Raw genomic sequence first — 115,343 nt, 5'->3', positions numbered from 1 at the left:
TTTTAGGCAAGCCCAGAACTGACCCTACCAAGCACAAAACGCCTTACATTACGGGAGGGGTAACTACCCAAGGAAAGAAATATTTTCAAAATGGACGTTTAGAAATCCGTTGCAAGCTCGAAGCTCATCAAGGTGCTTGGCCATCTCTCTGGATGGTACCCGATGCTACTTGGCCTACGGGTGGTGAGATAGACATCGTAGAACGACTCAACTACGAGCCTTTTGTACACCATACAGTACACTCCACTTACACCCAAGCGGGCAAAAAAGACAAATCTAAGCGTACTCCCCCAAGCACCGCTACTGCCCCTATCAACCCCGATGATTACAACATCTATGCCGTAGAACTCGACACCGATGAGGTGCGTTTTTATGTAAACGGCAAGCAAACTTTCAGTTATGCGCGCGTACCCGAGAAAGAGAGTGAAGGGCAATTTCCTTTCAACCGCCCCTATATGTTGCGCATCGATATGCAATTAGGTGGTAGTTGGGTAGGTCAAGTAAAACCTTTTACCAAGCCAATAAGAATGTACGTAGACTGGGTTCGGTTTTATCAGAAAAATTAACAAATAAGAAAATTAGCAAATTGCTTATTATTTTATATCTTTGCCCTTGATAATTGTTTAAAATTAGTTATTTATGAGTACAGTAATCACCAATATCAATCAGTTAGACCTCACAAATGGGGTATATACGTATGCGGATTATGTACTTTGGGAAATAAAAGAAAGGTTGGAAATTCTCAAAGGAAAAATTTTCAGAATGAGCCCTGCTCCTGCTATTTCACATCAAAAAATAGCAAGAAATTTAACGGGCGAGCTCTATCATTATTTCAAAGGAAAAACCTGTCAGCTTTTTGCAGCTCCTTTTGATGTGGTACTCAAAAACAAAAATGGCTTGGAGGACAGTGTAGTACAACCCGACCTCTGCGTGGTGTGCGACCCTAAAAAGTTAGAGAACGACAAACGTTGCTTAGGAGCCCCTGACCTAATTATTGAAATACTATCACCTGGCAACACTAAAAAGGAAATGCGCAATAAGTATGAATTGTATGAAGAATCAGGGGTGATGGAGTATTGGGTAGTCCGTCCTGTCGACAAGGAAATCACGCAGTTTGTTCTTGAAGAGGGCAAATATCGCGCCCTCCCTCCTATTGTAGAAGGCGATATAGTTCAATCAGTTAAATTTCCTGAACTCTATGTATCGACTGAGGATATTTTTAGACTGTAACTAATTGACTCATCTTAGAGAGTGTTTCCTCTATCATCGCCATACGCTTCTTTACTTTCTCTACCGAAGCATCTAATGTATATCCCTCATCAAGAAGCTCTTTGATAAGGAGTATTTTTTTGATATTCAGGTAATCATACCTGCGATTTTTCCCTTCTTCTTCTGTCAAACTGGTGATAATCCCTTTCTCTTCCCAATAACGTATTTGTCGGGTAGGGATTCCAGTGATTTGCGATACTTCCCCTATACCCACTACCAATTTCCGCAGAAAATCAAAGTCTAACAAGAGTTCTTTTTGTACTTCTTTTGCCATAAATTGTAAATAAATTACGAAATAGGTTGCAAATATACAAATAAATACTTTACCTTTGCATTTTGTAAATAATCTACAATTAAAGAAGATAATTAACAAATGAATACAGAACTTAAACAAACTCTGCAATTTGTCTTTTTTATAGCGACACCACTTTGCTTGGTAAACAGCTTTATCACAAGTGATAAGTTGAATCTTTGGAGTGATTGGAGCGTGAAGTTTTTAACCTCTTACGCAATATCATTTCCTCAGGCAGTACTGTATGTTTCCTTGGTAAAATGGTATAAAAGAAGAAAATGTAAAATCAATAAACAAATATTAAAATGAAAAACTTAAACAACAAGAATGCCGTAATTACCGGCGGAAGTGATGGTATTGGTTTAGGAATAGCCAAAGCCTTTGCCCGTGAGGGTGCAAATCTATTGCTCATAGGTAAAGACCCTGAGAAACTACAAAAAGCCCAACAAGCGCTACTAAATGAGTTTGGCGTGCAAGTACACACCCTCTCTGCTGATTTATCAAAAACAGAGACAGTAGCTGAGGTAGTGAAAGACATTGAGCAACTGCTATCTACGGTAGATATTTTAGTAAACAACGCTGGTTTGGGCAAGTTCATACCTTTTGAGCAAGTGGACAGCACCTTATACGATGCCCACTTCAACCTCAATGTAAAAGCGCCTTATTTCCTTACCCAAGGTCTGTTACCTGCTTTGGTGAAAAGCAAGGGGAATGTTATTAATATCTCGTCGTATTTTGCCCACCGAATGCTTCCTAACCGCGCAACTACCGTCTATTCGGCTACTAAAGGAGCGTTAAACTCTTTTACCAAGGCGTTGGCTTTTGAGGTGGGACATTTGGGTGTACGCGTAAATGCCATTGCCCCTGGGAGTATCTCTACCCCACAATTCAACCGCAATTTACAAGCTCTTACCCCCGAAAAACAAGCCGCTTTTAAGGCTATGATAAAGGAAATCTACCCATTGCAACACATTGGCACGCCTGAAGATATAGCCAAGGCTTGTGTATTCTTAGCCAGCGATAATGCTTCGTGGATTACAGGCGCTGTGCTCGCTGTAGATGGCGGACTCACTACAAATTAAAGTTTGCTAACTCCTTAATTTGCTAATTTGCTAATTATTACTATCTTTGCCCTAATATTAGTAAATCAACAAATTAAAATAACGTATGAAAAAGATGAGTTTTATAGCTCTTTTGGTGCTATCACTCGCTACCAATGTAGTATTGGTACGCAAATTATTTGTAGGAAATACCCAAGTAATTGAAGGCGACTCACGTACAAGTATAGTGGTAAGTCAACCGAATCGTGATTTTGTGATGAGCGAAATGCGCAATTTCGTAGAAACCTTACATCAAATCAATATGGGAATTGAGCAAAACGATTCCTCACTGATAGTGGAAGCAGCACGTAGTTCAGGAGGTTCGGTAGCACATCACGCTCCTGCAGGACTCATAGCTTCTATCCCTATGGGATTCAAAACTATAGGCTTCGACACGCACGCTAAATTCGATAGCATTGCCAATAGCGCCGAAAAGAACTTCGACCCTAAAGTTACACAACAACAAGTAACTGCCCTACTCGGCAACTGTGTAGCCTGCCACCGCAGCTATCGTATGGATGTGAAAAAGGATTAGCAAAAACACATAATACACTATGAATTTGAACATATTCATTACCCTACACCTTTTAGAGAAACGCCAAAAGACCTTTGGGAGTATGCTAAGGACAATCCTCTTGTTTCCATTGGCAATTGTAGGGGATACGTGTTTGGTGATAGCTTATTTAATAGCTTTGATAGTGAGTAATATACTTAAAAAATACAATAATTAAAATGAAAAAACTCTTTTTACTGCTATGTGTATGGGCAACACTCCCTGCTGTAGCGCAAACCTCGAAAGACAAAACCCTGATTATAGATGCGAGTTACCTCAAACAAGGTAGTAGCTACGGACAGTTAGGAGTGCATTTCAACTATTATGACAGCAATAAGTTGGCACTATTTGCGGGATTGGCGGGCAACTTCCGTTCGGAAAACGGATTAGTTGCTATCCCCGAAGCGCAACTCTCGGCGTGGATAAGAGCAGATAATGAGCGTGGAGGCTTTGTTGATATTCCAGTCTTGCTCTTGCGCCCTCAACTGAATTTCTCTCCTTATTACTTTGCCCCCGAAGCAGGTATACAAATTTTTATTTTCTATGTAAAAGCAGGCTACGCATTCCCTTGGGGTAAAATGAGTGACAACTATCCTTTTGACACGGGTAAATTCCGCCTTTCAGTAGGAGCTATTATACCGCTAAATATTAAATAAAAAATAATATGAAACATCTCTTTTTCTCCGTAGCCCTTGTGAGTACAATGCTTGGTTTTGGGCAGGCCTCAGGAAACCTCAATTACCAAAACAGAGGTCGAAATAGCTTGAATAACAACGACTATTCTCTTGATTTCCCTACCAATTACGAAATGGTAGTCTCAGCCAAAGGGCTGGCTAATATCAAAGCTGATGCTTTTGTGGCGATCTTCAGTGTGGTGCAGGTAGGCAAGAGTGCTGAAGAGGCTACCTCCCTAATGAGTCAGCGCCTTTCGCCTGTGCTCTCTGCCCTAAAGGCTAAGAATATGGAGGCTTTTGTAGATATGATCTCCTTTGTGCCTATGTACGAATACGAAACCGAGAAGAAAGTCTTTAGCAAGCGCACCTACAATGAAGTGCCTATGGGCTTTGAACTCAAGCAAAACTTACATATCAAAATCAATGAAGCCTCTCGACTCAATGAGCTAATCACTCTACTGGCTAATAACGAGATCTATGATCTTGTACGTATGGACTACTACAGTAGCCAGTTAGAGACCATAAAAAAAGAACTTAAGGACAAGGTGAAATCAGCCTTTGCCGAAAAGCAAAAGCTCTATGAAACAACCCTTGGGGAGAGCTTTGCCTCCACTGAAAAGAAGATCATTGATGGTTTTTTCCACATTTCCCCTACCGAACAATATAGTAGCTACGAAGCCTATAGTAGTGCATCCTTACAAGGCAAGCGAGCAGGCAATGTGGTGCAAGCCAACAAGTCTACTACTCAGTATTACCAACCTATTGCTAACCGAGATTTTGATGTAGTACTCAACCCTATTATCGTAGAACCTATGATACAAGTGGTCTATGAGATGAAAATGAGTGTCAATCACCCTGATAAAAATAAAGCTAAAGAGGCACTATTGTTGACCCCTGCTGGCGAACTCAAGAAGATAAACTTGCCTTAGCAATTCTCCATAATATGAACAGTTTATGATCGAACAAGCAAGAAAACTTTATAAACAAGCCCAAGCGGATTACCCAGAGCTGAAAGCCCAAATAGAGGCGCAGGTAGTGCGTTGGTTTTGGGCTGCAGGAGGTATGGGGCTTTTTTCTTTAGAGCCTTTTTATTTTGAAGAACACAATTTTGCCAAGAGTAAAATCCTAAAAGAAGCTCCAGAAGATACTGACAATAAGCATCAATATGGAATAAATGAGAAAGAAGAAATAATTGTAGTTCGCAATTACCCAAAACTAAAAGGAATCATTAAAGGACAATATTGGGAAAAATTCTACTTTCGTGAGGGAAATCAAATTGTCAGTTATTATTTTGATCATTCTGCAAAAAAGGAATGTGCTAATGTAAAGATTTTCACTTATAAAGATGGATTGCTTCAACATATCTACGCTGCTTTTAAAGAGCATTATTGGGAAGAGACAATGTATTATGAGGGAGACAAACTCATACGCCGTGAAACTAAAGGAGTTGATAATTGTTCAGACCCTATCAATGATTTTCTTCTCTATACCTATGATACATCGGGAGAACTCAACAGTATTACCAGCGGAACGGACTATGTTATATATCAGAAGAAGGGTAAGAAAGTATAATGGCAATTAAAACCTAAAAATAAAATGAATCCAATAATCAAACAATGGGACACAGCCAAATCTCTAAAAAGATGCCAATATAAGGAGGCACTAGCTATCTATGAAACGCTCTGCCCAAAGGTAGAGACAGATCTCTCGGATACCTTTGATAGGGCTATGTTTTTTGGGGATTACTTTGGTGTATTGGCAGATGTTGCCCAGTATGACAAAGCGGAAGCAATGGCTGCTAAAGCCTTAAAATACATAACTGAAAATGAGTATACTACTTTAAACTATATCTTCTATAACTATGGGAATATGTATCTTCACCAAGCTAAATGGGAAGAAGCTATTCCTTGGCTCGAAAAAGCACTCAATAGAAATAGCGATGGGTGGATTAATGAAAAACAAAGAGCTTACTATGGCACTGCTTTAGGGGGTGCGCTATTCCATTTGGGGCGTATAGAAGAAGCCGAAGAAGAATTGCTTAAGGCGGTAGAAGCAGGCAAAGCCACTGTAGCCAATAAGGATTGGGAACCTTTTTTCTACCTCAAAGAGCTATACAAGCAAAAGGGTGACGAGAAACTTATGGCAAAATATGAAAATATGTACCTTACCCGACTTAAAAAGCTAAAGGAAGAAGAACTTATCTATCCTCTATCAGAACATCGGGCAAACAAACAAGCCCTTGAAGACTGGAAAAAACTTAATAACCCTTAATCATTTTACAAATAAAACCTTATGAACGAACAAGCAAGGAAACTCTACGACCAAGCCCAAGCGAATTACCCAGCATTGAAAGCCCAAATAGAGGCGCAGGTAGTGCGTTGGTTTTGGGCTTCAGGAGGCGTAGGATACTTTTCTTTAGAGCCTTTTTATTTTGAACAAAACCGTTTCTCGAAATCTAAAATTCTTAAAGACGCTCCAGAAGATTCTGACAATAAGTATCAATATGGCGTGAATGCCAACGATGAGATTATCGTGGAACGCAGTTATACTGAGTTTAAAGGACAGTGTTATGAAACTTTCTACTTCCGAGAAGACAGCCAAATTATCAGTTATCGTTTTGAGTACTCTGAGGAAAAGGAGTGTGACAATGTAAAGATTTTTATTTATAAAGATGGATTACTTCAATATATCTATAGTGCTTTTGAAGAGCATTATTTGGAAGAGACAATGTATTATGAGGGGAATAAACTCATACGACGCAAAACTAAAGGATTAGATTATTATTCAAACCCCATTGATAATACCCTTCTCTATACCTATGATATGTTGGGAAAACTCAATAGTATTACCAACGAAACCGGCTATGTATATTATCAGAAGAAAGATAAGAAAGTGAGTTATAAAAAGCTCTCGGAGCGTGTAGCCGAGCGCTTCTATGCCCTGTTAATTCCTGCAATCAAAGCCTATCCTATCCCAGAGCCTTTGTATTGTCTGAATATAGCTTTTGATTACCAATATATAATGCCCCCAACAATAGGTTTTGGCACTGAAAACAAGAGGATCGAATGGAAGGAAAGCTACGGAAAAAGAGCTGATAGCTTACTTTGGAACACTGCCGATTATGCCCATACCGTAGAGATTGAAACAGACAATGAAGACACTGCCCTCTTTGAGCTCTTTAACCAAGAGACTGAAATGCAAGAAAGGGAGAGCGCTGCCACGAAGCTATTAGTCGCTTGTGCCAAACGCCTCAAAGAAGAATGGGCATCACTGGGCATTCCCTCCACCGATGACTTTGTAGTGGTAGTAAGCGATATAGAAGATTCTTTTTTGAAGAAAGTATAATATTGAGAATTAAAAAATCTAAATGAACCCTATTTTTGAACAATTGGCACCTTTAGCCGAAACCCAAAACCATATTACCCTACTTAAGGATTTGTATAAAAAAGTCAATAAGATAAAGTAATACAGAAACTCTATGAACGAACAAGTAAGAAAACTCTATGACCAAGCCCAAGCGAATTACCCAGCATTGAAAGCGCAAATAGAAGCACAGGTAGTGCGTTGGTTTTGGGCAGCAGGAGGCGTGGGATACTTTTCTTTAGAGCCTTTCTACTTTGAACAAAACCGTTTTCCAAAGTCTAAAATCCTAAAAGAAGCTCCAAAAGATACTGACAATAAGTATCAATATGGAGTAAATGGAAAAGATGAAATAATTGTAGCACACTCTTATATTGGATGTGAAGGCGATTATTACGAAGAGTTTTATTTCCGTGAGAAAAACCAAATTATCAGTTATCACTTTGATTTTGCCTCTAAGAAAAAATGTATAAATACTAAAATATTCATCTATAAGGACGGACTGTTGCAATCAATCTACTCCGCTTTCAATAATAATACTTGGAGCGAAAGGACTATGTATTATGAGGGGAACAAACTCATCCGCCAAGAGAAAAAAGGAATAGATTATATTGATAATACGCTCCTCTATACCTATGATATGTCGGGAAAACTCAATAGTATTACCAACGAAACCGGCTATGTATATTATCAGAAGAAGGATAAGAAAATCAGTTATAAAGCCCTCTCGGAAAAAGCTGCGGAACGCTACTATGCACTATTGGTGCCTACCATTAAGGCATATCCTGTGAAAGAGCCTTTGTACTGCATCAACCTATCGTTTGACTACCAAAACATACTGCCCACAAGGATAGGCTTTGGTACTGAAAGCGAAAGACAAGAATATCAAAAATATGGCAAAGAGGCAAAACACTACCTTTGGAACACAGCCGAGTATGCTCATACCATAGATATAGAACCCAACGAAGAAGATGCTACCCTCTTCGACCTTTTCAACCAAGAAACCGAAATGCAAGAAAAGAGCAGTGCCGCCACGAAGCTATTAGTCGCTTGCGCCAAACGCCTCAAAGAAGAATGCGCATCACTGGGCATTCCCTCCACCAATGACTTTGTAATAGTAGTAGGTGATGAAGAAGAATTCTTTTTCAAGAAAGTATAATCCTATTTTAAAACTAAAAAAACTAATGACCCCTGAACTACAACCATTAGGCGATGCTATTTTTGAGGCTGCTCAAAAAGCATTTTTAAAGCTCTTTGAAAACGGAGAGCATTATTACTATTGTGTGTTACTCACTACGGGTGAGGCGCTTCCTCCTTGTATTGCGGCGTGGTCGGTGGAAGCTTTAGAGCGATTTGTAAATGAAAATGCTATCCCCCAAGAGGAAATACCATACTACAAATACTCATTTGCTGATAGCCCCTATTACGCTTTTGGTTATGAGGAATATTTTCAGCAGGTAAAGCAGTTGTTTGAGCAGCGCGACTCTCTTATAGATTACAACAATGAGGAGCAATGGAACGAGGAATACGACTTGCGACTTGCTGCTATGGTATATGCGATGAAAAAACTCGACGAGACTGGTATTTTTGCCTTCAACCAACCACGAGAACAAGTGTATATCAACGTAGAACTAATGCCCCCCGACGATACCGATATAGAAAGAGCCTTGTCTTTCAACAACCCTGATAACATAGAGGAATGGCTTTCTATATTCGGCTAATCATTTCTTTTGCATCACACTTGCATAATTCAAAAAAATGATATACTTTTGTGGCGTTAATCAATTTTTTAATTTTAATTTCTTAACCACAAATGCTTTCTTCTAACAAACTAAACTATATTGAAGGTGTACAAAAACACGCAAAACGTGTAGCTACCACAACAATAGTACTATCAGTAATAGTGCTAACAATCCTAATTGTAATTCATACAATTATAAATCACAGAAAACTCGCCGATATTATCTACAACCCCTTTTTTTTGGTAATAGTTTTAATCTTATCATTCTTTTTCTTCATTCTTTATCGAGGAAGACAAAGAGCCCTAAAACTACAAAAACTCATAGAGCAGATGAGCGAAGAGGAGTTTCTGTTCTTACTGCAAATACAATCTTCCTTATCTTTTCACTACAAGCACGCCCCTACATTTGTACTTTGTTGTGAGCAACTCTATTTATTTACTCCCTTCAAAATCAAGAATATCGACCCTAAAAAGGTTGAAAAAGTACATTGGCACTATGCAAGGGGAGGAAGTCTTTTGATAGAAATTCAATCGCCCGAAACTACCAAATTTGAGGTGTATAATAGTGTTTATCCTTACTTTGCAAGCCTTATCGGATGGTATAATCCTAATGCTGATATAGAAAATTATGAATAATGATATTCAAAAAATATTCTTATAATTCACTCTTCCCATTTTTCTTCTTCTAAGTTCAACTGTCGGTGGAAATTGCGTATTTGCTCCTCATCAATATGTGGGTTTTTATTCAGTTGTTGTAATATCCTCCGCTGATGACGTAAAATAGCAAGGTATTTCTTTCGCACTTCAGGGGTAGTATTGCACTTAGGCATATCGAGTTGGTATTGCCATATATCTTTCTGATTCTGTAATAGAAAACTATCAGTTATTCCTTCTTTGTAATGCTTTTGCATATAATCTAAAGCAGCTTGCGCTAATGATTTACGAATAAGACTTTCGGCTTCAGCTTCAGGAATATGGTCTTCATAATCAGGGAATTTAGCCCATCGAATAAGCGCTGGCAAACTAAGCCCTTGTACGAGTAGGGTTGCCAATATCACTATAAAAGTAATGTAGAGAATCAGGCTGCGATGCGGAAAAGGCTCACCGTTCTCTAAAGTTAGAGGAATAGAAAGGGCTACCGCTAGTGAAAGCACCCCGCGCATTCCTGCCCAACCCAGTACCAAAGGTAACCGAAAGCCAGGGTTCCGCCTGTCGGCTACTGTGATAAAGTGTTTCATTACTTGAGTAATGAGTAAAGCCCCGTATGACGATAGCAGTCGTACCCCTACTACTACCCCTGTGATGAGCAGTCCGTAGTTGGTAGCAGTGGCAAGACTCATACCTTCGGCTTCTATACCTATCAGCACTTCAGGCAAAGCAAGTCCTATCAGCATAAAGGCAAGTCCGTTCAGTACAAAACCTAAAATATCCCATACCGCCCACCCTTTGTTGCTTGTGGAGGCAGCAAGAATACTAGTAAGGTGGAACGACATATACATACCTCCAGCCACTACTGCCAACACTCCGGACGCCCCTACCTCGTTAGCTACAATATACATTATATAAGGAACAATAAAGGTAAGGATAACATCCATATTAGCATCGGTAGGAAGATACTTGTGTAGTTTACGCATCACCCACGCTACTGCCAAGCCTATAAGCGTTCCGCCAATAGCTACCCAAAGGAAATTTAGCGCTATATCCGTCCATACCAGCTGACCGGTAGTTACTACCAAAGCGGCAAACCTAAAAACTATTAGTGAAGAAGCATCGTTCAGCAAACTTTCACTTTCTATGATGGTTGAAATGCGTTTGGGTACCTTTACAAACTTCATTATCGTTGAAGCACTCACCGCATCGGTAGAGCCTATCACGCCCCCCAAAAGGAAACCTAACGCCAATGAAAACCCAGGGAATACCATATTGGCTACCCACGCCACCGCAGCAGCCGTAATAAAAACTACAATAAAGGCAAAGCTAAAGATAATGCGGCGCCACTTCCACATCTCTTTCAGTGATAGCGAAAAAACATCGGCATACAGAAGAGGCGGTAAGAAAATGATGAGTACCAAATCAGGATTCAGTGTAATGGTTGGGACATTGGGAATAAAGCTAATTGCCAATCCTCCTAACACCAAAAGAATAGGGTACGCTACCTTGAGCCGGTTTGCAAACATTATCAGTAGCATAATAGCCACCATCAAAAGTAATAAGTAAGGGAAATATTGCACCATAGGTCATTAATTATGAGGCGGCAAAAATAGTAAAAAATACTTTTCACCCATAGCCCACGAGTATTTTTTTTGTATCTTTGCACTAATAAATTAATTCTTATGAAAGGACTTATTATTGGCGCTACAGGCGCTACCGGAAAAGATTTAGTAACACAACTTTTAGCCGACGACACTTACAGCGAGGTGCATTGCTTCGTGCGCAAACCCTTAGCCCTCACCCACCCCAAGCTACACGCTCACGTGGTCAATTTCGATACCCCTAAAGCGTGGGCAGATTTGTTGCACGGCGATGTAGCTTTCTCTTGTTTGGGTACCACCTTAGCCGTGGCAGGTAGCAAAGATGCCCAATGGTGTGTGGATTACGACTATCAGTACGCTTTTGCCCAGCAGTGTAAAGCCAATGGAGTACCTACTTTTGTACTCATCTCGGCAGCAGGAGCTACAGCGCAATCTAAACTGTTCTACAACCGTATGAAAGGACAGTTAGAGGACGCCGTAAAAGCGCTTGATTTCTCGTGCTTACTCATCTTCCAACCCTCTATACTCATCCGCTCCAACAGCGACAGAAGTGGTGAAAACTTCACAGTAAAAGTTTTCAAATTTTTAAACAAATTAGGCATTTTAAAACGTTACCGCCCTATGCCTACCCAAATATTAGCCGAAAAAATGCTATCAGCTGTATACAACTCCCCTAAAGGAACTTTCACCTTCACATTAGATAAAATTTTTGAGATATAATAGGTGCAAGCTAAGTCCACATTATCGGTAGTGATTAATTATCAGATTAATCGGAGACTATCCGAAAAGTCTAAAAATCGCTTTTGCATCATAAACTTTGTCAAAGCCCAAGGACTTTGACAAAGTTTGTAAAATTCTACAAGCCTGATAATCAACAATTTTTGTAGTATGTTATGTATGGGCGTTTTGCTAACGCCCACATCAATAAAACTTTTCAGACACCTTCATAACAACACAGCCCGTGCGGCTTGCACCAAATTAGTATAGTAAATTCTGCTTTTGGTATAGAAAGCACCTTTTTATTCTTCTTATAACCTTTTTTCTCTATACTTTTGCCGCTGTAATACTTTAATCTTCATTATAGTGAAAGAAATATTTACCTTTATAATCCTCTTTTTGGGAGTGAATTCTTTTGCGCAAATTAGCGTGAAAACGGAATACATCAGCAATTCCAAATTCTACGATGCGGTAAGTGATAGCAATACAGGCGATGGCTCGGCGATGATTTACTCGGTAGGGGCTTTGGTACCCCTTTCGATGAAAGCTCCTGAGGAAGACGACCCTTACCAGCGACCTACCCTGTGGGGCGTAGGGCTTAATGGTTCTTTTGTACAGATGTACAACCATCACTTCCCTGTGGGAAAAGAACTTCCCTCGCAGGTGATGAACCTTGGGGCTACATTCCTGCATTTGCGTCCGTTAAAAGAACGTTGGTCTATGCTAATGGCACTCGGTGCGGGAAGTTATACCCCCGAAAATCGCCTTTCGTCTATTCATATAGGTGAAAATGTGGTAGCTAATGGCGCTTTTGTGCTTGTATGGCACTGGCGACCTAATATCGAAATAGGTGGTGGGGTGGCGCTGAATAATACTTTTGGGTATCCTATGGTATTTCCTGCATTTTATTTTAAATACAACGGTGCTTTTAGCGATAAATTTACTATTGAAGTGGGGAGTATTGATGGGCTAAAAGTTGCCTTAGGGTATAACTACCGCGAAAACCTCGACTTTAAATTAATAGCTAATATGGGAGGTTATTCCGCTTACCTCAGGCGCAATGGAGAAAAGGAAATATTCAGTCAGCAGACTTTTGTTGTAGGATTGCAACCTGAGTTCAAGATAGGTAAACACGTGAGTATTCCACTTACTGTAGGAGGAAGTTTTATCCGTTCAGGGCGTTATAGAGAGCGCAAACTCAGTGCTATGTTTGCATCAGAAGCTAAAAATGAAGACGGCAGTGCGCGCTCAAGTGTATTTCTGCCTGCGTTATACTTTGCTGCCGGAGTTACAATTAAATAATTAACAATGAACAATTATTAAGTAAGTGAATTAGAAATTCCCTGAAAGCCCTGATCTTCTCAGAGTTTCTCATAACTCAGGAATCATAATTAAATAATGAACAATTAACAATCGGAGATTCCCTGAAAGCCCTGAGCTTCTCGGAGTTTCTCATAACTAATAAATATATAAAAAAATGAAAAAAATTATTATCTTAACAGCCTTAATAGCATTCACTGCTACAGCTACAGCACAAGTGAAATTCGGAGTGCGTGGGGGCTATACTTTGAGCCCCGTGAGTAAAAGTATCCACACCGACCGTTATGAAAACCAAGCTCATAGTGAATCAGCGAGTAGTTGTGGGTCGGCTTATGCAGGACTTACCGCTGAAATACCCGCTTCTGAAAAATTACTCTTTGATATAGGACTTATCTATATCAATCAAGTAACCATAGGCGAAGGAAGTACTATGTTGCACAATATCAACCTACCTATTGCAGTGAAATACGATATTTCGGGCTTCCGTCCTAAAGTAGGACTCTACGCCAGCTATATCCCTGGGGTTACTTCCTTTGAAGATGAGCATCGTTCGCTTACTAAAAACGACCTTAAAAAATTCGACTATGGGGCTACTTTTGGTTTGGAATACAACTTCTTTGATAGATTTTTTATAGAAGCTAATTTCAACTTAGGATTAGCCAATCTCCTCACCAAAGACCCACGCCACAGCAGCGACTATTTGCGCACACGCTCTATCCTTGTAGGAGTAGGATACAGATTCAATTAACAATGAACAATGAATAATTAACAATTAGAGATTCCCTGAAAGCCCTGAACTTCTCAGAGTTTCTCATAACTCAGGAATCATAATTAAATAATGAACAATTAACAATGAATAATTAACAATCGGAGATTCCCTGAAAGCCCTGAGCTTCTCGGAGTTTCTCATAACTAATAAACAAATAAAAACAAATGAAAAAAATTATTATCTTAACAGCCTTGATAGCATTCACTGCTACAGCTACAGCACAAGTGAAATTTGGAGTGCGTGGAGGCTATACTTTGAGCCCCGTGAGTAAAAGTATTCACACCGACCGTTATGAAAACCAAGCTCATAGCGAATCAGCGAGTAGTTGTGGGTCGGCTTATGCAGGACTTACCGCTGAAATACCCGCTTCTGAAAAATTACTCTTTGATGTAGGACTCATCTATATCAATCAAGTAACCATAGGCGAAGGAAGTACTATGTTGCACAATATCAATTTGCCTATTGCAGTGAAATACGATATTTCGGGCTTCCGGCCTAAAGTAGGAATCTACGCCAGCTATATCCCTGGGGTTACTTCTTTTGAAGATGAGCATCGTTCACTTACTAAAAACGACCTTAAAAAATTCGACTATGGGGCTACTTTTGGTTTAGAGTACAACTTCACCGAGAAGTTCTTTATAGAAGCTAATTTCAACTTAGGGCTTGCCAATCTCCTAAAAGAAGACCCACGCCACAGCAGCGACTATTTGCGCAATCGCACTTTGTTTTTGGGGGTAGGATATAGATTCAATTAACAATGAACAATTAAATAATTAACAAAGTGTAGCAACAATAAGTACCCCCTTTGCAGATTGTCCCCCTTCGGGGTTGTCGGCAATTGCCGAGTAAGTGAGTCGGGGGCTACTAACAATCGGAGATTCCCTGAAAGCCCTGAGCTTCTCAGAGTTTCTCATAACTTAAGAGTCATCATTAAACAATGAACAACTAACAATTAACAAGGTGTAGCGACAATGAGTACCCCTTTTGCGGATAGTCCCCCTTCGGGGTTGTCGGCAATTGCCGAGTAAGTGAGTCGGGGGCTACTAACAATGAACAATCGGAGATTCCCTGAAAGCCCTGAGCTTCTCGGAGTTTCTCATAACTAATAAATATATAAAAAGAATGAAAAAAATTATTATCTTAACAGCCTTAATAGCATTCACTGCTACGGCTACAGCACAAGTGAAATTCGGAGTGCGTGGGGGCTATACTTTGAGCCCCGTGAGTAAAAGTATTCACACCGACCGTTATGAAAACCAAGCTCATAGTGAATCAGCGAGTAGTTGTGGGTCGGCTTATGCAGGACTTACCGCTGAAGTGTCAGCCTCTGAAAAATGGTTCTTAGATATAGGACTTATCTATATCAATCAAATAACCATAGGCGAAGGAAGTACTATGTTGCACAATATCAATTTGCCTATTGCAGTGAAATACGATATTTCGGGCTTCCGGCCTAAAGTAGGAATCTACGCCAGCTATATCCCTGGGGTTACTTCTTTTGAAGATGAGCATCGTTCACTTACTAAAAACGACCTTAAAAAATTCGACTATGGGGCTACTTTTGGTTTGGAATACAACTTCTTTGATAGATTTTTTATAGAAGCTAATTTCAACTTAGGGCTTGCCAATCTCCTAAAAGAAGACCCTCGCCACAGTAGCGACTATTTGCGCACACGCTCTATCCTTGTAGGAGTAGGATACAGATTCAATTAACAAGGAACAATGAATAATTAGAGATTCCCTGAAAGCCCTGAGCTTATCGGAGTTTCTCATAACTAAAAAGTCTAAAACTTTGGCAAAGTGTAGTGATATCAACAATTATTAAGTAAGTGAATCGGAGATTCCCTGAAAGCCCTGAGCTTCTCAGAGTTTCTCATAACTTAAGAGTCATAATTAAAATAATTAACAATCGGAGATTCCCTGAAAGCCCTGAGCTTCTCGGAGTTTCTCATAACTAATAAATATATAAAAAAATGAAAAAAATTATTACCTTTGTAGCCTTGATAGCACTCACTGCTACAGCTACAGCACAAAATGAAAGTATGGGTTTTGGTATTCGTGGTGGAGGAAGCATCACCGGATACAATGGAAAAACAGAAGCCAATTATACCAATGTAAAATACAAAGCAGGGTATTATGTAGGTATTTTTAGTGATTCTCAGTTGCTTCCTTTCCTCGACTTGCGCACTGAACTACTTTTCAGTAGTTATGGAGCAAAATGGGAATTTACACAAGGAAATGAGAAATATTCCAACACCCTTCATACGCAATATATCAACCTACCTATCTTGGCTCGCCTTAAAATAGGTAATTTAGGTATTTTGGCAGGAGTTCAAGGGGGTATTTTGGTAAACAAACCTTCTCTTGAAAACACTTTCAACGGTCGTACTGTAAAACTCGACAGAAGTGATTTTGCTAAATTTGATTTTGGAGCAGTGGTAGGAGCTGAATTTAATGTAACCGACCATTTCCTTATTGATATTCGTTTCAATCAAGGATTGGTCAACGCACTTAATTCCTCTAATTCCTCTGTGAGAAACCTTAACATAAGCAGTAACAATAACTTTTTGAACGTTTCTTATACCTTAGGAGTGGGATACAGATTTTAATGAACAATAAACAATGAATAATTAACAATCGGAGATTCCCTGAAAGCCCTGAGCTTCTCGGAGTTTCTCATCACTAATAAACACATATAAAAAATGAAAAAAATTATTACAATTATAGCCTTAATAGCACTCACCGCTACGGCTACAGCACAAGTAAAATTTGGCGTCCATGCGGGTGCTGGAATTGGATTGATGAGCAAAGATGTTCACGACGACCGATATGAAGGACAAAACAAAACGGACAAAGAGCCTTTTAGCACCTCTTCTTATGGTGGTTTCTTTGTTGAAATCCCTGCTTCTGAGAAATTATTGTTAGATCTTGGGGCAATGTATACCAATTATTCCACTATAGGAAAGGGAAAAACAATGCTTCACAGAATTGATGTGCCTCTGGCTATCAAATACGATATCAGTGGGTTACGTCCTAAAGTAGGAGGCTATGTGAGTTATATACCTGGGGTTACTTCTTTTGAAAACAAATACCGTTCATTAACCAGAAAGGATATTGAAAAATTTGACTATGGGGCGCTCTTCGGTTTGGAATACAACTTCAACGAAAAACTCTTTATAGAAACCAATTTCTATTTAGGATTAGCCAATCTCCTCACCAAAGATCCTCGCCACAGTAGTGACTATTTGCGCACACGCTCTATCCTTATAGGAGTAGGATACAGATTTTAATGAATAATGATTAATGGTTAATGAATGAAAATCCATACATATTTTTAAAGAACAATCTCTTCTTGCAGTTCCTTATTGCCGATAGATTTCGTATCTATCGGCATATTGTGGCTTGTAGCTCATTATTGCTATTTTTCATACTGGGCAGACAATGGGGTGATTACGAAGGAATGATAGATTATTGGGATTGGATAGAGAAATGGCTGGGGATTACTGCTACTTTTTACCTAAATATGTATGTGCTCATTCCGCGCTTTTTCTTCAAAGGGAAGCTCGCTACCTATATCATCCTCCTTACGCTATGGGTACTTTTTATGTTGGGCTCTACCTATTATCTCAATTTTGTACTATGGAAAGACTATATGATTGGGAAAGAAATCAAAATAGCATCAGAAATTCCTGTTTCTGTAGCAATTTTTTCTAGTATGGTATATATAGTACCCTTTATAATGACTTCTACGCTTATCAAAATCTTTCAAGTATGGGTAAAAGATAGCGAAAGAATGCAAGAATTGGAGCGACAAGCCACCGAAAGTGAACTGCAAGCCCTAAGAAGCCAAATACAACCGCACTTTTTGTTCAATATGCTCAACAGCATCAACACGTTGTTGTATATCGACCCTGAAAAAGCCTCTTATACCATCACAAAACTATCCGATTTCTTGCGACATTTGCTCTATCAAACGCACGAAGAACAGGTTTTTCTCAGTTCGGAACTGCGTTTTTTAAACGATTATCTCTCTTTGGAAGCAATGCGTCGCGATGATTTTACTTATGAGCTTACTTACAGCGAAAAGAACGTACAAGGCATACAAATTCCCCCTAATATTCTGCTTATCTTAGCAGAAAACGCTGTAAAACACAGCGTTGACACCCTCTCCCCTACTTATATTTATATGAAATGTGAGGAAAAAGAAGGACTTCTGCACTTTTCAGTACGCAATTCAGTACCTTTAGAGCCTCATCGCAAACACAAGTGTAGCGGAATAGGTTTACCTAACCTCAACCGGCGGTTGGAATTGCTCTATGGCGAGCGTTTTAGCTTGTCGCAAGAGCGTTTGCCACAAGAATATATAGTAACCTTAACTTTGCCCTTATGAATTGTTTGATTATAGACGACGAACCTTTGGCGCGTATCGGGATGGAGCGCCTCATCAGGCAATACAGCAACTTGAAGGTAGTAGGCACTTTTAAGAATGCGGTAGGCGTTACCGACTTCTTAAAAAAGAACGAAGTGCACTTGCTTTTTTTAGATATCGAGATGCCAGGAATCAACGGTTTGGAACTGGCTAAAATCCTACCCGAGCAAACACTCGTTATCTTCACCACAGCCTACAGTCAGTATGCTTTAGAGAGTTATGAGGTAGATGCCCTTGATTATTTAGTAAAACCCATCACCCCTGAGCGCTTCAAAAAAGCTATTGCCAAAGCCGAAAGTTATCACCAGTTGCTCTCTGAGCAAAAAACTGACTTAGAAGCGACCGATGCCCAATATATCAGCATTCGTGCGAACCGGCGCAACTATCGTATTGCACACAGCGATATCCTCTATATAGAAGCATTAAAAGATTATGTGATTATCCACACCTTCACCGACCGCTACATCACGTGGATTAATCTGAAAAACATACATAGCCAGCTTCCTGAATCGGTATTTGTACGCGTCAATAAGAGTTATGTAGTAAATACACAACACATTACTTCTTACACCCACCAGTTTGTATATATAGGGGATACCGAAATCCCTATCGGTAGAACGTATGAGGTTATTGATAAATTTGGAAATTAGCTAATTTGCTAATTATTTTCGTATCTTTGCCCCTAAATCATCAAATACAAATCCAATGAAAAAGTTTTTTTTATTCTGTTTAGCCCTTGTGGGCTTTGTAGCTACAGCACAAACCTACGAATTTAAAGTAGTAACCGCTGTAGAATCAGTTGTACCTTCTGGAATGGGGCGTTCGCGCTTGATTTCGGCTAACGATGAGCGCAATTACAAAGATTTTACCACCACCCGCTCCGAAGAAGGGGATGAACGCAACAAAAGTGACCGTGATGAGATTCGTGTAAAAGGTTTTGACGAAACCAAATTGCTGAACTTCTTTAACCTCGGGGGGATTCGCTTTCAGAATATCGCTGCCAACGATGCTCTTATCACTTCCAAACTTAATGCGATGAGTGAAGAGGGATGGGAACTCGCCTTTGTTAGCAGTGGTGTAGAAAGTAATTCAGGTAAAGACGATTCCACAGGGCTTTTTATCACTCGTTTTGTTTTTAAGCGATTAAAAAAATAACCTTTAAATTAGCAGATGTAAGATCACAAAATTCCTGCTTGTAGGCTGAGCTTACAAGCAGGAATTTTATATAACTAACATATTGACTAATTATCTACACAAGTTTTCTCACTACTAACTGATATTATAATTAGCAGTTATTGAATATTTTAAATGTTAAAATTTCCTAATGTTTTTTGTTGCGTCATTTTTTAGCAGTACTTTTGCTGCTGAAATGTTTATTTTTTAGCCATACACAATGGCTTTTATAGATTTAACTTAAATTTGAAAAAATGCAATCATTAAAAGAACAATGGGTAAAGTGTTGTACACTTTTCCTTTTGCTATTTACGGGAATGGTTAAAGGGCAGGTAGTAAGCGTTCTTACTGAAAGCCCTGTACACATTGCTAACACTGCTGATTTTTCAGCAGGAGTAGTAACAATTACTTTCAATATGCCGGCAGGCAAAACAAGTGGTGAGTTGGAGGTAACACTACCCGCTGGTATTGAATATGCTCAAGGGCTAACGGCTACCGGAGGTACTGTTACGTGGAAAGCGGGCTCGGCTGCTAATAAGCCTATATTTACAATTAGCGGTGCTGGAACTGTAGTAACTGTAAGTTTCAAACGTAAAGTTACTAAGGCTGTTTTGTCTAACCCCAATCTTGGTGACGGATTGCACGATAGCGCAATCTTAAAAATAGATGGAAAGAGTTCTCCTGCTAAGCAAAATGAAACAGCTTATCAGTTGGTACGCCCAACGCTTGCCGTACAGTTTGCTGGAGGGGTTACTTCCGAAGATGTAGGAACCCATACCAGAACTTTTGATATTCGCAATACAGGTAATGGTATAGTAAAAGATGTCTATTTTTCTGTAGATTACCCTGCCGATGTAGCAGGTAATGGGTTTTGGCATAATAATACCAAACTCACACCAATGACTATCAATGGTAAAACAGTATATAAGGTACCCGATGTGCATTTGGCAAATAACCAATATGTTACAATTACTGAGAATTATACAATCAGTAAATGTGGTAATGCTATGCAAAATGTTTATTATGCTCATTGGGGAACGAATAGTGAAATTTTTGATACTACTTCAAAAGCTAGAAATATACAAGTTAAAACAGGTACGCCTTCCATAGAGTTAGATGAAGATAAAAATAGCACCTATTTTACTTGGGAAGATGGACTTATGGGGAATACTTTAGGTACTTTTACTTTGAAGTATAAAAACAATGGTAAGGGAGAAAATCCTACTGCCTATGATATAGTTCTTGATCTGCTTGAACGCTGGAATGGGCAAACTTTTGTTAGTTTTAAACCCACCAATATTAGATTAGTAGCTGCAGATGGTACTGAGCTTACCATCCCACAAACAGCTATTAGCCGTCCTAATGGAACAAATGGAAAACTTGCTATAGATTTTAGTAAAATTACAGCTCTAAAAACTAATGATGCTACCTATAGCAGTAAGGATTTTGGCTTTACTGATGAAAATGGAGACGGCTTCAGAGCAGAACTAAAAAAAGACGCTGCTTTTACGCTGCGTTTTGATTACATAAGAAACCAACCGATAAATTGCTTAATGAGTAGTGCTAATAAGGATTTGAGCATATCTCCTTTTACATATTTACATACTAAAAATGTGTGTGGAACTACTATAACTCCTAAAGAAGCTCCTGTACATTCATATACCTTTACACGATTGTTAAGTAGTGTAGGTGATGGTTCAAAATTCCCTATTCAGTTGTTCCACAATGTAGCTACAGCAGGTTATGTTATAGCAGCTTATAATACAACAGGCTTTGCCGCTACCGAACGCATAAAAGGAAATAACAACAAAAATAATGACAATAGATTTAAATACCAAATTAAACTTCCTGCAGGGGTAGCTTTAAAAAATATTAAATTCTATAAAGCTAATGCTTATGGTACTTCTAGCAAAGCTCCTATAGATTTGGGTAATGCAACAGCTGGAAGTACTTTCAACTATACTACAGCTGATACTGAATTTGGATATATTACTTTTGATATAGTATTAGAAACTTGTTTAGGAAATAATGTGAATTTTGAATACTATGCTTGGTTTTTAGATAAAAGTGAAAAAACTAATACTTATTCTGAAGTACCTCTGGTTTGTGTAACGAATAAATCAATAATGACAATTTGTTCAAGCCCTTGTGGTTTGAATGGTCCTGAAATGTTAAGCACTAAAGTAGAACGTGCTGACAACTCTTATGGATGGACTGACCATAATATGACTACTCGCACACAACGCTCTCAAGTATCTGAATTGCAACGCCAACGCGCTTTGTACTTAGATGACATCGAGGTGATTTCTACGGGTAAACAGCTAAATGTTACTACAAAGAACTTGTATTACCACGCTTCATTTGCCAAAGGAGCTGGTGTAACTCCTAAATCTATCATTTTCAATACAGCTACTCATTCAATTACTTTACAAGCAAGTAATAGTATAGTTACCAAAACTACTGTAGGTGAAAGAGATTACTTCCTTTGGAATCTTACTTCTGCCTTGCCTTCAGCGGGTATTCCTGCGAATGGCACCTTTACTACTGTAGCTACTTATCAGCTTACTAATGGAGAAGAAAAATATTCAAATTCTAAAGATATTGAATCAGGAGGGGATAGCTTTTACTATCGCTTGAACGATCCTACTACTGATACAGCTATCAATGCCCAAGGTTTTCATACTGCAGAAATCCACTGTGGAGCTAAATTATATGCTACTTTCTATTTTGCAGGATTATATTCAACTGTTGCTACTAATGATTATAATTTGTCTGGCTGTGAAATTAAAGATATTGGTGGTTGGCAAGTACATACTGCGCGTAGGTTTAACACAGGAGGCACATACTTTACTGATGAGTTCCGCCCTGCTCGCCTTGTCAAAAAAGTAACATTTACTGTTCCTAGCTCAGTAAACTATGTGGATAAGGTTACTTATATGTATAGAACAAAGTATCCTAATGCTACACAGATAGATATACCTATATCAAATTTTATATTAGAAAGTGATAACGGCACTTATAAAGTGTATAGTTATACCAATCCACCTAAAGGGCAACCAGGACATTTACCTGTAGGTGAAATTTCAGTAGATAACTACTATGATAGTTATTTCAGACCTTGGATGCAAGCTACTTGCAAAACTAAAGTTGTAAAGAACTTAAATGAAGCCAAGGCTGCAAATATGTTAGTAACATCTAAATTGGAATATGAAGATTTTTATTACCATTATGCAGCTCGTGGCGGACAAAAAATTACTTCAGGTGAGATTCCAGAACACAAAACGCCTCTATATTTTAAAGAGGTACCAAGTATAGATATTACTGCACAAACCGCTTTATCTGTAAAAGCTAGTAAAAGAGAGCAAATATTAGAATTTAAGCTGTCTAACAATTCGTTCTCAGATGCTCCTTACTCTTGGGTTTCTATTCCAAATATAGCAGGTGTAGATATACTTTCTCTAACCGAAATCAGCAGTACTAAAGCACACGTATATACTTATACTGCCCAAAGTAACATTTCGGGTGAGCAAATGTTCTTTTTAAGTGACAAAGGAGGTAATGGTACGATTGCAAAAGGTGAAAATCGTTATTTCCGTGTAATTTATAGAATTACTAACTGTGAGGCTCCTTTACACACGCTTAAACTATATGCCGGTTGGAACTGTAACAGCAACCCTACTTCAGGCTACCAAAGCACTTGTAGCGACAAGAGTCTTACTTTCAACATTACTGTAGCTAAGAGTAGAAAAGAAATAGAGCCTGATGCCAATAACCCTGGTCAAAATAAACCTGATAAAGTAGGTACCATCCCAATGTGTACAGCTACCCCTTATAGTTATATTATCAACAGTGCTAGTGAAGGAGATATCTACGATGCCAAGTTGGTAGTAACTCAAGGGGCTGGTATTAGCTTTAGTGACATAGAGGTAGAGTACCCTCTCAATAGTGGTATCAAGTATAATGAAACTACTGGAGCTAAACGTTTAGTACATACCACTGTAGGTAATGTTCATACTTTTGATATTAGCAGTATATTACCTGGAGGTAGCCTCCCTGGTTCAATATCAGAACCTACAAACGCTGAAAATCGTAAATTCAAACTTACTTTCAAAGTAACTCCTGATTGTGATTTTACTGCTGGATCTTCATTTGATATAGACATTGAAGGTAATAACCTTTGTGGCAAACCAGCTGCAGGTGATAAAACACGTGCTATTATAGCAGGTATTACTGGAGTAACTATTAATAATTACGACATAAAACTTGATGACCTAACTTATGTGAATGGTAATGGTTCTGCTTGCGATACGGGGGTTACTTACCGCACTCGTGTAACCGTAAACGCTAGTAATCCAGCCTTTGAAATTGGCGACAATGCTCGCTTGCGTTTCCGTATTCCTAAAGGATATGAATTTGTATCAGGAGCAATACAATCACGCTCTTCTGGTACTTCTTGGGCTGATCCTGCTCGCAAAACAGCAGAAGATAAAGATGTGCGCAATGAAAGAGAAATTTCAGTAACTGTACCTAAAGGAATGAAAAATGGTCATTCTTTTGAGTATAATGTTACTATCAAACAGAAAGATAATGCAACTATAGATTGTGCAACTCCTAAAGAGCTTAGTGCTTTCACAACAGATACAGTTACAGGAGTTACTTGTGCAACTGCTCAAGGAGGTAAATGTGGTACTTTCACAGTAAACTCTTCTCCTCGCCGTTCTATTGTAATTAAAAATGAGCGTCCATCGTTGTCATTTAGCAATGTAGCTGTAAGTTCTAAAGCTGAAAACAACAAAGAGAAAATCACTGTAACATACAAAATCACTAATGGGGCTACAGCATCAGCTACCCTTACAGCTCGTCCTGTAGTGGCTAGTTTGTACTATGATACTAACAACAATGGCGAAGTAGACGCTAATGACACTAAGCTCACTACTTACACTAGTACAGAAACTTTAGCCAAAGGTGCTACTTCTGCCGAAAGAAGTTTCAGCCACTTAGTTGATGCTAACAAAGTATGTAGATTGTTATTAGCACTTAAAAATGAAGATAATGTTTGCCTTTGTGGTGATGTAGTAAGTGCGTTGCCTGCACCTACTACTATCGAAGGTCTTACTCAATCATTTACTACTTGTGCAACTAGCAGTATTACACTTGCTCCTCCAGCTGCTGCTGCTACCTATACCGGTTATACGTGGAGTGCTGTAAGTCCAGCTGATGCCTTAGGTTATTTATCAGCAAATAATGTAGCTACTCCTACTTTCTTGTACAATGGTGCTAACATCACCTCTCCTCTTGTGGTTACTTATAAACTTACGTTGAAACGCTATCACGGTTGTGAAGCTGTTCAAACTGTAACTGTACAAGTAAGTCCTCAAGGAATAAACTTAACAACTCCAGCTCCTTTGGTAGTAAACTGCAAAAATGCTACAGCAAGTATCACTCAGTGGCTCAACTCTGCTTCAGCTGTCGATACTTGTGGAAATGCGGCAAGTGTTACTCATAATTACGACACTGTAAAACCTGCCGACCTTTGCAATAACAGTGGTATTGTAACTGTAACCTTTGTAGGTAAAGATGCTTTGGGCAACACTGCTACCCAAACTCGCACCATTACTTTGGTAAATATAGATGCAGTAGATGATGACTTTACTTTTACTGATGGTTCAGTATCTACTACCTCAACTCGAACTGTATTAGTAAACGATAAAGTAGGTAACCAAACAGCTACCATAGGCACTGTAAGTTTAACCGTAACTACCCCAGCAGTAGGAGCTGCAGGTTCTGCAACACCTACACTCAATGCTAATGGTACAGTTACTGTTCCAGCAGGAACTAAATCGGGTACTTATTATATTGGATATAGAATTTGCAGCACTGTTGCAAGTATATCAGTTTGCGACACAGCAACAGCTACTGTTGTAGTAGGTAATCCTACCATCACCGCTGATCCTGATACCTTTACTATCACTACTGGTACTAGCACCAAGTCTGTACTTGATAACGATAAGATTGGCACGGCAACAGCGACTACCAATACCGTAAGTATTTCAGTAGTTACAGGTGCTACTCCTAAACAAGCGGGTACTAACACACCTACTTTGGATAGCGACGGTAAAGTAACCGTTCCTAATAATACCCCTGCAGGTACTTACACTATTGTTTATCAAATCTGTGATAAGTTAAACAGCGGAAATTGCGCTACCACCACAGCTACTGTTGTAGTAGGTAATCCTACCATCACCGCTGATCCTGATACCTTTACTATCACTACTGGTACTAGCACTAAATCAGTACTCGATAACGATAAGATTGGTACGGCAACAGCTACTACCAATACCGTAAGTATTTCAGTAGTTACAGGTGCTACTCCTAAACAACCAGGTACTAACACACCTACTTTGGATAGCGACGGTAAAGTAACTGTTCCTAACAACACCCCTGCAGGTACTTACACTATTGTTTATCAAATCTGTGATAAGTTAAACAGCGGAAATTGTGCTACCACCACAGCTACTGTTGTAGTAGGTAATCCTACCATCACCGCTGATCCTGATACCTTTACTATCACTACTGGTACTAGCACCAAGTCTGTACTTGATAACGATAAGATTGGCACGGCAACAGCGACTACCAATACCGTAAGTATTTCAGTAGTTACAGGTGCTACTCCTAAACAAGCGGGTACTAACACACCTACTTTGGATAGCAATGGTAAAGTAACTGTTCCTAACAATACCCCTGCAGGTACTTACACTATTGTTTATCAAATCTGTGATAAGTTAAACAGCGGAAATTGCGCTACTACCACAGCTACTGTTGTAGTAGGTAACCCTGCAATCACCGCTGATCCTGATACCTTTACTATCACTACTGGTACTAGCACTAAGTCAGTACTTGATAACGATAAGATTGGTACGGCAACAGCGACTACCAATACCGTAAGTATTTCAGTAGTTACGGGCGCTACTCCTAAACAACCAGGTACTAACACACCTACTTTAGATAGCGATGGTAAAGTAACCGTTCCTAATAATACCCCTGCAGGTACTTACACTATTGTTTATCAAATCTGTGATAAGTTAAACAGCGGAAATTGCGCTACTACCACAGCTACTGTTGTAGTAGGTACAACAACACCTACAGCTCCAGTTCCTGTAGCAGTTGATGACAGAGCTACTACACCACTTAATACGCCAGTAACTATCAACGTATTAGGTAACGACACCCCTGAAGGTGCTACCCCTAATGTTACCACAAACCCTGCGAATGGTTCAGTATCGGCAAATAGTGATGGCTCTATTGAATACCGCCCTCACACCGACTTTGCAGGTACTGATACCTTTGTATACGAACTTTGCAATGCCAGTGGTTGTGCAACTGCAACTGTAACAGTGGAGGTAATAAAAAGTATTGTTGTCTACAACGCTATATCGTTAAGTAGTGACAAGAACGACCACTTCCACATAGCAGGTATTGAAAGTTACCCTAACAATGTGGTACGTATTTACAACCGTTGGGGTGTGAAAGTATGGGAAGCTGAACATTACGACAACATTCGAAATGTATTCAAAGGCATTTCTAACGGACGTGTAACTGTAGAAGCTCCTAACAAACTTCCACAAGGTACTTACTATTATGTAATTGAATATACCGATGAGCGTAACCAACAACAAAGCAAAACAGGTTGGTTGTATATCAAGAAATAAGCTCCGCAGTATCCACGCTTAAAAAGATTAAAAGCGTAAAATAACAACTCCCCGCTCGTATCGTTTACGAGCGGGGAGTTTTTTCATAATTTACATATTGGCTAATTCGTCAATTATTTTCGTACCTTTGTCTTTTCAATAAATCTCCTAAATAAAATGAACTCTTTTGTAGCCTTAGACTTTGAAACCGCCAACCAATACCGCAGCAGTGTTTGCAGTATCGGACTCGTTTTTGTAGAAAACAACGAGATTGTCGATACTTATTACCAACTGATAAAACCAGCTCCTAACTATTATTCCCCTTTCTGTACCCAAGTACACGGACTTTCGCAGTACGACACCGAAAAGGCTCCTCTCTTCCCTGAAGTATGGACAGAAATACTTCCAAAAATAAAAGATTTACCCCTTGTAGCTCACAATAGTATGTTTGATGAAGGCTGTTTGCGGGAAGTATTAGCTTATTACGCGCTCCCACAGCACACCAATCCTTTCTTTTGCACTTTGAGAGCAGCGCGCAAGAGCCTTCCACAGCTTGTGAATCACAAGTTAGACACTGTATCCGCTTATTTTGGTTTTGATCTCAAGCAACATCACCACGCCTTAGCCGATGCCGAGGCTTGCGCTCATATCGCTTTAGAACTTTTCAAGTAAGATAGCAAGCAAAAATTTTAGCAAATCTAACAAATTGGCTAATTATTTGTACTTTTGCACTCTATCAATAGCAAACAACGTGTTATCACTTCGCCCCTATTATCACCCTATGCAATCCGTTATTCCTGCGGAAGAAAAAGAGGTTACCTATACCGAGTTTCTTCCGTGTGAGGCTTTGCGTCCGTTTATCTATTGCTATTGGGAACTGAAATCACCTCCGCGTAACACACCTTTCTTTTACCGAGTAGTTACCGATGGTTGTATAGACCTATTTTTCGACTGCAACGCCCCGCAGATGAGTTCCGTTATGGGCTATTGCAATACGTATGTAGAGTTTCCCATAACGGGTGCCTTTCACTATGTAGGGGTGCGCTTTCTGCCCAGTGCCTTTCCGCTGCTTTTTGGTCAAGATGCTTTTGAAATCAGTGCACAAGAAATCCCTTTGCGCGAGGTAGTACCTGCACTGGCTACTTTTATAGCTCAGCAGTTGGAAACTCCCCTTTCGTTAGCTACCATAGCACAGCATTTGGACAACTATTTTCTCCGCTACCTATCACAACGCTCTTTGCAGATGGACAAGCGCTTTTTCTCGGCACTTTTGCAGATATTACAGAGCAAAGGCACGATGCACATCAGTCAGTTAGATACTGGTATCAGTGCCCGACAGTTGCGTCGCCTTTTCGACTACTACATAGGTGATAGCCCTAAGACTTTTAGCAACATTGTGCGTTTTCAGCATATACTAAGCGCAAAAGCCTATCACAACCATTCTTTTTTAGACACTTATTACGACCAAGCCCATTTTATCAAATCTTTTAAAACATTCTATGGAGATACTCCGAGTAAGGTGTTAGGCTGAAGAATGTCCGTTTTTTACAATTGTATTCCCTGCGCTTGCGGTACTTTTGCCGCCGAATAACAAATACATTATCAGAATGAAATTAAACGCAGGTATTATCACCGAGAAATTAGCCGAGAACAAGGCTTTCTACACCCAAGTATTGCAATTTGGCGTTACTTTTGAAAACGACTTTTATTTGCTGTTGCACACCCCCAATCACGAGGCAGAAATCAGTTTTTTATTACCTAACCACCCTTCACAACAGCCTCTCTTCCAAAAACCTTTTACCCAACAGGGCGTATACCTCACCATTGAAGTAGAGAATGTAGATGAGTATTACCACAAGTTAAAAGAGCAGGGCGTACCCATTGCCATAGACTTACGCGAAGAGCCTTGGGGCGACCGCCATTTTGCTATTATAGACCCCAACGGCATCGGTATTGATATCGTAACCTATTCAGCCCCTGAGTAAGGTATTAACGATAAATAAAAACCTCCCCGCTTATAGAGAAATCTACTGGCGGGGAGTTTTTATATCCCTAACTCATAGTAATACCTACACCTTAAAAAAATATTTATAAAATAATATATAGTAAGTTTGCTTATTATATAAAAACATATTACCTTTGCACCCGAATAAAGAAGTAAATTTAAATTATATATGAAAGTTTTAATTATCAACGGGCATCCTACAATGGAGACGTCTAACGCCAACAAGGCTATTTTAGAAGAAGTAAAACGTTTGCTCCCTGAGGTTGAAGTAAGTAACTTGCAAGCTCTCTACCCTAACTATCAAATTGATGTAACTGCCGAACAAGCTAAACTTGTAAAAGCAGATGTAATTGTATGGCAATTCCCCGTGAATTGGTATTCACTTCCTGCCTTGCTGAAAAAATGGTTAGACAACGTGTTTTCACACGGCTTTGCTTATGGCGACAACAAGCTGATGGGCAAGAAACTCATCCTTTCTTTCACCACCGGAGCACCTGAAGAGGCTTACCAACACGGTGGCGCACAGAACTATCCGTTTACCGATTTTCTCAATATTCACCGCCAAACTGCCAATCATTGCAAATTGCTATTCCAAGAGCCTGTAATCTCTTATGGAATGAAGTACATTCCAGAGGTAATGCCCAAAGAAGTACTTACAACCCTACAACAAAGAGCCAAAGATCACGCCGCTCGATTGGTTGCGCAAATCAAAGAATTAAACTAAGTTTGCAATTGACAAAAATTGCCGTGTGGCAGTATGTCACACGGTTTTTATTCCATTTATAAATGAAAAACAGACCTATCAAATATTGGATTATCGTGGCGAGCAAAGACCACGTACAAATGGGCGTTGCGGGAGGCTTTGCCCAAGCCTGCCACGGCAAGGCACAGCCTTTGAAACGTATGCAGGAGGGAGACGGTATTCTCTATTACTCTTCCAAACGCTATTTCGGAAAAGAAGACAAATGCCAAGCCTTCACGGCTATTGGCAGAGTGAAAGACGAGGAAGTCTATACCTTTCAGATGAGTGAAAATTTCTGTCCGTTTAGGAGAAATATTACTTTTGTAGACTGCGAAGAAACGCCCATAGCCGACCTTATCGAGCTATTGGACTTTATCCCTAACAAAAAAGCGTGGGGATATCCTTTTCGCTTTGGTATTTTGGAAATATCCGAGAACGATTTTAAACTTATAGCCTCTAAAATGTTACACAATGACCTCTCAGCACTCAATTTTTAGTTTAAGAGCCGAAGAAAGCTCAGGGCTTTTACTTTGGCAGGTAAGTATGTTATGGCAACGCGGAATCAAAAAAGTGTTGCAACCTTTCGACCTCACACACCCCCAGTTTGTACTCTTGGCGAGTGCCCAGTGGTTCGCCCAACAAGGAAAGGAAATCACACAGGTATCTTTGGCAAATTTCACCAAGATAGACCCAATGACTACCTCGCAAGTGGTGCGCACTTTGCAGAGCAAAGACCTCATTACAAGGGAAGAACACAAGACCGACACCCGCGCTAAAGTAGTTGCTATCACCGATAAAGGAGCCGAACTCATCGCGCAAGCCGTCGCTAAGGTCGAGGCTTTCGACGATGAATTTTTCAGTATTTTGGCAACCGAACAGCCCTCGTTCAACGCTCAACTGCACAAACTTTTGACGAATTAGCAGAATCGTTTTGCTCTCATTGCTAGAAAACCTTACTTATGAGGAAGGTTTTATCAATTATCAATTGTTTTGTACCTTTGTAGTCTCAAAAACTATTTATACTATTTTCTATTATGCCATTGGATATTGTTATTTTTAAGCAAGGAAAGGAGAAGGAATATGTGTCAATTGATGAAAAACTACATCAATTGATGTTTTCTCAAGATGCTATAAAACAAGGTAGATGCAGAGAACTCTCTAAAATTAAGGATTATTACCTTACAGATGTTATTTTTATAGGAAAAACACTTACAAACTTTGTTGAAGACCTTAAAACGCTTTCACTTCCGGAACTTTCTCCTATAATAAAACTATTAGAGCAAGTAGAAATAGAGAAAATACGTATAAGTGGAGATTAAGCTAATAGTAACCTATTCATTAGAAATGTAAAATTAAACCTCCCCGCTTGCTACAAGCGGGGAGATTTTTATTTGTTACTTCTCTAATTTGCTAATTTCCTCAATGCGTTTGTTGAGTTTTTTCAATTTCTTTTTGATTTGTTTTTCTTGGCGTTTGGCACCTCGTTCGACAGTCTTAGCAAACTTTTTTTGCTTTTTGCTGATATGCCTATTAAAAGCAAACGCTACATCCGCGTATTTACCTGTTAAAGAATTTTTTGCATTTTCTTTGTCTTCGAGGACTTTAGCAAGTTTGGCTTCCAATCTTTCTTTTTCAGCTTGTAACTCAGTAAGTGTTGAGGATTGCTCTTGAGATTGTGCTGTGGCAATACCTCCTAAAAATAGCGTGAATAACGCTGCTATCAAAAATCTTTTCTTCATCTGTTTGTGTGCTTTTTTTAAAGGGTGCAAAGATAGTGATAATTTCATAATTGACAATTACCGATATTCTACTCTTCAATTTCCTCAAAATACCTATCCAAATGGCATCCTATTTCCATATCTTCATCGGAAGTATTTCGTAATACCATAAAGTGACAATTTTTCTCGGCATTAACGAATACAAAATTGTGTTCGCCGAAGTACGCTTGGTATCCCTCATCTACTAACGACCAAACTTCACCCGCTTTAAAGCTGAAAATATCATTTTTTACCCGATAGCTCTTTCCTACTTGCAATTCCATAATATGTTTTTTTTAGGTACAAAGATAATAATAATTTGCTAATTATCAATTGCCAATTGTCAATTGTTTTGTACTTTTGCCTCATCACAAATCAGCAAATCGACAAATCGGTAAATCGGCAAATTATTTTATGTCTCAAAAAGCCAAAGTTTTCAATAAATTATTAGCCCATTACGGCAAGCAATATTGGTGGAATGACCCTAATCGCATTACCGACTGGATTTCGATGATTCTCATTCAGCAAACCACCCAAGAGAATACCGAAAAAGCGCTTGCTAACTTAGAGGGTAACTTATCGGTAGAGGCTTTACACGCTATGGAACTGAATACTTTGCAGGAATATATACGTCCGGCAGGCTTCTACAAGCAAAAAAGCACTTACATCAAAGCCCTTATAGAATGGTATGTGGCTCACGGCGCTTCTTTAACAGTGTTTGAAAACGCTACTACTGAGGAACTTCGCAAAGAATTGCTCTCTATCAAAGGTGTGGGCGAAGAAACTGCCGATGCAATGTTGTTGTACATTTTTGAGCGAAAAGTGTTCATAGCCGACCAGTACGCTATACGACTTTTGAACCGCCTGAATCTCTCTACCGCACAGACTTACAAAGCCCTCCGTGAAGAGTGTATGCCCTTAGTAGCTGAAATTCCCTTAGAAACCTGTCAAGAATGGCACGCTGTGATTGATGTACACGGCAAGGCTTACCGCAAAGGTTTTACCGATGAACAGTGGTTATTAGAATAATAAATAAAAAAATTATGAGCAAAATATGGAAAAATATCATTGCCCAAACACAAGAAGAGGTAAAGGCAACTTTTCAAGAATTATACGCTTCTGTGGATTTCGGAGCTTATATAGCCCCACAAGATTACTTTGTGTCTTACATCTTTAAAACAGAAGAGGAACTGAGCAAAGCAAAGGAAACAGGCTTACTGCAAAAGATAAACGAGTATCACCAAAAACTATTGAGTGAGCAACAATATCCTAAGGAAGGTATAAAGGATTGTACTTTTGCCTCTCAGGAAGATTGCGACAAGGAGTGGAATGGAAATTGGTATTATTATTACAAGTAAAAGATGAATCAGCTAATAAATAAACTCTCTAAAAAAGGACAGAAAAAGGAAGAGCTTTTCGGAGAAAAGTTATTGAAAATAGGACGTATAATCCTAATTGTACTTTTGTGTTTCTCTCTGTTAGAACTTCTATTTTTAGCCCAAAACTTTACCCTTAACAAGGAGCTTATAGACGAGATTATAATTCCTATCCTCTCATTAGCAGTCTTAATAGGGTTATATGGCTTTTTTTACAGATGGGTGATGGACAAACGTATGCGCTATAGCCAATATACAAGAGGTGAACTACCTCCTACCATCAGGGTAAAAGCTCTGAAAGACAAAACGTTTCAATGGATAAAATTTCTGTCGATTGTAGTTTTTTACACAATAGTATTCTGGATAAGTATCCAAATGATAAAAGAAAGTAATGAGAGGGTTGTCAAATATTTTTATTTACTTATAGGAATTGCTGTTTTAATAGTTATTATAGTGCTTTTTGGCGAAGATCTTATAAAAAACACCCATAATACTTTCTATGCCTTAGAGATAAAAAATGAAACTCTTTCTATTTTTTATAAAGAAGAACTTACCCAAACTATTGATTTAAAATCTATTCACCATATCCATTTTTTCCTCGAAAAAGTGAGAAAAGGGGAAGAATCTGATAGAATACACCCACGTATGCAGATTTACACCTCAAAAACAAACAAAGTATTGCACATCAAGCTAAGCATTGACAACTATCTTTTACTAAAAGCTTATTTTTCTCATAACCATTTGAATGTAACAGACGAATATAATCTGTTTATTTAATTACAATGTCTAACATTCTTCAATTTATAAAAAACTGGACGCTCCCCTTCTCTATGGGTATAGGAGCAGTGGTATATTTGGTGTTTTACTATGTACCAGCTTTGGAGGGAGCTTCGCAGTGGTTTGCACCCTTTTTCAACAGCATATTGCCGCTGTTTATGTTCCTCATTCTGTATGTTACCTTTTGCAAGGTCGATTTTAAGAAATTAGCCCCAGTGAAGTGGCATTTCTGGACGACTGCTTGTCAGTTACTTTTAGTAATGAGCATTGTAGGGGCTATTCTCTTTTTCCATATCAGCGGAAAAGAGTTAATCCTCTTGGAGAGTGTGTTGGCGTGCATTATAAGTCCGTGTGCAGCAGCGGCTGCCGTAGTAACCCTCAAACTCGGCGGCAATTTAGAGCAGATGACTACTTATACTTTCCTTTCTAACCTGCTCTGCGCGCTGCTTATACCTATCTGTTTTCCACTGATAGAACCTGCTTCACAAATGACCTTTTGGGGTGCTTTCTCGCTGATAATGCAGAAAGTATGTTTGGTGCTGGTCGTACCGATGTTATTGGCATTGTTCACCAAGAGTCTCCCCCTACTCCACCGCTTTCATCAATGGCTTATCCATATTCCAGACCTCTCTTTTTATCTCTGGGGCTGCTCGTTGATGATAGTTACTGGCACTACGCTGAAGAACATTTTCCACGCGGAAACAAGCGTATTATTTCTGTTGTTCATAGGATTTTCGGGATTAGTGTTATGTCTGTTCCAATATGCCATAGGTCGTTATATAGGCAGATTTTTTGGCACTTCTATAGAATCGGGGCAAGCCTTAGGACAGAAAAACACTGCCTTTGCTATCTGGATAGCTACCACCTACCTGCACCCACTTTCTACCGTAGGTCCTGGTTGTTATATTCTTTGGCAGAATATCATCAATTCTATTGAAATTTGGAAAAAAGGGAAGTATAATGCATAAAAATCAATTAACAATTGACAATTAATAATTAACAATTGACAATTAACAAATTGGCAAATTGACAAATTATTTTTATCTTTGCGATTGTTAAAGAATATAGCCTTATGAAGAAATCATCAATGTCACCAGCAGAGTTCTTCCACTGTGATACCAAATACCTCAGCGTATTTTTGTAGCGTTTTAATCGATAGTTTCTTGAATACTGAAGGTTTGGCGTGACGCTTGATAATCCATTGCCAGCGGTGCATAGCATCGGCGAGGACAGCCCAATCCATACGGTTGAGAAGCATATAATAGACTATCGGGCTTTTGCGTCCTTCAAGGACATCAGCTTTTGCCTCATCTATCTGCTCTTGCAACCTGCCTAAAGAGACTTCTAAAGCTACATTTTTCACTTCCCATCCTGAACTGAGGCGGGTGGTATAATTCCCTTCGTCATCAGTTACATAGCACAATTCCGTAAGGTCGCGCAAGGCACCTTTTTCCTGAGGTAGTTCAGATTCTTTCATTCCGTTAAGTTTTTAATCACTAAGTTTAATTCGGCTGTTGCCATAAGAACATCGCCTACAAAAGCATTACAACGCATTGAGCAGATGTAATACTCATCGGTATCGAAACGAGAAAGCAATTCGGCTTCGGTACGCACAACTTCTTGTACCTTAGGCAAAGTGAAGATTTCCAATTTCTTAATCGCACTGATGTAGCCTATCACATAGTTTGACGAATCTTCTATACCAAAGAGAAACTGCCCCACAATTGCCGAGCAGGTTTGCGCCATATTTTCGATAAGTCCCACTTCTACAAACAATCCTTCATCTAGAAAAATACAATCATCGGTTACCGTAAATTCGGTAACTACGTGCGTATTACTGATGTCGGTAATGGTATCTACCATTTGCATCGGCGGGTGGTGAGGAAGATATTTGTGGATAGAGATGTTCATATTAGGTGTTAGGGGCTAGGGGGTTAGGAATTGGGTGCGAGTACGGTTTTCATTTCGCCTTGGGCGATGAGAGTATCACCTATAAAGGTTTGCATTGTTACGAGAGTCACATCCATAAACTCTTGGAGAATGGTAATATGAGTTTTGAGGGCATCGCCTACTTTGGGTAGCGATTGTATTTCGATATTTTTAATGGCTCCTATATACCCCATAGGAGCAGGTTTCCCATTCAGATAGTAGTAATAACCTTTGTGCAAGGCGATGCTTTGGGCAATATGCTCTATGAGTCCGCTTTCTAAGAATATCCCTTGCTGTACAAAGAGGTTATTAGGGACAATGGTGAGTCCTGCTACACCCTCGGTGGGGGTATACTCCCAAAGCGCATCTACCATTACAATGGGAGTGCGCTGGGGTATAAGAGAGAGAATTTTGTTTTTATCTGTAATTGGTAATTTCATAAGTTGTTCTATTCAACTTTAGCAAAACGTATGACGCAATTAAGGTTTGTCCCCCTTCGGGGGAACGGGGGCTATACTACTCTCAAAAAAGCATAAGAATAGGAGAATCTACCACTCTCAGGCACTGATAGCAACACCGTATCACCCATTTTGAGTTTGCCTGAATGCATCAGGGCTTCTAACATCAAATAAGCAGAAGCCGAGCCTACATTACCTACTTCGGGGAGGTTGATAAACCAACGTTCTAACGGAAGGTCGATACCTACTATTTTTAGGGCTTCGTACAAGCGTTCTTTGAAATAACAAGACGAGATATGCGGCAAGAAATAGGTAATATCATCTGCTGACAGTTGGTGTTTATCTAAGGTAGCACGCATACTTTCAGCGCCTTTTAGCAAAATATTGTCATTGAGTAGCTTCACATCTTGCTTGATAGCAAAAATAGATTCACTAAGCCACGCTTCGGCAGGGTATTCACTCCAAGCTTTGAGGTTGCCATCGGGGAGCTTGTCGCCACCGGCATACATACACGCTTCAAGCTCGTGAGCATACGAATAAGCATCCATCCACTCTATTTGCAAAGCACCTTCGCGCGGTTTGTTTTCTAACAGAAAAGCCCCAGCCCCATCGGAGAGCATAAAGCGCAAGAAATCTTTTTTAAAAGCAATTGCAGGGTGTGCTTCCAACTCGGCTAAGAGTTGTACTTCATTTTCGTATTTATCGGCACGCAACCACGCCGATACACGTTCAGAGCCTGTGCATACTGCATTAGCACTATTGCCCGCCTTTACTGATAAATACCCAAATTTGAGGGCATTCATTCCTGAGTTGCACACCCCTGAAGAGGCATTCAGTTCTACTGAGTGTCCGCCCAAAATGCCGTGTACCATAGCAGTGTGCGAGGGCAAGAGCACATCGGGGGTAGAGGTACCACAAGAGAGCACCTCGATAGTATCCCAAGGCACTTCGCCGTCTAATAGGTTTTGTACTGCCAAAGCCGTAAGCTGGGCGTTGTTATGTGTAGGGTTACCCTGCTCATCGAGAGCATAGTAACGGGTGAGAATACCATTGTTGCGTAGCACGAGGCGTCGTGCTTTAGAGGCATTTTGGTTTATGAGACCCAAGAAAGTCTCCATTTGCTCGTTGCCAATGGGATTGTTAGGTAAATATTTACTTGCTTTTGTTATATAGACATTCATATTATTCAGGTAACAGGTTTTTATTGAAAACAACTACTACAGAGTTCCATTCCTCTTCGCTTGTTGTTCCATATAATCTTTTGCTTGTTCTGTTGTTAAAGAATTCATAAATTCTTTTGAACGTCTCGCTGCCAAGAGCCCGTCCATCGTTCGTTGTAGCCATCCAATACCGTAACTCTCGTAACCGTTCAGTAGCATATCGACTGTTAATAGGTCTTTGTGCGGTCCGAATTGCAGATTCTTATTTTCAGAAATATTTTGTTGTTCCATTTTATTATTTTCTTTGTATATGTTTATCAAAAATAGACTATATTATTCCTGATGAAATACTATTCTTCTATGTTCTTCTAAGTAAGGTTTGTTTTCATCATAAACCTTAAAGAGTTCATCATTAGGACTAATACCTAAAACTTTATACTCTTCTTCTTTTATAAGAGGAGAAATAATTATTTTGCCATTATCTTCAAAAGAAATAAGTCCTTTGTCAAATAATTTGTCGTAGTTAGGTAATAGCAAGAGTCCATTATAAGGGTCTAACTTTTCTATATTAGTAGATTTACTCCAAGGTTTTATATGTGATGCGATTAATAATTCTGTCATTTCACATTTAGAAACAGCACATTTCCTCCAAAGATTTATTAATTTATTTCTATAATTTCCTTGTCCTATTCTTGCAGATATTAATTGCTCTTTCTCTGTTTTAGGAATAATTTCATCTTTTATAATTGTTTCTATATCATCAATTAAATCAGATTTCTCAGCAATAAACTTTCTGTACTTATTGAGAGCTGCTTTAAAATCAGAATAATCATTATTGTTTTCATTTAGATATATACTTCTCTTCGATTTATTCTTTTCAAGATGATTTATAATAGTATCATTATCAACTAAATCTCTACTAATACTGAATCCCTCTTTGGCTATAAAGCGTAACCAAGTAATATAATTCCCATAAGCTTTTAAACCTTCTTTTTTCATAAAGGCTTTAAACTCATTTTCAAATTCTATATATTCCATATTCTTTAATTATCAATTGTCAATTATCAATCGTAAACTTTTTCTTATCCCTCTCTACTTTCCAAAAAAACAATGGATAAGTGAGCCAGTATAGCAACCATACGATGGGCATTAGTACCCAGATAGCGATATACAGATAGATATGGAAGCATTTCAGCAGGAATTTACGCTTCTTACTGCCGTAAATCATCTTTGCCCAGATGCCAAAAAGGCGGTTGCCTTTCTTCTCTGCCGAAAGAATAAAACGCTTGTAATGCACGCCTCCGTGGGCTACTATTGCTTGTTGTAGTCCTGTGTAATCACCGGTTTGCAGGTGAGGGGCAATGAGCATACCATACACACTCGCGCCTTGTATATCTTTATCAGCAACGCCTGCTTTGGGGAACATCCCCAGATAGCGTTTGTTCTTATCGCCCGAAAAGAGCCATTGTACAATGGTAATCACACTGATATGATTGTGATGCCTATCGGTAAGGGCAATATTACCTACTAAATGTGCCCCACAATCGGTTAAGAGTTTTTTTACTTTCTGGTGTGCCATTACCCACATATTGCGTGTGCCTGAAATGGTGATGACAGGTTTGCCACTGAGGAGCTTTTTAGCTTCGGGGTGTTGCAAAAAAGAACTCAATGGGATAGAGGGCGAGAGATACCACACTTGGTAGCCCAAAATCACCAAATCGTAATCGGTATGGGGGAGGTTAAAAGGTTGTAGAGGTTGGGGAATTTGCAAGTAGGACTCGGGGAAGGCGTCAAAGAATGTATCGTCTGTCCACGGGAAAGGAAAAGGAGTCGCAGTATCAATAGGCAAAAAGTCGATAGTTACCTCCGTGAGTGGGGATAGTACACTATCGATAATCTCTTTGAGTTGCCCCGATTGGGTGTAATATACTACTAATACGCGTTTCATTGTTCATCCCAAAAGTTGAAATAGTTAAACCATTGCAGTGGGTACTTTTTGAGCATCTGCTCCATATTTTCGGTATAAGCATCGAGTAGAGTTTGAGTATCGCGATTTTTCACTTCAGCAACTCGGGCATATAGGTGGTAATGCAACCTACTTTCCTTCATCACATAGACAAAAAGCACAGGCACTTTCAAGCGGGAAGCTATAAAAAAAGGACCTGCGGGAAAGGTAGCTTCTGCGCCCAAGAGTGTTCCTTTGAGTGAGCGCACGCCCTCAAAATATCGGTCGCCAGTGAAACACACTATCTTGTTATCGCCAATAGCATCATTGATTTTGAAGATATGCGACATATCTTCTTTTACATAGATAAATTGGTTAGAGGGTTTGTTTTTAGAAATCGACTCTAAATACTCTTTAATTACCGAGTGTTCCATATCAGAAGTTACCGTACTGATTTGCAAATCGAGGTCTATCTTTCTAAAAAAAGGTTCTGCTATTTCAAAGTTACCTATATGCGCTGAAATAAGTACACCACTTTGTCGCTGGTCGAGGAGTTTATACAAATTTTCGACACCATCGAACTCATAAGTGAATTTATTTTCGAGTCCTGCCAAAATAGCAATTTTATCAATAATAGTTTGTCCAAAAGTAAAGTAATTGAGGTAGAGGCAAACTACAGCTTTAAGAGGGTTATATCCCAAGCGATGGCGGAAATAGTAATACATATAGCCATTGGAGCGCCATTCAAATAAAAAGTAGTAGAATGCCACAAATATTAATAGTATATAAGCAGCATAAATACCCAAGTGCTTCATCAGCCATACAAAGATACTATAACCGAGTACAGTACCTTTAGATTTTCCTTGCCATTTGGTCTTGCCTTCGTCGTTAGTGTGCATTCACTTTATTTTCTAAGGTAGTATAAAAGTCGTTAAAGGTTACGATAGGTTTGAAATCGGCTTCTACTAATTTCACACCGAATTCTTGTTCAATCATCACCACCAAATCTACGTAGTCGAGGCTGTCTAATCCTAAGGAATCGCGAAAGTTAGCCTCAGGAGCAATCACACTGCCATCTACTTCAAATTCATCTACAAAAATACGGGTAGTAAGGTCTATTATTTCCTGTCTGTTCATTATTTATGATCTATTTTATTTTATTAGGTACTATTTTAAGGGGGCAAAGATAGTAAATTAATTACGAATGACAAATTACGAATTACGAATAGCAACTTTGCCAAAGATGTGAGCCGCATGGGCAGAAAAGTTTGGCAAAATGTATTGAGAATTTGCTATTCATTTTTTATCTTTTCCCAAGTATCTTTTAAGCCTACGGTTTTGTTGAACACCAATTTTTCGGGGGTAGTATCGGGGTCTACACTGAAATAGCCTAAACGTTGGAACTGTATTGTTTCACCTGCTTGAGCAGTTTTAAGACTTGGTTCTACATAAGCAGTTACTACCTTTAGAGAATCGGGGTTGATGTAGTTTAAGAAACTATCTTCTTGGCGATCGGGTTCTGGAACGGTAAATAGACGGTCGTAGAGGCGTGCTTCGGCTTCTACGGCGTGAGCTACCGATACCCAATGCAATGTACCTTTTACCTTGCGCATACTGGCTTCAGTACCACTACCACTGCGGCTCTCGGGGTCGTAAGTACAATGGATTTCGGTAATATTTCCTTGAGCGTCTTTCACTACGCTTTCAGCTTTGATGATATAAGCGTTTTTAAGGCGTACTTCACCTCCTAATTTCAATCGGAAATATTTTTTATCGGCTTCTTCGCGGAAGTCGTCACGCTCAATATACAATTCACGACCGAAAGGCACTTTACGGAAAGTCATAGGAGTTACCTCGGGATTATTTTCGGCGTCAAGCCATTCTTCTTGTCCCTCAGGATAATTGGTAATCACTACCTTCACGGGGTCGAGGACTGCCATTACGCGGTTTGCTTTTTTATTGAGGTCTTCGCGCACACAGAATTCTAAAAGAGATACATCGATGAGGTTTTCGCGTTTGGCAATACCAATGGTATCGGCAAATTTGCGAATTGCTTCGGGGGTATATCCACGGCGGCGCAAACCAGAGATAGTAGGCATACGAGGATCGTCCCAGCCAGCCACATAATTTTCGGTTACCAATTGCAAGAGTTTTCGTTTGCTCACAATGGTATGACTGAGGTTGCGACGGGCAAACTCACGTTGTTTAGGGCGTGTACGAGTATTGTCGTATACTTGATCTAAAAACCAGTCGTATAGTTCGCGGTGAGGCAAAAACTCTAAGGTGCAGAGGGAGTGAGATATTTGTTCGAGGTAGTCGCTTTCGCCGTGAGCCCAGTCGTACATAGGGTAAATATGCCATTTGTCACCAGTGCGGTGGTGAGAAGCGTTCATAATACGATAGATAATAGGGTCACGCATTAGCATATTAGGTGATGCCATATCTATTTTGGCGCGGAGTACATACGTACCATTTTCAAACTCACCGTTTTTCATACGCTCAAAAAGGGCGAGGTTTTCCTCAGGAGAGGTATTGCGATAAGGGCTATCGGTTCCTGCAGTAGTAGGGGTACCTTTTTGAGCCGCAATTTCTTCGGAGGTTTGTTTATCTACATAAGCTTTTCCTTGTTTGATGAGCATTACTGCCCAGTCATAAAGCTCTTGAAAATAGTCGGAAGCATAGCATTCTTTATCCCATTTGAATCCGAGCCACTCTACATCGCGACGGATAGCATCCACATATTCTTGTTCTTCTTTAGATGGGTTGGTATCGTCAAAACGCAAATTTACAGGGGCATTGTAGCGCAAGCCTAAACCAAAGTTGAGGCAGATAGAGCTCGCGTGACCAAGGTGCAAGTAACCATTCGGTTCTGGAGGGAAGCGAAAGCGCAAAGCGTTGGCGGGAAAACCTGCAGCGAGGTCTTCCTCAATGATATTTTCTATAAAATTATTAGAGCGTTGTTCTTTTAATTCTTCTGACATTTTTTTAGTGTTTAGGGAGAGTATTCTTTACAAAGTGCAAAGGTAGGAATAATTAGTGAATTAGCAAAGTGCGAAGGCGAGAGTGGTGGGGAAATATAGGGTGCGAGCCGCACGGGCAGGTGGTGGGAGGTGGGGGAGCGGTGGGAGCGGTGGGAGGTGCGATCCGCACGGGCGATGGTGGAAGGGGTGGGAGGATAAAAAACTTTTGCCAAAGTTCATGGCACAAGAGGTGATTAGAACTTTGGCAAAGTATATAGGTTTTTCATTTTTAACGAATTGCTGCGCCGAATTGCTTTTCAAAAGCATCTTGTAGGCGTTGCATCGTTTTATCGATTTGCTTATCGGTAAGGGTTTTGTTGTCGTCTTGGAGAACGAAACTAAGAGCGTAACTCTTTTTGCCTTCGGGGAGTTTATCACCTTGATATACATCGAAAAGGTTCACGCGTTGCAAGAGGTCTTTTTCGGTAGTATAGGCTACTTTATAGAGGTCGGCAAAGGTTACTTTATCGTCGAGCAAGAGAGCTAAATCACGGCGTACTTCGGGGTATTTAGGTATTTCTTTATAGACTACTTTATGCCCTTGTACTTGTGCTACAATCACTTCCCAATTCAAATCGGCGACGAGTACTTCTTGCTTGATTCCAAACTCTTTGAGCACTTTGGTTTTTACAACTCCTATAGTTCCTAAGAGGGTCTCCCCTATTTGCCAACGGAAACCTTCGCTGTATACAACTTCATTAGCTTCTAATGGCAAGGTAACTATTTCTTTTAATCCGAGACGCTCGAAAAGAGATTCTACTATCCCTTTGAGTTGGAAGAAAGAAACTTTTTGCGCTGGACTTCCCCAGTGTTCTGGTTGAGTATTCCCTGTAAGATAAAGTACTAAATGTTTATTCTCACTATAATTACCATCAATATAGTGATAATTTTTGCCAAACTCAAACAATTTCAAATCGGAGCGTTTGCGGTTGTTGTTGTAGGCAATCACTTCTAAGCCTGAGAACACGAGATTTTTGCGCATATACCCTAAGTCGCTGCTGAGCGGATTGAGGAGTTTCACGGCTTGTTCAGGTTTTTCGGTATAAGTAGTGATTTCTTTTTCGGAAACAAGACTATTGGTCATAATTTCCAAAAATCCTTGAGCGACTAACTGCTCGGCTACTACATTCTGCATATTATGGTCGGCATACTTATCAGAATGTGACATTGTAGCATTCACTTTTTCGGTGATAGCGATATTGTTATAGCCATAGATACGGAGGATTTCCTCTATTACATCGGCTTCGCGTTGTACATCTACACGGTAAGAAGGAATTAACAGACCTAAACCGCGTTCGGTGAGCGAATTGACTTTGATATCGAGGGAATGAAGAATGGACTTAATGGTGTCGCGAGGTATTTTCTGACCGATGAGTTTATCGACATTCTCGAAAGCGAGGAATACCTGAAAATCTTCTTGCTTTTTAGGGTAGAAATCTATCACATCAGAAGAAATAACCCCTCCAGCGATGTTTTCAATGAGTACAGCGGCGTACATCAGTGCGTACTTGCAATCTTCGATATTGATACCACGTTCAAAACGATAAGAAGCATCGGAGTTGATAGCATGACGTTTAGCAGTTTTGCGTATTGAAACGGGATCAAAATAAGCACTTTCTAAAAAGATGTTGCGAGTGAATGGCGTAACACCAGAATTTTCACCGCCTAATACCCCTGCTATACAGAGTGGTTTTTCGGCATCCCAAATCATAATATCTTCAGCACTGAGGGTGCGTTCTACTCCATCGAGGGTTTTAAATTTGGTGCCTTCTTCGGCATTTTTCACCACTATTTTACGTCCGATAATATGGTCGGCATCGAAAGCGTGGAGAGGCTGCCCCATTCCGTGTAATACGTAATTAGTTGCATCAACCACGTTGTTTTTAGGGCTAATACCTATGGCTTTGAGTTTGTTTTGTAACCAGACAGGCGATTCACCAACGCGTACATTGCTGATAGTTACACCGGTGTAACGAGGTACGAGTTTTTTGTTCTGTACCTCTATATCTATTTTTACTGAACGGTTATCGACATGGAATTTGGTTACTGAAGGGGTTATAAGCTCTAAAGAGGTTCCTTTCTGTATCAATCCAGCACGCAAGTCGCGCGCTACACCGTAGTGGCTCATTGCATCGGCGCGGTTAGGGGTAAGACCAATTTCAAAAACTTCATCAGTTTCTACCTCAAACACCTTACTTGCAGGAGTTCCTACTTCGTATTTATTATCGAGCACCATAATACCGTCGTGACTTTCGCCTAAGCCTAGCTCGTCTTCAGCGCAAATCATTCCGAAACTTTCTTCACCGCGGATTTTTCCTTTTTTAATTTCAAAAGGCTTGTCGTCTTTGTCGTATAATACAGTGCCTATGGTTGCTACAAGTACTTTTTGCCCCTGAGCGACGTTAGGAGCGCCACAAACGATTTGCAAAGGAGCCTCACCACCTACATCTACTTTAGTGATTTTGAGTTTATCGGCATTAGGGTGCTTTTCGCACTCAAGCACGTGACCTACGACTACGCCTTTGAGAGCGCCTTTTACACTTTCGAAGTGTTCAATACCTTCTACTTCCAAACCTAAATCAGTAAGAATTACTGCTGTATCTTCAGCAGGTAAGTCTAACTTCAAATATTGTTTTAACCAGTTATAGGATATTTTCATTGAATGAACAATTGATAATTAATAAAGTTTTTTTCTTTAGAGAGTGCAAAGATATAAAATAATTACGAATTACGAGTTACGAACAATGTTTTTTTAGTGAGCCATCAGTAACTTTTGAATTTTCTCCCGTTCTTCGGTATAGGGTATTTCGCATTGTAGGGCTTTTTGAAAGAGCTGGTGAGCCGTGGAGGTGTCGCCTTGGGCTTGGTAGGCTTTTCCTAAAAGATAATAGGCTTTCCAATAATGAGGGTTAAGGGTAGTAATGTGTTTCACTTTGTCTATGACTATAGGGGTATGCTCTCGCAAGTGGTTTTCTATTTGCTGTTCTAACAGTCGGTAGGCTTCGTAATCTTTGAAGGCTTGGCTGTAGAGAAAGGGGTCAGCAGGGATATTCAAAGAGGGGTTTTGAGTGTAGGGCGTGTGAGAGGGGTAGCTACTAGCAGAGAATATCTGTTTCAAATCGTAGGCTACAAAAGTGCCCAACTGATAAGGGGCTGTCGATACCCATACCAAACGTTCTTGTGGTTTGAAAATAACCGCGTGATGTGCCAAGAGTTGGTTGAGGGCTTTCTCGTTACCATAACCTATAGAATCGCCGTGTAGCCCCTCGGTACTACGCAAAAGAGCAGCCATTTTTGAGGGCGTTAGCTTAGGTTCTTGTGTTAGAAACTCCTGCATTTTGGCATAGCGATAGGCTGAGTGTGAGGTGTTTATTTGTTTGAGATTCTTTTTGTCGGTTTTATAAGGTTCGCTTTGAAAATGGTTGGCGCAGACCACTGCATTAGGAGCTTCGTATACTCCAAACTTTTTGGGAGAGACTTCAATAATCACCGCTTTGCCATCGGCGGCACTGCCTACCATTATAGCCTCAGACACAAATACTTTGCGCTTTTTGACAATAGCAATCGCCTCGTCTATATTTTTAGCATATTGCAAAATCTCACGGCAGAGGAGTGAAATGGGGGTACGGGCTTTAAGAGGAATAGACGATTTCCCAGCATTGATAGTAACTGTAAGTCCTTCGAGATTCATACCCGAAAGCACACCTATCATTCCGCCCCAAGCGTAACTCATAAAGGGAATACCTTCCTCAGGACGCACAAAGCGGACAATCTTTTCGGTAGCAAAATCATCGGAGAGGTAAAAATCGAAATTGCGACCAATGAGCAGTTGACCGTCTTCAGTTTTATCACCCCAAACTGCTAATGATGAACAACCTACAAGCATCAAATCTTGCAAAGCGTGCCCTAAATCGTGAGCTGAATGCAAGTAGAGCGTACGCTGATAAGCAGGGGCTAAGTAGTTGAAAATCGTATCGGAGTATTGGGCTTGCCCCCACAATTCTTGTTTAAAGGGCGGAATTATACAATTGTTGATATCGCGGTTGAACCATTTGATGAACTTGCACAAGAAACGCTGTTTGCGTTCAGAAAGTACAAAGTGGTTCAGCTTGGTGAAGAGCAAACTGTCTTGACGGTGGTACAGAGGCAGTGTAAGAGCCCCCGAATTGAGTCCTAATTGATAGGGATTCCCGGAAAGGTAGAGTTCCCACAAACCTTGTTGGTTTTTAGCAATATAGTTATCACCAAAATACCGCAGCGAGTCATTTATTGCGGTAATTTGAGGTTTCTGGTATGGATAAACAACTTCTGGCGGTGTGATTTTCTTGTAGAAAATACCGCAGGAAGTAAGAGTAAAAAGTAAGAGGTAAGAGATAAGAGATAAGAGTTTGAGATGTTTCATTTTTTCTCAAAAAATAGCCAATGAGTCAATAATAGTATTGATTCATTGGCTAATTTATTGATAGTTATTAGGATACTATAACAATTTATTTTTAATCAGATATTCGGCGATTTGTATAGTATTCGTGGCAGCACCTTTACGGAGGTTATCGGCAACGACCCAAAGATTGAGCGTATTAGGTTGTGACTCATCGCGACGGATACGCCCTACAAACACATCGTCTTTGCCGTGAGCGTACAAAGGCATAGGGTAAGTATTGGTTTCGGTATTATCTTGCACTTTGATACCTGCTGATTGCGCTAAGAGAGTGCGTACTTCATTTATATCAAAATCGGTTTTGAGTTCTACATTCACCGATTCGCTGTGACCACCTACTACCGGTATACGTACGGCTGTGGCTGTAACGGCAATACTATCGTCGCGCAATATCTTTTTGGTTTCACGCACGAGTTTCATTTCTTCTTTAGTATAGCCATTCTCCTCAAACACATCGCAGTGCGGAATAGCATTGCGGTGAATTTGGTAGTGATAAGCCATTTCACCTTTTTCGCCTTTGTACTCGTTCTCTAACTGACGTACCGCTTTCACCCCTGTACCCGTAATCGACTGGTAAGTAGAGACTACCACGCGCTTGATGCCGTATTTGCGTTGTAAAGGAGCTAAAGCAACGAGCATTTGGATAGTAGAACAATTAGGGTTAGCAATAATTTTGTCGTCTTTGGTAAGGACATCGGCATTAATTTCGGGGATTACCAATTTTTTGGTAGGATCCATACGCCAAGCCGAAGAGTTATCTACCACAGTAGTACCTACTTGAGCAAACTTAGGTGCCCATTCTTTAGAAACAGAAGCGCCTGCTGAAAAGAGGGCTACATCGGGTTTGAGTGACACGGCTTGTTGCAAGCCAATCACAGTATATTCAGTGCCTTTAAAGACGATTTTTTTGCCTACAGATTTTTCTGAGGCTACAGGAATTAATTCGGTTACAGGAAAATTGTGTTCTGCAAGTACTTCTAACATTACGTTACCTACCATTCCGGTAACGCCTACTACAGCTACTCTCATATATTTTAGTATTTAGTTTTTTTAGTATTCTACGAATTTTGTGTTTTTCACAGAAAAGCAATGTATAAAGATTGCTTTGATAATCAAAGTAATTTCAATATTTTTTCTATCCAAAAGGTATCAGTAGGAGAAATAATAATCACTTTAAAATCATATTGTTCTGCCTCTCTTTGCACGCCTTGAGCATCATCTATATGAAGGTCAAAACCAAAAGCTTTAGGATACTTAGAAGCGTTAATTTTCAAAGATTGTAAAGTGTGCTCATTTTCTTTTTGAGTAATAATCTTCCCTATTTTGATGCCATAATATCGAAACATTCGTCTTATATAGGGTTTACTTCTCAGCGAAGTAGTGTAGATATGCACCTCATTACCTTGAGATTGCAGTATTTTGATAAGAGTTTTCGTCCCTTTACGGATAGGCTCTATCCCTAATAACTTCGCCCACCACGATCTTTTTTCAGTAGGAAATTCATTATTGTAAGGAATAAGAGTTCCGTCTAAATCAAAACTTATCTGCATTGCTATTGCTTATCACCTATTTCTCCAATGCTTGTTTGAAATCTTGAATCAAATCCTCAGCATCTTCAATCCCCACAGCTACGCGGATAAGGGTGCGAGTAACACCACGTGCCACTTTTTCTTCTTCTGGAAACTCAGTGTGAGTGAGGGTACTGGGGTGAGTTACCAAGGTTTCTACACCGCCCAAACTCACTGCAAAAAGAGCTACTTTCAAACTCTCAAAAAAGGCTTTGGCTTTGGCTTCACTCTTTACAGTGAACGAAAATACCGACCCGCCTCCCGAAGCCTGACTTTCGTGCACGGCTTTCCCTTTGTTATGCGCCTCAGTAGGGTAATACACTTTCTCTACTTCGGGGTGAGAGCGCAAGAAATCAAGAAGTTTAAGGGTATTTGCTTGGGCTTTTTCAACTCTTAATTTGAGGGTTTTCATACTGCGAAGTAGCAACCAACTATCAAAAGGTGAGAGAATTGCCCCTATAGCTACTTGGGCAAAACTTATTTTCTCGGCAAGCTCGTCGCTATTCACCACCACAGCTCCTGCAATAATATCGTTGTGTCCCCCTAAAAACTTGGTTGCACTGTGCAATACTATATCTGCCCCTAACTCTAAAGGGCGTTGCAATACGGGCGACATAAAAGTGTTATCGACCATTGAAAGCAGGTTGTGGCGTTTAGCGATAGCCACCACGCCGCGTATATCGGTAACTTCTAAAAGGGGATTGGAAGGAGTTTCTATAAAAATAGCTTTGGTATTAGGGCGCACAGCGGCTTCTATCTGTTGTAAATCGGTAGTATCTACAAAGGTTGCCTCGAAGCCAAACTTGCTGAATATATCGTTGATAATGCGGTAAGTACCTCCGTAAATATCCAAACTAAGCACAAAGTGATCACCAGCCTTGAACATTGTAAACACCGAGGTGGTCGCTGCCATCCCCGAAGAAAATCCAAAACCGTGTTTGCCATTTTCTAAAAGGGCAATCATTGTTTCGAAATCTTTGCGGGTGGGATTAGACACGCGAGAGTATTCAAACTCTTGCCACTCATTATAAGTTTTGATAGGAAAAGTAGTAGCCATATTTAGGGTACTTCCCCAGTTTTCAATGCCTTTTTCAGGGGTTCTGACTCCGTGAATCGCTTTAGTTTCAAACTTCATATTTTCTGTTATTTACAAAAACAGCGACAAAAGTAAGAATATTTTATCAATTACCAAATTTTTATCTTTAGAGGGAAAGAAAAAAAATACCAATCACTTATTGCTGAATATCAATTATTTTTCTACCTTTGTACCCTGATGAAAAAAATATTTCTATTTGCATTCGTTCTCTGCCTTATAGCTTGCAACAAAAAGCAAGCAATTCCTGAGGCTATGTACTTTTGGAAAACGAACCTTTCGTTTACCGAAGATGACAAGGCGTTCTTAAAAGAACACGCCGTGAAAAAAATCTATGTGCGCTATTGTGATGTAGGGCTTAGAGATGAACAAGCCGTACCCATTGCGCCCATAGAAATCGATACCTTTAGCACACGCGGATTGGCAATTGTACCTGTAATCTACATCAAAAATGAGGTGTTTGATGATATAGCAACAGCACAATATGCACCGCAACGTTTTTGGGGAACAGAAACGCTCAGCGAAAATGTGGCTAAATATATTGAGCAAATCAACAACTATTATCATCTCACTGTAAATGAGGTGCAGTTTGATTGCGATTGGACGCTCAACACTAAGGAGTATTACTTCAACTTCCTCAAGCTTTTCAAAGAAAAAAATCCTAATTTACAACTCTCGGCAACCATACGTTTGCATCAAGTAAAATACAAAGATGATACGGGCGTACCCCCCGTAGATTACGGGGTGCTGATGTACTACAATATGGATAAAATCACCGCCACGGGGGCTAACTCTATCTACAATCGCGCAACTGCCAAACGCTATATCAGTTCACTAAAAAGTTACCCTTTACAGCTAAATATCGCTCTACCAATGTTCTCTTGGGGGGTACATTCAGTACGTGGTGAGGTGGTGAATTTGGTTAGCGGACTTACTTCTGCTGAAATCAAAACTCTTAAAGGCGTAGTCGCTACCGACATCCCTAACGTTTATGAAGTGAAAACACAAACCTACTACAAAGGACGCCTTTGGCAAGCTGGCGACCGCATCAAAATAGAGGAAGTAACCGATGCTGAGCGCCAAGAAATGCAGGAAGATTTGCTAAAAAATATGAAAAACCAACCCAAAGAAGTGATTTGGTTTAGGTAAAAAACAACCCACAAAAATGACACAAAAACGAATTATCAAATTAGCTTTTTGCCTCCTTACTTCGATAGCAGGAATAGGAGCATATTTGTACGCTTGCGGATGGTTTCCGCCTGATTGGTATGTTACTAACTCGGCGTTCTCACCTGAGGTTACTGTACCTAAGGGAGTATACAACAGTCTGTTTTACAGCGTAGAACACAGTTTTAACGGCTATGTAGGAATAGATTCCGACCGTTATACTGAAGATGATTTAGCCGACTGGTGTGCTTATGTAGGCAAAGCGATGCCTCGTGAGCAAATTCGCCATTTGATGTATGACAGAGAAGTGATTGACGAAGTTTTACAACTAAAACATTCTAAAAAATTCACTGATAAACGGGTGCAGAACTTCCTTACTTTTTTAGAAATTACTCGTGGCAATGAGGTGATTACAGGCAGTAGCTATTACGACCCTTGGGATTACGAGAACAGAAACTACCAACGATTGCAAAATACTGAACCTCAGCGTGTAGAAGCACTCTACCGCAGTCTAACCTCCGATGCTTTTTTTGCTAATCGTATATGGTTTCAAGCCGTGCGTTTGAAATTCTATTCAGAAAACAGAAGTTCCGTAATTCCTTTCTTTGAAGAAACAGCAGCTTCCCAACCTAAAAACTCGCTCTACTACCGCGCTATGCACTATGTAGCAGGAGCTTATATAGCCGAAAAACACTACCCTCAGGCTAATGTACTCTTAGCCGAAATATTTGATACCACTCCCGAATTAAGAACGACCGTAGGGTATGATTATCGTCCGTTACCCGATAGAGAAGTTGCACAAATCGCCCAAAAACTCTCTCCTGGCGTACAATGTGCCTTATGGGCAATGCAAGGTTTCTACACGAACAACGAGGCTAATTGTTTGCTAAAAATCCTCACTATCGACCGCCAATCACCTCACGTTGAGTTCCTGCTCACCCGCTTTATAAACAAAATGGAGTACAAACTCAATGTATTCGACCGATATGGCGATGATTTGAAATCTATCAAAGCCTATCATCAGCACGCTCGCAAAGTGAGCACCCAAGTTTTCCCTACCGATTGGCTATTGCTTTTAGCCCGTGAAGGCGACCGACTTTCCAATCCCTATTTGTGGAAAGTAGCAGGGGGATATGTAGCAATGTTTAGAGGTGAATTTTCTTTGGCACGTCAGCTTTTGCAAGAAGCCGAAAAATACGTTGAGGGTAACGAGCAAAAAAGTCAGTTGTACCTCTTACAAGCGATGAACGAAGTATCGAGTTTGCAACACATTGATGCTGCTGCCGAAAAACAGCTAACTCTACCTATGCAGCGCGTGTGGAACAACCTCTATTTCTACCGCGACGACGATTTTTGTTACGACGGTTCTTTAGTGTATGACAAGTACAAAGCCGAATACCTCAATTACCGCAAATTTACTAACGATTTGCGCTATGATTATGCCTTTACCTTTATGCGTAAATACCTCCGAGTGCTCTATCAGGCACAAGGCAATGCCCTAATGGCTGAACTCACTCACCCCAAACGCGGTTTTTTCATCAGCGAAGCTAACTATAAGGCTTTTGACGAGCTAACTCACAACCCTCACAAAACCGACTGGCAAGCACTTTGGATCAACTATTACCCTTATACCCAAGGCGATATATACGAGTGTCGTGGAATTTATCTGTTCCGCCAAGATCGCATAGACGAGGCGCTGGCATTGTTTGAGAAAATACCTTGGGAAACCCGCGGTGCAGAGTATGATTGGGGAAAAGACAAATTAGTGAATGATAAACGCCGCTTGAGTGAGCAAACCTTAGCCGTCAGTCCGTTTAAAGGAGGAGTGTATGATATGTATTACTACGATTATATCACCCCTCCTCGCGTGGAATACACTAAGATTTCTTTCTTGCGCAAAGCCAAGCAACTAAAAGACCATATAGCGCAAGGTAAAGATGTATATCACAGCGCCATACAATTAGGCAATGCTTTTTGTAACACCTCGTTTTACGGCGTCTCTCGTCAGTTTTACCACAACGAAATCATAGGCGAATGGAGTGCTTTAAGACTTGATAACAAAGAGAACTACGCGCCTCTTTTGGATATGACCGCTGCTAAAAAGTATTTTCGGATTGCTCTTACAATGGCAACCACTGATGAACAGCGCGCTGAAGCTGCCTTCTTGCTCGGAAAATCCGAACGCAACGAGTACTTCGCTCAGTTGAATCATTACGACATCCCTGAGAAAAAACGAAAATGGGTAGATCAATGGGAAGGTTTCCATATACTTGCCAAATACCCTAACACTCAGTATTATAAAGAAGCCATTAAGGAATGTGGTTGGTTTGCAGATGTTGTATACTTGTATAATGATTAAATGATTAGAAATAAGCACTATACTTGTAAGTCGTATTTGGCTGTATGAAGAAAAAGTATTACTTTTGCGATATAAAATAAAGAATTGTTATGTTTGATATAGATAAAAGTAAGGCTATCAATAGTATGTTGTTTGTCCTTAACCAATTAGGGGCAGAGAAATCAGATGCTCATAAGGTCTTTAAAATCTTATATTTTGCTGACCAAAAGCACTTGGTAAACTATGGTCGCCCCATCACAGGTGATACTTATGTGAAAATGCAGTATGGACCTGTGCCATCTTTTCTTAGAAATGTATCAGAAGGCAATGAAAAAGAAGGTCTTATCAATAAAACAAACAAACATTTCCTAACTACTTCTTATCAATATGATGAAGAAGACTTATCAGAATCTGAAATAGAGTGCCTAAACGAAGCTATTGCTGAAAATAAAGATATCTCTTTTAAAAAACTTACTGAAAAATCTCACGATAGTGCTTGGCAAAATGCACAATGGCGTATTGATTATTTAGCAATGGCAAAAGCAGTTACTAACAATCCTGATATACTGAATTACATCAAGATAAATGCTTTGAATGAACAAATGTGTTTTTAGTTATGGATTTAGGCAGTTTCTTCCCTCAAGAAATAAAAGATAATTTCGCCAAACGAAATATAGAACTTGGTAAAACACTACTCATTGAAATACCCGACTTCAATATTTCATATAAGAAATACCTGATTATTGTAGCGACTAATGAATTGTATATCGCAGGAGTTGTTATTAATACTGAAGTGAATTTAAATGTCGCTTGGAGTGAAAAAGTGAAAAATCTCCACTTACTCATCAAACAACAAGACCATTCTTTTTTAAAATACGATAGTTTTGTAGATTGTTCTAAACTGCACAAACGGCTTATCACTGAAATATGCAATGCTATAAAAGAAAACCCAAGTATGGTAGTAGGAAATGTTACTGATAGTTTTTTAAGAGAATTGCAAATCACTATCACAAACGCTAAAACTATCTCTATCAAAGATAAAAAAGATTTTGGATTTTTATAAAAACTTTTAAAACCTATATTAAATCGTTAAAATATGTATACCATCAATTTACAAACCCCACAGTTTTTAACCGATTCTAATGGAAATTCTTTAGCTCTAATCCCTGCTGACGAATATCGCGAATTATTAGCTTTAGTCGAAATGTATGAAGAATTAGAAGACATACGTTCCGTTCGTGAAGCTAAAGCTGACCCATCGCCAGCTGAACCTATTGACGTTGTGTTTAAACGAATGGAAGCTTACAGAAAAAAAAATGGAATCAGTTAAGAAAGAATACACAGTCTTACTTAGTAAAAAATCTGAGAAGTTTCTAAGAAATCTTCCTCAACCTTACTATTCTGCCATTTTAAAAGCCGTAAATGCTCTTGCTGATGAGCCACGCCCCTTTGGTTATACCAAATTAACAGGTGAAGATTCTTATAGAATAAGAGTAGGTGATTATAGAATTATTTACAATATTTTTGATGATATTGTAACAGTAGAAGTAATCAATATCAATCACAGAAGAGAAGTGTATAAAAGAAAATAAATGAAAAAACACCTAAAACTCATCATTAGCCTTAGTGCCGCTACAATAGTAGGCATAGGCACTTACCTCTACGCTTGTGCCGATGAAGGTTGGTACTACCTCTACAACTCAGTATTCTCCCCAGAAGTTACTGTAAATAAAACTTCTTATACCCCTCTCTACTTAGAAGGGGGAAACCTTTTCTATGGCGATTACGATACCGATTCCCAAGGAAATCTCTCTTCGTCCGACCTCAATGATTGGAAGCAATACCTCGGCAAAGATTTTTGGGCAGAAGGTATTCAATATTTTATGTACAACAACGATGCTCTTGCCGATATTCGCAAATACAACGATGCAACCGACAAGAGTAGTGTACGCCTTTCTCATCATACCCCAAAAACCCAAAGCGCACGCCTTACCAACTTCTTTGCTCTTTTAGATATCGCGCGTAACAACGAATCTATCACTAACAACACCGAAAGCGCTTGGGATTACGAAAAACGCAACGTACAATATACTCAAAACAGCCAAATAGAAAAAGCTGAAAAACTATATCAAAAAGCAGTTGCTAATAAAGATATTTTCTTTGCCAACCGTATGTGGCTACAGGTGATGCGCCTCAAATTCTACTCTTCCAACCGCAGCGCTGTAATTGCTTATTTTGAGCAAACCCAAGCCGGTCAGCCAAAAAATAGTGTCTATTACCGCGCATTGCACTATGTAGCTGGGGCTTATAAATCACAGAAGAACTACGCCAAAGCTAATGCGCTCTTGGCAACACTCTTCAGCGAAGTACCTAAACTGCGAAAAACCGTTACTTTTGAGTACCGCGCCCTCACCGATAGTGAAACCGAAAAAATAGCCGCTTCTCTTTCCAAAGCCGAACAATGTGCTCTCTGGGCAATGCAAGGCTATTACAGCAAAGAAGAGGTAGCTATCCAGAAAATACTGCACATCGACCCTAAATCACCCCACATCGATTTTCTCCTCACCCGCTATATCAACCGCATAGAAGGTGTGGTAAATAAATTTGGTGATCTCTATCAAAACCAGCCTCTTACAAATGCTACTGCTTATCACCAATACACTCACAAGGTGGCAACCCAAGATTTCAAAACCGATTGGCTACTGCAAACCGCTCGTGAAGGAAAAGTAGGCAATCCTTATTTGTGGAATGTAGCAGCAGGCTATGTTTCGATGTTCCGCAATGAGGCTACCACTGCCAAAGAGTTTCTCAAAAAAGCTGATGCCGTTGCCAAAAACGAAAAACAAAAAGTACAAGTGCGCATCATTGATGTGATGAATGATGTTACTGCGCTACAACAAATCACTGCTGCCGACGAAGAACGCCTCACTAAAAAAGTAGAATGGATGTGGCAATCTGCGCTCCTTAAAGAAAGTGAATACAAATCGGCTTTGCGCTCTCGCTATGCTTTTGATTTGGTGCGCAACTACCTTTCGGCGCTCTACAATGCGCAAAAGAACTTAGTAATGAGTGAAATCACTCGACCCAAAGATGGTTTTTATGAAAACAACAACCATTCAGCAGCTATTGAAAAATTCTTGTTAAAAACAAACAAAACCCCTTGGGAAGCCTTTTGGGCAAAAGAATACGCATTTACTTTAGGCGAAATCTACGAAAGTCGCGCTATCTATGCTTTCTATAAAGATGACCTTGATAAGGCAATTGCCGAAATGAAAAAAATACCTCTTGAAAGCCAACAAGTATACGATGAACAAGCTGAAAAAATGGTCGCCAAACAGCTAAAACTGAGTGAAAGCTCACTGCCTGCTAATCCGTTTAACGGTTATATCCAAGACTGTCACGATTGTGAACACGCCAAAAAGCGCACCCCTTACACCAAAATCTCTTTCTTGCAAAAAGTGAAAGAAATGGAGGAAAAACTTGCAAAAGGTGAAGATATGTACAACAACGCACTCCTATTGGGCAATGCGTTCTACAGCGCTTCCTATTTTGGCAACAGCCGCGCGTTCTACTACAACGATATTTTAGGGGAAACAGGAGGCTTTTTTGTAAATGCTCAGAATATGAATATGCTACTCAATATGACCCACGCCAAAAAATACTACCAAATCGCTCAGCAACACGCTTCTACCGATGAACAACGCGCTAAAATAGCCTATATGCTTGCCAAAGTAGAACGCAACGAGTTTTACAACAAACAGTACTATTCCGAAGGTAAAATATACGGTGTAAGCCCTTGGGAGAACGAAATTGCTTTTAAGGATTGGCAAGGGTTTAAAGAACTCCGCAAATACCCTCATACCCAATATTATAAGGATGTTATTCGCGAATGTGGATACTTCAGAAAGGTAACAGGTAACAAGTAACAGATAATGAATAAGATAGATATTATACTGCTGATTATTTTAGGCTTTGGATTAGTACGCGGTTTTATGCGCGGACTTATCATTGAGATGGCATCACTTTTGGCTATTGTAGTAGGCATTTATGGAGCGATACACTTTTCGTTCTTTACTGCCTCACTCTTAGACAAGATACTCCCCGCCGAAAAACAAACTTTAGAGGTCGTTGCCTTTGGGATAACCCTCATCGTATTGGTATTGGGCGTAATGCTTTTGGCAAAAATACTTACCAAAATGATCAAAGCTGCCGAACTCGGTTTTCTCAATCGATTAGGGGGAGCTTTGTTTGGTTTGCTAAAATCTATTGTGATTGTAGGCTCAATATTTGTATTTTTAGAGCGTACTTTTCAAACCGAAAAATGGCTTTCAACTTCAGCCCTTAGCGAATCTGTGCTCTACAAGCCCGTAAAGAGCGTTAGCCAAGTGGTGTACGCTAATGTATTCCCCGATAAAGAAACGGAGGAAGTGAAAAGAGAAAATACAACATACTAATATATAAAACATTATGAAAAAAATCCTTTTATTATCTCTTGCTGCCCTCGCTATTACTGCTTGTGAGCGCAAAACTGCTGCCGATGTCTATAAAGGCGTTCAGGAAACCCGCCCCGCTATTGATAAAAACGGCAACCCTATTGAGGGTTTAGCCGTTGATTCATTGCAATTTGAAACCGAAGTACGCAGCGTACTCCCTACCCAACACCCTCAGTACCGCCTTACTCCTGTTTTCAAAGTAATCTACAGATACGGCGATCGTTCTGTAGGTGAATCTCAAAAACTCAGCAACTATAGCTACAGCGATAGTTATTATGCACGCCACAACAATGGCAACAACTGGAATGGCAATATCGTTGCAGGTTTTGAAACCATTTATGGTGACGAAATGGTGAATGTTTCCCTCTTTGACGTAGAAAAACAAGAGCAGAAACTGTTCTTTGAAAAACCCGTACTCATAGAAAATGTTTACTATCCTTCGGCTACTCGTGATACTTTGCAAAACAAAAATGTGAACCGCAACTTCTATATGATTTCTTGCTACGACGAGGACACCGATAAAGATGGCTACTACACCCGCATTGATTTACGTCGGTTTTACCTCTATCAGTTAGATGGCACTCGGGTGAAAGTCCTCATTCCTAAAGAATACGGGGTCATAGGCTCCGATTACGATGGGGTGAACGATGCACTCTACGTCTATGCGCGTTTAGACAGCAACAAAAATGGCACTATCGACCCTAAAGAGCCTAAACACATCTTCTTAATCGATTTAAAAAAGCCTGAAACTACGGCGTTGTTATACAAGTAAATGGAAGGATTGGTATACAAATCTACGGGCAGTTGGTATATGGTGAAGGACTTGGCAACGGGTCATTTTCACGACTGCCGCATCAAAGGGAAATTCCGCATAAAAGGCATCAAGAACACGAACCCCATAGCGGTGGGCGATCGGGTAGTGTTTGAATTGGAAGAAGAAGACAGAGGGGTCATTACCGAAATACACCCTCGCGACAACTATATCATCCGCAAATCGGTGAATCTCTCTAAGCAAACTCATATTATCGCATCGAATATCGACCTCGCTTTTTTGGTGGTAACACTCAACAATCCACCTACTTCCACTACCTTTATCGACCGTTTTTTGGTTACTGCCGAAGCCTATAGCATCAAAACTGTACTGCTTTTCAACAAAGTAGATACTTATAATGAAGATGAACTCACCGAAGTGAAATACCTCGCCTCAGTATACCGCAAGGCTGGTTATGAGTGCATTGGCATTTCGGCTACTACGGGCAAGAATATCGACAAGGTAAAAGCGGCTATGGAAGGCAAAACTTGTGTAGTATCAGGACATTCTGGCGCAGGCAAATCTACCCTTATCAATGCTATTGACCCTCATTTGCACCTTAAAACTGCCGAAATCTCTCAGCTTCATCAGCAAGGACAACACACTACTACCTTTGCCGAAATGTTCGACCTCCCCTTTGGGGCGCGCATCATCGACACCCCTGGTATCAAAGGCTTTGGAATGGTTGAAATAGACAACAACTCACTCACCGACTATTTTCCGGAGTTTTTTGCCCTCAAACACCATTGCAAATTCAATAACTGTCTCCACACCGATGAACCCCAATGCGCTATAAAAGAAGCCTTAGAACGCGACAAAATCGCTTGGTCGCGCTACAAAAGCTATCTGCAAATCCTTTCCGGAGATGATAAAGTATATAGAGAAGAAAACAATCAGTAGGATATGAGAAATAATTTCGACCTCATTAGTGAACTTATCGACAACCGCCTTGCTGCTATAAGCAATAAAGCGGAGAGAGAACAATTGTTTTTCTTCGTCTTTTTGTTACAGCGCAAAAAAGATATTCAGGAACTACACAAAAGTACTCATATCGTGAAAATGTATCAGATAAAAGACCGCAAGTCGTTATTAGCTAAAAGAGATGAGATTGTAAAACTCTGTGAGGTTTTCCAATGTAGAGCTATGATCAATCTCAACCCCAAAAGTTATAAAAATGTAGCTTTTGATATGCTCAAACGCCTCCCCGATTTGCTACAACAAGAACACTATGCACGTGTAGAAAAACTGTTTGCCTCTTGTGTAAGTGCTTCGGGCATAGGCAGTAAAAAACTCAAAAAGTACTGGATTATAGATATAGACAGCGACACTCATCAGGTTGATATAGCTCAAATAGAAGCACAAATCAAGATAGCGACCCCTGCAGAAGAAAATAAAATTGTAGCTCATATTCCTTCTAAAACAGGTATGCACCTCATCACTACCCCTTTTGATGTAACTCAAGTAACGCTACCTGCTTCCGTAGAACTCAAAAAAGACTGTCTTACTAATTTGTTTATTTATTAAGCAAAATAGATTAAAGGTATGAAAATTATTTGTACCTTTGTGGTATTAAACCTAAAAACAGCATTACCAATGAAACGCTTCTTCTTATTTTTTGTATTATTGTGGATTTTCGTCAGTTGTGGAAAGTCCGACAACCAGCAAGACAATCGCCTTTATGACAATTGGAAATACATAGGCTATCGCGATAAAGCTTTAAAATTCCACTCACCCTCTTCGTATGTAGCCGATTGCAAGTCGTGTTATACTGTCCATTTTAAAAACGACGACTTTTTTGATATTCAAAAATGTAGTAATAAAGGGGGAGGCAAATATCAAATAGATGCCCAACAACATCAACTCTTCTCTCAAGGCTACGGACTTACAAAGATTTACGACCCAATGTGTCCCGATGAGGAGGGTTTTTCTATTAGCGGTAATTACCGTTTTATAGGCGATACACTTGCCATTTCACCTAACGACACGCTTACTTCACTCTTTGTAAAAGCAGCTACATACATCCCCCACGTAGATCCTCCGCGTTACTACAAACGAGGTGTCCTTAACGTAGCACCACAAGGTAGTTATGATTGTTCTGCTGTGAGCCACACCCTTGTTTTAGAAGATAACAGCGGCACTCTATCAATTGCCTACGATCAAACACTCGACCTGAGTAGTTACGAAGGAAAACCTGTAAGTATTTGGGGATATTTCACCCCCAAGTTTAAAAACTGTCCGGAAACATTTCACATAGAACGAATTACAAAACTATATTAAAATGAAACCCTTTTATTTTTTCTTTTGTATGTTCCTCGTTATGAGTTGTAGCAAAAGTAATGATGAGAACCCTATAACTGAAACAATCAGTTATCAAACTAAAAATCAAACAATTCAGTTTAATGTTGTGAGTGATGAATACTATCTAATAGCCAATAGTACTTACATCAATAAAATAAAAAACGCTGAAGGTAACCATTATTTCCCAATTGATGCCTCCTCTTGTATATTACGCAAAGAATTGAAAGGCAACAGCTTTCGCAAGCGTGCAGAAGACCTCATCAAACAATATCCTGAGTGCCGTATAGAACCCGTACTCTTGTATGCCGATGGCACAAAACAAATAACAAAAGGAGAGTTGTTAGTAAAACTAACCCCTAACACGCCAATGCCTAAAACCATCACCGACCAAGGATTTAGCATTACAGATAATCTCACTAACGACACCTATCTACTATCATCAACGCACAGTACTGAAGAGATTTTCAGTATGATAAAAACTTTTGAAAGCCTTGAGGGTGTAGTATTTGCAGAACCCAATTTCACAAAGCTCCTAAAACAAAATCCTTAAAACATTTGCTTTTTAGTAACGGAATCAATACCTTTGCGGTGTAGTTTATTAGGGGGTCAGGTATCAGGTGTCAGGCATTAGCGTTTTATTTGAAACTCTCTGAGTTTTTCTGAGAATTCAGAAGCTCCCAATAAACTAAATATCAATTAACAACAAGTTAAAAATATAAAGGTATCATTTCTTACCTCTTATCTCTTACCTCTTAACTAAATAAAATGGAAAGAATAGCAAGTTTTTGTATTGACCACCTCAAACTCGAGCGTGGCATTTATGTATCGCGTAAAGACTATGTAGGCAAGGAAGTGCTTACCTCTTTTGATATCCGTATGAAGCTCCCCTACCGCGAGCCCGTACTCGGCAGTCCCGAAATACACACCATCGAGCACCTCGCCGCTACTTGGTTGCGCAACAACCCCGAGTGGAAAGACAAAATTATTTACTGGGGACCTATGGGCTGTATGACCGGTAATTACCTCATTCTCGCTGGCGACTATACCTCCAAAGATATTGCCCCCCTCATCACCGAACTCTTTGAGTATATCGCTAATTTTGAAGGAGATATTCCTGGTGCATCGGCTTTAGAATGTGGCAATTTCTACAACAACAACCTCCCAATGGCGAAGTATGAAGCTAAGAAATACTTAGAAACTCTTCACCACCTGACTGATAAAAATCTGAATTATCCCAAGTAAAATATGAATACAATGATTTTACAAGAACCCACTTTTCTAACCGATAGACAAGGCAATACACTCTCGGCAGTTGTTCCTATTGAACAATACAACGAGCTTTTGAGAATTGCCGAATTATATGAAGAGTTAGAAGACTTACAACTCTATTACGAATCTAAAGCTGACCCAACTCCTGCTGAGCCTGCTGATATAGTATTTAAAAGAATAGAAGCTCGCCGTAATCAAAATGAAAACTAAAACCAAAACAGAAAAAGAATATACTGTTGTATTGAAGAAAAAAGCAGAGAAGTTTTTAGATGGACTTTCTGAACCTAATTATTCTGCTGTTAAGACTGCTATTCTCTCTTTGGCTTACAATCCAAGACCTTTTGGTTATATCAAACTATCAGGTTCTGATGCCTATAGAATAAGAGTAGGAAACTATAGAATTATCTATGACATTTTTGATGAAATACTCACTGTAGAAGTTGTCAATATAGGTCATAGAAAAGAGATTTACAAAAATTCAAAACTATAAACAATGAATACACCCGAAAAATTATCCCTCTTGCGCTCTAAAATGCAAGAAAACCACATCGACGCTTTTGTGGTATTCAGCGCCGATCCTCACCTTAGTGAATACCTACCTAAAGAATGGCTCGAACGCGCTTGGCTCTCTGGATTTACAGGCTCTGCGGGGTTCGTAGTCGTTACCAAAGATAAAGCTGGCTTGTGGACAGACTCTCGCTACTTTGTACAATCGGCGATTGAGCTCAAAGGCTCTGGCATCGACCTCTTCAAGGACGGTGTAGAAGATACTCCCGATTATGCCGATTGGCTCGTATCAGTACTTCCCGCTGGGGCTACTGTAGCGCTCAACACTTTGGCGACCTCTCACATAGCTTGGGAAAAACTACAAGCTACCTTAGCCGCTCACAACATCAAATTGGTGCATAAACCGCTCATCGACCTTATCTGGACAAACCGCGAAAAAGACCCTCTTCATCACATTTTCGTACACCCCGATAAATGGGCAGGACAAACCGTAGCCGATAAACTCACCGCCATTCGCAAAGCTATGGCTACTCACCACACTACCTTGCACCTCATCACCGCCTTAGACGATGTAGCTTGGACGCTCAACCTCCGTGGTAGTGATGTGGCTTACAACCCTGTATTCCTCGGCTATATCGCCCTCACCGATAAAGAAGCGACCCTTTTTGTAGACAAAGCCAAACTCACCCCTGAGGTAGAAGCTCATTTGGCAGCAGCCAAAGTAAACGTGCGTGCTTATGATGAGTTTTACAACTATTTGGCTACCGTAAAAGGGCAAAATATACTCCTCGCTGCTAATACCAATCAGGCGATATTCGAAGCCCTCCAAAATGACAACAAACTCGTGCAAGCCCCTGCCCCTGGCAACCTAATGAAAGCCGTGAAAAACGCTACTGAGCTCGAAGGATTCCGTACCGTAATGGTACGCGATGGGGTGGCAATGGTGAAGTTCCTCTACTGGCTCACCCACCAAGTAGGCAAAGAGTCAATGACCGAATACAGCATCGGTAAGAAGTTACGCGATTTCCGCGCCGAAGGCAAGAACTTCGTAGGCGAAAGTTTTGGCAGTATCATTGGTTATCAAGGCAATGGCGCTATTGTGCACTATTCAGCTCCTGAACACGGCAGTAAAGAGGTACACCCTGAGGGCAGCATATTGGTAGACTCTGGCGGGCAGTATCTTGAAGGTACTACTGATATCACTCGTACCATACCATTGGGCAAAGTAAGTCAGCAGTTTATAGACGACAGTACCCTTGTACTCAAAGGAATGATACAACTCGCAATGGTACAATTCCCCAAAGGCACTCGCGGCGTACAACTCGATGCTTATGCGCGTATGGCGCTTTGGAAAAACCACAAGGACTATGGTCACGGTACAGGTCACGGTGTAGGTAGCTTTATGAACGTACACGAAGGACCTCAAAATATCCGCAAAGACCTCAACCCACAAGTGCTTTTAGCCGGTATGGTATGCTCCGATGAACCTGGTTTTTACTTAGAAAATCAATACGGTATTCGTCACGAGAACCTCATTGCGGTACGTGAAGTAGCGAGCAACGAGTTTGGTACTTTCTACGATTTCGAGACCCTCACCCTTTGTCCGTTTATGCCTTCAGGTATTAATGTGGCTCTCCTTACCGATGTAGAACGCCAATGGCTCAATGCCTACCACAAAACCTGTGAAGAAAAACTTGCTCCCCTTTTGGAAGGCAACGTAAAAGAATGGTTCTTGAGTTTGGTAAAACCACTGTAATGGCATAGTTGTTTTTTAATACATAATGAAAACTGCCCTGAAAAGTTTTATACTTTCTTGGGCAGTTTTTTTATTATCGCCTTTGTATAGCTACACTTTGCTAAAGTCCGTAGAATTTAACAAAATCTATTATTACGTTAAAAACAGTTAATCTTTTTATTCATTTTTTCTTGAAATATCCGCAATCTAAAACATTGAAAAATAACAAGTTTGCAATGCTTTTGTTAAAAAGATAATAAGTCGCTATTTTTTTAACATTCAAATTACCAAAAATGCATTTTTTTGTTAAGGCGTAAAAATGTTAAAATCCTTCTTTTATTTGCTTTATAAAAAACTGCTATCTACCTTTGTTGCAGAATTTTAATCTTAATTGCGATGAAAAACACAAATTTAAAACTATTAGTATTAGCATTAGTAGGATTATTTCTTACCAATTGCCAGCGCGACGATGCTCCAGAAGTATTGCCGCAACAAGAAGCAGTTCCTACCGTAGACCCTCAAGCGGTGGTGAGCTTAGATGAAGCCAAGACTTTGTTTGATGCGACTGAAAAGCAGAAAAGTATGATTAATGCTACAAGTCGTAGCAGCAACCTCTGATTCAATTAGAAACCAATTGGCGGTATTTTAAGCAAATGCAAACGCTCACAGGTGATGCTTATGCTAAAATACCTATTACTATAATAGGTTCTGACTCGAGTGCCGAAATGCTCTTCTTGAAAGAAAATGGCATAACTGAGCAATACCTCTTTATTACAGAGCCAGACAGCCTTACTAACGACAACCGCATTGTAAATGCCGACTTCTATTTGCTCACTCCCAAAGGAGAGTTTATCTCAGCCTACCGAATGACCGATGGGGTGATTAGCCACCAGTTAGTACCCAAAGTTAAGGCAAATTATAGACTTGTAGTAGATACTGAGGTGACACCAACGGGAAAAAAGAAACCAAGGAAGACACCACCCCTAGAATCTATTGAAGATCCTAATAATAAAAAAGAAGACTCTGGAGGATTAGATGATTATGAAGGCGGAGGAGATGGAGACGATGATCCTATTCAATTAGATCCAGTTGATGTTTATGGCACAATACCTGCCCATTATGGATCTTATCCTACGTACAACGGAAACAACTATGAAAATTTCACCAAAGAAAAAGACCCCAAACCCAGTGAAAATGGCACAGGAGGAGGAAATGGAGGATCAAGCAGTAGTGATGTAGGAGTGGGCATCGTAAAGGGAGGAAAGAAGAGTAAAAATATAAGAACAATAGATGATGAAGAGAAAGAGGAAAAAGAAAGGAAAAAGCAATACAAAAGAGAAGATACTATAAAAGACTCTCTTACGAACCCTTGTGCAAAGTCCCTTTTAGCTCAAGCTCCTAACTTGAATAACGATATAGCTAAGATCCTTAGGGAGACTTTTGGAACTAATGATAGGTTCAACATTACAGTTCATAATAAATCTTTTGCAACAGATCCTAAACATAAAAAAGATGTGGCTTATACTGAAACTATTGGGCGTGTGGATAGTTATAACAAAGATATTTTAATTTGTGATATTTACTTAAATGATGACATTATAAGTAAAGCCTCACAAGAATATATTTTAGGCACAATTTATCACGAAGTGGTACACGCTTTCTTAAATACAGAATCACTTTCATTAGGAAAAGAATCCTTTAATAAAAAATATCCTTTTGTTAAAGAACAATATCTTTCTATAGGAGGAGAGCAAGTTAGGAGGTATGTTTTTTTAGATAGCCACGAGAGATTTGCACCTTTTATAGATAATTTAGCACGAGGTATTCTTTCTCTACCTAATACTAAAGTTTCTATGGAGGAAGCTATTGCATTAGCAAAAGCAGGAGTAGTAGAAAACAAATCTTTATCATCTACCGAGATATATTTAGATGGTGAGTTTAAATCTGGTAGAAAGGGAATCACTTGTACTCCTTAAAAACTAACCTTATGAAACAACTCTTATTATACCTATCATTATTTTGTTCTTGTGCCATTATGGCACAAGAACAAAAATATATATTGCTTGATAGCCTTACCGCTCATTATCAAGTAAAGCAGTATACGCTCGAAACTTCTCCTTATGGGGTTAAAAATACTATTGAAATATATAATGTTTTTTCTCCATATTATGGCACAAATAAAGGGATTGATTATATAATATTATTCTCTGTACTTCCTGACCTTAGTAGTAAAAGTAATTGGGAAGAGATTGATCTCAAAAAAATAAAAAACAATCTATTCTCAGTTAAAAATATTTTTATGAGAGTTGAACACAAAGTTTTTAATGTCCCTCTTGAAAAAGCTTTTGATATTAGCAACACAATTCTAATAAAAAAAGTAAAAAATAAGTACTATGCGAGTAAAAACACTTGGATAGAAGATTTTTATTGTATGGATTACCCTCGTGATATACAAGTTGCTACTAAGAATTTTATTCTTAACACTAATCAACCTATAAAACCTATGAATATTTTAAAGGAAAATTATAAAAAGGTAGTCCCTTTTCTCACTTTTCCTTTAGATGAAGATGATTTAGGTTTTCTTATCCCTGATATTTTAGAAAGTACTTATCTTTCTAATATAGAAGATAAATTAGGAAATAAGATCTATTACTTTTATCAATTTTGTAATGCAAGATATATTGGGGAACTTGCTTATATTAAGGACAAAGGCATTGTAGCAGGAGCTTATTATGATTATTTTTACACAAAAGGAAAAAGAGATAGCTGGGATGGAGATTGGGCAAAACTAACCCACGACGGGAAACGACATCTTCTTTGGGCAGAAGAACTCAAAAAAGAATGGGCTGAAAAAGAAAAAGCTAAAAAATAGGGCTTATGAAAAACTTATTTTACTTACTATTACTCTGTTCTTGTGCTATAATGGCACAAGAACAGAAATATATATTCTTGGATAGCCTTACCGCTCATTATCAAGTAAAACACTATACATTACGCCCTCATTCTTTTTATGAAGGAAAAGTGATTGAGATGTATAATGTATTCAATCAGGGAGTTTTCTTTGGCTATAATTATTTAACCCTCATCTCGGTATTACCTGATATGAACAATGCTAACTCTTGGGTAGAAGTCTCCAAGGAAGAAGTCGAAAAAGCTGTTGTTAAGATAGAAGAAGTTCGCAGAAGTAATAAAAATAAATTCTTAAACTCCTTCTCTTTAGTAAAAAAAGAAGACGACAAGTATTATAAAGCGAGATGCTGTTTAGTAGAAGTTTTTCAGTTGATGGATTATTCTTCAAAAGTACACTTGAACGATAGTAACATCATCAATACAAAACAAGATTTTGTCACTTATGCTGAGTTAAAAAAAGAATTGAGCAAAGGAAAACATATTAGTAAATATGCTCAGCCAATGGAAGATAAAGAATCTTTCTTGGATAGTTGTTTTGAAAGTATTTACCTATCGGGTACAGAAAAACGCGGCAAAGATACTGTTTATCTGTTTTGGACATTCACTGCTTGGAATAATCGCTCGGGGTTAGAGGCTTATCATCGTGGTATTGACCGCTTTGCTTATATAGAGGGCAAGGGCATTGTAGCGGGAAGTTATGATTTTTTGTTTGACACTCAAAGTCCGCGTCACTCACATAACAGTGAATCTACTATAAAGAAAGAAGTAGGTAGAGAGTTACTTTGGGCTGAAGAACTCAAAAAAGAATGGGCTGAAAAAGAAAAGGCTAAAAAATAAGGTAGTGATTAAATTTCACTGCCTTTTTTCTTGCTATATTTAAAATTTTCTCTATTTTTGCACGCTGTAATAAAATAGAATAATTTTAAATAGTAATTTTATATGAAACGTATCTTTCTGTTATTAACCTTTTTAGGCGTTAATATTCACTATATTTTTGCTCAACAAACCGATGTAAGAGGGCGCGTAACCGATGAAAACAAACAGCCGCTCGTAGGGGTTACTGTACTACTCGAAGGCACTAACAATGGTGTTACCACCAATGAAGCTGGGTTTTACAACCTCCACCACGTACCTGTTGGCAAACAAACTATTGTATTTAGTTACGTTGGCTTCCAATCGCTGAAAATACGCGCTGATATCAGTCCTAATCCCAGTGGTACGCACACGCATCTCGATGTGCAACTCAGCGAAGAACTCACTGCCCTACAAGAAGTAGAAGTAGTTGGCAGAAAGGAAAGTAGCTATAAAAACACCAATTCCTTTATAGGTACCAAAACAGCTGCTGCTCTAAAAGACGTTCCTCAGTCGGTGGGGTATGTTACCAAAGAGCTCATTTTAGACCAAGGTGCTACTACCGTAAATGAGGTAGTAAAAAATATCAGTGGGGTAAACCAATATACTTCCTACAACGATTTTTCAATACGCGGTTTTCGTGCGACAGGCAACCGCAATTCAGGGAATTTGCTCAACGGGATGCGTGCCCAAACAAGCTTGTGGAAACAATCGTCATTGGCTAATATTGAGCGTGTGGAAGTGATCAAAGGACCTGCTTCGGCACTCTTTGGCAATGCTGCCCCTGGAGGTGTGATTAATAGGGTAACCAAAAAACCTCTTCTAAAAAACCAGAACAGCATCTCGGTAGGTGTTGGTTCGTGGAATACCCTCAAAACCTACGGCGACTTCACCGGTCCGCTCAACGCTAATAAAACCCTTTTATACCGCCTCAATTTAGGCTATGAAAAAACCGATTCTTTCCGCGATTTGCAAGGTTCTGAAAGCTATATCGTCGCTCCTTCATTTTCTTATCTTCCTAACGACAAAACCCGCGTGAATGTCGATTTTGTCTATCAGAATTTTAATGGCAAAATAGACCGCGGACAAGCCTTTCCTGCCAATGGTACGCTCTACGATACCCCCATCAGTATGTCGATGAGCGCTGCTAACGACTTCCTTAAGGAAAATACTCTCAACACTACTATCGGACTCTCTCATAAGTTCAACGAGCATATTTCGTTTAATGCTATCTACCTCAACTCTACTTATAGCGAGGATATGCAAGAACACACCCAAGCCAACTTATACTATAAGCAAATAGGCAATGGCGCCAACGCTTTCCGTTATGCGGACCCTAACAAGGTGCTGATGCTTTTCAACCAGCGTAAGCGCTCGTTTGCGAACAATAGTTTTAACAATTACTTCAACTTCACTTTCAATACAGGCATTGTGAAACACAAGCTGCTCGTGGGTTACGACTATTTCCTATCGGAACAGAAATACGGTTCTTCGGGCACTACTGCTCAAGGGTATTTGAGCAAGGACAAAACCAAAGTAGTGAATACCTATACCACTACCGCCAACGTGTTAGCAGGTTCAGTAGAAACTCCTACTACCAATGTGCCCGTGTTCGATTTAGAAAATCGTTCGGCGGGTAATAGCTATAAAGACATTAGCAAGTATATCTACCGCCAAAATGTGCTCAATCCGTATGAGGAATATTCTCACGGCGTATATGTGCAAGAGCAGATGGACATCAGCATTGTGAAAGTGCTCGTAGGGTTGCGACAAGAATGGTTTACCGAAATCCTCAACAAAGGCACTGATAAAGAGAACCAACGCGAAACCAAAGCTTTTATACCACGTGTAGGATTGGTAGTGGAAGCCTCCGAAAACATCAACCTCTATTCCACTTGGGTAAAAGGATTTCAACCTCAAGGGGCGAACATACAGTCCGACCCCGATCGCTATGGAGGTCCGTTTGATTATGTGAAGAGTGAATTACACGAAATAGGGCTCAAAACCGAATGGTTCAACAAGCGGTTGAATGCTACTGTTTCGGTATTTAAAATCAAGCAAGAAAACTCGTTAGAGCAAAGTGCCAAAGCAGGCAAACCCGATTGGCGTGTGCCTGTAGACGAAGAATCGAATGGTTTTGAAGTAGATGTCGCTGGACGTATCGCCCCCAACTGGAGTGTAGTGGCGAACTACGCCTATACCGATGCTCGTATCGTAAAACTAAAAGAAGAAGGTGCGCTAAAAGACCTGAATATGCAACGCCCCAGCACACCCCGTCACGCTGCTAATTTCTGGACGAAATACATTATCCAAAAAGGTGCTTTAGAAGGTTTGGGATTAGGCGTAGGAGTGAATTATGTAAGTGAGCGTTTAGGGCAAGTAGGGCGTCGTGCTACGGCTGCCACCTACCCCGAATACACCTTAGTAAACGCTGTACTCTACTACAAAGTGAAAGATGTACAGTTCCAAGTAAATGTAAACAACGTGCTCAACCGCACCTATTGGATTAGTGGTTACGATAACCTCCGCAACTTCCCTGGTGCCCCACGCAATGTAAATGCTACCGTTACTTACAATTTTTAGAAGAGTTTTCTATACCAAGTGCTAACATCTTTGCGAATTGCTTGGTAATTATCATAAATGAGCAGAGCTAATTCAAACTCTGCTCTTTTATTATAACTTTTATCAACTGTAAAATAGCCGCAAAACTTCCCCGAAGCATCTACTACTATAGGAGGTTTAGCCGCAAAATCATTCCACGGACTCAAACTATTCATAGGGTTGCCATAGGTACCAAAGTCATTCCATATAGACATCGAACTATTAGCCGACCCGTACTTACCCAAGTCATTCCATATAGAATTGCTATCAGTTTTACTACAATTCAAGCATCCCAAATAAACATCGTGATTGCTTCCACCATATAAATGCAATTTCTGTGCACTTACGACAGAGACTAACAACAAAAAAATAAACAAGATAGGGGTTTTCATTTTTGAGACTTTAAGCGGTTCAACGCTTCGGCTACTTCACTATGGCTCACTGTTTTGTCTTTGAAATAAGCGGTGAGTTGTTGTTTTTCGTCGTCGGTAGCACCTAATTGATTAAAAATATTGTTGAGGTGCATTTTCATATGTCCTTTTTGGATTCCCAAACTAATAAGTGAACTCACCGCCGAAAAATTCTGTGCTAAACCTACGCAAGCTACGATTTGCATCAGCTCGCGAGCATTGGGTTTTTCGAGGATTTCGAGGGCTGTTTTCACCAAAGGGTGGAGCGTGGTAAGTCCGCCCACAGTTCCCAAAGCCAAAGGCAATTCCAGTGCAAAATGGAAAGTGTCGCCCTCTATCCAAGCGTTGGAAAGACTCTTGTAATTACCTGAACGCGCTGCATAGGCGTGTGCTCCTGCCTCAATCGCGCGAAAGTCATTACCTGTGGCTAAAATCACCGAGTCGATGCCGTTCATTATACCTTTGTTGTGAGTGGTCGCGCGGTACACATCGGCATTGGCAATAGCGAGGGCTTGCACGAATTTTTTGCCTGCTGCCATTCCTTTGAGGTGCGCAATTTCCAATTCGTCTACAGGGCAATGCACTTCGGCACGCACCAAGCAGTTAGGCACGTAATTAGAGAGTATAGACATCACAATTTCGTACTGCCCACGGATAACCGCATCTTTTTCAGCCTCTTCTCTAAAAGTCTCGGCAAACGATTCCAAACACGAGTTGATGAAGTTAGCCCCCATCGCATCTAAGGTTTCAAAAGTAGCCGACAGCTGATAGTAGTCCGCTAATGCTTCAGTTTTATCTACCAAAGTAAGGGAAGTAATGCCCCCGCCACGTTTTTCCATATTGGCGGTGATAGGTTTGGCACTGGCGAGCATCAAAGGCTGTACGCGGGTAAAAAAGGCTTCTAAATGCGCTTTTTCACCGTAGAAAAAGAAGTGTACGTGTCCTGTTTTTTCGGTAGAGAGCACTTCAGTATGGAAGCCTCCCCTACCTTGCCAGAACTTCGCCGCACGGCTGGCAGCTGCCACCACCGAGCTTTCCTCAATCGCCATAGGCACCGTATAGGTGCGCCCATTGATGAGGAAGTTAGGCGCTACCGCAAAAGGCAAGTAGTAATTCGTAATTGTATTTTCGATGAACTCGTCGTGGCGTTTTTGAAGTTCAGCATCGGGGTTATGGTATTTTTCAAAGAAAGCTGCTGCGTTCTCTACCTCAGGAAAATAAGTGTCGCAAAGCCATTGAATTTTCTCGGCTTTGGTAAGTTTAGAAAAACCGTTGATTTGTTTCATTTCTATGTGTTAGGGGTTAGTGGGGTACTAATGACTACTTTTTAAAATTGGTAATGTATAGTAAGCACCAATTGCGATGCGGTGTAGTTGTTCATCTTTTAGATGTAAGGTTTTGTCGTAGCTGAGGGTATTCCCCACGTAGGCTACGTAAAAGCGGAGGTCTTGTCCTTGTATGGGAGCGTATTGTGCGGCGGCGAAGTATATCCAATTGGTGCGCAACTGCTCACTGAGGCGCTGGGTACTTCCCGCTAACTCAATACCCGCTTTAGCCGATAGACTCCAGCGGTTGGTAAGTTGATAGTCGTATCGCGATACAGCACGTTTGTAGACTACATCTTTCTGCATCAAGAAATTATCTTTAGCCAAACCATCGTAGGCGCTGAGGAGTTTTGAAGCTGTAAGTCCGTAATCGGCAGCCATATAGGTATAACTGAGGTCGAGATAAACCGTATGTTTGCCACTTTTATACCAATTTCCCAAAGCTACGGAGTGAGTGAGGTAGTTGGCAGCGTATTGCGATAGGTTATAAGAGTAGCGCAATTTGAGTTTGCCGTCGAGCAAATCGGCATTCCAATAGAGGTACATCCCGATAGGTGCTTTGGAAGCCTTAAAATCGCCCGCTACAAAGCCGTTATTTTTCAAATGAGTAGCGAATTTAGCATTTACCGTATTGTGCAACTGTACGCCTATTTTCTGGCGGTCGTTGAGTTTATAGCCCAAAGCGAGTCCTGAAAGGAAGACATTGTTGTAGACCCCATTTAGGTAATCGGTGAAAATATATTCGTAGATAGGGTTGATTTCTTTTTCAAAAGCCCCAAAAGCAGCGAGCTGTTTGCCCACCGTTACATCCCACTGACGCATTGTGCCAAAACGATAGGTGATAAAAGCGTAGTCTAAGGCAGTAGTACCACCGTCCTGAGAAGTTTCGGTAAAGGGACGATTAGGACGGAATCGCACGCGATAGAAGAGATCGTCGTTGAAATCACCTTGCAGATTGATGCGCGCATTATCAATCACAAAATGAGTGCTGTTTTTAGAAGCATCGTTATAGTTATCACTCACGCCCCCCCCTCTGAAAAACAAATCGATGTTTAGTTTTTTGGCAAAAGCCGGAAGAGCGGGAGGAGGAGTTGGCTTTTCTATTGCCAAAGAATCAGCCTCTTGAGCGGTAGCAAATATAGTGGTTAAGGTTGTTAATAGCGTAAAAAAACGTCTTTTCATAAAAGGAAAATTAATATATTGGGGCAAAGATAAGGATAATTAGCTAATTAGCAAATTTATAGATTTGCCATTTTGGCAATTATTTATTACCTTTGTCCTTATTAATAGCTAAATTTATGAACCGAATGAAATTATTAGCAATGGCATTCCTCTGGGGAGTCGTTGCACAAGCACAAATAAAATGGGGTGTAGAAGCCAAAGCAGGGATTACCGCAGGCGGTCTTTACGGAGTTTCATCGCCTGAGTGGGTAATGGAAAGCGCTTCGGGATTGCAAATAGGCGGATTGTTGAGCGCTCAGTTTGACAATGGCATTGCGATAGAATCGGGATTGGTATATGCCTCCAAAAACTTTAAGCACGAGTACAATTACGGCGGAGGCTATTACAAAACTGACGGTAGCTATATGCGCAAGCAAATTTTTAATCATCATTATTTGGAAATTCCGCTCTATGTAGGTTTTCGTCTTAGAGCGCGACATATTACTTTTGTATGGAAAGCAGGACCATATATTGCGACGGCTTTGGCTGCCAATGTACGCGAAGAACAATCGGTGTATAAGGATAGTAGGTTTTTGCACATCAACAAAAGTAAATACTCATTGAGCATTGGCAATGGCAACAACGATGGGCTCAAGCCTTTTGATGCGGGGTTCAACTTTGCTACAGGTTTAGAAATCAAGCGCTTTACTATTGGTTTCCAATACTCAGTAGGTTTCATTGATATATTGCCTAACCCTAATGAGAACTATATGAAGCAGCAGTGTTTTGCTTTTTCGATAGGGGGAAGAATTCTTTAAAGAGACTATCTGGATTTTTTTATCCGTGAGGGCGTTTGCTAAATATTTTGTTTGCAAGGGCATTTGCAAAACGTTTTATCCGTGAGGGCGTTTGCAGCACATACCCAGCTATCGCTGGCTTTCCTACATAATACACTCTAAAAGTGATTGACTATCAAAGTAATCAACTTTGCCAAAGGTCGTAGCACGACAAGCAATTAAAACTTTGGCAAAGGTCGTAGCACGACGAGCAATTAAAACTTTGCCAAAGTGTAGCGACGCAAATACGATTGGAGAGCTTTAATTTGTGGTTTAGAATTATTTTTGTAACTTTGTAGCTTTAAAATTAGTAAATTTTAAAAACATTATACAATGAGAAAAACAAAATTATTTTTGGCGGTAGCCCTGCTTTTGGGGATGATGAGTCCTTTGCGCGCACAAGTGAAAATGGGATTGGAAGTAAAGGCAGGTTTGAACATTGCTGGCGTTTATTATTCAGACACTTATGACAGCAAAAGGTCAATCACTCCAGGATTTCACACGGGAGCTTTAGCAAGTGTAAATTTCCCTACAGGATTCTACCTTGAATCAGGATTATTGCTCACCACCAAAGGACATTCTTACAAGTATAAATACAAAGAAGACAAAGAGAGGTTCCTAAGTGAAAGACATTACAGCTACGGTTATTTAGAGATGCCTTTTTATGCGGGTTATCGCTTAAAGTTGCGAAAAGTAAACTTATTGTGGAAAGCAGGACCTTATGTAGCTGCTGCGTTGTGGGGTAATTCACGTGAAGAATGGACGCACTACAAGAAGAAAAAAGTAATAGACCACACCGTAAGAAACAGTCATTCATTAATTATTGGCAACAGCAGCTCTGATGATTTACGCAGATTTGATGTAGGTTTCAACTTAGCTACAGGCGTAGAAATCAATCGTTTTACAGCGGGCATTCAATATGGAATAGGTTTCACCGATATACTTCCCAGCCACTCAGAAAGTACTTCTAATCAGGTATTCAGTATTTCATTAGGATACAGAATTTTTTAACAACAAACATACTTATACTTTGCCAAAGGTGCGAGCCGCACGAGCAATTAAGTACCTTGGCAAAGTACTAAATAACAAAAGCCTCAGCATTCGCTGAGGCTTTTGCAATTCCTAATCCTTAAAAATATGAAAAATTTCCTCTATGAAGAAGATCTCGTGGTACCTCCAGGAATCGAACCAGGGACACAAGGATTTTCAGTCCTTTGCTCTACCAACTGAGCTAAGGTACCAGTTGTTTTATCATTACGGCTGCAAAAGTAGTACTATTTTTGAAACTTGCAAAATATTTTGTGAATATTTTGCAAGTTTTTTATCATCTTTTTTATAACTCATTAATAATCAAGTTTATCATTTGGGTATTTTGCCATAAATTCTTCTACCTTTTTCACCATATTTTCTGATCCGCAGAAGAAAGGTACTCTTTGGTGGAGTTCTGTAGGGCGGATATCCATAATGCGCGTGTAGCCATCAGAGGCTTTACCTCCTGCTTGTTCAGTGAGGAATGCCATAGGGTTACATTCGTAGAGCAAGCGCAATTTACCGCGTGGCGTACGCGTTCCCGAAGGGTAGATATAAATACCACCTTTGAGCATATTGCGGTGAAAATCGGAGACTAAAGAGCCTATATAACGCGAAGTATAAGGGCGATTACCTTCTAAGGCTTGACAATATTTGAGATAATCCTTCACTCCTTGCGGAAAATGCACGTAATTCCCCTCGTTGATGGAGTAGATGGTACCATCTTTAGGGTACTGCATATTAGGGTGAGAGAGGTAGTAAGTACCGATAGAGGGGTCGAGAGTGAAGCCATTTACCCCGTGACCAGTGGTATAGACAAGCATTGTAGAGAGTCCGTAGACCACATAGCCTGCTGCCACTTGCTTGTTGCCCTCTTGGAGAAAGTCTTCTAATTGTACAGGAGTCCCTACCGGAGTTACACGTCTATAGATAGAGAAAATCGTCCCTACAGTTACATTCACATCGGCGTTGCTAGAACCATCGAGTGGATCGATGAGCACAACGTACTTGCTGTTAGGGCTGTTCTCAGAAGAGGCAATGGGAATGAAAAACTCGTTTTCTTCGGAAGCAATGCCACATACTACATCGCGCTGGGTAAGGGCACGGATAAAGAGGTCGTTAGCAAAGACGTCTAACTTTTTCTGTACCTCACCTTGGATATTTTCTTGCCCCATATCGCCCAAGATGTCGTCTACTAATCCCGCTTTGTTTACTTCGCGGTTTACTAGTTTAGAGGCTAATTTGATCGCACTCAGCAAACGTGAGAGCTCGCCAGTTGAATGTTGGAAGTCCTTCTGATTTTGGATGATGAACTCCCCTAAAGTAAGATGTGTTTTCATTTTGTTGATATGTTAATGTATTAGTTTCTTAATTTAGTGCGAGCCCTATGAAATTTTGCTAATTAGCTAATTTACTAATCTGCCAATTTATTTAGGTATAGCTGAATTACATTCTCTAAACCTAAATAAAGAGCCTCGCAAATAAGCGCGTGACCAATGGAGACTTCTAAGAGGTTAGGTATTTGCTCTTTGAAGTATTTTAGATTATCGAGGCTCAAATCGTGACCAGCATTAAGTCCTAAGCCTACTTTTTGAGCTTCTAAAGCTGCTTTCACATAGGGTTCTACTGCTGCTTTATTCCCAAGGGCGTACTGGCTGGCATAGCCTTCGGTATAGAGTTCTACACGGTCGGTACCGGTAGCAGCTGCGGCGGTTACCATTGCCTCGACAGGGTCTACAAATAGTGAGGTACGAATGCCATTGCGTTTGAACTCGGTTACTACTTCAGTTAAAAAATCTTTGTGTTTAATGGTGTCCCAACCAGCATTAGAGGTGATCGCATCTTCGGCATCGGGAACAAGGGTAACTTGGGTAGGTTTGACTTGCAACACCAAGTCGATGAATTTAGGGATGGGGTTTCCTTCGATATTGTATTCGGTAGTTACTACTTTTAGCAAATCGAAGGCATCTTGATAGCGGATGTGGCGTTCATCGGGGCGAGGGTGGATAGTAACACCTTCAGCTCCAAAACGTTGAACATCTTTGGCTACTTGCAATACATCGGGCATATTACCACCGCGTGCATTGCGCAAAGTAGCTATTTTATTGATATTTACACTTAATTTTGTCATTAATTCTGTTTTTTAAGGGGTTGTAGTTTCTACTTCCTCTCCTCGCTCATCGGCTTCTACCTCTTGACGAAGGATAGAATCTTGTCTATTAGGGGTAACCCTATAGGCTTTAGGGTCGTATTTAGGATCGGAGATATTGAAACTGGCGGTGTCCTTATCGCGTTGAGGCTTCAGGTCACCGACGAGTACTTTTTTGATAGACGCCAAATACTTGTCGTTATCTTGGATTTTTTGCTCTAAGGAATCTACTTTGAAGAGCAGACTGAGAGTTTCGCGTTTGTTTTCGACGGCAGTATAGCCTAAAATATACTGGCGCAGAGGGGAATAGATAATCAGTACTGTAGTGAGAGCGATAAGCACAAAAGCAAAGAGAGAACCAAATACAAAGATATTGAGACGGCTCAAGCGGAAGGAAGTTTTTTCCTCGTAGGTACTGTCGTCCATTACTATCAAGCGGTATTTGCTCAGCCACTTGCGTTTCCAATATTCTTTTCTCGATTCTTTATTCGCTACCATTGTCGCTAATTCATTATTCTACACTGATTACTTTTTCTATTTGAGGCACATACTCTTTGATAGTCATTTCTACTCCGCTTCTAAGCGTAAGTTGATTGACAGAGCAGTTGGTGCAAGTGCCTTCTAAACGCACTTTTACGATTTTTCCATCTTCGATATCAACCAAAGTAATATCGCCGCCATCATTTTGCAAATAGGGGCGTATTTTATCTAAGGCTTTAATAACTTCATTTCTAAGTTCTTCCATTTTTATTAGGTAACAGATAACAGATAACAAGTATGTTGTTGCTGATTGTTGTCTGTTTAATTATTAATTGTTGTTTTTATTGTTAATTACTACTACAACCAGCGGTAGTGGTGATTCGGATTGCTTCGGAGGGAGGTAGTGTTTCGTTGCGTTCTACGACACTTTTCACAACCTCTTGAGCTAAGGTACGGAAGGCGTTTGCTTGAGGAGTGCCGTCTTGTAGCACTGTGGGGCGACCTTCGTCACCTGCTTCGCGTATGCCTTGTACTAAAGGAATTTCGCCTAAGAAAGGTACGTTCAAATCGGCAGCGAGGTTTTTAGCACCTTCTTTTCCAAAGATGTAATACTTGTTGTTAGGCAATTCCTCTGGGGTGAAATAAGCCATATTTTCTACAATCCCCAACACAGGCACGTTGATATTTTCTTGTTCGAACATCGCTACTCCACGGCGGGCATCGGCGAGGGCTATTTTTTGAGGGGTGCTCACTACTACTGCTCCCGTAATAGGCAATGCTTGCATAATACTCAAGTGAATATCGCCCGTTCCTGGAGGAAGGTCGATAAGGAGGAAATCGAGTTCTCCCCAGTAGGATTCAAAAATGAGTTGGTTAAGTGCTTTAGAAGCCATAGGTCCACGCCATATTACTGCTTGATTGGCATTGGTAAAGAATCCGATAGAGAGGATTTTCACGCCGTAGTTTTCGATGGGCTGGATGAACGATTTGCCATTGATAGCCACCGATTGAGGTCGGTTACCTGCTACATCGAACATTATGGGGATAGAGGGTCCATAGACATCGGCATCGAGAACACCTACTTTGAAGCCCATTTTGGCGAGAGCGGCAGCTAAATTAGCTGTTACGGTGCTCTTCCCTACTCCACCTTTACCAGAGGCAACAGCGATAACATTTTGGATACCAGGAATGGTTTTTCCTTTGATTTCGGGCACTTCGGGGGCGATGACTTTCACATTTACCACTACTTTGGCTTTTTCGTGAACTTCGCCGTGAATAGCTTTCATTATTTCGACTTCGGTACGTTTTTTGGCTTGCAAACTAGGATTGTTGATAACTACATCTACTACTACTTCGTCGCCAAATACTACTATATTTTGGACAGCGCCGCTATCGACCATATTTTTTCCTTCACCAGGAGCGGTAATTTTGCGAAGCGCTTCTAATACATCTTTTTTTTGAATGTTCATTTGTTATTTTTAGTTAAGAGATAAGAGATAAGAATTTGTTACGCTCTTATTTTTATTTTTTTAATTCTGCTTTATAGTCAAATAAATTAAATTACGAATAAATAGCTTATTTTTAGAGAGGTTTCCAAGAGGGCGTTTGCAAGAGGGCGTTTGCAGCACATACTCAGCTACCGCTGGCTTTCCTACATAACATACTCTAAAAGTAATTGATTACCTAAGTAATCACCTTTGGCAAAAGTTTTTAGACTTTGGCAAAGTGTAGCGGCTCAAAATTTAGAAACCGATTTTGATAGACTATGGTGATTCTTATTTGAAAGGCAAAGATATAACTTTTTTATTTATTATCAAAACATTTAGTGGTTTTTAGGTGAGGTGTGAGGTGCACAGGCAGGTGGTGGGGTGCGAGCCGCACGGGCAGATGGTGGGGTGCGAGCCGCACGGGCTGATGGTGGGTGCGGTGGGTGCGAGCCGCACGGGCTGATGATGGGAGGGATGGGAATGGTGGGAATAGTGGGAGGGGTGAAAAAGGAAAAACTTTGTCAGAGTTTGGGGACTTTGACAAAGTTTATTGGATTTTTATTGCACGGGTGGAGGGATTCGAACCCCCATCAACGGTTTTGGAGACCGCTATTCTACCCTTGAACTACACCCGTATTTTAAAAAAGTTTTGAGTTTTTAGAACCCAAAACTTTTTTGTATGATTGTTAACTTAATTCTAAGTTAGAAATTAGTCAAGGATTTCAGTTACTTGACCAGCACCTACTGTACGACCACCTTCGCGGATAGCGAAACGGAGACCTACGTTAAGAGCGATAGGTTGCAACAATTCTACTTCGATAGTTACGTTATCACCTGGCATAACCATATCAACACCTGGTTGCAAGTGGATAGTACCGGTTACGTCGGTAGTACGTACGTAGAATTGAGGACGGTAGTTGTTGTGGAATGGAGTGTGACGACCACCTTCTTCTTTAGAAAGGATATACACCTCAGCTTTGAATTTAGCGTGTGGAGTTACAGAACCTGGTTTGCAGATTACCATACCACGTTTGATATCTTTTTTGTCGATACCACGGAGCAACAAACCTACGTTGTCACCAGCTTCACCACGGTCGAGGATTTTGCGGAACATTTCAACCCCAGTGATAGTAGAGGTTAATTTTTCAGCACCCATACCGATGATTTCAACAGCTTCACCTGTTTTAGCAACACCTGTTTCGATACGACCTGTAGCCACAGTACCACGACCAGTGATAGTGAACACGTCTTCGATAGGCATCAAGAAAGGTTTATCGATGTCACGAGTAGGAAGTTCGATGTAGTTATCAACAGCGTCCATAAGGGCGAGTACAGTATCAACCCATTTTTTCTCACCGTTAAGAGCACCAAGAGCAGAACCTTGAACGATAGGAGTGTTATCACCATCGTATTGGTAAGAGCTCAAAAGTTCGCGCATTTCGAGTTCTACAAGTTCTAACAATTCAGGGTCATCCACCATATCAACTTTGTTCATAAATACAACGATACGAGGGATACCTACTTGGCGACCCAAAAGGATGTGCTCACGAGTTTGAGGCATAGGACCATCGGTAGCAGCAACTACGAGGATAGCGCCGTCCATTTGGGCAGCACCAGTAATCATATTTTTTACGTAGTCGGCGTGACCAGGACAGTCAACGTGTGCGTAGTGACGTGTAGCTGTTTGATATTCTACGTGAGAGGTATTGATAGTAATACCACGTTCTTTTTCTTCTGGAGCGTTGTCGATAGAATCGAAGCTACGAGCTTCTGAAAGACCAGCGTCAGCTAATACTTTAGTAATAGCGGCTGTCAAAGTAGTTTTACCGTGGTCTACGTGTCCAATTGTACCAATATTCAAGTGGGGTTTGGAACGATCAAATGTTTCTTTTGCCATTTTTAAATAAATTTTAAATCTTAGTTATATAAATGAGTGTTTGATGTGTGTACAAAAGATAATATGAGCTGATGACGAGATTTGAACTCGTGACCTCTTCCTTACCAAGGAAGTGCTCTACCCCTGAGCTACATCAGCATACACGAAAAGAGCGGGAGACGAGGTTCGAACTCGCGACATTCAGCTTGGAAGGCTGACGCTCTACCAACTGAGCTACTCCCGCAAAAAAAATAAAAATATGACAGTGGGGAGAACAGGATTCGAACCTGTGAAGGTAAAACCAGCAGATTTACAGTCTGCCCTCGTTGGCCGCTTGAGTATCTCCCCGAGAAATTTTAAACTATTAAAATATGTACTTATTTTGAGCCGGCAGAGGGATTCGAACCCACGACCCCGAGATTACAAATCACGTGCTCTGGCCAACTGAGCTATGCCGGCGTTTTTGTCTTACAGAGCGCAAAAGTATAACAAATTTTGAAACCTCCAAAATTTTTGAGAGTTTTTTTTATGATTTTTGATAAAATATTTTTTAAAATGTTGAAAATCAAATGGGTTTTAATGAAGGTGGTGGGAACGGTGGGAGCGGTGGGAGCGGTGGGAGTTGCACGGGTTGTAGGGTGGTGGGAGTTCTCAGAGAGACTCAGGAGTTCTCGGGGTTCTTGGAAAGGGGTTTGAAAATAGAGATAAAAAACTTTGCCAAAGGTGTAGCTGTGAAGCTATTAAAACCTTTGGCAAAGTTTAGCAATAATGAAAGAAAAAATCTATTTTAGTTCGAATTCTTTTTCGTTGCTGTTGTCGGCGGAGTGTTGAGCTACCCAGAGTTTGAAAGCACCGGGTTCGGTTACTTTTTTCAAATCGGCGTTGTAGAAGGCTAAGAGGTCTTCAGTAATTTCAAACTGTACTTGCTTGCTTTCACCTGCTTTGAGAGCCACTTTTTGGAATCCTTTGAGCTCTTTGACTGGACGGGTTACACTACCTACCAAATCGCGAATGTACAATTGCACTACTATTTCACCATCGCGCTTGCCGGTATTGGCTACTTGGGCTGTAACGGTGAGTTTGCCTCCTTTGTTGAGGGTGGCACTGCTGAGTTGTACATTACTAATATTAAAGGTGGTATAACTCAATCCGTAACCAAATGGATAAAGCGGTGTGATAGGTGAATCCTCATATTTAGAACGATAATCACCCATTGGATTATTAGGATCTACGGGACGACCAGTAGCTTTTTGGTTGTAATAGACCGGCACTTGACCTACATTGCGAGGAAAACTCATCACCAAACGCCCTGAAGGGTTATACTTGCCTGCTAATACATCGGCGATGCCATAACCTGACTGGGTACCAGGGAACCACACTTGCAAAATGGCATCGGCTAATTCACTCTCTTCACTGAGATCAAGCGGACGACCGCTATACACCAATAATACTATAGGTTTGCCTGCTTGCTTGAGCGCACGTAACAATTCGCGTTGAGGCGCACGCAAACGTATATCGGTGAGGCAAGCAGATTCACCAGACCAGTTATAATCTTCACCTAAGGCTACCACTGCTACATCGGCGGCACGTGCTGTGGCTACTGCTTTGGCTATATCGGCAGCAGTTGTAGCGGTAAGCGTACAACCTTTGGCATAGCTAAACTGCACCTTACTATCTTTATACACTTCTTGTAATCCTTTGAAAAGAGAAGCGCTGAGCTCACGGTCGCCACGACCTTGCCACTCGCCATTTTGGTTGATAGAATCTTTTACCATAGGTCCTATAAGAGCTACCTTTTTCACCATATCGGGAGTGATAGGCAATACCTCAGCATTGTTTTTGAGCAATACCACTGATTTAGTAACCGCAGTGCGTGCCACTTGCAAGAACTCTGGTTTCATAAGGGTTGCTTTGGCGCGGTTTTCATCGAGGAACTTGTAAGGGTCGTCAAACAAGCCCAACACGAATTTCATTTCCAAGATACGGCGTACAGCGGTGTTGATAGCTTCTTCTTTTACTTTACCCTCTTCAACTGATTTTTTGAGATGCTTGATAAAGTTAGAACCTGTCATATCCATATCAATACCTGCATTGATAGCCAATTCGGCAGCGTGCTTATTGTCGGCAGCAATACCGTGAGGAATGAGTTCGTTGATACCAGTATAATCGGTTACTACAAAGCCTTTGAAGCCCCATTGCTTGCGGAGAATATCCGTCATTAGGTAGCGGTTGGCTGTTGCAGGGATGCCATTCACCTCGTTGAAGGAAGCCATTACGGTGCCTACTCCTGCATCGATAGCTGCTTTATAAGGAGGGAGATAGACATTCCACAGAGTGTGTTGGGAGAGCTCGGCGGTGTTGTAGTCGCGGCCTGACTCGGCAGCACCATAGGCAGCAAAGTGTTTTACGCACGCCAAAATAGTATTGGTTTTATTGAGCGAACGCCAGTCGGTACCTCCTTGAAATCCTTGTACGCGAGCTTTAGCGATTTCACTTCCCAAGAAAGGGTCTTCGCCAGCGCCTTCCATCACACGACCCCAGCGCGGATCGCGAGCAATATCTACCATAGGAGCAAATGTCCATTTGATACCATCGGCGGCAGCTTCTTCGGCAGCAATGGCAGCGGTTTGGCGCATTAGGTCTAAATCCCAAGAGCAAGCTTCGGCGAGCGACATAGGGAAAATGGTTTTATAACCGTGAATCACGTCGTAACCAAAGAGGATAGGAATGCCTAAACGACTTTTCTTCACGGCAATATCCTGCATTTTGCGCACCCCAGGTACGGTAACAGCGTTGAACACACTGCCCACAAGACCTTTTTCGAGGTAAGGCTGAAAGTCATCGGACATTACGGGACCTGTAACATCCCAATCGGCAGCAAACTGAGTGAGCTGTCCGATTTTTTCTTCTAAGGTCATCAGTGCTAACAAAGAATCTACTTTGCGTTCGATGTTTTTATCGCCACTGAAGGACTCCCATTTCACGGGGGTGTTATCATTGGTTTTCGACGAGTTGTTACAAGCTGCTACAGCGAATAAGATAGTAGCAGCACAGATTAATTTCTTCATAAAACTTATTTTAAGGTGAGTTCGATATAAACTCACGAATTTACAAAAATATGATTAGTTGTGTAGGCGTATACAATACGCCCCTACATAATGCGACGCAAATGTGATTGGTGATGTGAGGGTAAACCATACGCCCCTACATAAAAAGTTTGCGATTGAATTACTGATAAATTCTCACGTAATCAATTTCAAGGCTATCTTCGGTGAAATTATTAGCTACCTGACCTCCCAGTGTTCCTCCCATTGCAACGTTTAGAATGAGGAAGAATTTTTGGTTGAATGGCAATTTAGCGTTGTTATCCATTTCGAAATAGTTCTTGTTATCGACTGCAAAGATAATCTTTTTTTCTGTCCACGTCATTGTATAGATATGAAAATCGTTTGATGTGCCTGCTACCGCCGTTTCTTTGTCGTAATCGCCCTGATGGTTGCTATCGGTGTCATACCAATGGCAAGCACCGAGAATATGAGTCTTTTTATTACCTTTTTGCTCGAGCATATCTATCTCACCACATTTAGGCCAACCCTCGGTAGCGAAGTTGTTACCTAAGAACCACATTGCAGGCCAGGTGCCTTGAGAAGCTGGTAATTTGGCTTTAATTTCCACTTTACCATATTTGAAACCATACAAGCCTTCGGTTTTGAGGCGGGCAGAGGTATACCCCCCATTTCCATCGGCTTTGGCAGTGATTTTTAGCACTCCATTTTCCACTTTCACATTTTCAGGGTCTTTGGTATAGGTTTGCAACTCGTTATTACCCCAACCGTTGCTACCTTTGCCTAAATCATACGTCCATTTGGTCGCATCGGGGGTACCCGCTTTGTTAAATTCGTCAGACCACACAAGGTTAGTAAAACTATTTTCGGAAGGTTTAGTAGTGGTGAAAATGTGATACCAAGCAAACTGACTGTTAGGTTGCATCACGCGCACGATGAGTTGGGTATCGCTAAGGCTGATGATATCATAAGTACTTGCACCAACCCACCAACCAAGCATACCGCCATTGGAGAGCTCGATAGCTGTACCGCGATAGGCTTTATTGTCATACTTACCTTGGGTAGCAGCTTTGGAAGTAGAAGGCACAAAGGAAACTTGTTTTTCACCTGTAATTGTAGGGACTACATCGGTGCCGTGACATTGGTCTTTAGTTACACCTAACACCTCAGCATAAGCTCCTGGTATAAACACGTGATTGGCAGTTTGTTTATAGGTAATACCATTGGCTGTACGGGTGAAGATGAAGGAATTTTCGAACATACAAGTACGTGTAGCATCGAATGGTGTTGCTTGCCACCAAGCGGGGTAGCCATATTCGCCATTATCGCCACTTTCTTGAGGTCCTAAGCCTGCATATCCTGCTACATTGGCAGCCCAATACCAAGTTTTAGTATCGCCTACATTCTTACCAGCGAGCATATTTTCGGCTTCAGCATCGGAGAAGGAACTATATACTTCCAATTCTAAAGACACAGAACTCATAGATCCTCCTGCACCTACAGCACTTACTACTGCTGTAAATTTGTTGGTACCTACTTTAGTATAGCGGTGTTGGATTTTACCAGAGGGAGCCATTTCGGTCTTGCCGTCGCCGAAATCGACACGGTAAGAAATGGCGTTTTGGGCGGTTACTACAAAGTTCACCAAGCCCGTGCCATCACCGTGAGGATGAGAGTTATCAGCCCCCACGATACTGAATGAGGCATTTACATTAGAAGGAGGTGTAAGGTCTCCAAACTCGTGCTTATCTTTACAACTTATAAAGACAAAAGCAACTAATAGGGTTAAAAGATTTAAGGTTTTCATTTTAATTTGTTAATTTGGTGCGAGTTGCACGAGCAATTAATTCAGTGTTATTTCGTCGTAGTAATAAGTGGTATCATCACCTTTTTCACCAAAGTCGAAGAAAACAACTACTTTAGTGTAGGTTGCGCTGGTATCAATGCCAGTAAAATCAAACGAAAGTTCTTCCCAAGTGTTCTTTTTGGTGATGCGAGCATCTACTTCTTTAGAAATATTGCCCGCAGCATTCTCTAATTTTACTTTTACAACAATACCAGTTTTAGGTGATAGCGCTTTCAATTTAAGGACTTTATGAGCGTTCATATCCAAATTTTCGGAAGTGAAGAACGCTCCTGCCCACGTTTGGCTACCTTTGGTACGCACCATTTTTACTACTTTAGTAGATGTATTGCCTGTAGTATTGGGGTTAGCAACTACTTCTACATTTGCCATATCACCAAAGGTAGTAAATTCGGGAGCTGTACCTTCAAAGTTTTCGATTATCACGGTATTCGATTTTTTGTAGAAATACAAGTTATCAATAAATACGGTACCTTGTCCTACCAATTTTATTTGGTGTACATCGGTGATTACAAATCCTTGTTTGGTGTAGTCGCTTAGCGGAATATCAATGCTTGTCCACTTATCGGCAGTGAGGGTCTTTTTGATGAATTTCTCACCGTCAGCACCTGTGCTTTTGCTAATCAAATAGATATCTAAAGCGGTAGCATCGGCAGTCCAAACATCTAAATGTAAGAAGTCCATCGCTGATAGGTTGATTTCTCGGGCAAATTGGATACCTTGATAATTGAGGTGAGCATATTGCAAGATTTCATCGGTACCCAACTTAAAGAGATTGTAGGCAGTGGCTTGCCCCCAATTAGGGTTGAAATCGGTGCCTGCCACATTGGTATATCGTCCGCTGAAAAGCGAAACGACCTCTTGTGCTTTGCGGATTGGAGGCTGAGGAGCTGCAGTAGTTGGCTGTTGCAAGGCAATTACTCGTACCGATTTTTGTACTTTGGTAGTTTGTTTGCCAGCACCTTTCAGCTCTATCGTAAGGGTATAAGTACCTGTTTGTTTATAAATGTGCGAAACTTCTTGACCTATATTGCCAGACACTGGTTTTTCATCGGCGCTCTCACCGAAATACACATCATAGGTAATCGCAAAGTTAGCTTTAGCCGTTACATTCACTTTTTTAGAAACTGCTTGGTCGTTAGCCACAGTTACTTCTACATTTTCAGGGGCGCGGAACGACACCTCTAAAGGCAAGGTCACTTCGGCTTCCTTGCCAGCGATGTTCACAGCTACTATTTTCACTTGGTAACTACCTTCAGCATAAGTATGTGTTACCGAACCTCCTGCTTTTACTGTAGTGGGAGTTGCAGTGCTATCGCCAAAGTAGACCTTATAGGAGGTTACTCCCGTAGCTATTGGGGTGATGGTTACAGCTCCTGAGTTATCGGTGCTCACCTGAAATTTAGCAGAGACATCGGTAGGAGCCGTGGCATTTTGGACGAAACTGAGGTCGTCCTTATCTTTTTCGCAAGCTACCATTCCAATAAGGAACAGTAGTGCTATTAGGGTTTTGAGTGTTTTCATTTTAATTTAGATAAGAGGTAAGAGGTAAGAAGTTCGTCATTAATATCCTTGGTTTTGTTGCCAGTTACCATTAGCAAAGCGTATTTCTTCGTAAGGCACGGGGAACACTTCGTTTTTATTGGCAGTAAACCCTTGTATTTCGGCACCTTTGCCAGTACGCACTAAGTCGAAAAAGCGCAATCCTTCACCTAAGAACTCTACACGGCGTTCTTTCCATATCGCCTCAGTAAGGGCAGAGCCTGACACCGTAATATTATGATTTTCATCGCCAAAGGCACGTTTGCGCACTTGGTTGAGATAGTCGCGAGCGCGTTCATCGCTGATATTACCACGGTTGAGCGCTTCGGCAGCCATTAAGAGCACATCGGCATAGCGAATGGCACGATAGTTATTAGGGTTGGTAAGGTTTTGGTCGGGGGTATTGAGGTCTCCTTTGCGAGCAATATATTTTCTATTGAAATAGCCTGTATGTTTATACCCTTCGGCATAAGTAGCGTTGTTCGCTGCTGCCCACGCTACGATATCCAAGATAGCAACATCTTTGCGGAGGTCGCCAGCTTCAAAAGCATCGACCGCTTCTTGTACGGGCACATTGAAACTATAGCCAGAATCGAAAGTAGGTCCATTATAGTTGCGGATACTGTTAAACCCTACTGCCACGTTCCCTTCACTACATTGCAAACACTCAAAACCAGCACCTTCAGCATCAGAATACTGTACCTCGAACACTGATTCAGCGCCATTTTCACCTTCTTTTTCAAAGATAGAGGCATAGTCGGTTACGAGAGAATAAGTATTGCTATGTATTACAGTTTCTAATATTTGAGCAGCTTCGGCAAATTTATTTTGGTATAAATACACCTTGCCAAGTAGTGCTTGAGCAGCGCCTTTGGTAGCACGCCCTATTTGTCCGTCGGGAGGTGTTGTAGGCAAGTGAGGGATGGCAGCAAGCAAGTCTTTTTCAATAGAAGCATAGACCTCACTCACGGGAGAACGAGGTATTTTTTGTTCGTCGCCACGTTCAAAGCGTTTGTTTTCTTTAAGTGGAATCGCTCCAAACCATTTCACGAGTTCAAAATTGTAATAAGCGTGGAGGAAGTGCGCTTCGGCAATAATCACCTCTTTGCCCTCAAAAGCAGTTTTGTTTTGGAATTCCAAAATATAAGCTGAGCGGTTCACGCCTGCAAACATCCAGTCCCACAAGTTTTTGAGTTGGCTATTGATAGGGGTGTGAATCATCTGGTCTATTTGTTGGAATCCAGGTACATCGGAAGCACTTTCACCCCCACAAAGCGTATTATCGGAAGCTATTTCGCCCATCAATACATTTATATATGTAGAATGCAACAAATCGTAGGCTGCAATCAGCGCATTTTGGTAATCTTCTTTAGAATTGAAGTAACTTTCAGAATTTATCTCGTACTGTTTGGTTTTATCGAGAAAATCATCGGAACAAGCAAGGGCAAAAACAAGAAGCATTAGCCCTACTGTCCATTTCTGTAGTTTGTATATCGTTTTCATTTGTTTGTATGGTTTTTAAAATGAAGTATTAAATCCTAAGATAAACTGACGAGCTTGTGGATAGAAGCCGTAATCGATACCACCACCAATAGCATCGCCAGAGGTAGCTGAAGGGTCATAACCTTTGTACTTAGTGAAAGTAAAGGCATTGTTTACTGAAAAATACACGCGGAAACTCTTCATTTTCATACTCTCTAATATTGAGGCAGGAATAGAATAGCCCAACTGTACATTCTGAATGCGCAAGAAAGAGGCATCCTCAACAAAGAAACTTGAGAACAAATTATTGGTAGTCGCCCCTGTGGTTACGCGAGGCACGCTATTGCTGGTGCCCTCTCCGCGCCAACGATCAAGATATAAACGCTGACGGTTTACGTTAGGTTGTGAACGCTCGTAGTTGCGCACCATCTCTTTATCTAACTCAGCATACATATAGGTTGAAAAATCAAAGTTTTTATACTTTGCATTGAGATTCAATCCCATATAGTAAGTAGCGGTAGGTTTACCCAAATAAGTACGGTCTTTAAAATCGATGACTCCTTCGCCATTTACATCTTTATAACGAATGTCACCAGGTTTGGCAGGCGCCCCCAAAGCAAGTTGTGAAGGGTGCGCATCTACCTCAGCTTGGTTTTGGAAGATACCATCGGCTTGTAAACCATAGAAGTAGCCAATAGGTTGCCCCACTTCCATACGTGAAGGAGCTAACTGACCCACGCTGAAAGCTCCTCCTTCAGGAATCACATCACCATTGATTGACACCACTTTGCCGTCTAAACGGGTGATATTGTAGTTGAAGCCCCAAGAGAAAGGTTTGGTTACATCACTTCTATAACCTAACGCTACCTCAAAGCCCTTATTCTCAGTATTTCCTGCATTCACAGTAGGGTTTGAAGCCCCTGGTGCAGCTGTACCTATAATTCCTGATACTGGAAAATTGGAGATAAGCAAATCGTTGCGTTTTTCTATAAAATAATCAAACACTAACGACAAGCGGTTGCCGAGCGTATTGAAGTCAAAACCAACGTCTAACTTTTCGGCTACTTCCCATTTGGCACTTGGGTTAGGCAATTTGCCTACAGCAGTACCACGCACTATTTGTCCGTTGAACACATACACGGCTTCCCCGTTTAAAATCGCCTTATAGAGGTTTTTACCCGCATTGTTACCGAGTGTACCATAACTACCACGCAATTTAAGGAAGTCTATCCATTTGCTATCTTTTAAGAAGCCTTCATCGGAGACTTTCCAACCGGCAGTTACTGATGAAAATAGGTCGGCGCGATTATCTTTAGGAAAATCGGAAGAAGCATCACGGCGCAACATTGCTGATAGAAGGTATTTGCTCTTATAATCGTATTGCAAACGACCAAAGAAAGAAGTAAGGCGCGAATCATTTACATAGGAATTGTTCGTTTTGCTACTGTTCGTACCAGTGGTGAGACCAATATCGGCAAAATCCCAAGAGTTGTTAGGCACATCGTAGCCTGTAGCACTCAAGCCGCTGCCCCAATTGCGTTGTGCACTGGTACCCAGAGTGAGTGAAGTGTTGTGGTTTTTCCAGAAAGTTTTGTTGTAAGTAGCGAAAGTTTCCCACGTATAAGCGTGAGTTTCATTCTTATCTTGCGTTACTGTACTACGGCTACGGTTGAAAATTTTACCTGTACCAAAGAAGCTCAGCGGTTGGAAATCTTTTTTCTCATCGTTATAGGTTTTAAACCCGATGCGTGAAGTAAGGTCTAAACCTTCGATAAGTTTATAACTCAACTGAAAGTTACCTTCCAAACCATTGCCATCGTACTGATTATAAGTATTTTTAATCTGTGCTAAAGGGTTGATCACCTCATTGCCCAAGAAGCCTGTTAAATCCTCATCGTCTAATTTATAAGTAGGTGAGAAGTTCAAAGCGTTGAAGAGCACTGCACCCAAACCGTTTTCCTCAATGGCTTTGCGCTTGTTGTTGTAATAGTTGGCAGTGAAGTTCATTTTGAGTTTTGGGGTGATATCGGCACCCAAACTCACTTTCACATTATTGCGTTTGAAGTTAGATTTTTCAGGAGCGACAATACCGTCCTGAGTAAGGTGAGAAGCACCAAAGTAATAACTGAATTTCTCACCACCGCCAGAGATGCTAGCAGTTACATCGGAAATTGTCGTATTTTTGAAGACCTCATCTTGCCAATTGACACCTTTACCTAAAGCAGCTAAATTGCCAAAAGGTAATGGCTGACCGTTGGCGGCATAGCTTTCGTTAAGCAAAGCAGCATACTCGGTAGCGTTCATATAATCCAACTTTTTGGTAGTTTGCTGGATACCTGCATACGAACTGATTTTCACTTCCAAAGGTGTATTTTTACGTCCACCCTTAGTAGTTACGAGCACTACCCCATTGGCTCCTTTGATACCATAGATAGCTGCTTGTGCATCTTTCAATACCGTAAGACTCTCAATATCCTCGGGGTTGATACTATTGAGAGCCCCTTCATAACCATCGATAATTACCAAAGGTTCGTTGCTACCGTTAGAACTCACCCCGCGAATGAGAATGTTGATCTTCCCCCCAGGTGACCCTGAAGCCTTGTTTACACTCACCCCTGAGGTAGTACCTTGCAGCGCAGTAGCCGCATCTACAGGTTTGAGTTCATCGATAGTTTTAGCATCTACCACTGATACAGAACCTGTTACGTCCTTGACCTTTTGAGTACCATACCCAATAACTACCACTTCACCGAGAGTTTGAGTATCCTCTTCCAAAATGATATTTACTGGATTGCCACTGGCTATCGTTTTCTCTTGAGTAGTGTAGCCCACGTAAGAGAAAACTAACAACTGACCTTTTTTGACGTTTTCTAAGGTGAAATTCCCGTCAAAATCGGTAGAGACACCGTGTGAAGTGCCTTTGACCACTACTGAAACCCCTATCATAGGAGTACCTGTAGCGTCTTTCACATTTCCTTTTATGCGATAAGTTTGAGCCATTGCCAAACTTGTACATAAAAACAGTAGAATAGGTAAGAAAAATGTTTTCATATATATTGCTTTTTCTTTCTTTTGGTTTATGTTTTAATTACAGCACAAATATAAACGCAATTTTTCAACACACAAAAGATTTTACCTATACAAAAAATATACAAGGGTTATTTTTTGGGGCTTGTATAGTTGATTATTGATAAGTTTCATTTTTTAATTGATTGTAATATAGTACGTTTATAAATATTCTACAAAGTGAATGTAAAGGTAAAAAACAAGTAAAAGTATCTGTTAAAAAACGGGGTTGTATAGGTAATGTATAGGTGATAGAATGTTAAATAGCCTTTGCCAAAGTCTAAGGACTTTGGCAAAGTGTAGTGATAATTTTAGAGTTTTAAAATATAATCGGTGAGGTTTTGATTGCGTTCTAAAAGCATCTTTTTGCGGAGGCGATAACGCTTGATCTCTACACTTTGGGTAGAGATATTTAGCAATGGGGCTATTTCTTTGCTGGAAAGGTTCAATCGCAGGTAAATGCACAGTTTGATATCATTGGGGGTTAAATCAGGATGGAGGTTTTTGAGGCGGGTGAGAAAATCACGGTCGGTTTGGTTGAAAATTTCTTGGAAATGTTCCCAATCGCCTTCACTATTGATATTATCGTCTACAATATGTAGCACTTCTTTGTCATTACCACTGCTCAAAAGAGCCTCTTTGATACTCATCAGCAGTTCGTTTTTGCGCACTATGCTCATAGTAGTTGCCGCAAGTTCACGGTTTTTGCTCTCTACTTCACTTTGGAGTTTATCATTGCGCAGTTGCATTACGGTACGGTCGTTCTCTAATTGCATAAGGGCGAGTTCTTTTTCTTTTTCTTGCTCTACTTTTTTCTTATGACGCTTGTAATGCACTCTATACACGCGATGCACCACCAAGAGCAATCCGCATAGAAGTGCAATGTAAAAGGCTATCATCACATTGGTGGCATACCAAGGTTTGCGAATTACGAAATGAAAAGAAGCGGTATTAGGTGAGACAGCATCACCTACTTTGGCTCTTACCAAGAAAGTATAATCGCCCGCAGGCAGGTTTTCAAAGCGCACCGTAGCCTCTTCACTCCAATCGCTCCAATGCTCATAAAGTCCTTTGAGTTTATATTGGTATACCGATGGAAACATACCACAATAAGCAGGCACGCTATAACTAAAAGTGAAGTTGTTTTCGGTATGATTGAATTCTATTTCTTTGGTATCTAAGGCAATAGCACGCAAAGCCCCCTCTACCCTACTGCTAGCAATGTGTTCTATATGCACCTCGTAGGGTGTATGGGTTACTTGGTTGAATACAAAACTCATAAAGCCCGTGCTAGTACCCAACAGACAGTCGCCTTCGCGGTATTCATAAAGATTTTCATAGCCTACGAGGTCTTTGCGGAACGATGCTGAGAGAGGCATTTTTTTCAGTTGAGGAACATTGTCAAGTTTGCCTTGTGCTATCTTTACGATATTGTGCTGAGTAAATGCCCACAAGCCCTCGTCCTTGCCTTGTACAAGCGTACCCGATAGGTAACTATCTTGGTGGAATAGCTGCTGTGTAAGGGCTTCATCTTGTAGAAATTTATGGGTTGTAGTGTTGTATTTAAACAAGCCTTTTTCGGTGAAATACCAAATCTCATTACGGTATTTGGCAATTGCCGACTTGCGTCCCATTGGGGCAGAAGTTTCTTTGTGTACTTGGGTTACTTTGGTAAAATCATCATTCAGTTGCAAGCGAAAGACCCCTTTATACTCGTGGCTCACCAATAGTTCGGTAGGTGAGATAAACTCAAAAAATCTACTCGACACGTTGAATCCTTCTATTTTATTGCGATACTGCCAACGCCCATCTTTCTTTTCAAGCAAATGCAAGCCTTCGTAATTGCCTTGCAAGAGCCAATTAGAATGTCCTGCTATAGGTTTTACATCCCACGTACCCAATAGGTTACATATAGAGGTAGCTTGGTGATTCTCTATAATAAACGTACCCGAATTATGACCGCAGAACAGTGTATTTTCCACTACTTTTAGTTGCCATACCTGTCCGTTAGTTCCCTCAACAAGACTGAATTTACTATTCGATTGCAAGGGGAAGGGGGTGTAGAACAATCCTTGATTGGTACCCAAATACAAGGTTCCTTGATGTACAATGGAGGTGTAGACTGCCCCGAGTATCCCCTCATAATCCTTATACAAACGGAAAGGTGAAAAGAAATTCACCATACTGATACCATTGTCTAACCCCAGCCATACATTGTGTTCTTTGTCCTCGAAAATAGAGAGTACTGTGTTGTTTTGCAAGCCTTCTTTTTGCTGCAGATGCTCCAAGAGCTCACCCTTAGCAGAAATTCTATACACGCCCTTGGCAATAGTCCCCAACACCAATGAGCCATCGCTTAGTCGCTCGCAACTATATATATTGAGGGTGTTAATCAATTGAGAAGCGCTTACTTTCCACGCTTCAATTTGGGTAGGCGTACCTTCGTAAATTCCTTTGTCTTGGGTAACGAATAGAAAGTGTTCTTTTTGAGGAAGTAGATTGATGAGGATATGTTCGCGAAAGAGAGGGTGATCGGTAACTAATACTTCTTCACCATTGACGAGCTTGAACAAGCCTTCTTTCATCTTTTGGAAATAGATATGCTCACCTATTTTGAAGATTTTAGGTAGGTGATGAGTAGCGCTAATTATCTTAAAACGCTGTTGCTGAGTATCATAAATAAAGATTTTATGCAGCGATTGGAACAATACCCAGCGATCGGAAAAGATGATTTTCCAAATCTCTTCATCTTCTATATCGGCGGGGTTTAATTGGCTGCTTAAAGAGGTGTATTGTAGTTCATTGAATTTGTTAGGTTGCCAATAGCCAAATTCGGCAAAACCACCGGTATAAAGGGTGTTGCCTTTGGCACTTACGGCACGAGCAATGGCTCCGTTGGGCAAAGGGTAACGCTGCCACACTACCCCATTGAACTCCAAGAGACCTATGTTATTAGCAAAATATATCTTCTTGTTGTCAGCTTGACATATTTTCCAATTCTGGCTTTCCCCCTTATATTCTGAGGGGGTATAGTTATAGATAGGAGGTAACAATTGTGCGTGTATCATCATTCCCCACCAACCTATCAAAATACATAGAAAAACACGCATACGCATAAGGTATAGAGTTTTAGTTGCTGGCAAAGGTAGAAAGTAATTTGTTAATTAACAAATTAGAGACTAGAAAAAAGGATAAATAACCTTTGTCAAAGGTAAGAGCCGCACGGGCAATTAAGAGCTTTGGCAAAGGCTATAATGGGATGGCTAAGTAAGAAGTTGTGGTTATTGTACCTTAAAGTTTAGTTTTTTGAGTCCTTGTTGCACTTCGGGGCAACTCATAAACAGTTTCCATACGAAGCCTGTGCGGTGGTTTTCTATCATTGGGGCAATAGTGAGCTGGTCGATTGCGAGATAGCGTTTAGGATACCAAACTGCTTGCTCGCTGAAAGCATCATAAAAGCCGTATTTACCCCATATCACATCTCCTAAATCGTAATAGAAATGTTTGAGGGCTGCCATAGATTCTTGAGGTGTATAAGGGAAGCTGGAAAGGGCGGCAGTAGGCACAATTACCCCTAAATCGTTAGTTGGTTGGTGGGCTGAGTAGCCTTTTACTGAATAACTGGCGGTAAGTCCCCAGCAGTTTGCTCCATAACCTTTATAACCTTTGGGGTTTTCTACACAATATTTGTAGTTGATAAGGGTGTGATTGCGGTTCAAATCCCAGTAATTAGCATAATCATCGCTGAGTCCTTTGGGGTTCAAGCCTATATACGAATAATGCGCCCAAAATAGAGGACCTCCGTATTGCTCTGCGCCGTTGTGTTTGAGAATCAATGGCAGATTGTACGTTACCTGAGTGCTTTTGATAGCTCCCCCGCGTGCCCAACCATTGTGATAAGCCGAAGCAGGAATGGTGTGCGTAGGCGAAGCAGCTGCTAAAATATAGGTAATTAGGCACTCGTTATAACCTTTCAAAGGGAAATTCATCTGCCAAGCATAATCAGGACTCCAATGCCAATAGAGTACCTCTTGTCCGTTGAGATACCAATCCCATTCCATTTCGCGCCATAGTTTATCAATGCGCTGGGCTAAGGATTTTTCGGTATCGTTGCCATCTTTGAAATACTGACGCACGCAGAGCAATCCTTGCATCAAGAAAGCACTTTCTACAAGGTCGCCCCCATTGTCTTTCTGTCCGAAAGGTTTGGTTTTACCGGTACGACCATCAATCCAGTGTGACCATACCCCGTGATAACGATCGGCTTTCTCCAAGAAAGTTACGATTTTTGTAAATCTTTCTACCGCTTGTGCACGAGGGATAAAACCGCGTTCTACGCCTACCAATAGCCCTGCAATCCCAAAGCCCGAACCTCCCGTAGTGATGATATGAGCATCATCGGAAGGGACATCTATATGATTGCGTTCAGGGGCTAAACCCGAATTAGGTTCTGCTCCCTCCCACATATAGTTGAGGTGCACACGCTGGATATAATCTAAGAAAGCCTCATCGGAAGCAAATTCCATTGGGCGGTTCTTTTCGGTAGGTGGCTGAGGAGTAGGGTTTTCTACCACCTTTTTATTGTCCTTGCTACAACCGCAAGAAATGAAGAGCAGGAGGAAAGCGAAAAGTGAAAAGTGGGAAGTGAAAAGTTTGTTTTTGTTCATAAGTATATTATTTCTTTTTAAAAGTCCATTGCAAAAAGTCTGGAGTGTTGAAAGCGGGATGCCAAGCGTTGTGATTTGCCCCGTAAAACTCTATATATTCAGCTTTTTTGCCAGTAGTTTTTAGGGCTTTATAAGCTTCACGTGAGTAGGTTACAGGAATTACATCATCTATATCACCGTGATAGAAACGGAATTGGGTCTTCCCTTTGAACTCACGCATCCGCTCTATATTGGTTGCCCCACATATAGAGATAGCTTTGGCAAAAGTATTGGGGAAGCGATACACCATATCTAACGTAGCAATCGCCCCCATTGAAATACCCATAATGTACACTCGTTTAGGGTCGATAGGGTAAGTAGCCAAAGTCTCGTCTAAAAGTTCCTTCACCAAGCGCAAATGACTGGTAATGGGAGTATCTTTTGGCAGAGGATTACCGCTTTTGTAACCTTGGTCAGGGCGCTTTTCAAGCGACCAATACGCACCCTCAGGGCACTGAGGAAAGAGCACAAAGCAAGGATACTCTTCTCGGTTTGCAGGATTGCTAAACACTGTGCCCCCATTGCGCAACTGACTCTCATTATCTCTTCCTCTCTCACCTGCTCCGTGCAAGAAGAGCACTAAAGGGTATTTCTTGCCTTCTTTTAGTTGCTCGGGCTGCAAAAAGCGATAGCGCATTGTGTCCTGCTGAGCCGTAATGTAGTGTTTTTTGGCAAAGGCTTCATTTTGAGCAGAAAGAGAAAACGAAAGAAAGAAAAATAACAAGCATAACCCTAAAAGTTTTGTATTAAGCCCTCGTTTGCCAAAAAGGGAATCTAAAAAGGATTTGTTTTTTATGTAAATACTATTCTTTTTATTCATTATACAAGGCTTTTATCTGTTCATCGGTAAGGGCTTGATTGTAGAAGCCGAAGTTGTCTAACTTGCCAGGGAAGGACTGTGCCCAATTTTGTGCTTTGTCTGACGATTGAGGAGGATCAGTTTGGAATCCATAAGTACCTAACACCAAATCACCCATATTGTTGTAGACAATTCGTCCCCAACCTGTAAGGGCACGCGTAAAGACAATTTCACCATTTTTGAAAATGTGTAACATTTCTGTTTTGTGGTTGTAACGGAAGGTCATAAACACCCAATCACCAATAGTACCAGGGATTTTGGTCTCTACCCACCTTTCTTCAGTACCATTGAAGAGGTGCATTTTAAAACGTCCTTCGCCAGCAGTACTGTTGCCATCTAAGAAAATATCGAGGTTACCCCAGAACTTTTTAGTATTGGGAATTGAAAAGATACCTGTTCCTTTATTCACTTGAGGGGAATTCATCCAGAAAGCTACTGTAAAACTACCGAGGTTAGATATCGTATCTTTCAGAGATATATCGCCAGCAAAGCGCGCTGTGCGAGGAGAGATAAACACATAAGTACCTTGCCCCCCTTGGTAGGCTTTGCCTTTTTTGCCTTCTGTATAGGTGATATTGCCTTTAGAGAGCGTAGGAACTTTGTAACCACTCACATTTTTTGCATTACCCTCAAAGGTAAACAAGAGTTTTTGAGGGTTGTACTGAGGGATTACCTCCTCAGGATAATTAAAAGGCGGGTCTTGGTCTAAATCTTGATAGCAGCTGGTAAAAGCTGTAAGACCTGCCATAAAGCTGATATAAAATATATATTTTTTCATTTTTAGATAAGAGATAAGAGGTAAAAGGTAAAAGATGACGTAATGTTAGCTGGCTGCTGACACCTAATACCTAACACCTATTAGCTAATTAATAATTAGGATTTTGAACAAGTACTCCGTTGGAACGGTCGATTTGCGCTTGAGGCAAGGGCAAGAGGCGGTGTTTGGTTTGATAAGCGGTTTTGCCCGCGTTATGGAAGGTATCCACATCTATACCCCAGCGCACTAAATCGTAGAAACGATCGAATTCCATAGCGAGCTCTACACGGCGTTCGTGGCGAATAGCATCGCGCAATTCACTTTGGACAGTAGTCGTAACGGCAGGTAGGATTGCGTTGTTGCCTGCCCGTGCTCTTGCACGCACTTGCTCTAAATAGACGAGTGCTTGGGCACTGTTGCCGAGTTCATTAGCAGCTTCAGCAGCCATTAAAAGCACATCGGAATAGCGAATAAGGCGGATATTGAACCAATGTCCGCTTTTGCTATAGGTACTGCGCAAAGCTGGATTGGTATAGGCTTTTTTGTTGTAATACTTGTTTACCACGTTGCTTGCCGCTATAGGTTTCTCATTATAAGGCGTATTAGGTTGCATAGTAGCAGCTTCGGCTTCACTTTTGGCAAAATAGAGCAGGGTTTCATTTTTGCGAGGGTCGCCTGCTTCAAAAGCATCGGCTAAAAGCTGGGTAGGGCAATTCCACCCCCAACCTAAATCCCATTGTCCCGAGCCACGCACCCCTTGTACTTGAGCAAACTGACTACCTACCTCATTAGATTGAGGGTATTGCGCATTGGCAGTACATTGGAGTTCCAAGATAGACTCGGGGCAGTTCTCGCCTTCTTCTCTAAACACTTTATTGAAAGGGGTACTGAGGTTGTACAAACCACTGTTAATTACATCGGTGCTGGCGGTGTACATCGCTTGCCAATTAGAGCGCATCATATAAGTTTTGGCGTGTAGCGCGCGTGCTGCCCCCCAAGTGAGGCGCCCTACGTACACGGCACCCCAAGTGCGGGGCAAAACAGCTTCGGCAGCTGTAAGATCGGCATCGATGAGTTCATAGATTTTATCAACGCTTGCCTTAGGTTTATTGGCATCCTCATCTTTATAGATGCGGAAATTGATAAGAGGCACTTCGCCAAAAGCACGCACCAAGTTGAAATAAGCAAAAGCGCGGAAGAAGTGTGCCTCTCCCCTATTGATTTTATCGGCATCGGTAAGAGTGCTTTGGTCAGCTTTAGCTATTTTGTCGAGCACGGTATTCGCAAGGTGTACTACTGCTAAATTATCTACATAATAACTATTGATATTGCCATTGGAGGCTATATAGTTGAAATCGTCGAACATTGCAGCCATACCTGCCCCATCGCTGGCAATAGAGCCTTTTTCGGCATCTTCACTGCGGAAGCTGTGAATAGCTAAAGCTGTATTCCCTGAGGTTATAGAGAATCCGCGCAATTTGGCGTACAATGTAAAAACATCGGCTTCATAAGCGCCCGATACGCCATTTTGGTCGCCATCAACCCATTCGCCTTGTGGCTCTTGGTCGAACTTGTTGCAATGGGTAAAGAGGGCGAGACTCACTGCCATCCATCCTATTGCTATGATATGATATATATTCTTTTTCATAATTATCAATTGTTAATTAAAACGTGAGGTTCACCCCATAGGTAACAATCATTGGCATAGGGTAAGTACCATTATCAATACCAAAAGCTAAGGCACTACCGCCAATTTCAGGCACATAGCCCGTGTTCTTATGCCAAGTTTTGAGATTTTGCACATTGGCATAGAAGCGCAATTTCTGTACTTTGAAGCGTTGTACTACTTCCTGTGGCAAGCTATAGCCCAACTGCACATTGCGGAAGCGGAAAAAGCTACCATCTTCTATATAATACGATGAATTTTGCTGATTGATAGCCCTGCTGCTATCTAATATCGGTTCCCAATTAGAAGTACCTTTGCCGTGCCAACGGTTCAAACGATGGGCTTGGTAGTTGAGGGCAGCATAGTTGCTCTCCCCCCAACCGCGGTAGATTTCGTTGCCATAAGCTCCCATAAACTCGGCGGTGAGGTCAAAACCTTTATAGCCGAGATTTACACTAAATCCATAAGTGAAATCGGGGGTAGGGTTGCCTATCATCGTGCGGTCTTTACTATCGATTACACCATCGCCGTTTATATCTTCAAATTTGAGATCCCCAGGTTTTACGGTAGTGATATTGTTAGCAGGCGAAGTATCGATATCTTCATAAGTTTGATACACGCCTTTCACTTTATAACCATAGAAATGCCCAATAGGGTAACCTGCCAAAGTACGCGCCACAGAGTTGTGTTCGTAGAGCGCATCTTTATCTCCCCTACCGAGTGATAACACTTTGTTGTCGATAGTGGTAAGGTTAGCACTTACACCATAGCTAAAGCCGCTTTCCTTGCGTTGGTCTTGCCAAGAGGTAGAAAATTCCCAACCTTTGTTTTCAATCTCACCAAGGTTTTCCAAAGAGTTCTTAGCTCCAGCAATACCGCTGAGCAACACGATGAGGTCTTTAGTTTTCTTGTGATAATACACAGGTTCTACGCTGAGGCGATTGCCCAAGAAGCGGAATTCGGCACCAGCTTCCCACGCATAGGTCTTTTCCCAACCTAAATTTTGCACTAAATAAGCAGGGGCATAGCCCGTGATGATACGGTCGCCAAAGACGGCACTGCCCGAAGATTGCAAGATAGGATAAGTAGGGTAGTTTCTACCGCCTGTATTTTGGTTACCCAAAACGCCCCAAGAGCCTTTGAGTTTGAGGTAATCTACCACTTTTTGGTTTTTCATAAAAGCTTCTTCACTCACTACCCAGCCAGCCCCGAAGGAATAGAAATTATCCCACGTATTGCCCAAGCGATGGAATACTGAAGCTCCATCACGGCGGAAAGAAGCGTTGAACAAATAGCGATTGCCATAACTATACAAACCGCGCACTAAATACGACATTGTAAAACGGTGATACTGACTGCTGCCATTGGATAGATTGGTACCGCTGATAGAAGAAATCCACCATTTATCGGGGTTTTCGGGGATACCGAACACAATATCGTTTACGTGTTGGTTTCTGCCAGCAGAAAGTTCACTATGCTCAGTATAGTTCGTGGTAAGTCCGCCAGTGAGGGTGATATTGTGGTTGCCCATTTGCCTTTTGAAGGTGAGGATGTAATCCTGTTGCGTATCAACAGTAGTAGATTTAGATTGCTTGATCTCCTCGCGTTCGGTAAGTCTTTCTCTTTTTTGGGTATCAGGGTTGTAGACCCAAATGATGGGTGAGAACTCACGATTTTCACCTATGCGGTAATCCATAGAGAGAGTTGCCTTGAAAGTGAAATACTTCAAAAAATCCAACTCACCATATACATTGCCCGCCAAACGATGATTCAAACCTTTGTTGTGATTGGCACGTGTTTCGACATCGATAAGCGGATTCCACACTTGAGCACGCTGGAAGTTAGGCATTATATTTAGCAAACCCGATTGAGTGTCGTAAGGAGCTACAATAGGAGCCGCTTTTAGGGCAGTACCGACCCCTTTGGCATCGATAGGGAGGGTGCGAGATCCATTGGCTTGGAAGCCAAAGCGCAGATAATCGGTTACATTGTAGTCGCTGCTGAGATTGAGGGTGTATTTGGTGAGTTTTTCGTGCTTGATAGAACCCTCTTCATCGGTATAGCCAGCGCCCATATAGAAGCGCCCTTTTTCACCAGAAGTGGCGATGCTCACATTGTGGTTGTACACCCACGCACGCTGAAAGATTTGGTCTTGCCAATCGGTATTGGCTTGATAGTGTGTATAATCAAAAGGGGCGGCACCTTTGTTAGCCAAATCCTCGTTGTAGAGCGTTTTGAAGCCTTGGGCATCGGTCATTGCAACGCGGTCTTCCACAGATTTAAGCCCTACAGAAGAATTGAGATTCACGATAGTTTGTCCTTTTTTGGCTTTCTTGGTGGTAATGATAATCACCCCATTAGCCCCGCGAACCCCAAAGATAGCAAGCGAAGAGGGGTCTTTGAGGATTTCCATAGACTCGATATCCTGCGGGTTGAGGTAGTTGATATTATCGGTAAAGAGCCCATCGACAACGTATAGCGGTGTATAACCATTGATAGAATTTGTACCACGGATACGAATTTCGGGGTCTTGCCCTGCCCGCCCTGTATTGACGATTTGCACACCAGCGACTTTTCCTTGAATAGAAGCCAAGGGATTAGCCGAAGGTCTATCGGCAAAGGCATCGGTTTTGAGGCTAACGATAGAGCCCGTGAGGTCTCGTTTTTGAGCTGCCCCATAGCCTATAACAACCACTTCCTTGAGTTGTTGTGTATCATCTTTGAGAGCAATCTCTAAGTAGTGGCGTCCAGCTACTACTTTCACATTTTGGGTTTCCATACCTATGTAGCTAATTTCTAACACATCACCTGGTGAAACTTTATCGAGTGTAAAGTTTCCATCGAGGTCGGTTGAAACGCCGCGGGTCGTACCCTTCACAATTACATTAGCTCCTGGAATAGGGTTTTTAGTCCCTGCTTCAAATACTTTCCCTCTCACTATATTAGGTTGTGCATAAGCAGCAAGAGAGAGAAAGGTTATCAGGAAGAAAAACAACAGTTTTTTCATTTCCGTACGTTTATTAAAGAATTTATGTCGCAAAGTTCCTTATTCTTTCTTTTATATGCAAAAAAAGAAGCTCGCTTTCTCTACTACATAGGCAAAACGCTTTGTTGTAGTACTACGTCATTACTACTACATCATTTTGTAACTATTTTAAAATCTTTTGATTAAGAAAAGATTTTTTAGGTGAGAAGTAAGAGATAAAAGGTAAGAAAACGGTTGATAGTCTTGTTGTTTTTGAGTTTCGGAGGCTTTGCCAAAGGAGCAAAGCGCACGGGCAATTAAGGACTTTAACAAAGTGTGTGAGGTAAGAGATATGAAAATATTAATTGAATTGGGCGAAGAATTCGTATAGATTATTTTCTTCGGCTAACTGAAGTTTTTTACGCAATCGGTAGCGGGCAGTTTCTACCCCTCTAAGAGATACATTTTGCATAGTTGCAATTTCTTTGGATGTATAGTTAAGCCTGATAAGCACTGCCAAACGCAAATCGGTGGGGGTGAGTTGCGGATAGAGTTCTTTGAGTTTTTTGAAGAAATCTTTGTGTATAAGATCAAAGTTTTCTTGGAATACTTGCCATTGGTCTTCTTGAGAGATGTTCTCGCGTATGTGTTGCAAAATTAACCTACTTTTGGCTTTGCTCACTTTTTGGTTATCCATCAATTCTTCGAGTTCTGTAATGAGATTGGTAAGGAACTCGTTGCGGGTGATGTTCATCATAGTAGCTTCGGCTAACGATTTGCTCTTGTAGTCTAACTGAGCCATTAGCATTTGGTTTTGCAATTTAGTTACTTCCTGTTCTCGTGCTTCTAACAAGCGCTGACGGCGCAGGCGTTCACGCAAATACGAACGCTCTTTTTTCTTCATTTTATAGCGCAAATAGAGAGCTGTAACCAATGCTCCTGCACCTATAAATCCCGCTAAATACAATATATAAGCCCATACACTTCTGTACCAAGGAGTGGTTACCGAAAAAGGAAAAGTATAATGAGATAATGTTTCACCTAACTCGTTGAGCATCTTCACTTTTAGTTGGTAATGCCCTGAAGGAAGGTTTTGGTAATTCACTTTAAAATCATTAGTAACTTCTCGCCAGTGCTTGTCGTACCCCTCTAACTGATACCATAAATGATAATACTCTTTACTAAAATTAGGATATTGAAAATCAAATAATAAATTATTTCTACTATAAGGAATAGAAGCGTGAGGAGTGATACTTTCCAGTGTATATTGGTCGGTTGAGCGATTGTAGGTGCGGAAAGTTTTCAAGCTAAGGTTATTAGGAAATTTCACTTGAGGAGTTTTGGGTGTATAACGCGCAATACTGCCATCTAAACAGAAATAAGTATCCCCATCGGGGGTAACAAAAGCGGCAGCACGCTCTTCACTTGCAGAATGTTGCAACTGGCTAAAGGCTATTTTTTCCTCTATTTTATACTGACCATTAGCAAAGGATACTAAGTGATAATCGGTAGGGGTGATGAACCAAAAGCGGTTGTCGTTCAGCGGTACTATATGGCGAGTGGTTGCGAGTTGTGGCAATTGCTCATTGAGGAGTGTGTAAGGCAGAATGGTTTGCTTGTCGTCGTTGTAGTCATACCACTGTTGCCCATCGGCAAAGATGATTTTACCGCGTAATTTCAGTAATTTGAGGGATTCTTTGGTTTTGAGTTGGTCGTATGCTACTTTGTGTTGTACGCTTTTAAGGTCTTCGGAGAGAGAGAGTTTGCTCACGCCTCTATAGGTGTGGTTCGTCCATATATTACCAAAAGCATCTATTTCCACACGATAGGTAAGATCAAAATAACCATTTACGATATGAGAGGGCACCCAACGACCCGCAGCATCTTTTTTATAAATGGTAAGCACCGAGTAGGACGAGCCTACTAGCACTTCCTGACCGTGGATAACTCCTTTTTTCAAGTCCATCCCTCCTACTCCTACATTATCAAGAGGTTGTAACTGATTGTCTTTAAGTTCTGAAACACCTTTGTTGTGCCCTACAAACAGCTGATGGTCATACTGCTTCACAAACCACACTTGATTAGAGAAATTAGGGATTTTGGAGAGATTCCCCTCTTTAAAAGTGTAGACACCTTTGTTAGATGCTAAATAATACACATTGTCTTTCAGTGCCATATCGCTTATGAGCTCTACATCGCCATTGAGGTTTAGATAGCGCAACCTGCTTGGGATTTCTATCATTGCCAAGCCATTATCTAAGGATGCCCATAGGTTATGTTGCGCATCTTCGTAGAGCCCCAAAACAGTGTTGTTATTCAGTCCGTTTTTCTTGTGGATATGTCCAAGAATCTTTCCACTATGAGGGTCTATGGCGTATAATCCTTCGGTGAGTGTTCCTAAAATGAGCAGATTGTTAGCTGTGAGTAGTGCGCGGTTGATGCGAAGTGAGGGGAAGAGAGCATCCATTTCGGTAGGGAATTTTCGCAGTTCGGCTGTAGAAGGGTTGTAGCGAAAAAATCCGTTTTTATTAGTCACCAAAAGCAATTCATTTTGGAAAGGAATGATTTCTATCACTATCCCGTTGAGCTGTTCTGCTGAGAGTTCCATACGAAGTTTTTGCTGAGCATCAATGAGATAAAAGCCAGCATTCATACCCTGCATATAGAGTTTGTTGCCGTAGGGAAACATTGCAAAGGGGGCAGGCTGAGAAGTGAATGCTTGTACCTGAGAACCGTCGTACACGAAATAAGAAGAGAAGGTTTGGAAATATATTTTTCCTTGGTATTTGAAGATTTGCCATACTTCGTCGTTGTGAAACGAATAACCTTTGAGCTGGTCTTTCAGCGAAGTATATACCAATCGGTTTTGAGCATTGCGCTGAAAATACCCAAATTCTTCAAAGGAGCCGACATATACGCGCAAGTTAGGGTTGCTACTATCGGCGAATACCGAACGCGCAATTTTCTTTTGTGGCAAGTAGTGCAGTTGCCATACTTGTCCGTCGAAAGTAAGTAGCCCTTGGTTATTAGCTACATAAAGTACACCATCCTCACACTGAGTTACTTGCCAGTTTTGCATCCCTGCCTTATATTGAGTTTGAGAGTAGTTGTAGATAGGAGGCAGGAGCGAAAGGTTCTGACTTTGGGCAATAGTGCTAAAGAATGTAAGGAATAAGATAATGAAGAGCTTCATATCTATTGCATATTAGTGAGCGACAAAGATAATAATAATTTTTGAATTTACCAATTTTAGGTGTCAGGTGTCAGGGGTTAGGAGTTAGGGGACAGGGATTAGGGAATAGGGGGATAGAAAAAACTTTGCCAAAGTTGTGAGCCGCACAGGCTGGGAACTTTGGCAAAGTATGAGATGATTTTTTTTGTTACTTATTATCTATCTCCTAATTTAAATATGTATTTAATTCCTGCAAAGGCTTGTATGCTTTGTGATGGGTAATACACCCAATTTTGGTGACGTTGTGCAGTAAGGTTATTGGCTTTTAGGAATACTTGCCAATTCTTATTAAAGGTATAATCAATATGGAAATTGAGGTCTAAATAACCACTGAGGTTGATTTTCTCTGGCACTGCACTTCCTATTTGATAATCGAGGTCTTCACGTGCACCAGTGTAGAACAAATCTATCCCTGTGAAAAGGTTAGGTAAAATTTTGAAATCGGTGTAGAGAGAAACACGTACGTTAGGGAGATTCCAAGCGGTTTTGTCGCGCTGCGTACGAGCTTTGTAGTTGTTATACTGACCTGTAAAATTGAAAGTAACGATATCCTTCAAATTACCACCTATTCCTGCTAAGAACTCGAAATCGCTCACCTCATCGTACAACAAGTTGAAAGAGTTGTAGTACTGATAAGGCAGAGGTTCAACTCCCAACAAAGGTCGCTCGCTATTGGTGGTGAAGAGAGGCATTTCTTTATACTGGCGGTAACTACCTTTTAAGCGGTATTGCAAATCACTACCTACCTTACCGTTTACCCCCACAAAGCCATCTACTTGTACATTGGTAGGTTTAATTTCTTGCATAGGTGCAAGATACGGATTGGCTTTGGTGAGTTTTTCAACAGTGTTTTGCTGCATACCTCCGCGTACTCCTGCGTGCAATATAGCGCTATCGGTGAGGTTGTAAGAGGCTTCTACATCGGGGTAGGCTTTGAACTTACTATCTACCGATTTATTGGCATCTACATACATTAACGACACTCCTAATTTTACATTGAGGTTATCTACTACCAATTGGTAAGAGGGATTTACCCCAAAGAGCATCCAGCGGTTATCCATATCGTTGATGAGATTGTCCTTACGTGTAAAACTACCATCGTAGTAATCTACGAGCACATTGGCATTGACTTTCTGTTCATCGGTAAGAGGCACTTCAAACGAAGGTTGTGCTTTCACGTTGATTTCCTTGCTTTGGAAATGGTCGGAAAGTCCGCGAATAGCGAAATCTAATCCTTTGAAATAAGGATTTGACCATTGCAAATAGCCGCCCAATCCGTAATCAAAATAGATTTGGTTTACCTCATCTACCTTGCCGCGCAATTCGGCATTAGTGAAAGTATTTTTGCGGATTCCATACCAGTTGTGCAAACGTCTGCCCACATCGGCATTTAAGCCCCACAACACATCTTGACTTTGGTAGTCGTAACGCAATTCGGCTGAAGAGTTTGAATAGTTCATCTCAGGAATTACCTCATCGGCATCATCGGAAGATGAGAGGTGGTTCAGCAAGAAAGAAACACGCCCATTATCGTTCACTCGATAATTGAGATTCGCATCGGCATAGAAAGTGTTGAGCATTCCTAAACCACCTGCAATATACGAGTTTTGATAATCTTCGCGCACTATTTTCTGCTTGATAGCTGCTGCACGTCCTTTATCGGGTACAAAAGTAGAGGCTACTGGCACAGAATAGATAGTATAGTTTATCTTTTTCTTTTTTACTGTAAGCGAATCTTTAATTTTGGCATCTTCGCGTTTTTTATCGGCATCGGCGATGGTAGGAGCATACGACTTTACCACATCTACCACCTTGGTAGTGAGGCTGTCTTTACGGCTTTGAGCTACTACTGAAGAAGAAGCTAAACCTAAAAGCATAAGTGCTATATATGTAATTTTGTTCATTTTTTGTTTGTTTTATATTGTTGTTGCTATCGGACGAGTCGGACGGGGCAGATTGCTATTCGTCCCTACTTTACTGATGAGTTGCTTTTTGCAGCTTCGGCTTTTACAGCGGCGAGTTCTTTTTTAGCTTCGGCTACTACTTCAGGGAACTCTTTGAAGTTTTTCAGTACGCTTTCCAAGATGTAAGAGGCTTGGTAAGCATCGTTGAGTCCGCGGAAGTTTTTAGCCATCACTATAAGGCTCTTAGCAGCAAATTCTTTATGTCCACCATAATCTTTAGCGATTTTTTGCACGATTTCGTTAGAGGCTTTGTAGTTACCTTCTTTATTTTTGAAATAAGCATCGTAGTACAAGGCTTCGGCAGCGAGACTACCGGTAGCGGTTTTCTGTACTTCTTGGTAATACTTACGCGCCTGATCGTCGTTGCCGGCTTGCGTATAAGCACGGGCAAGCACTATGTAAGCATCGTTTTTGATGCGGGTATCAATAGATTTTTCTTCTAATACTTTATTGGCATATTCTATTGCTTTGTCGTACAATTTCTCGTTGTAGCACACGCGCATTAGGTTGCTTTGAGCATAAGTTCTATTCTGTGCAATGGTAGCCGTTTTCTCAAGTTCTTCGAGGTAAGGTTTGGCTTTGAGGTAGCTACCTGCGTCGAGCAATATTTGGCACACGCGAGTAAGGGCTTGTTCGCCATATTCGTTAGAACCTCCCTTAGACACATTCTCATAGTGGGTAAGCGCTTTGGCTTTTTGTCCGCTATTGAAATAGAGTTGCCCCAAGTAGAACTCGGCATTAGTGCGGCGTAGTCCATTAGGGAAATCTTTGAGGTATTTCTCGAAAGCAGCAATAGCTTCTTTGCTGTTGTTTTGCAAATATTGGCGTTCGGCAGCTTCATAAGATGCACCTTCCAATTCAAGGTCGGTTACTTCTACATAGCCTAAACTCTTCGCCCAAGCAGCATATTCGCTCACTTTGCCCATATCTACATAGATAAGTTTAGCCGATGCTACTGCTTGTGAAGCCTCGTTCGTATTAGGATAGTCCTTAGTAATGGTTTTGAAAAGGGCGAGCGCTTTTTGGTCTTCCCCTTTATTGTAATACACTAAACCTTCACGCAACATTGCACGAGGCACAAGCACATTGCCTTTGTATTCCTTGATAAGTTGCTGATAGTACTGCACTCCTTTTTCGGTAGATCCTTTTGTTACATAGGCATTTGCCAACTCAAACAAGGCATTAGGGCGCAAGTTAGAACCTTTGTAGTTCTTAACAAAACGCTCTAAATCTTCTATTTTGCTAGGCAATCGGTCTACGAAACCATAACTTATCGCTTTTTGATAGGCTGCATAATCTTGGTCGGCTGATTTTTCTTCTATCAGCTTGTTGTAGCCCTCCATTGCAGGCCAGTATTTTCCGGTTACGAAATACGAATCGGCTAAGCGAAGCATCGCATCGTGTTTCCAAACATTGTTTTTAGGGTTCTGTTTGAGGTATTTCTCAAAATTGACGATAGCCGTAGCGTAATTGTGTTGATTGAATTGTGAGTATGCTAATCCGTAGTAGCCTTTGCTGTATTCTTCGGTTTTAGCAGCCGCTGGATTGTTCACAAACTGAGTGAAGTAAGTTTCTGCTCCTTTGTAATCTTTTAGCTGATAAGCCGATTCACCTGCCCAATAAGAAGCACGCGCTGAAAGACTTCCGCTGCCAGCAATAGCTTTGGTGAGATACTGCAAAGCATCGGTGTATTGGAGTTCGTTGAAGAGTTCCAAACCACGGTAGAAAGCTACTTTTTTGTAGGTTTCTTTATCTTTAGGGTCATTGGATTTTTCTAACAGACTGATAGCTGCTTGGTAGTTACCTGAGGAAATGTACGAATCTACCAAAAGCGACTGAATTTCTTCTTTGTTGTCGTTAGGATAGGCTTGTGCGTAGGCTTGCAACACGCTAGGCACACTTTCGTAAGGGTTCCCTATTTCATAACTAAGGCGGGCGTAGTTCAAATGCGCATCTTTTTTGATTTGCTTATCGAAATCCATTTGAGAGGCATTGCGGAAAGCGTTGAGAGCCTGCTGCTTTTGGTCGGTTTTGAGGTAACATTCGGCTAAGTGATAATAAGCATTTTGCGCTACATTATCGTTTCCACCTACAATTTTGTTAAATTGTTCGATAGCAGCCTTGTAGTCGTTATTTTTATAGAAAGCATAGCCTAAATAGTAATAATCGGTATTAGAGAATTTACCTTTTTTACCTTTGTATTTTTGCAAATAAGGGATTGCTTCTTTATATTTTTTCTGATTGAAGTAACTTTCGCCTATAATCTTGTTGAGTTCTGATATTTCTTGAGCGCTCTTGGTTTTGGCGAGTTGTTTTTGTCCTTCTTCTATAGCCTCGTCGTAAAGGGCTTGTTTGAAGTACATATTAGCTTGGAAGTAGGATACATTTTTGCTGAGAGTCGCATCGTCTTGGACTTCGCGGAAGTAACTTTCGGCTTTTGCGTAATCATCGGAGTCATAGGCTATATACCCCAAATAATACTTGGCATTATCGGCGTATAAAGGGTTGTTCTGCACCGACTCAAAATATGGTTTCGACTCGGCTTGTTTACCCGTATGGAAGAGACAGTAACCTTTCTGGAAGTTGAAGCGCGCTTTCTCCTCACTGGATACTCCTAACTCATCGATAGCGTTGTACCACTCCAGAGCCTCAGCATAATTTCCTTGCTGGAAATAGAGGTTAGCCATTTGCAGATAAGCCTCGCTGCTCATAGGCGACTCGGGGTGATTGACGATGAAGTTGTTCACTAAAGCATCGGCGCCATCTTGGTTGAGCAGTGCCGCAATAGTGGCTACGTAGTACTCACTTTGGGTACGGATAGCCTTATCGGGATTGGCAGTTTGCTCTTTGCGGAAGAGGTTTTGCGCCGGCTCATACAATTTGCGGTTGTAGAGTTCTACCGCTTTTTGGTATTGCGATTGAGGGTTGGTAATGATTTCAGTTTCTTGTGCCCATAACCACTGACCGAAAGTCATCAGTGAGAGCACCGAAAAAAGTGTTTTTTTCATAATGTTTTACTGTTTAAATATTAGGAAAAAGGAAATAGATGCGGCAAAGATAGTAATAATTTGGGAATTAGGCAAATTAGGGGGCAGGTGTTAGGTGTTAGGTTTCAGGGGGCAGGTGTCAGGGGGCAGAGGTTAGCTGAACTATTGCTGAATTTACTTGTCAATTAAAATCTGTAGTTCAGCGCCACTCACATAGTCTTGTCCGTATTGTTCGCTTAGGGCAGTGAATCGCAAGTAGCGAGCTTTTACGGGTTTGACGAAAATGGCTTTTTGCGGACTGCCGTCTTTTAACGGAAATGTACCTTTATAGATTTCTTCCCAATGTTGTCCATCGTTACTTACCGACACGCTAAAATCCTTTACATCACCGGTTTTGTATTCATCACTGCGCGGCAAGTAACTGATACCCGTTACAAGGGTTTCTTTCATCAGTTCAAAATCTACCCAATGGGGGTATTTTGCTACTGTGATGCTATAAGCACTGTGCCATATTGTGCTAGGATCATTGTCAATCAGGTGAGTAGCTTCGCCTAAATCTACCTCTTCACTACTAGCAAAAATTACTTTCATCGGTATGCCTTTGGTTTTCTCTAAGCCTGTAGGGAAAGTTGGTGCGGGAGTACTAGGGGTTACTTGTGCTTGTGCAGCTATTTTTTCATTTTCATCAGTTGCTGAAGTGCTGACTTTTATAGGGCGTATGATAAATCCGAAATGCGTAGGGCTTGCCATTACTCTATCGCGAACCAGCGGAGTGGGACCGCAGCTGTTGCCACCTACCCCCGTAGTAGCTGCGTTGAGTTGCAGATAAGTAGCATCAGACTCAGGCAATTGGTAAGGATGCCCTGCCAAAGTGAGTTGCTGAGGTGAGTGAGCTAAAGCTGAAAAATCCATCGTAGGATTGGCTACCAATAGCACTCCTGTTTTGTTATCATCGTTTTTAAGGGCTACCCAACGCGTATCTTGATGATGCCCCATATCCTGCGGCTTAGGAAAAGAAGAACCCCCTTCTGGAAGTGGAAAAGTTACCTCATCATTGTATATTCCTACAAAAGCTCCCGTTTTTCTATCGGAATAGTTGTCTTGAGGTCCTCGACCATAGTAAGTGGTATGTTTGAATTGTTTGGGCAACTTGAGCTGATAGCCTATTTGTGGCAATACAGCTGTAGGTTCGTTCGATGCAATAGCCGCTTGCAGTTCAATAGAGCCATCGGGGTAGACGGTGAACACTTGGTTGGTAACGAAGCGGAAATTGTCGTTATCGAAAGGTTTATTAGTAAATTCCTCAATATGATGATAGGCAGCACTAGGTTTACCTATGAGTTGCGCTCCGTTAGGTGCTTGTGATTGTACGGTGAAAGCAAAGCTATAACTGCCATTGGCGTTTTTGGTTACTTTGTGCGATAAGGCTTTGTGTTGCAAGTTGTGCAATCCTTTGTTGAACCACTGTTGATATGCCCATACATCGTTGTTTACAAAAGCGCGGAAGGCATTAAGTTGAAAATTGCTATTTTCTACAATAGGTTGTTCGCCGTATTGCAATTTGGCAATGGTACCTTTTTCAAAATCGAATTGCACGGAGAAGTCTTTACCTGCAAGGGTTTTCTGGTCTTTGCTAAAAGTGAGTTTTTCACCTTTGGCTACTGAAGCAATAGGTGATTTTTCTACTTCGTTTTCAGACCAGTGGAGTTGCTCAGCTGCTTGTACAAAACCTTTTTTAGCCCAAGGAATATCTTCAGTGAGTTCAAACTCGAAATTGATATAATAATCGGCAGCTTCTTCAGGAAGGTAACCTATATTTACTATACCTCTTTTTTGTGGAGGAATAGCGTCTATTGAAAAATCTCCTTTTTTTATTTCAAAACCATTTTTGTAGAGTTTCCACACACCTTTTAAATGTGATAAAGTGCGGAAGTAGTTTTTGTTAAAAATTTCAAAGACAGGAGGAGACATTATATCCTCTTTAAGAAATGGGGTATATTTAGAAACTGCTACTTCTTGATACACTTTTTTCACTTCGGCGAGTTGGGGTTTTGGTTTGCGATCGGCGAAAATAATTCCGTTCATCACAAACTGACCGTCGTTAGGGTAATCGCCGAAATCACCTCCATAACCTTCATAACGCTTGCCATCTTTTGTATAATGATAGATTGATTGGTCTACCCAATCCCAAATAGCACCTCCACAGATGTATTTGCTACTATCAATCGCTTCCCAATAATCGGCGAGATTGCCGAGAGCATTGCCCATAGAGTGGGCATATTCGGAGATATGGAAAGGGTATTTGATATTCAGTTCACCAGTAGCAGCTTTCTCTACCCACGCCACCGATGGATATTGATTAGACCCCATATCCACGATATCGTTGTTGCGTTCGTACTGCACGGGGCGGCTTTTATCAATGGTTTTCAAGTGGTCGTAAGCTACTTTGAAGTTCTTACCAGGTCCTGCTTCATTACCGAGAGACCATATTACGATAGAAGGCGCGTTGTAAGTCGCTTCAACCATTTCGGTTACGCGGGCAACGTGTGCATTTTCCCATTCTTTAGGGTGAGAGAGCGACTCCTTGCCGTAGTAGTACTGATGCGACTCAATATTGGCTTCATTTTCTAAATAGATACCATACTTGTCGCAGAGGTAGAACCAATGAGGATCAGGAGGGTAGTGAGAGTTACGCACGTGGTTGATGTTGTTGCGTTTCATCAAGAAGATTTCGTCTTTCATCTGCTCGTGAGTGAGCGTATGCCCCTGTGCGGGGTGTGTTTCGTGACGATTTACGCCTTTGAGTTTGATTGGCTGTCCGTTGAGATAATAGACTTTATCTTTAATCTCCACTTTGCGAAAGCCAAAGTATGATGAAACCGTTTCAACCACTTTGCCTTTTTTATCTAATAATTGAGCGACGAGCACATAGCGATGAGGAGCTTCGGCTGACCACATACGCACGTTTTTCCAATCTTTTTGCAAGGAAGTTGTGGTAGCAAAACCTTTGGCATTTGCTTTAGGCAGTTTGGTTGTCCACTGTTTTTCAGGGGTTTCGGTTACTTCATCTTTGTACAAGTGTTTAGCAGGATAGACTGCATAGCGCAGTGAATAGCCTTCCACAGGTTGATTTGTGAGATTGCGCACTTCGGCTTTTACTTGTAAGTCCCACGTTTTGTAATCAGTATCAGTAAGAATATTCAAATTGAAGATTTGGACTTTGGGGGTAGCACGCAGGGCTACGGTTCTAAAAATCCCCGGTAAGCGGAACATATCTTGAGATTCGAGGAAAGAACCATCAGAATTGCGGTACACTTCTACCGCTACTTTATTTTTACCTTTTTGAAGGTAGGGGGTAATATCAAAAGAGGCTACATTGCGAGAGTTTTTAGAGAAACCTACATATTTGCCATTGATCCACAGATAGAAGAAAGAGTCTACCCCATCGAAATCAATAAATATTTCGCGTCCATCCCAATTGTTAGGCACTTCGAACTCGCGCACATAGGAACCTACCTCATTGCGATATTCATAGGTTGTCCAATCTGTTGGAGGTGTGCGCATTACCCCTTTGCGCCAATCGTCGACCTTGCGTTCGTGGTAGAAAATCACGGGTTGATTCACATAGATAGGCAGTCCGTATTTGAGAGAGCCATCTTTTTGGATACCATAGACATTCCAATTAGACGGTACGGGAATGGCGTCCCATTTTGAGGTATCGTAATCCGTTTTATAGAAATCTTTAGGGCGCTGGTCGGGGGTTTTGCACCAATGGAATCGCCATTGCCCATTGAGGGATTGCCAATAGGGAGAATACTCCGGCAGCACTTGTGTAGCTTGTTTCTCGTT

General features: G+C 40.8%; 101 protein-coding genes and 6 tRNA genes (2 of these 107 running past the window's edge). 58 read left to right on the top strand and 49 right to left on the bottom strand.

Features of this window, described 5'->3' with window-relative positions; genetic code table 11:
• Both CGC57_RS08925 and CGC57_RS08920 read left to right on the top strand, forming a co-directional pair.
• Positions 1 to 566, top strand: partial view of a glycoside hydrolase family 16 protein gene (locus CGC57_RS08925; RefSeq protein WP_095898863.1) — the 3' portion only. It extends 256 nt beyond the left edge of the window; 566 of the gene's 822 nt are visible here — the last part of the coding sequence; its start codon lies off the left edge, out of view; its stop codon occupies positions 564 to 566.
• Between the two features lie 73 nt (positions 567 to 639).
• Positions 640 to 1,230, top strand: coding sequence for a Uma2 family endonuclease (locus CGC57_RS08920; protein ID WP_095898862.1), 591 nt, complete (start codon positions 640 to 642; stop codon positions 1,228 to 1,230).
• Here the strand turns inward: CGC57_RS08920 and CGC57_RS08915 are convergent.
• Positions 1,220 to 1,543: a MerR family transcriptional regulator gene (locus CGC57_RS08915; RefSeq protein ID WP_095898861.1), complete on the bottom strand. Its 324-nt coding sequence runs from the start codon at positions 1,541 to 1,543 to the stop codon at positions 1,220 to 1,222. The genes CGC57_RS08920 and CGC57_RS08915 overlap by 11 nt on opposite strands.
• 323 nt (positions 1,544 to 1,866) lie before the next feature.
• Between CGC57_RS08915 and CGC57_RS08905 the strand changes: the two genes are divergently transcribed.
• The 10 genes from CGC57_RS08905 to CGC57_RS08860 all read left to right on the top strand — a co-directional run bounded on the left by CGC57_RS08905 (position 1,867) and on the right by CGC57_RS08860 (position 9,625).
• Positions 1,867 to 2,643, top strand: a complete 777-nt coding sequence (locus CGC57_RS08905; RefSeq protein ID WP_095898859.1) for an SDR family NAD(P)-dependent oxidoreductase — start codon at positions 1,867 to 1,869, stop codon at positions 2,641 to 2,643.
• 85 nt (positions 2,644 to 2,728) lie between these two features.
• A complete protein-coding gene (locus CGC57_RS08900; RefSeq protein ID WP_095898858.1) occupies positions 2,729 to 3,196 on the top strand; it encodes a hypothetical protein in 468 nt (155 codons plus the stop codon).
• 197 nt (positions 3,197 to 3,393) lie between these two features.
• Positions 3,394 to 3,870 carry a hypothetical protein gene (locus tag CGC57_RS08895; protein ID WP_095898857.1) on the top strand — a complete coding sequence of 159 codons (477 nt, stop codon included), beginning with the start codon at positions 3,394 to 3,396 and terminating at the stop codon, positions 3,868 to 3,870.
• 8 nt (positions 3,871 to 3,878) lie between these two features.
• Entirely contained in the window at positions 3,879 to 4,817 is a 939-nt protein-coding gene (locus CGC57_RS08890) for an SIMPL domain-containing protein (RefSeq protein WP_095898856.1), read from the top strand.
• Positions 4,818 to 4,842: 25 nt separating this feature from the next.
• Positions 4,843 to 5,460, top strand: a complete 618-nt coding sequence (locus tag CGC57_RS08885) for a hypothetical protein (RefSeq protein WP_197721037.1) — start codon at positions 4,843 to 4,845, stop codon at positions 5,458 to 5,460.
• Positions 5,461 to 5,484: 24 nt separating this feature from the next.
• Positions 5,485 to 6,159, top strand: a complete 675-nt coding sequence (locus tag CGC57_RS08880; protein WP_095898855.1) for a tetratricopeptide repeat protein — start codon at positions 5,485 to 5,487, stop codon at positions 6,157 to 6,159.
• 21 nt (positions 6,160 to 6,180) lie between these two features.
• The gene (locus tag CGC57_RS08875; protein ID WP_095898854.1) at positions 6,181 to 7,233 is read left to right on the top strand and encodes a hypothetical protein; all 1,053 of its coding nucleotides are present in this window, start codon (positions 6,181 to 6,183) and stop codon (positions 7,231 to 7,233) included.
• A 133-nt stretch (positions 7,234 to 7,366) separates the two neighbouring features.
• Complete coding sequence (locus CGC57_RS08870; protein WP_095898853.1) at positions 7,367 to 8,407, top strand: hypothetical protein; 1,041 nt, start codon at positions 7,367 to 7,369, stop codon at positions 8,405 to 8,407.
• A 25-nt stretch (positions 8,408 to 8,432) separates the two neighbouring features.
• Positions 8,433 to 8,969: a DUF4303 domain-containing protein gene (locus CGC57_RS08865; protein ID WP_095899491.1), complete on the top strand. Its 537-nt coding sequence runs from the start codon at positions 8,433 to 8,435 to the stop codon at positions 8,967 to 8,969.
• Between the two features lie 92 nt (positions 8,970 to 9,061).
• Complete coding sequence (locus tag CGC57_RS08860) at positions 9,062 to 9,625, top strand: hypothetical protein (protein WP_095898852.1); 564 nt, start codon at positions 9,062 to 9,064, stop codon at positions 9,623 to 9,625.
• A 26-nt stretch (positions 9,626 to 9,651) separates the two neighbouring features.
• Here CGC57_RS08860 and CGC57_RS08855 read toward each other — a convergent pair whose 3' ends face one another.
• A complete protein-coding gene (locus tag CGC57_RS08855; RefSeq protein ID WP_095898851.1) occupies positions 9,652 to 11,223 on the bottom strand; it encodes a Na+/H+ antiporter in 1,572 nt (523 codons plus the stop codon).
• Positions 11,224 to 11,322: 99 nt separating this feature from the next.
• Here CGC57_RS08855 and CGC57_RS08850 point away from each other — a divergent pair, with 99 nt between their 5' ends.
• From CGC57_RS08850 to CGC57_RS08765, 18 genes are all read left to right on the top strand, one after another.
• Complete coding sequence (locus CGC57_RS08850) at positions 11,323 to 11,961, top strand: NAD(P)H-binding protein (protein ID WP_095898850.1); 639 nt, start codon at positions 11,323 to 11,325, stop codon at positions 11,959 to 11,961.
• Positions 11,962 to 12,324: 363 nt separating this feature from the next.
• Positions 12,325 to 13,260 carry a DUF6268 family outer membrane beta-barrel protein gene (locus tag CGC57_RS08845; protein WP_095898849.1) on the top strand — a complete coding sequence of 312 codons (936 nt, stop codon included), beginning with the start codon at positions 12,325 to 12,327 and terminating at the stop codon, positions 13,258 to 13,260.
• A gap of 175 nt (positions 13,261 to 13,435) precedes the next feature.
• Entirely contained in the window at positions 13,436 to 14,026 is a 591-nt protein-coding gene (locus CGC57_RS08840; RefSeq protein WP_095898848.1) for a porin family protein, read from the top strand.
• A 185-nt stretch (positions 14,027 to 14,211) separates the two neighbouring features.
• Positions 14,212 to 14,802, top strand: coding sequence for a porin family protein (locus tag CGC57_RS08835; protein ID WP_095898847.1), 591 nt, complete (start codon positions 14,212 to 14,214; stop codon positions 14,800 to 14,802).
• 367 nt (positions 14,803 to 15,169) lie between these two features.
• Entirely contained in the window at positions 15,170 to 15,760 is a 591-nt protein-coding gene (locus CGC57_RS08830) for a porin family protein (RefSeq protein ID WP_095898846.1), read from the top strand.
• Between the two features lie 260 nt (positions 15,761 to 16,020).
• Positions 16,021 to 16,656 (top strand): porin family protein, encoded by a 636-nt coding sequence (locus CGC57_RS08825; protein ID WP_002679268.1) that lies wholly within the window; start codon positions 16,021 to 16,023, stop codon positions 16,654 to 16,656.
• Positions 16,657 to 16,749: 93 nt separating this feature from the next.
• On the top strand, positions 16,750 to 17,337 hold the full coding sequence (locus CGC57_RS08820) for an outer membrane beta-barrel protein (protein WP_002679409.1): 588 nt from the start codon (positions 16,750 to 16,752) through the stop codon (positions 17,335 to 17,337).
• A 20-nt stretch (positions 17,338 to 17,357) separates the two neighbouring features.
• On the top strand, positions 17,358 to 18,437 hold the full coding sequence (locus tag CGC57_RS08815; protein ID WP_095898845.1) for a sensor histidine kinase: 1,080 nt from the start codon (positions 17,358 to 17,360) through the stop codon (positions 18,435 to 18,437).
• Positions 18,434 to 19,126 (top strand): LytR/AlgR family response regulator transcription factor, encoded by a 693-nt coding sequence (locus CGC57_RS08810; RefSeq protein ID WP_095898844.1) that lies wholly within the window; start codon positions 18,434 to 18,436, stop codon positions 19,124 to 19,126. The genes CGC57_RS08815 and CGC57_RS08810 overlap by 4 nt, the downstream gene beginning before the upstream one ends.
• Positions 19,127 to 19,181: 55 nt before the next feature.
• Positions 19,182 to 19,631: a hypothetical protein gene (locus CGC57_RS08805; protein ID WP_095898843.1), complete on the top strand. Its 450-nt coding sequence runs from the start codon at positions 19,182 to 19,184 to the stop codon at positions 19,629 to 19,631.
• Between the two features lie 272 nt (positions 19,632 to 19,903).
• The gene (locus CGC57_RS08800; RefSeq protein ID WP_095898842.1) at positions 19,904 to 27,358 is read left to right on the top strand and encodes a T9SS type B sorting domain-containing protein; all 7,455 of its coding nucleotides are present in this window, start codon (positions 19,904 to 19,906) and stop codon (positions 27,356 to 27,358) included.
• 156 nt (positions 27,359 to 27,514) lie between these two features.
• Positions 27,515 to 28,009, top strand: coding sequence for a 3'-5' exonuclease (locus tag CGC57_RS08795; RefSeq protein WP_095898841.1), 495 nt, complete (start codon positions 27,515 to 27,517; stop codon positions 28,007 to 28,009).
• Between the two features lie 109 nt (positions 28,010 to 28,118).
• Entirely contained in the window at positions 28,119 to 28,868 is a 750-nt protein-coding gene (locus CGC57_RS08790; protein WP_198537256.1) for a helix-turn-helix domain-containing protein, read from the top strand.
• Positions 28,869 to 28,944: 76 nt separating this feature from the next.
• Positions 28,945 to 29,322: a VOC family protein gene (locus CGC57_RS08785; protein ID WP_095898839.1), complete on the top strand. Its 378-nt coding sequence runs from the start codon at positions 28,945 to 28,947 to the stop codon at positions 29,320 to 29,322.
• A gap of 189 nt (positions 29,323 to 29,511) precedes the next feature.
• On the top strand, positions 29,512 to 30,066 hold the full coding sequence (locus CGC57_RS08780) for an NAD(P)H-dependent oxidoreductase (protein ID WP_095898838.1): 555 nt from the start codon (positions 29,512 to 29,514) through the stop codon (positions 30,064 to 30,066).
• Between the two features lie 62 nt (positions 30,067 to 30,128).
• Positions 30,129 to 30,581: an EVE domain-containing protein gene (locus CGC57_RS08775; RefSeq protein WP_095898837.1), complete on the top strand. Its 453-nt coding sequence runs from the start codon at positions 30,129 to 30,131 to the stop codon at positions 30,579 to 30,581.
• Complete coding sequence (locus tag CGC57_RS08770; protein WP_053580407.1) at positions 30,556 to 31,005, top strand: MarR family winged helix-turn-helix transcriptional regulator; 450 nt, start codon at positions 30,556 to 30,558, stop codon at positions 31,003 to 31,005. The genes CGC57_RS08775 and CGC57_RS08770 overlap by 26 nt, the downstream gene beginning before the upstream one ends.
• 113 nt (positions 31,006 to 31,118) lie before the next feature.
• Positions 31,119 to 31,403 (top strand): hypothetical protein, encoded by a 285-nt coding sequence (locus CGC57_RS08765; RefSeq protein WP_095898836.1) that lies wholly within the window; start codon positions 31,119 to 31,121, stop codon positions 31,401 to 31,403.
• A 75-nt stretch (positions 31,404 to 31,478) separates the two neighbouring features.
• On the opposite strand, the gene CGC57_RS08760 is transcribed toward CGC57_RS08765, so the two are convergent.
• Positions 31,479 to 31,823, bottom strand: a complete 345-nt coding sequence (locus tag CGC57_RS08760; RefSeq protein WP_095899490.1) for a hypothetical protein — start codon at positions 31,821 to 31,823, stop codon at positions 31,479 to 31,481.
• A 68-nt stretch (positions 31,824 to 31,891) separates the two neighbouring features.
• Positions 31,892 to 32,125, bottom strand: a complete 234-nt coding sequence (locus tag CGC57_RS08755) for a phosphohydrolase (protein WP_095898835.1) — start codon at positions 32,123 to 32,125, stop codon at positions 31,892 to 31,894.
• A gap of 130 nt (positions 32,126 to 32,255) precedes the next feature.
• Here CGC57_RS08755 and CGC57_RS08750 point away from each other — a divergent pair, with 130 nt between their 5' ends.
• Genes CGC57_RS08750 through CGC57_RS08735 form a run of 4 tightly spaced genes read left to right on the top strand, consistent with a single transcriptional unit; the run spans position 32,256 to position 34,962 of the window.
• Entirely contained in the window at positions 32,256 to 32,870 is a 615-nt protein-coding gene (locus tag CGC57_RS08750; RefSeq protein ID WP_095899488.1) for an endonuclease III domain-containing protein, read from the top strand.
• A 14-nt stretch (positions 32,871 to 32,884) separates the two neighbouring features.
• The gene (locus CGC57_RS08745; protein ID WP_095899489.1) at positions 32,885 to 33,199 is read left to right on the top strand and encodes a hypothetical protein; all 315 of its coding nucleotides are present in this window, start codon (positions 32,885 to 32,887) and stop codon (positions 33,197 to 33,199) included.
• Between the two features lie 3 nt (positions 33,200 to 33,202).
• Positions 33,203 to 33,994, top strand: a complete 792-nt coding sequence (locus CGC57_RS08740) for a hypothetical protein (RefSeq protein WP_095898834.1) — start codon at positions 33,203 to 33,205, stop codon at positions 33,992 to 33,994.
• Between the two features lie 5 nt (positions 33,995 to 33,999).
• Complete coding sequence (locus tag CGC57_RS08735; protein ID WP_095898833.1) at positions 34,000 to 34,962, top strand: transporter; 963 nt, start codon at positions 34,000 to 34,002, stop codon at positions 34,960 to 34,962.
• A 122-nt stretch (positions 34,963 to 35,084) separates the two neighbouring features.
• Here CGC57_RS08735 and DarG read toward each other — a convergent pair whose 3' ends face one another.
• The 15 genes from DarG to CGC57_RS08660 form a co-directional block, all read right to left on the bottom strand.
• Complete coding sequence (gene DarG, locus CGC57_RS08730) at positions 35,085 to 35,471, bottom strand: flexirubin biosynthesis protein DarG (protein ID WP_095898832.1); 387 nt, start codon at positions 35,469 to 35,471, stop codon at positions 35,085 to 35,087.
• Complete coding sequence (locus CGC57_RS08725) at positions 35,468 to 35,905, bottom strand: hotdog family protein (protein ID WP_095898831.1); 438 nt, start codon at positions 35,903 to 35,905, stop codon at positions 35,468 to 35,470. Before CGC57_RS08725 ends, DarG begins: the two co-directional genes overlap by 4 nt.
• A gap of 23 nt (positions 35,906 to 35,928) precedes the next feature.
• The gene (locus CGC57_RS08720) at positions 35,929 to 36,363 is read right to left on the bottom strand and encodes a hotdog family protein (RefSeq protein ID WP_095898830.1); all 435 of its coding nucleotides are present in this window, start codon (positions 36,361 to 36,363) and stop codon (positions 35,929 to 35,931) included.
• Between the two features lie 71 nt (positions 36,364 to 36,434).
• On the bottom strand, positions 36,435 to 37,562 hold the full coding sequence (gene darB, locus CGC57_RS08715; RefSeq protein WP_095898829.1) for a dialkylresorcinol biosynthesis protein DarB: 1,128 nt from the start codon (positions 37,560 to 37,562) through the stop codon (positions 36,435 to 36,437).
• Positions 37,563 to 37,598: 36 nt separating this feature from the next.
• Complete coding sequence (locus CGC57_RS08710; protein WP_095898828.1) at positions 37,599 to 37,832, bottom strand: hypothetical protein; 234 nt, start codon at positions 37,830 to 37,832, stop codon at positions 37,599 to 37,601.
• A 42-nt stretch (positions 37,833 to 37,874) separates the two neighbouring features.
• The gene (locus tag CGC57_RS08705; RefSeq protein ID WP_095898827.1) at positions 37,875 to 38,579 is read right to left on the bottom strand and encodes an HNH endonuclease; all 705 of its coding nucleotides are present in this window, start codon (positions 38,577 to 38,579) and stop codon (positions 37,875 to 37,877) included.
• 19 nt (positions 38,580 to 38,598) lie between these two features.
• Complete coding sequence (locus CGC57_RS08700) at positions 38,599 to 39,489, bottom strand: NADPH-dependent FMN reductase family protein (RefSeq protein WP_095898826.1); 891 nt, start codon at positions 39,487 to 39,489, stop codon at positions 38,599 to 38,601.
• Entirely contained in the window at positions 39,486 to 40,385 is a 900-nt protein-coding gene (locus CGC57_RS08695) for a lysophospholipid acyltransferase family protein (RefSeq protein WP_095898825.1), read from the bottom strand. Before CGC57_RS08695 ends, CGC57_RS08700 begins: the two co-directional genes overlap by 4 nt.
• On the bottom strand, positions 40,375 to 40,623 hold the full coding sequence (locus CGC57_RS08690) for an acyl carrier protein (protein ID WP_002677904.1): 249 nt from the start codon (positions 40,621 to 40,623) through the stop codon (positions 40,375 to 40,377). The genes CGC57_RS08695 and CGC57_RS08690 overlap by 11 nt, the downstream gene beginning before the upstream one ends.
• Positions 40,624 to 40,778: 155 nt before the next feature.
• The gene (locus CGC57_RS08685; protein WP_095898824.1) at positions 40,779 to 42,467 is read right to left on the bottom strand and encodes a glutamine--tRNA ligase/YqeY domain fusion protein; all 1,689 of its coding nucleotides are present in this window, start codon (positions 42,465 to 42,467) and stop codon (positions 40,779 to 40,781) included.
• A gap of 268 nt (positions 42,468 to 42,735) precedes the next feature.
• Positions 42,736 to 45,165 (bottom strand): phenylalanine--tRNA ligase subunit beta, encoded by a 2,430-nt coding sequence (gene pheT / locus CGC57_RS08680; protein ID WP_095898823.1) that lies wholly within the window; start codon positions 45,163 to 45,165, stop codon positions 42,736 to 42,738.
• Between the two features lie 93 nt (positions 45,166 to 45,258).
• Positions 45,259 to 46,908, bottom strand: a complete 1,650-nt coding sequence (locus CGC57_RS08675; RefSeq protein ID WP_095898822.1) for a C45 family autoproteolytic acyltransferase/hydrolase — start codon at positions 46,906 to 46,908, stop codon at positions 45,259 to 45,261.
• Positions 46,909 to 46,983: 75 nt separating this feature from the next.
• Entirely contained in the window at positions 46,984 to 47,973 is a 990-nt protein-coding gene (locus CGC57_RS08670; protein WP_002677977.1) for an aspartate-semialdehyde dehydrogenase, read from the bottom strand.
• An 83-nt stretch (positions 47,974 to 48,056) separates the two neighbouring features.
• A complete protein-coding gene (locus CGC57_RS08665; RefSeq protein ID WP_095898821.1) occupies positions 48,057 to 48,494 on the bottom strand; it encodes an HAD family hydrolase in 438 nt (145 codons plus the stop codon).
• Between the two features lie 16 nt (positions 48,495 to 48,510).
• Positions 48,511 to 49,647 carry a trans-sulfuration enzyme family protein gene (locus CGC57_RS08660; RefSeq protein ID WP_095898820.1) on the bottom strand — a complete coding sequence of 379 codons (1,137 nt, stop codon included), beginning with the start codon at positions 49,645 to 49,647 and terminating at the stop codon, positions 48,511 to 48,513.
• A 138-nt stretch (positions 49,648 to 49,785) separates the two neighbouring features.
• On the opposite strand from CGC57_RS08660, the gene CGC57_RS08655 reads away from it, so the two are divergent.
• The 22 genes from CGC57_RS08655 (at position 49,786) to CGC57_RS08555 (ending at position 70,568) form a co-directional block, all read left to right on the top strand.
• Positions 49,786 to 50,754: a hypothetical protein gene (locus CGC57_RS08655; protein ID WP_095898819.1), complete on the top strand. Its 969-nt coding sequence runs from the start codon at positions 49,786 to 49,788 to the stop codon at positions 50,752 to 50,754.
• Positions 50,755 to 50,770: 16 nt separating this feature from the next.
• A complete protein-coding gene (locus CGC57_RS08650) occupies positions 50,771 to 53,131 on the top strand; it encodes a hypothetical protein (protein WP_095898818.1) in 2,361 nt (786 codons plus the stop codon).
• A gap of 89 nt (positions 53,132 to 53,220) precedes the next feature.
• A complete protein-coding gene (locus CGC57_RS08645) occupies positions 53,221 to 53,724 on the top strand; it encodes a Panacea domain-containing protein (protein WP_002677808.1) in 504 nt (167 codons plus the stop codon).
• A 2-nt stretch (positions 53,725 to 53,726) separates the two neighbouring features.
• Positions 53,727 to 54,173, top strand: coding sequence for a hypothetical protein (locus CGC57_RS08640; protein WP_095898817.1), 447 nt, complete (start codon positions 53,727 to 53,729; stop codon positions 54,171 to 54,173).
• Positions 54,174 to 54,206: 33 nt separating this feature from the next.
• Positions 54,207 to 54,440 carry a hypothetical protein gene (locus CGC57_RS08635; protein ID WP_009414420.1) on the top strand — a complete coding sequence of 78 codons (234 nt, stop codon included), beginning with the start codon at positions 54,207 to 54,209 and terminating at the stop codon, positions 54,438 to 54,440.
• Complete coding sequence (locus CGC57_RS08630) at positions 54,427 to 54,702, top strand: type II toxin-antitoxin system RelE family toxin (protein WP_095898816.1); 276 nt, start codon at positions 54,427 to 54,429, stop codon at positions 54,700 to 54,702. Before CGC57_RS08635 ends, CGC57_RS08630 begins: the two co-directional genes overlap by 14 nt.
• On the top strand, positions 54,703 to 57,036 hold the full coding sequence (locus CGC57_RS08625) for a tetratricopeptide repeat protein (RefSeq protein ID WP_095898815.1): 2,334 nt from the start codon (positions 54,703 to 54,705) through the stop codon (positions 57,034 to 57,036).
• A 6-nt stretch (positions 57,037 to 57,042) separates the two neighbouring features.
• Positions 57,043 to 57,564 (top strand): CvpA family protein, encoded by a 522-nt coding sequence (locus CGC57_RS08620; RefSeq protein WP_002677713.1) that lies wholly within the window; start codon positions 57,043 to 57,045, stop codon positions 57,562 to 57,564.
• 13 nt (positions 57,565 to 57,577) lie between these two features.
• The gene (locus CGC57_RS08615; RefSeq protein WP_095898814.1) at positions 57,578 to 58,375 is read left to right on the top strand and encodes a hypothetical protein; all 798 of its coding nucleotides are present in this window, start codon (positions 57,578 to 57,580) and stop codon (positions 58,373 to 58,375) included.
• On the top strand, positions 58,376 to 59,314 hold the full coding sequence (gene rsgA, locus CGC57_RS08610; RefSeq protein ID WP_095898813.1) for a ribosome small subunit-dependent GTPase A: 939 nt from the start codon (positions 58,376 to 58,378) through the stop codon (positions 59,312 to 59,314).
• A 3-nt stretch (positions 59,315 to 59,317) separates the two neighbouring features.
• Entirely contained in the window at positions 59,318 to 59,938 is a 621-nt protein-coding gene (locus tag CGC57_RS08605) for a hypothetical protein (protein WP_095898812.1), read from the top strand.
• 18 nt (positions 59,939 to 59,956) lie between these two features.
• On the top strand, positions 59,957 to 60,691 hold the full coding sequence (locus CGC57_RS08600) for a hypothetical protein (RefSeq protein WP_095898811.1): 735 nt from the start codon (positions 59,957 to 59,959) through the stop codon (positions 60,689 to 60,691).
• 1 nt (position 60,692) lies between these two features.
• Positions 60,693 to 61,262, top strand: coding sequence for a hypothetical protein (locus CGC57_RS08595; protein WP_111995387.1), 570 nt, complete (start codon positions 60,693 to 60,695; stop codon positions 61,260 to 61,262).
• 215 nt (positions 61,263 to 61,477) lie between these two features.
• Positions 61,478 to 61,954, top strand: a complete 477-nt coding sequence (locus CGC57_RS08590) for an S-ribosylhomocysteine lyase (RefSeq protein ID WP_095898809.1) — start codon at positions 61,478 to 61,480, stop codon at positions 61,952 to 61,954.
• Positions 61,955 to 61,966: 12 nt separating this feature from the next.
• The gene (locus CGC57_RS08585) at positions 61,967 to 62,191 is read left to right on the top strand and encodes an XRE family transcriptional regulator (protein WP_370684725.1); all 225 of its coding nucleotides are present in this window, start codon (positions 61,967 to 61,969) and stop codon (positions 62,189 to 62,191) included.
• Entirely contained in the window at positions 62,181 to 62,471 is a 291-nt protein-coding gene (locus CGC57_RS08580) for a type II toxin-antitoxin system RelE family toxin (RefSeq protein ID WP_009409937.1), read from the top strand. Before CGC57_RS08585 ends, CGC57_RS08580 begins: the two co-directional genes overlap by 11 nt.
• Before the next feature lie 3 nt (positions 62,472 to 62,474).
• Complete coding sequence (locus CGC57_RS08575) at positions 62,475 to 64,244, top strand: aminopeptidase P family protein (RefSeq protein ID WP_095898807.1); 1,770 nt, start codon at positions 62,475 to 62,477, stop codon at positions 64,242 to 64,244.
• 375 nt (positions 64,245 to 64,619) lie between these two features.
• Complete coding sequence (locus CGC57_RS13130) at positions 64,620 to 64,841, top strand: hypothetical protein (RefSeq protein ID WP_235607145.1); 222 nt, start codon at positions 64,620 to 64,622, stop codon at positions 64,839 to 64,841.
• 35 nt (positions 64,842 to 64,876) lie between these two features.
• The gene (locus CGC57_RS08570; protein ID WP_306303920.1) at positions 64,877 to 66,199 is read left to right on the top strand and encodes a hypothetical protein; all 1,323 of its coding nucleotides are present in this window, start codon (positions 64,877 to 64,879) and stop codon (positions 66,197 to 66,199) included.
• Positions 66,200 to 66,210: 11 nt separating this feature from the next.
• A complete protein-coding gene (locus CGC57_RS08565; protein WP_095898806.1) occupies positions 66,211 to 67,095 on the top strand; it encodes a hypothetical protein in 885 nt (294 codons plus the stop codon).
• A gap of 5 nt (positions 67,096 to 67,100) precedes the next feature.
• Entirely contained in the window at positions 67,101 to 67,970 is an 870-nt protein-coding gene (locus CGC57_RS08560; RefSeq protein WP_002677715.1) for a hypothetical protein, read from the top strand.
• Positions 67,971 to 68,072: 102 nt separating this feature from the next.
• Positions 68,073 to 70,568 (top strand): TonB-dependent receptor, encoded by a 2,496-nt coding sequence (locus tag CGC57_RS08555; protein ID WP_095898805.1) that lies wholly within the window; start codon positions 68,073 to 68,075, stop codon positions 70,566 to 70,568.
• Here CGC57_RS08555 and CGC57_RS08550 read toward each other — a convergent pair.
• From CGC57_RS08550 to CGC57_RS08540, 3 genes are read right to left on the bottom strand one after another with little or no spacing between them, the layout of a single operon-like run.
• Positions 70,565 to 70,978 (bottom strand): hypothetical protein, encoded by a 414-nt coding sequence (locus CGC57_RS08550; RefSeq protein WP_095898804.1) that lies wholly within the window; start codon positions 70,976 to 70,978, stop codon positions 70,565 to 70,567. The genes CGC57_RS08555 and CGC57_RS08550 overlap by 4 nt on opposite strands.
• Positions 70,975 to 72,282 (bottom strand): hydroxymethylglutaryl-CoA reductase, degradative, encoded by a 1,308-nt coding sequence (locus CGC57_RS08545; protein ID WP_095898803.1) that lies wholly within the window; start codon positions 72,280 to 72,282, stop codon positions 70,975 to 70,977. The genes CGC57_RS08550 and CGC57_RS08545 overlap by 4 nt, the downstream gene beginning before the upstream one ends.
• 27 nt (positions 72,283 to 72,309) lie before the next feature.
• Complete coding sequence (locus CGC57_RS08540) at positions 72,310 to 73,503, bottom strand: porin (RefSeq protein ID WP_095898802.1); 1,194 nt, start codon at positions 73,501 to 73,503, stop codon at positions 72,310 to 72,312.
• Between the two features lie 116 nt (positions 73,504 to 73,619).
• Here CGC57_RS08540 and CGC57_RS08535 point away from each other — a divergent pair, with 116 nt between their 5' ends.
• Both CGC57_RS08535 and CGC57_RS08530 read left to right on the top strand, forming a co-directional pair.
• Positions 73,620 to 74,300 (top strand): porin family protein, encoded by a 681-nt coding sequence (locus CGC57_RS08535; RefSeq protein ID WP_095898801.1) that lies wholly within the window; start codon positions 73,620 to 73,622, stop codon positions 74,298 to 74,300.
• 351 nt (positions 74,301 to 74,651) lie between these two features.
• Entirely contained in the window at positions 74,652 to 75,329 is a 678-nt protein-coding gene (locus CGC57_RS08530; protein WP_095898800.1) for a porin family protein, read from the top strand.
• 157 nt (positions 75,330 to 75,486) lie between these two features.
• On the opposite strand, the gene CGC57_RS08525 is transcribed toward CGC57_RS08530, so the two are convergent.
• The 27 genes from CGC57_RS08525 to CGC57_RS08390 all read right to left on the bottom strand — a co-directional run.
• Positions 75,487 to 75,559, bottom strand: a tRNA-Phe gene (locus CGC57_RS08525).
• 102 nt (positions 75,560 to 75,661) lie between these two features.
• A complete protein-coding gene (fbp, locus tag CGC57_RS08520) occupies positions 75,662 to 76,687 on the bottom strand; it encodes a class 1 fructose-bisphosphatase (RefSeq protein ID WP_095898799.1) in 1,026 nt (341 codons plus the stop codon).
• A 74-nt stretch (positions 76,688 to 76,761) separates the two neighbouring features.
• On the bottom strand, positions 76,762 to 77,478 hold the full coding sequence (locus tag CGC57_RS08515; protein WP_095898798.1) for a pyridoxine 5'-phosphate synthase: 717 nt from the start codon (positions 77,476 to 77,478) through the stop codon (positions 76,762 to 76,764).
• Positions 77,479 to 77,490: 12 nt separating this feature from the next.
• Positions 77,491 to 77,994 (bottom strand): peptidase M23, encoded by a 504-nt coding sequence (locus CGC57_RS08510; RefSeq protein ID WP_095898797.1) that lies wholly within the window; start codon positions 77,992 to 77,994, stop codon positions 77,491 to 77,493.
• A gap of 13 nt (positions 77,995 to 78,007) precedes the next feature.
• On the bottom strand, positions 78,008 to 78,247 hold the full coding sequence (locus CGC57_RS08505) for a NifU family protein (RefSeq protein WP_172458402.1): 240 nt from the start codon (positions 78,245 to 78,247) through the stop codon (positions 78,008 to 78,010).
• A 76-nt stretch (positions 78,248 to 78,323) separates the two neighbouring features.
• The gene (locus tag CGC57_RS08500; RefSeq protein WP_095898796.1) at positions 78,324 to 79,445 is read right to left on the bottom strand and encodes an Mrp/NBP35 family ATP-binding protein; all 1,122 of its coding nucleotides are present in this window, start codon (positions 79,443 to 79,445) and stop codon (positions 78,324 to 78,326) included.
• A 582-nt stretch (positions 79,446 to 80,027) separates the two neighbouring features.
• Positions 80,028 to 80,098, bottom strand: a tRNA-Trp gene (locus CGC57_RS08495).
• Positions 80,099 to 80,172: 74 nt separating this feature from the next.
• On the bottom strand, positions 80,173 to 81,360 hold the full coding sequence (gene tuf / locus CGC57_RS08490) for an elongation factor Tu (RefSeq protein WP_002677857.1): 1,188 nt from the start codon (positions 81,358 to 81,360) through the stop codon (positions 80,173 to 80,175).
• A gap of 66 nt (positions 81,361 to 81,426) precedes the next feature.
• Positions 81,427 to 81,498, bottom strand: a tRNA-Thr gene (locus CGC57_RS08485).
• Positions 81,499 to 81,510: 12 nt separating this feature from the next.
• Positions 81,511 to 81,583 (bottom strand) — tRNA-Gly (locus tag CGC57_RS08480).
• Positions 81,584 to 81,605: 22 nt separating this feature from the next.
• A tRNA-Tyr gene (locus CGC57_RS08475) sits at positions 81,606 to 81,687 on the bottom strand.
• Positions 81,688 to 81,724: 37 nt separating this feature from the next.
• Positions 81,725 to 81,798, bottom strand: a tRNA-Thr gene (locus tag CGC57_RS08470).
• 323 nt (positions 81,799 to 82,121) lie between these two features.
• The gene (locus tag CGC57_RS08460; protein ID WP_095898794.1) at positions 82,122 to 84,407 is read right to left on the bottom strand and encodes a glycoside hydrolase family 3 N-terminal domain-containing protein; all 2,286 of its coding nucleotides are present in this window, start codon (positions 84,405 to 84,407) and stop codon (positions 82,122 to 82,124) included.
• 160 nt (positions 84,408 to 84,567) lie between these two features.
• Positions 84,568 to 86,211, bottom strand: coding sequence for a family 16 glycosylhydrolase (locus CGC57_RS08455; RefSeq protein ID WP_095898793.1), 1,644 nt, complete (start codon positions 86,209 to 86,211; stop codon positions 84,568 to 84,570).
• A 36-nt stretch (positions 86,212 to 86,247) separates the two neighbouring features.
• Positions 86,248 to 87,792 (bottom strand): PKD domain protein, encoded by a 1,545-nt coding sequence (locus CGC57_RS08450; RefSeq protein ID WP_095898792.1) that lies wholly within the window; start codon positions 87,790 to 87,792, stop codon positions 86,248 to 86,250.
• A gap of 39 nt (positions 87,793 to 87,831) precedes the next feature.
• Positions 87,832 to 89,313, bottom strand: a complete 1,482-nt coding sequence (locus CGC57_RS08445; protein WP_095898791.1) for a RagB/SusD family nutrient uptake outer membrane protein — start codon at positions 89,311 to 89,313, stop codon at positions 87,832 to 87,834.
• Positions 89,314 to 89,328: 15 nt separating this feature from the next.
• The gene (locus CGC57_RS08440) at positions 89,329 to 92,343 is read right to left on the bottom strand and encodes a SusC/RagA family TonB-linked outer membrane protein (RefSeq protein WP_095898790.1); all 3,015 of its coding nucleotides are present in this window, start codon (positions 92,341 to 92,343) and stop codon (positions 89,329 to 89,331) included.
• 326 nt (positions 92,344 to 92,669) lie between these two features.
• A complete protein-coding gene (locus CGC57_RS08435; RefSeq protein WP_095898789.1) occupies positions 92,670 to 95,474 on the bottom strand; it encodes a triple tyrosine motif-containing protein in 2,805 nt (934 codons plus the stop codon).
• 165 nt (positions 95,475 to 95,639) lie between these two features.
• Entirely contained in the window at positions 95,640 to 97,025 is a 1,386-nt protein-coding gene (locus CGC57_RS08430) for a glucoamylase family protein (protein WP_095898788.1), read from the bottom strand.
• Between the two features lie 7 nt (positions 97,026 to 97,032).
• On the bottom strand, positions 97,033 to 97,884 hold the full coding sequence (locus tag CGC57_RS08425) for a carboxylesterase family protein (RefSeq protein WP_095898787.1): 852 nt from the start codon (positions 97,882 to 97,884) through the stop codon (positions 97,033 to 97,035).
• Complete coding sequence (locus CGC57_RS08420) at positions 97,877 to 98,701, bottom strand: LamG domain-containing protein (protein WP_095898786.1); 825 nt, start codon at positions 98,699 to 98,701, stop codon at positions 97,877 to 97,879. Before CGC57_RS08420 ends, CGC57_RS08425 begins: the two co-directional genes overlap by 8 nt.
• Before the next feature lie 88 nt (positions 98,702 to 98,789).
• On the bottom strand, positions 98,790 to 100,328 hold the full coding sequence (locus tag CGC57_RS08415) for a RagB/SusD family nutrient uptake outer membrane protein (protein WP_095898785.1): 1,539 nt from the start codon (positions 100,326 to 100,328) through the stop codon (positions 98,790 to 98,792).
• 16 nt (positions 100,329 to 100,344) lie between these two features.
• Entirely contained in the window at positions 100,345 to 103,353 is a 3,009-nt protein-coding gene (locus CGC57_RS08410) for a SusC/RagA family TonB-linked outer membrane protein (protein WP_095898784.1), read from the bottom strand.
• Positions 103,354 to 103,672: 319 nt separating this feature from the next.
• Complete coding sequence (locus tag CGC57_RS08405) at positions 103,673 to 106,504, bottom strand: triple tyrosine motif-containing protein (protein WP_095898783.1); 2,832 nt, start codon at positions 106,502 to 106,504, stop codon at positions 103,673 to 103,675.
• 194 nt (positions 106,505 to 106,698) lie between these two features.
• Positions 106,699 to 108,447 carry a TonB-dependent receptor gene (locus CGC57_RS08400; protein WP_095898782.1) on the bottom strand — a complete coding sequence of 583 codons (1,749 nt, stop codon included), beginning with the start codon at positions 108,445 to 108,447 and terminating at the stop codon, positions 106,699 to 106,701.
• 65 nt (positions 108,448 to 108,512) lie between these two features.
• Positions 108,513 to 111,515, bottom strand: coding sequence for a tetratricopeptide repeat protein (locus CGC57_RS08395; RefSeq protein WP_095898781.1), 3,003 nt, complete (start codon positions 111,513 to 111,515; stop codon positions 108,513 to 108,515).
• A gap of 153 nt (positions 111,516 to 111,668) precedes the next feature.
• Positions 111,669 to 115,343, bottom strand: partial view of a glycoside hydrolase family 2 TIM barrel-domain containing protein gene (locus CGC57_RS08390; protein WP_095898780.1) — the 3' portion only. 180 nt of this gene lie beyond the right edge of the window; the window shows 3,675 of its 3,855 coding nt (coding positions 181-3,855); the start codon falls outside the window, past its right edge; it ends in the stop codon at positions 111,669 to 111,671.

This window comes from Capnocytophaga sputigena (assembly GCF_002302495.1).
Lineage (GTDB): Bacteria > Bacteroidota > Bacteroidia > Flavobacteriales > Flavobacteriaceae > Capnocytophaga > Capnocytophaga sputigena.
This window is presented reverse-complemented; position numbering and strand designations above follow the sequence as displayed.

Excerpts from the sequence above, each read along its gene's own strand:
- CGC57_RS08885 (WP_197721037.1), top strand. The coding sequence starts at position 4,843 with ATGATCGAACAAGCAAGAAAACTTTATAAACAAGCCCAAGCGGATTAC.
- CGC57_RS08570 (WP_306303920.1), top strand. The coding sequence starts at position 64,877 with ATGCAAACGCTCACAGGTGATGCTTATGCTAAAATACCTATTACTATA.
- CGC57_RS08565 (WP_095898806.1), top strand. The coding sequence starts at position 66,211 with ATGAAACAACTCTTATTATACCTATCATTATTTTGTTCTTGTGCCATT.
- CGC57_RS08655 (WP_095898819.1), top strand. The coding sequence starts at position 49,786 with ATGAAAAAAATATTTCTATTTGCATTCGTTCTCTGCCTTATAGCTTGC.
- CGC57_RS08580 (WP_009409937.1), top strand. The coding sequence starts at position 62,181 with ATGAAAACTAAAACCAAAACAGAAAAAGAATATACTGTTGTATTGAAG.
- CGC57_RS08420 (WP_095898786.1), bottom strand. The coding sequence starts at position 98,701 with ATGAAAAAATATATATTTTATATCAGCTTTATGGCAGGTCTTACAGCT.
- CGC57_RS08435 (WP_095898789.1), bottom strand. The coding sequence starts at position 95,474 with ATGCGTATGCGTGTTTTTCTATGTATTTTGATAGGTTGGTGGGGAATG.
- CGC57_RS08405 (WP_095898783.1), bottom strand. The coding sequence starts at position 106,504 with ATGAAGCTCTTCATTATCTTATTCCTTACATTCTTTAGCACTATTGCC.
- CGC57_RS08530 (WP_095898800.1), top strand. The coding sequence starts at position 74,652 with ATGAGAAAAACAAAATTATTTTTGGCGGTAGCCCTGCTTTTGGGGATG.
- CGC57_RS08555 (WP_095898805.1), top strand. The coding sequence starts at position 68,073 with ATGAAACGTATCTTTCTGTTATTAACCTTTTTAGGCGTTAATATTCAC.
- pheT (WP_095898823.1), bottom strand. The coding sequence starts at position 45,165 with ATGAAAATATCCTATAACTGGTTAAAACAATATTTGAAGTTAGACTTA.
- CGC57_RS08590 (WP_095898809.1), top strand. The coding sequence starts at position 61,478 with ATGGAAAGAATAGCAAGTTTTTGTATTGACCACCTCAAACTCGAGCGT.
- CGC57_RS08605 (WP_095898812.1), top strand. The coding sequence starts at position 59,318 with ATGAGAAATAATTTCGACCTCATTAGTGAACTTATCGACAACCGCCTT.
- CGC57_RS08510 (WP_095898797.1), bottom strand. The coding sequence starts at position 77,994 with ATGGTAGCGAATAAAGAATCGAGAAAAGAATATTGGAAACGCAAGTGG.
- CGC57_RS08810 (WP_095898844.1), top strand. The coding sequence starts at position 18,434 with ATGAATTGTTTGATTATAGACGACGAACCTTTGGCGCGTATCGGGATG.
- CGC57_RS08550 (WP_095898804.1), bottom strand. The coding sequence starts at position 70,978 with ATGAAAACCCCTATCTTGTTTATTTTTTTGTTGTTAGTCTCTGTCGTA.
- CGC57_RS08830 (WP_095898846.1), top strand. The coding sequence starts at position 15,170 with ATGAAAAAAATTATTATCTTAACAGCCTTAATAGCATTCACTGCTACG.
- CGC57_RS08775 (WP_095898837.1), top strand. The coding sequence starts at position 30,129 with ATGAAAAACAGACCTATCAAATATTGGATTATCGTGGCGAGCAAAGAC.
- CGC57_RS08900 (WP_095898858.1), top strand. The coding sequence starts at position 2,729 with ATGAAAAAGATGAGTTTTATAGCTCTTTTGGTGCTATCACTCGCTACC.
- CGC57_RS08575 (WP_095898807.1), top strand. The coding sequence starts at position 62,475 with ATGAATACACCCGAAAAATTATCCCTCTTGCGCTCTAAAATGCAAGAA.
- CGC57_RS08820 (WP_002679409.1), top strand. The coding sequence starts at position 16,750 with ATGAAAAAAATTATTACAATTATAGCCTTAATAGCACTCACCGCTACG.
- CGC57_RS08660 (WP_095898820.1), bottom strand. The coding sequence starts at position 49,647 with ATGAAGTTTGAAACTAAAGCGATTCACGGAGTCAGAACCCCTGAAAAA.
- CGC57_RS08410 (WP_095898784.1), bottom strand. The coding sequence starts at position 103,353 with ATGAAAAAACTGTTGTTTTTCTTCCTGATAACCTTTCTCTCTCTTGCT.
- CGC57_RS08720 (WP_095898830.1), bottom strand. The coding sequence starts at position 36,363 with ATGAAATTACCAATTACAGATAAAAACAAAATTCTCTCTCTTATACCC.
- CGC57_RS08850 (WP_095898850.1), top strand. The coding sequence starts at position 11,323 with ATGAAAGGACTTATTATTGGCGCTACAGGCGCTACCGGAAAAGATTTA.
- CGC57_RS08865 (WP_095899491.1), top strand. The coding sequence starts at position 8,433 with ATGACCCCTGAACTACAACCATTAGGCGATGCTATTTTTGAGGCTGCT.
- CGC57_RS08645 (WP_002677808.1), top strand. The coding sequence starts at position 53,221 with ATGTTTGATATAGATAAAAGTAAGGCTATCAATAGTATGTTGTTTGTC.
- CGC57_RS08500 (WP_095898796.1), bottom strand. The coding sequence starts at position 79,445 with ATGAACATTCAAAAAAAAGATGTATTAGAAGCGCTTCGCAAAATTACC.
- CGC57_RS08675 (WP_095898822.1), bottom strand. The coding sequence starts at position 46,908 with ATGAAACATCTCAAACTCTTATCTCTTATCTCTTACCTCTTACTTTTT.
- CGC57_RS08400 (WP_095898782.1), bottom strand. The coding sequence starts at position 108,447 with ATGAACAAAATTACATATATAGCACTTATGCTTTTAGGTTTAGCTTCT.
- CGC57_RS08540 (WP_095898802.1), bottom strand. The coding sequence starts at position 73,503 with ATGAAAAGACGTTTTTTTACGCTATTAACAACCTTAACCACTATATTT.
- CGC57_RS08460 (WP_095898794.1), bottom strand. The coding sequence starts at position 84,407 with ATGAAGAAATTAATCTGTGCTGCTACTATCTTATTCGCTGTAGCAGCT.
- CGC57_RS08800 (WP_095898842.1), top strand. The coding sequence starts at position 19,904 with ATGCAATCATTAAAAGAACAATGGGTAAAGTGTTGTACACTTTTCCTT.
- CGC57_RS08790 (WP_198537256.1), top strand. The coding sequence starts at position 28,119 with ATGCAATCCGTTATTCCTGCGGAAGAAAAAGAGGTTACCTATACCGAG.
- CGC57_RS08620 (WP_002677713.1), top strand. The coding sequence starts at position 57,043 with ATGAATAAGATAGATATTATACTGCTGATTATTTTAGGCTTTGGATTA.
- CGC57_RS08740 (WP_095898834.1), top strand. The coding sequence starts at position 33,203 with ATGAATCAGCTAATAAATAAACTCTCTAAAAAAGGACAGAAAAAGGAA.
- CGC57_RS08840 (WP_095898848.1), top strand. The coding sequence starts at position 13,436 with ATGAAAAAAATTATTATCTTAACAGCCTTAATAGCATTCACTGCTACA.
- CGC57_RS08895 (WP_095898857.1), top strand. The coding sequence starts at position 3,394 with ATGAAAAAACTCTTTTTACTGCTATGTGTATGGGCAACACTCCCTGCT.
- CGC57_RS08425 (WP_095898787.1), bottom strand. The coding sequence starts at position 97,884 with ATGAATAAAAAGAATAGTATTTACATAAAAAACAAATCCTTTTTAGAT.
- CGC57_RS08760 (WP_095899490.1), bottom strand. The coding sequence starts at position 31,823 with ATGAAGAAAAGATTTTTGATAGCAGCGTTATTCACGCTATTTTTAGGA.
- CGC57_RS08600 (WP_095898811.1), top strand. The coding sequence starts at position 59,957 with ATGAAAATTATTTGTACCTTTGTGGTATTAAACCTAAAAACAGCATTA.
- darB (WP_095898829.1), bottom strand. The coding sequence starts at position 37,562 with ATGAATGTCTATATAACAAAAGCAAGTAAATATTTACCTAACAATCCC.
- CGC57_RS08710 (WP_095898828.1), bottom strand. The coding sequence starts at position 37,832 with ATGGAACAACAAAATATTTCTGAAAATAAGAATCTGCAATTCGGACCG.
- CGC57_RS08890 (WP_095898856.1), top strand. The coding sequence starts at position 3,879 with ATGAAACATCTCTTTTTCTCCGTAGCCCTTGTGAGTACAATGCTTGGT.
- CGC57_RS08650 (WP_095898818.1), top strand. The coding sequence starts at position 50,771 with ATGACACAAAAACGAATTATCAAATTAGCTTTTTGCCTCCTTACTTCG.
- CGC57_RS08615 (WP_095898814.1), top strand. The coding sequence starts at position 57,578 with ATGAAAAAAATCCTTTTATTATCTCTTGCTGCCCTCGCTATTACTGCT.
- CGC57_RS08745 (WP_095899489.1), top strand. The coding sequence starts at position 32,885 with ATGAGCAAAATATGGAAAAATATCATTGCCCAAACACAAGAAGAGGTA.
- CGC57_RS08765 (WP_095898836.1), top strand. The coding sequence starts at position 31,119 with ATGCCATTGGATATTGTTATTTTTAAGCAAGGAAAGGAGAAGGAATAT.
- CGC57_RS08455 (WP_095898793.1), bottom strand. The coding sequence starts at position 86,211 with ATGAAAACCTTAAATCTTTTAACCCTATTAGTTGCTTTTGTCTTTATA.
- CGC57_RS08670 (WP_002677977.1), bottom strand. The coding sequence starts at position 47,973 with ATGAGAGTAGCTGTAGTAGGCGTTACCGGAATGGTAGGTAACGTAATG.
- CGC57_RS08700 (WP_095898826.1), bottom strand. The coding sequence starts at position 39,489 with ATGAAACGCGTATTAGTAGTATATTACACCCAATCGGGGCAACTCAAA.
- CGC57_RS08705 (WP_095898827.1), bottom strand. The coding sequence starts at position 38,579 with ATGGAATATATAGAATTTGAAAATGAGTTTAAAGCCTTTATGAAAAAA.
- CGC57_RS08585 (WP_370684725.1), top strand. The coding sequence starts at position 61,967 with ATGATTTTACAAGAACCCACTTTTCTAACCGATAGACAAGGCAATACA.
- CGC57_RS08795 (WP_095898841.1), top strand. The coding sequence starts at position 27,515 with ATGAACTCTTTTGTAGCCTTAGACTTTGAAACCGCCAACCAATACCGC.
- CGC57_RS08805 (WP_095898843.1), top strand. The coding sequence starts at position 19,182 with ATGAAAAAGTTTTTTTTATTCTGTTTAGCCCTTGTGGGCTTTGTAGCT.
- CGC57_RS08920 (WP_095898862.1), top strand. The coding sequence starts at position 640 with ATGAGTACAGTAATCACCAATATCAATCAGTTAGACCTCACAAATGGG.
- CGC57_RS08545 (WP_095898803.1), bottom strand. The coding sequence starts at position 72,282 with ATGAAACAAATCAACGGTTTTTCTAAACTTACCAAAGCCGAGAAAATT.
- CGC57_RS08535 (WP_095898801.1), top strand. The coding sequence starts at position 73,620 with ATGAACCGAATGAAATTATTAGCAATGGCATTCCTCTGGGGAGTCGTT.
- CGC57_RS08395 (WP_095898781.1), bottom strand. The coding sequence starts at position 111,515 with ATGAAAAAAACACTTTTTTCGGTGCTCTCACTGATGACTTTCGGTCAG.
- CGC57_RS08450 (WP_095898792.1), bottom strand. The coding sequence starts at position 87,792 with ATGAAAACACTCAAAACCCTAATAGCACTACTGTTCCTTATTGGAATG.
- CGC57_RS08770 (WP_053580407.1), top strand. The coding sequence starts at position 30,556 with ATGACCTCTCAGCACTCAATTTTTAGTTTAAGAGCCGAAGAAAGCTCA.
- CGC57_RS08665 (WP_095898821.1), bottom strand. The coding sequence starts at position 48,494 with ATGCAGATAAGTTTTGATTTAGACGGAACTCTTATTCCTTACAATAAT.
- CGC57_RS08515 (WP_095898798.1), bottom strand. The coding sequence starts at position 77,478 with ATGACAAAATTAAGTGTAAATATCAATAAAATAGCTACTTTGCGCAAT.
- CGC57_RS08440 (WP_095898790.1), bottom strand. The coding sequence starts at position 92,343 with ATGAAAACATTTTTCTTACCTATTCTACTGTTTTTATGTACAAGTTTG.
- CGC57_RS08860 (WP_095898852.1), top strand. The coding sequence starts at position 9,062 with ATGCTTTCTTCTAACAAACTAAACTATATTGAAGGTGTACAAAAACAC.
- CGC57_RS08560 (WP_002677715.1), top strand. The coding sequence starts at position 67,101 with ATGAAAAACTTATTTTACTTACTATTACTCTGTTCTTGTGCTATAATG.
- CGC57_RS08870 (WP_095898853.1), top strand. The coding sequence starts at position 7,367 with ATGAACGAACAAGTAAGAAAACTCTATGACCAAGCCCAAGCGAATTAC.
- CGC57_RS08875 (WP_095898854.1), top strand. The coding sequence starts at position 6,181 with ATGAACGAACAAGCAAGGAAACTCTACGACCAAGCCCAAGCGAATTAC.
- CGC57_RS08595 (WP_111995387.1), top strand. The coding sequence starts at position 60,693 with ATGAAACCCTTTTATTTTTTCTTTTGTATGTTCCTCGTTATGAGTTGT.
- CGC57_RS08690 (WP_002677904.1), bottom strand. The coding sequence starts at position 40,623 with ATGAACAGACAGGAAATAATAGACCTTACTACCCGTATTTTTGTAGAT.
- CGC57_RS08835 (WP_095898847.1), top strand. The coding sequence starts at position 14,212 with ATGAAAAAAATTATTATCTTAACAGCCTTGATAGCATTCACTGCTACA.
- CGC57_RS08630 (WP_095898816.1), top strand. The coding sequence starts at position 54,427 with ATGGAATCAGTTAAGAAAGAATACACAGTCTTACTTAGTAAAAAATCT.
- CGC57_RS08635 (WP_009414420.1), top strand. The coding sequence starts at position 54,207 with ATGTATACCATCAATTTACAAACCCCACAGTTTTTAACCGATTCTAAT.
- CGC57_RS08855 (WP_095898851.1), bottom strand. The coding sequence starts at position 11,223 with ATGGTGCAATATTTCCCTTACTTATTACTTTTGATGGTGGCTATTATG.
- CGC57_RS08785 (WP_095898839.1), top strand. The coding sequence starts at position 28,945 with ATGAAATTAAACGCAGGTATTATCACCGAGAAATTAGCCGAGAACAAG.
- CGC57_RS08695 (WP_095898825.1), bottom strand. The coding sequence starts at position 40,385 with ATGCACACTAACGACGAAGGCAAGACCAAATGGCAAGGAAAATCTAAA.
- CGC57_RS13130 (WP_235607145.1), top strand. The coding sequence starts at position 64,620 with ATGAAAAACACAAATTTAAAACTATTAGTATTAGCATTAGTAGGATTA.
- CGC57_RS08750 (WP_095899488.1), top strand. The coding sequence starts at position 32,256 with ATGTCTCAAAAAGCCAAAGTTTTCAATAAATTATTAGCCCATTACGGC.
- tuf (WP_002677857.1), bottom strand. The coding sequence starts at position 81,360 with ATGGCAAAAGAAACATTTGATCGTTCCAAACCCCACTTGAATATTGGT.
- CGC57_RS08915 (WP_095898861.1), bottom strand. The coding sequence starts at position 1,543 with ATGGCAAAAGAAGTACAAAAAGAACTCTTGTTAGACTTTGATTTTCTG.
- CGC57_RS08430 (WP_095898788.1), bottom strand. The coding sequence starts at position 97,025 with ATGAACAAAAACAAACTTTTCACTTCCCACTTTTCACTTTTCGCTTTC.
- CGC57_RS08725 (WP_095898831.1), bottom strand. The coding sequence starts at position 35,905 with ATGAACATCTCTATCCACAAATATCTTCCTCACCACCCGCCGATGCAA.
- CGC57_RS08815 (WP_095898845.1), top strand. The coding sequence starts at position 17,358 with ATGAATGAAAATCCATACATATTTTTAAAGAACAATCTCTTCTTGCAG.
- CGC57_RS08445 (WP_095898791.1), bottom strand. The coding sequence starts at position 89,313 with ATGAAAACGATATACAAACTACAGAAATGGACAGTAGGGCTAATGCTT.
- rsgA (WP_095898813.1), top strand. The coding sequence starts at position 58,376 with ATGGAAGGATTGGTATACAAATCTACGGGCAGTTGGTATATGGTGAAG.
- CGC57_RS08780 (WP_095898838.1), top strand. The coding sequence starts at position 29,512 with ATGAAAGTTTTAATTATCAACGGGCATCCTACAATGGAGACGTCTAAC.
- CGC57_RS08825 (WP_002679268.1), top strand. The coding sequence starts at position 16,021 with ATGAAAAAAATTATTACCTTTGTAGCCTTGATAGCACTCACTGCTACA.
- CGC57_RS08640 (WP_095898817.1), top strand. The coding sequence starts at position 53,727 with ATGGATTTAGGCAGTTTCTTCCCTCAAGAAATAAAAGATAATTTCGCC.
- CGC57_RS08685 (WP_095898824.1), bottom strand. The coding sequence starts at position 42,467 with ATGTCAGAAGAATTAAAAGAACAACGCTCTAATAATTTTATAGAAAAT.
- CGC57_RS08625 (WP_095898815.1), top strand. The coding sequence starts at position 54,703 with ATGAAAAAACACCTAAAACTCATCATTAGCCTTAGTGCCGCTACAATA.
- CGC57_RS08415 (WP_095898785.1), bottom strand. The coding sequence starts at position 100,328 with ATGAAAAAGAATATATATCATATCATAGCAATAGGATGGATGGCAGTG.
- CGC57_RS08880 (WP_095898855.1), top strand. The coding sequence starts at position 5,485 with ATGAATCCAATAATCAAACAATGGGACACAGCCAAATCTCTAAAAAGA.
- DarG (WP_095898832.1), bottom strand. The coding sequence starts at position 35,471 with ATGAAAGAATCTGAACTACCTCAGGAAAAAGGTGCCTTGCGCGACCTT.
- CGC57_RS08755 (WP_095898835.1), bottom strand. The coding sequence starts at position 32,125 with ATGGAATTGCAAGTAGGAAAGAGCTATCGGGTAAAAAATGATATTTTC.
- fbp (WP_095898799.1), bottom strand. The coding sequence starts at position 76,687 with ATGAAAACACATCTTACTTTAGGGGAGTTCATCATCCAAAATCAGAAG.
- CGC57_RS08735 (WP_095898833.1), top strand. The coding sequence starts at position 34,000 with ATGTCTAACATTCTTCAATTTATAAAAAACTGGACGCTCCCCTTCTCT.
- CGC57_RS08905 (WP_095898859.1), top strand. The coding sequence starts at position 1,867 with ATGAAAAACTTAAACAACAAGAATGCCGTAATTACCGGCGGAAGTGAT.